Consider the following 115,343-nt stretch of genomic DNA (forward strand, 5'->3'; position numbering starts at 1 on the left):
ACAACCTGGACCAATTACTTGAATACATGAAATTAAGTAATTCTGGTAAGCCATCAAATAAAGAAGCTTGGAACAACTGGTTGGGAAGCTTTTGAAATTGAGCGTATGCCTTGCTAGTCAGTTTGACTAGTGAGGCTTTTTCTTGCTTGAGCCCAATCAATCATGTCTGGTGCATTAACATTAACCGAATTACCCGAAGCAATAACAAAGGAGAATACATATGAAGTATTTAAGAATGTTTATGTTATCAAGTGCACTACTATTGCTCCTTGCAGGATGTTCATCCGATAAGTCTGAACTAGTGGAGCTTGAAGAGATAAAAATAGAGCAACAGCAGCCCATCCAGGTGGAGATATCTGTGAATGCAGAATTCGATAGAGATGATCGACTCGCCATTAGTGGTAATACGAATCTGCCGGCAGACATGGAACTGATGTTATCCGTGAAGAGTGAAGGGGGATACAGCGCTCAGTCGAAGGCCTATGTTTATAACAGTATGTTTCAAAGTGAGCTGTTTACTTCAGGCGGGAAGGGGCTTCCAGATGGTAAGTATATTGTCTCAATCACTACACCTACAGCCAATGTACAACCTCAAAATGTGAAAGAGATTATAGGTGAACAAGGCATCAATCTGTCCGGAGAGTATGTGAAGGATGACGAGATATGGGGAAGAATGGTTGAGTACTCTTATGAGTTTAGTAAAGGAGAATCTTCAGCTCAACTCATGCCTGAAGATGATCAGGTTTGGTCCACCATTAATGGATATCTAGCGACTGGCCAATACCTTGAGGTAGCTAAGTTTGTGGATCAACTTTCGAATCCAAGCAAAGACATTCAGATGATGCACAAGTACGCCATGTACCATGTATATGGACAGGACGGAGAAGATGAGAAATCACTTGAATCACTTTATGCTATACCTAGAGGTTATACCGGTCACAACGCTGACTTGGTTTCATATTACAAATATACCCACGAATCATATGAAGAAGGACGCAGTGATCCAATGATAAGCTTCGATGATTACATAAAACTGTACAAAAACGGAGAGATGGTAAAGGACTCATACGCATCTTACCGCTCTGAACAAAAACAATCATCATCTCGAGAAAGCGACTCCTATAGTGGAAACACGCAAAGTACAGATACTTACATGGAGAAAACGCCAGTGTATGATGATAGTGGAGACTACAATAAGTATGGCGAGTACAAGCCGGTTGAAACAATGACACCCGATGAAATACGAGCTGAGCTAGAAGCAATATTAGAGGATGCAATGTATGGAGAGTAATCTAAGCATGCATAAATCTAGTTGTCACCGCTTTACAGAAGGGAGGATTGGTATTGTCTAAATCGGCTATGTTGAAGATAGTAGCCCTTGTTTGGATATCTTTTGGAATCTTGGCGCCCATGGGAATTGCACCTAAAGAGGTGTACTTTGTGACCTATCTTCCAGGATCGGTACTGTATTTGGCCATCCTTTATTATGAGTTTAAGAAATCTAAAGACTAAAAGAGCCTTTTAGACGTTTCATTTGTTGATGGAAGCTGATCTATAAATGCAATTATTTCTTTACTCAGAGAATTTGGATAGCATTAGATTTTATACGGCCACTGAAGAGATTGAAGAGTCTACCCTTTGCTAACTGTTGCTCATTGAATATAAAACTTAAGCTAATCGATACATAATTTAGATAGATTAGAGTGAGAAAATATGAGATATAACGGAAAAATTATAAAATAAAGTTTTTTTATTTAATAGTTGTATATTATTCGTCATAATCCTACATGAAAATACAAAATACACCTATTTACGAATGGATCATTATTCGGGCATAATCAGATAATTCTAAGAAGAATGGAGATGAAAGGCTTACTGGAACAGAAGAAGCATTACGTAAAGTAACTATGTGTCATGTGTGTGTTTGAGACAGAAATAAGGAGATGAAGAAAGCGATGAAGTGGAATAGAGTTATTAAACTATTACTCGTTATACTAGTTGTGGGAAGCGTTGTATTTGAACCTTCTGCTAAAATTTATGCGGATCAGCTAACATCTAAAAAGCCAATGATATATACGGGAGGTAATTTTTCAGGAGTTATAGATTCAGACGGGACAATTTGGACTTGGGGATCTAACAGTTATAGACAATTAGGCAGAGAGGAAGCCACATTAGCGGATGATCCATTTCCAAAGAGAGCGAGCTCGGTGACAGTAAAACCTGTTCAAATTAGCGGTTCTTCTCGTTCAACGTTAGCATTGAATGCTGAGGGTGAAATAATGGCTTGGGGTTCTAATGGCAATGGTTGGCTTGGAATCGGAGATCTTGATGGGAAGATACCTTCACCTGTACTTGTAAATTCCAATCTGAGACTATCAAATGTCATTTCCATCCACGGTGGGACATACAACGCATTTGCAATTCGTGGTGATGGAACAGTCTGGAGTTGGGGAGATAATGTTAATGGACTAATGGGTAATGGTATAAATTCAGGTTCTGAAAAATACGCTACTCAAGTAAAAGGACCTAATGGCGCTGGTTATTTGACAAGTATTACTTCATTAGTACCTGGTACTAGTCATATTGTTGCAGTTTCTAAAGATGGTACGCTCTGGGCATGGGGTGATCATGGCGCTGGATCGTTGGGTGTAGCCGGGTCAAACATTACAAGGAGCTTTTTTCCGGTACATTTAGGTGCTAATTTTAACAAAATCAAGGATGTAAGTGCAGGTACATACTTTACGGTAGCTTTAAAGTCCGACGGAACAGTATGGAGCTGGGGACTAAACAACGAAGGACAGTTGGGGGACGGAACAAGGGAGACTCGTTCTGCTCCTGTACAGGTTGTGGGACAGTATGGAAAAGGCTTTCTGGATCAAGTCGTAGCCATTGAGAGCGGTGAAAAACACACCCTGGCTTTACGTGCAGACGGTACAGTCTGGAGTTGGGGAAGTAATAGTAGTGGGCAAGCGGGTATTAAGTGGAATTCTTATAGTAACTCTCCGATGAAGCTTGAATTCAAGAATACTCTCGGAAAATCGGTGAAGATTCAAAGCATCAGCACCAACAGTAATCATAGCGTCGCGCTATCTGTAGATAATGAACTGTTCACTTGGGGGAATAACTCTAATGGTCAATTGGGTGTTGGAGATAAAGTAAACCGGACTTCTCCTGTCCAAGTAGACTGGCATGACAGTATTACTATTTCAGAACCCGCTTACACTACTTCGTATGTTTACGATTCGAATGGAAGATTGCTTCGCAAAACGATATCCCGTAAAGACGGAGTAGCGTCTACGTACCAGTATACTTATGATCGTAACGGTAACCTGAAAAATACCCAGATCATTAAGCCTTAACTATATTAAAACAGAATTATCATTAAAAAGCGGTTTACACTCAGTTGAAACGGAGAGAAGTTCACTTGAAGAAAAGCACATATAGAAAATACTTATCCATCTTTCTCATTATTGCGGTCATCACAGGGCTTTTCGGAAATGTAGTCCCTGCGGTTACATATGCCGAAGAACAAGGAGAACAAAACGAACAAAACGTTTCCACAGGGCAAGGTCCTTCTCCATTGGAGTCACTTCCTCTGATAGCCCAGCAGTTTGACTGGACCGAAGACTTTATTCAAGATTACCTCGATCAGGGATACACGTTGAATGAAGTGATTACCGCTCTATATAAAGCCAGAGAGGAACAGATTGGATTCGACGAAGCTTTACAAGCTGTTCGTCCACAGGAGATTAACGAATCCGCCACAGTCACCAGTGATGTGTATACAGATCCCGCTGTTGCCGCCGAAACGTCGATTGCTGGCGTGGAAGCCGATCAATCCGGTATTATGCAGCGGTATGAAACGTTCGTGGTAGAGGAGGAACTGACCGCCCCGCCGGAAACGGATCTACAGAAAGATGACGAGGTGGAAGAAGAGGAAGAAGAAAAAACAGAGGCTGAGGAAAACGATCAGGCCGATCCAATTGACAAATCGGAAGACTCGTCGCCTGAGGGGGAAACTGACTCCGACGGAACATTGCCACCAGTAGAAACGTCAGACAATGCTGAGAATGCAGCTCAAACTAACCAGGAAGTAGGTCAACAAACTTCAGCGCCTTCAAGCGAAAATACATCTACCCTTGAAGAGAAGTCTGCTTCTGAGCCAAAAGCAACGCCATCGCCACAAGGAAATGAAGTTAGTCCAGCTTATACACCTAAGGAATCAAAAACTATTTCAGAAAAAATAAACAGAACAAAGCCTGAAAAAGGAACAGCTAAAGAGAATAAGGATGCTTCTGTTACAAATGAAAAGCAATCAGAGGTCTCATCAACTCGAAAGCAGAAAACGAACTCTGATACGAAACCGTTAGCAGGACAAACATCTACCAGCATCCCAGATCCAGGAAAGCATATTGCAGAAAAAGCACCGATCTATAGCAAAAGGTCCTTTAATGAGGCCCCTTATACAGTGGGTGAAAATGGAGAAACCATTTCGACATTAAGTGGCGGCCTTATTTTAGAGCATGTTGACGCTTCCTTACCTGGCCGTGCAGGCATGTCCTTTGCACTAGAAAGGCAATATAACTCTACCTTAGCTCAATTTTATGATCCAGTTGTAGGAACGAATACATATGAGTATCCGGTCTATAATTATTTTCTCACATACCAAGCAGCCAAGAAAAAAATAATCACAAAATATCATGTCAAATACAAATTAAACAAATGGGTACAAGAAGATTACAATGGCGATGGACTAAAAGATAATGACACGATCGTTGTGGAGACTCCGACTGTGTTACAAGGCACGTATACTACGGAAACTGAAGCTCGGAAAGCGGCAAATACCCAGATCGTATTTTGGAATCCGTCTGAAAGTCGCATAGAGCAACAGACCCGTAGTGGTAGCCTGAGTAGCCTTCCTACGAGCTTAAACTATAGTCAGGGTGGATACAGCGGGACTCTGAACAAGTCAGGTAGTGCACAGGTCATTTCCGGACAATATCAGCCTGCCCGTACGATTAACGCTCCAACACAAACTTGTACCAATTCCATCCCTGGAAAATATGATGCTAAAGGCATCTGGACGCAAACCAGTACGGGGAGTCCATGTCCGGAAACAAAAACAGCGACTGTGGAAGGAAAGACGATCACGCTCACCCGTTCCTCAGTGACAGCTACGAAAGCTTGTCCATCACCGGATAAATCCGTAGCGAACTATGTGTGTACCAAAACTTGGGAAGCTCGGTATGATGGATCAGTATCTGTACCAGCTTCAGACACCCGAATTTATTCTCAAACCTATTCGGGTAATGTCGTTAAGCCGGGCCAATATTCTTCAGAACGTTATGATCCATGGATTGCAGGTAAGGCACCTTACCAGTATCGTCATGCGTATGCCGTGCGAGAACAGCCATGGGTAGAGCAGGAAATTACAGAAGGTCCCGGTGAAACCATCACTTTATTCACGGATGGTACACCAGACTGGTCTACAGTAAACAACTTGAAAAACAACGTGAATAGTAATCCTGGTAAAGATATTTCTTCTTCTATGATGGATAGTGGTTACAATTATTATCTTGCCTCTAATCCGTCTGCGGAGATAAGAGCGTACCAAGTAGGTAGTAATACCGATGTCACATACTATAACAAAACTGTACCTGCCGCTGCGGACAAACGAGCACCCCTTGGCAAAGGATGGTCTTGGAAACTGCCTTATATTGAAACGGAAAATAATAAATCGTATGTTGTCATGACAGATGGTGGCCGCTACGAAATTGCAGGTAATACGCTAAAAGGCTATGACTGGGAAGGCATCACTGTTCGTCCGGACACTTCAGTCAAGGTAGGAAGCGATGAATCTGCGCAAGTAATCGTTTCAGCAGATGGACTGAGTAAGCAGTATTTTAGCGTAGATGGACGCTTAATACAGTTATCAGATTCTCGAAATAATGACATTCAATTCTTTTACGAATTCAATACAGCCTATCAAAGCAAGCTACTAACCAGTGTGAAAGATGCATTAGGCAACACGATCCAAATTGCTTACACGCCATCAGCAGTGACGATTACTCAAGGTGAGCGAATAGTAACTTACAACAAACAATTGAAAAATGGCGTAGAATTACTCGATTCGGTCATTGACCCGCTTGGTCGTAAAACGACTTATGCATACAAACTGGCCGAAGCCAAATTTAATCTGCTAGGTTTTAGCCCAGAACGGGCAATATCTAATCCGTACGCATTATTAACGGGGGTGCAGCATACAACCGGAGCTAAAACGGTGTATGAATACGAAAATAGCCCGGTGCGTCGTTACATTGGAGCAGATTCCTTAAATGAAGCATACCGTGTTCTGACTCGCAAAGACCAAATCTTATATGAGAGTGGTAAAGTTGAGGACTACAATCGACAAACCGTTAGTTATACGTCTGATCTGGGCGCAAGCTATGGACAAAATGCTACGTTTAGCACAATCATCAGTAGCGGCTTGACCGAGAGTCAGTCGACATATCGGAAAGTATTTGTGAATAGCGAAACACCAATCTCATTTTATAATGATCGGACCGTGCTAAGTGCCGATGGACGTGTGGAGACTTCAACGTATACGTATGGCAAAACCGTCAAGGGCAGAGCCTATCCGGTAGCCATTCCAACAGTGACAACAATTAAGGATAATAAGACCAATGAATCCTTGACCACTACAGTGCAATACGACGACTATGGCAACGTGACGTCGATGACAGATGCTACAGGAAAAGTAGTGACCAGCACTTATGACGGTACGCGGCAATGGCTGACCAGCGTTACTGAATTAGTGGATCGGACCAATAAGAAAGTTACAACACTCACGCGCAATGAGCAAGGGGATATTACCGGCATTGTCAGTCGGCAGGGAAGTAATAGTGGTGAACTCTTGCACCAATCGAATTATACCTATGATACCCATGGCAACGTGCTGACCCAACGCATTGCAAATGATACACAGGATCAAGTAACTACCGTGGAGTATGATAGTAGGTACCAGCAAGCATATCCAACTCGAACAAGTATTGCTGTGACAGACGTCGACGGGAAGTTAAGTAACATATCAACAGGAGCTCAGTATAGCCCAGCAACGGGACAATTAATTAGTTCAACCGATGCGGAAGGTCGGACCACTCGTTATCAGCAAGATACTCTGGGTCGAACCATTGAAGTCGTTCAAACAGATGGAAGTGTGTTGCGTGCCAATTACGATGATTTCGGCAATAAAATCACGGTTACTGATGAAACCGGGCAGCAACGCGTAACCCAATGGAATGCACTCGGGCAACAAATTGAGTCTGGGTATTACTCTGGAGGAAACTACGTTGTCGCTAGCCGTACAGGATATGACCCCTACGGACGTACCATATGGTCTGATGATGCGTTAGGAAATCGAACTCGAGTACAGTATGATAGTTGGAGCCGCATCATTTCTACAACAGGAGCCGATGGTGTTGCCATCAACGCGCAGTATAATGATACAGCACGGAGTGCAACGACAACCGATGCCGAAGGATACGCTCGTACTCAAATCTCGGATATGTGGGGCAACCTCCTGCAGGTGCAAGAGAAAACTCAACAAGAGAACTCATGGCGTACGTTAGAGAAAAATAGCTATGATGTCATTAGTGGTAACTTGCTAGAGCAAACAGATGGTAATGGGAATACGATGCGCTATACGTATGATATTCTCTCTAGGCTCACCAAGGTAACCAGCCCTAACGCGGAACAAACGACATACATGTATGATCGTGTAGGGAATCTTATCCAAACCACGGATGCTGCTGGTCAAGTTAAAAAACATCGCTATGATGAATTGGGACGCCGGATTCAAACCACGGACAAGTTAGGACAGTCTACACGTAGTCTCTATAACCCAGACAGCAGCTTGAGTCAATTTGTAGATCGTAATGGGAATGCCTTTACGTACGCTTATGATGCTCGTGGTAATTTGGTGAGCAAAAGCAGCTCGGAAGAAACGATTCGATATATCGTGGATCTCGTAGGCAAACGTACAAGCATGGTGGATCAGACCGGAACAACGACCTACCAGTACGATCCTGCAACCGAACAACTCACTCAAATTAGCTATCCGGATGGTATGGCTACAGCCTTTACGTATGATTTGAACGGGAATCGGACGTCGATGACCAATCCGTTTGGAATAACAGTCTACTATGGATATGACACGATGAACCGTCTAACATCTGTAGGTACAACGCCAGATCGTCTAGATGCGCAGTACAGCTACTATTTGAATGGATTAAGCAAAGAAGCGACATTACAGAATGGCGTGCGCTATGCTAAACAATATAATGGTCTTGATTTGATCGAACTGTCACAAAAGAGAAATGAAGTGACATTGCAAAACTATGGCTATCGTTATGATAATAATAAAAATATAGTGTCACTCAATCAGGTTGATTCCAAGGATACATTTACGTACGACAATTTGGATCGGGTTTTGAGCTCAAGTGTGAATAACGAGGCTTATCAATACGACAAACAGGGCAACCGCTTGACTCTAGCATCCGAAGCGGAATCTAACATCTCAGATACTTCCTATACGTATGATCTAAGAAATCGCTTGACGAATGTGCAAAAAGGCGACAAGCAGGTTGGTTATACGTATAATGGCGATAATCTGTTAGTTGAACGTTTGGAACATGGCAAAACTACGCGTTATTACTACGACGATCTTGCACAAATTATTGCGGAAGCCGAAGTAAACAATGGGACCCCATCATTGAAAGCCAGTTACATTCGGGGAGAGAAACTGGAAGCAATCCAATATGCAGATGGCAGTAAAGCATATGTGCAAGTGAACGGACATGGGGATGTGACTGAGCTTCGTGATGTAAACGGAGAGGTTCTCAACCGCTACGTGTACGACATTTGGGGAAATATACAGACCAAGGAAGAGAAAGTACACAACCCGTTCCGATATGCAGGTGAGTTATGGGACGACACGACTGAACTGCAATATTTGAGAGCGCGTTGGTATAATCCTGCTGAAGGTCGATTCCTGAATGAGGATACGGAATATGGTGAGCTCGATGATCCGCTGACTCAAAATTTGTATACGTATGTGCTTAACAATCCACTACGCTATGTCGATCCAACCGGGAACAAACAATGCGAAGGTGCAACGACGTGTGACGGTGATCCGGTCGAAACGAAATTGCGGAATTTTATTTACAACAAACTCCGAAATGGTTCGTACAACAATGTGGATCAATTCGCTTACGATATTGGGACACTAACGATTCATATTGAGCAAAAAAAAGCTGGCTTCACATTTGACGAGAATACCAGAAAAATACTTCGTAGTATGGCCAAGATTTCTGTTTATGGAGCTAATGATGAGGCTCGGGCATACGGACAAGTTGATATGGGGAATCTAGCAGCGCTATTTTTTGTAGGATCAGTAAAAGGGGCCGCCTCCAATGTTCTTAGCGGAAAGTTCAATTCTTGTAACTGCTTTGTTGCGGGAACCAAGGTTTTGACTGCCGAAGGAGAAAAAAATATCGAAGATGTTGAAGTCGGAGATCAGGTTCTTGCAAAGTCGGAATATGATTCTGATGGAAAGTTAGCTTACAAAGAAGTTACTGCTTTATATCGCAACCAACGCGATGATATCATTAAATTGCTTGTAGGAAAACAAATCATTGAGACAACGAACAATCACCCGTTTTGGGTCGAAGGCCGAGGCTGGGTTTTTGCTGATGAACTTCACGTTGGCGATAAACTTGAAAAGGCTAATGGAACTAATCTAACGATTGATAAAATAGAGTTTATCAAGTTGGATAAGCCAGTAACGGTATATAACTTCACGGTTGAGGACTTCCATACGTATTATGTGACAGATTTAGGGATTTGGGTTCATAATACCAATTGTTTCACTGGTACAGGTGCTGAGTTGGCTAGATTAGCCAACAATTCGAAGAAAAATGATGGACTCTCAGGTACAGCTTCTATAGGCACAGTTTATGATGGCGCGAAACATTTTGTAGGTTCAAATTTTACAACTTTAAATAAAAAAGGATACACATGGTATTATAGCCAGGATGGTAAAAAGAGAGTTAGGGTCATGGAGAAAAAAGGAAAAAATGGTATTATTGAAGCCAATTATGAAACGTTTAATCAAGGTTTTAAATGGGAACTAGAAGGGAATTTAAAAACAAATTATCATGTCCAAATAAAATAGCCGATTATTATTTGATTAAAGAGGTGTGCTAACGTGATCAAACCAGTATTGAAAGATCTCATCATTACAGGAAACCCCAATATACATGGCAAATTACAGTTTACAGAAACTGAAGATATTGGAGACGACTTTTATTTGTCAGGTACAGCATGCATCGGAACTGAGGATTCTGAAGGAGAAGATAATTTTGATTTTGGAATTATAACTCCGAAAGCGCTCGAAAGAGAACTTAGAGATGGAGTAGATATTATATCAGGATCAAAGTATTTTATCGTAAATAGGTTAGATTTTGAAATGATTACTAGCAAGATAGAACAGATACTTGTCGAACATCAAAGGGAGACATGGGAAGAAGTAGCTAATAGTCTCACTCCATATTTCAGGTGGGAATATACGCATTCCGTACGTTTGAATGGTGAGGAAGAGCTTCTTGAGATGATTAAGAGACATACAGATAAGACCGGAGTTGATCCAACGTTCCCCTGATCAGAGTAATTTAGTGTTAATTACATCTCATTGTGAATGAAACGCCATGAGATGTCCATTGAATTAAAATAGCAATCAAGTTGTTAGAATTTAAGGCACTAATGTTTTAATTGACTCTGATTGGTTTTCCTAGTAACCTTGTTGGGCTTTCGCCTTTCAAGGTTATTTTTTTTGCAACATTCACGACGGACTGCAATATAAAACTCGGAACTTGTGGACAACAAATATAAAAGACAGTTCATGGCCGGATTCGAGTAGGCTATTCTCATGCCTGATCGTACAGTAATGTCCATGAAGATTGCGGCTTGGTGTAGCCATCTTACAGGTACTCCAACGGGGATTCCTCACGTCTACAGCTGACCGAGGCAAGGAGGTTGCATGCTATGCGAACCTAGAAACGTACCAGGGTGTGCTTTGCTGTCCATATTTATCCTGGAAACGAAGTTTTAACGAATAGAATGAGTTAATTTGAGTGTTGCACCCCAAGGGCACAGATTACACCAAAGTGGAGGATGAATTTCTCGCCCTGTTTGCTCAAAATCTCATTTATCCATATCGAAAATATTTAAATCCAAGCAGGAAAGCGCTGATGTGGATCGCGATTGCTGGTATCTTAGTTGGTGAGAAATTTTTACTGTCCGATTTATATTATTTTTCTATAAAATAGGTATTTCCAGATATCAAACGAATAGGTTAGGCAACAAAAGTTAACCCAATACACGAATAACAATATCCTGATCATGATTACCAAAACCGGCACCGTAGATCGTTAAACCGCCAACGTTGGGGCTTTCCTCGTCAACTGTGAATCGAAGCGTCCAGAATGGTTCGTCTAGTTTGACATCTTTGAGCTTAATGTCTGACATCCGCTCACCATCCATATACGTACCGGAGGCATCAATGCGGATCGTCTTCAATAAACCATACTGATTCACATTGCGATGCCACCATTCCGGCGTATACTTGCCGCGTGCTGCTCTGCCAAAGTCGGCTGGACTTGTCCACATTCCCAGAGAAACACCATTGAAGGTGAAGCTAATATCCGAAGGCCAATGATCCCGTAATCCCGGAGCCTCCGAGGCGAGTTCCATTGAAATTTCGATCGCATCGGTAGTCTGATCCGGTAGTACAAAGTTAGGTGTCTTATATTCAACATAGCCTTTCCCAAACCACAGGATAGCAGCGTGTACCCGCTCGGGATCAAGGAAGTAACGCGGATCATCCCAGACGCCAATTTCTTTCTCGAGTGTGCCTAGCCCACAGGTAGGGTGAATATCAAAAGCAGTGTAGTGCCCGACGGATATTGTCTGCTCTCTGGTTCGTGAAGTTTGGCTTGCGGATGGCAGCTCGATCTCAATCTGATTTTGCTTGAGGTAACATAATTTGTGTGTTCCTCCGTTAATCCGAACTCGTCTGCTTCCAATTAGACCTGCATCCTCCAGTTTGCGAATATGCATCGTGACAATGGAGGGGCTAAGCTCCAATACTGACGCAATATCCTTCACATTCTTCTCGCGATCTGCAATCATATCCATGATCCTCCATCTAACTTCGCTTGCCAGCGCCTCATATAAAGGAAGGAACCGGGGCTCCCCATTTGCTCTGATCATCTGTACAACTCTCCCTACCCTTAATCTTCTAAAATCACATATATATTAATTTAATAAAATTAGTTCGAAGATGCAATCCAGATTCATTGCAAGTTGATGGCCAATGGTGTTTAATTTTTTTAGTTGCAACGAAGTTGAATTCTTATATTTGTGAATTTTAAAATAAGAGATGGAGTGGAGTAATGAAATACAATAACCCTGTTGTAAAAGGTTTCTATCCAGACCCTAGTGTGATTAAGGTGTACGACACCTACTACATGGTGTGCAGTTCTTTTCAATACTTTCCGGGCGTGCCGCTCTTTGAAAGCAAGGATCTGCTGAATTGGAAGCAGATTGGTCATTGCCTCACTCGTAAAAGCCAGATTCAGCTCGAGACGGTGAACAGCTCCGGAGGCGTATTTGCTCCAACGATCAGGCATAATGACGGACGTTTTTATATGGTCACAACCAACGATACGACGCATCAGAATTTTTATGTATGGACGGATGATATCTACGGAGAATGGTCCGAGCCTATTTATGTGGATCAAGGCGGGATTGATCCCGATCTGTATTTTGAAGATGGAAAGACCTTGTTTATGAGTAACGGGGTCGATGATCAGGGCGTTGGCGGAATTGTGCAGTGTGAGATTGAGATTGAAACCGGTCGTAAATTGACGCCAGGGCGCACCATCTGGAATGGGACAGGTGGACGGTACTTGGAAAGTCCGCATCTGTATAAAATGAACGGTTATTATTACCTGCTTGCAGCCGAAGGCGGCACCGAGTATGGTCATATGGTTACGTATGCACGGGGCACTTCTTCTTCAGGTCCATTCGAGGCTTATGCGCACAATCCGGTTCTAACCAATCGTAATCTGGGTGGATATGAACTGCAGGGTGTAGGTCATGGTGACTTGGTCGAGGATGATCTGGGGAACTGGTGGCTCTTTCACTTGGGGTTCCGCCAGATTGGCAGATGGGCGACGTACCATCATTTGGGCCGTGAGGTGTTCCTGACTCCAATTACGTTTGATGAAGACGGATGGTTTACAGCCGGGCATGAAGGCACGACACTGACGAGTTTTGAGACTGATCGTATTCCGGATACGGTGATCCAGCAGGACAAGAAGAGTTATACGTTTGAAAATACAGACTGGGGTCTCGATTGGTGTTACCTTCGTCATCCAAATACGGAGCATTATCAGCTTGAATCAGACAAGCTTACGCTAACAGGAACCGATGTAACGCTGGACGTTCCGGCATCCCCTACGTTCATCGGGCTTCGTCAGAAAGACTTTGATGCTACGATTTCAGTCGATGTTAGTCTGACGAATGGGGAGGCCGGTGTTACGATCTATATGGATGAGAATCATCATTATGAAGTGGCCATTCGTCAGGAGCAGGACGGCTATAAGGTGATCGAGCGTCTGAATATCGGGGATATCGAATCGATTGAACATGAAGTAAATCTGGGAAATAAACAGCATGCAACGCTGGTGATCCGCTCAAGTCATGAACGCTACAGCTTCCTGCTTCAAGCAGAGGGTGAAGAGATTCTGCTAGGCACGGCACAGACGAGATACCTATCCTCGGAGGTGGCTGGAGGTTTTACAGGCGTACTCATTGGTTTATACGCGACGGGTGAAAATGCTGTAGCTGAGTTTACAAACTTCAAGTGTGACTATCATTAAGAAGTTAAGGGGAGGGCCTCAGGGTCCTTCTCTTTTTTGAAATTTGTGTCTTTATATAGTCTACATGTAACAAAAGGTAGAAAGAACGTGTTATTTAATTATATAGCTTGATTGAATAACCAAGGAGGAGTTGTGTGGAGGATCAATGGAGAATTGCTAAGTATGATCTGGCATGGCCTGTTTTATTTCTGGAAACGGGTTCGAAATTAAGAGGAGTGTTAGGCGAAAAGGCTGTGCGAATCGATCATGTTGGGTCCACTTCAATTGTCGGTATGGGCGCCAAACCAATCATCGATATACAACTATCTGTTTCCAATGTTGAGAATCTGTTGGACTACAAACGTGAGATCGAAACAGTCGGTTTTGTATTCAGAGCAGAAAATTCAGATAAGTCTAAACGATATTTTCGGGAAGTTCCCGGAAGTAGAAGGATACATATACATGTTAGACAGGCAGGCAGTTTCTCCGAGCAGATGACCTTGCTGTTCAGAGACTATTTAAGGGAGCATCCAGAAGATTGTCTGAAATATGCGGAAGAAAAGCACAGACTCATGTCACTGTATAAAGAACAGCGTCCCAAGTATGTTGAAGGAAAAGGACCGATGGTGTGGAGCATATTACAGAGAGCGCATAATTGGTCTCAAGAAATCGGATGGCAACCGGCAAAATCTGATGCATAAGCGCATCCAATGAATAGAGATTACCTATTGGAGTGATGAGATGAACATGGGAAGGAAGCTGATGACAACCTTTCTAACCATCATTTGTTTTACTTTGGCTGCAAGTCTCATATCGATGAATGAATCCTACAGTTTTGATTTTTACATTATTATTTATCTGGTATATGCTACTCCGCTGATCCTATTGATCGGGCTACCTTTATCGATATTGTTGGACGATCTCCTCAGCCGAATACAATTCGTCAATCATGGGTTGTATCTAAGTGCGAGGATATTGGGTTATGCATGTGCTGGAGTTTTAGGCATGTATATTTATTATGTGGTCATTGGCGTAGGAGAAGCAATCTTGGATTTCAAAGAGACGTTAGTTCTGACCTTATTTGGCGTTCTTGCTGCTATCCTATTTGTACTGATTGATATGGGATTGGAAGTTTTGTTAAAGATACGAAGAAGAAAGATTTGAATTAATTGATTTGCCAGGAGGAAAGCAAAATGACAACGCATTGTGCACTTCTAATCATTGACGTACAGGTAGCGATGTTTGATGAAACAGATCCCGTCTATCAGGGGGAACGATTGCTTCAAAAGATCCAGGTGATAATGGCCAAGGCCCGTGAAGCAGGGCATTCCATCATATATATCCAGCACAGAGAAGGGGCAGGCAGTCCACTGGAACGAGGAACTCCGGGGTGGGCCATTCATCCGTCTATTGCGCCTATAGCTGGTGACCTCGTTATCGAAAAAGAGACACCGGATTCGTTTCACGAAACCAATCTGCATCTGAAATTGCAAGAAAATGGCGTGACGAAGTTGATTCTCGCGGGTATGCAGACCGAGGTATGTGTAGACACGACTTGCCGCAGAGCGTCCAGTCTCGGATACACGGTCAATCTGGTTCAAGATGCGCACAGCACATGGAATTCAAACACGCTTCAAGCGGATCAGATTATTGCACATCACAATACGGTACTGAGACTGTTTGCCAACGTGGTGGACACGGAGAATGCGCTGTAATGCTAGGAAAACGTAGGCGATTCTGGTTTTTCATAGGTGCGGCAATCATGTTTTTGTATTTTCTAATCACGAGTAACCCTGATCCAAATAAGCCGATTTCGAGAAATCAAGTGATAAGCACAGAGATGAGCATAGTCGTGTACACCAGGACAGGCGACGGTGGAGCACACACTAGCATTGACAATGTTACGTTAAGTAAAGAAGACATTAGCCGTATAGTCAGCTGGCTGAATGCAGCCCCGGAATCAGCCAAAATACCAGTAGATGATGTCACAGGAAGCATTAGTGCAGGAATTGCTTTGAAATTAAAGCATAACGCTAAAGTTACGATTCAATACAATCGGAAACAGATTATAGTATCCACAAAAAGCAGATTTAATAGAGATTCTAAATATATACTTGATCAAAAGGACTTAAGAGACTTTATGGATCAAAAGTTGGAAGGGACGTATTTTGGTGAAGATACCGTTAGTGTTGAATAAGGAGGAGAGGTATTGACGATTAACAAAAGAATCATGAATCTATCCGCCTGGCTTGCTGTATTAGCCATCATATGTATTCCTGGAACTTTACATACGGAAGATGGACCGCTCCGAACAGAGTATGGTTTCCCGATCCGATTCTTTACGGATTATCATATTGCCAATTCGGACGGAACAATCTGGTTTATATCTGGCATTCATTTAAATGTACTTTTATATTTCTTCAATGTGCTGTTTATTTATGCAGGTATTCATGTGATCTTGTATATTAAAAAGAGATTAACCAGAACGTAAAGATGGAGTGATTATGATGAAACAACTTCCAGTAGAATGGAACTCAGACAGGCTCATTATTTCGGACGTGAAAGAGTATGGTATTCCTGAACTTGAGTCCATATATGAGACCAGTCGGTACTTACATCAATGGGATGGACGAGAGCATGTTCAGGATTATGTGAGAAAATGTTTTGAAAAAGGCCACCTTCCGCCAGAAGGAAGACAGGAGAATTATCGAATTCAATCCATTCGTACGGCTGAGGATGATCGCAACATTGGTTTGTTAAGTGTGTATCACGGTTATCCTTCTGAGGATTCGCTATATCTGGAGTTTCTGTATATTCAGAGTGAAATCCAGAAGCAGGGATATGGACAAGAATTAATTCAGGCACTGACTCTCCATTGTTCCGAGCTAGGTTACAAGGAAATTCGAATTAACGTGGCGCTCAAAAATTGGCCTGCATTACGCTTCTGGATCAAATCTGGATTTAATCAGATCAGCGGGATTTTTGGTGATCTTGAATTTTCTAATGATACCTTTGCAAATACGGAATTGATCAAATCTCTCTGAAAGCACAAATGAAAAGGGGAATATACCAATGGAAACTTTCTTTCGTTACAACTGGATCGTGCGTGAGCAATGGTATGCGTGGTGTGAGGATGTACCGCTAGAAGAATTGCTTCGGCCGCGTACGGGCGGAGTAGGCAGCATATTACAAACGTTGTTTCATATCATTGATGTAGAGTGGAGCTGGCTTCAATTGCTTCAGGGCAAACCGGATGATGCGGAAGACTTTGCAAACTACCAGAACCTTGATGCCGTAAGACAATTGGATCGCAGATTACGGCCGGATGTGAAGGTGTTTGTTACAGCGTGGGAGCCGAGTATGGAAAAAAGAGCTTATATCGATCATAACCCGGATGGCAAGTCTGGTACAGATTCATGGGGAGAAGTTATGCGACATGTGATCGCCCATGAGATTCACCATATGGGACAGTTGTCGGTATGGGCCAGAGAATTAGGCAAGCAGCCGGTATCCGCCAATGTCATTGGCAAAGACCTGATTATACCTGACTAACCAGAGAGTCGCTCATAACATGAAAGAAGGGGAAACGATGACGATTCAACTTAGTCAGATAAATTGGATAGAACTGGATGAACGTATCCAACAGATGATTGAACAGGACGTTCAGATCATGCCCTTGCCACCGGGACTGGAAGCGAGTGTGATGAGGATCGAAATGGAGGATCAGCGGTACGTATTGAAGGTCTGGGACAAAGATTCCAAACCGGATATCGCCAAGCAATATCGATTATTGTGCAAGCTGTATCAAAGTGGAATTCGTGTATCCAAACCCTACGGCTGGGGATTGGACAAAGAACAGAACCAATTGCTGTTAACGAGTTATGATGGAGAGCCAGTAACCCAATTAACACAAACCAAACTGACATATCTGGCTGAGCGATTAATGGAGGTCCATCGATATCCGGTGAATGAAGCGGGTGCTGGAGAAGATGGAGAATACATATTCAAAACCGATTTTGTTGAATACTTTTTTCCTCAGATCGAATTACACGAAGATATTCATGAGCATCTCACAAACCTGATTCAGCAAGTACAGATCAGACAGGAATGTTTGATTCATGGCGATTATAATCTGGGAAACGTTCTTGAATTGCACGGCCATTACACCATTATCGATTGGACGAACGGACAATACGGCGATCCGAGGTATGATAGGGCATGGTCTGTTTTTCTTATCACCATCTATAATGGGGAAAGTTACGGCGAGATGTATCGGGCTCAATTGGCACCTGCTGCGAATGATGTGTATACGCTGGAAGAGGAACAGATTTTTGGAGCAATAGCTTGCCTGCGCTGGATTCTGTTAAGGCGCGTTGGGGGTGTGCCGATGGGGCCAGATGTCATGGAACGGGTTCACAGCATGGCTGTCCATAATCCTTATTTGAATGAACATCTGCTGTAACCATAGTCACGGAATATCGGTGACGACACTATGCAATGTATGAGAATCCGATCACTTTTTTTGCAAATAAAATATACAGCCTGTCCTAAATTAGCGATCCTCGCATACCTATGATAATAGAGGAGCGTGATCGATATGGAGCAGAAAGTGCAGACCTACTTTGAATTAAAGCAGCAGCAAAAAGATATTGAGCAACGGTTGTCTGTACTACGAGATGAGATCGTTGCATATTGTGCAGAACAAGGGGTCTATGAGACGCAGGTTGGTGGTTACACCGTGAAAACAGTGCTTCAGAACCGGAAGGAATACGATGATCAGAAGCTGTATGCTTCTCTTCCAGACCCGGACATCTGGCGATTGTTGTCCAAGGTAGACAGCCATAAGCTGAAAAGTCTCATCAAGCTGAACATCCTGTCCGAGGAGCAAATTAACCCGGCATGCACAGTGAAACAGGTGACCTTGTTACAGGTGGATAAGCTGTAACATGACATATCCTCCGATGAGTTGAATTAAATGGAACATCACGATTCACATGGCACCTTCCAAGAAATAGTTCTGTTGCGATGAGCAGTGGAACGGACGTGAAGGTGTTTTTGTTTTGCGAACGAACAGTCTCAGGACTAATAATAGTTAAATATGAGGGGGAAGAAGTATAATTTTTTCATTGTAAGCGTATTCAGATATCGATATGATGGATAAAAACGGGCAGGGAGGAATTGTAAATGACAACAGAAATTCCATCGCTATATGCTGCGTACGCTAATACGTTCAAAATAGGTGCTGCTGTACATACCGGAATGTTGCAGTCCGAAGGGGAATTTATCGCCAAACACTTCAATAGCATTACGGCTGAAAATCAGATGAAATTCGAAGAGCTTCACCCGGAAGAGGATCGTTATACATTTGAGGCGGCGGATGAAATTGTTGATTTTGCAGTTGCCCATGGAATTGGGGTTCGCGGGCACACTTTGGTCTGGCATAATCAGACATCGAAATGGGTTTTCGAGGATACTTCGGGTGCTCCTGCTTCCAGAGAACTGTTATTATCCCGCTTGAAGCAACATATTGATACGGTAGCAGGTCGATATAAGGGGCAAATATATGCGTGGGATGTCGTCAATGAAGCTATTGAAGACAAGACCGACTTATTCATGCGGGACACAAAGTGGCTCCAGCTATTGGGAGAAGATTATTTGCTGCAAGCATTTAGCATGGCTCATGAAGCAGATCCTAATGCCCTGCTTTTCTATAATGATTATAATGAGACAGATCCGGTCAAACGGGAGAAAATATACAAACTGGTTCGGTCCTTATTGGATCAGGGAGCGCCTGTACACGGGATTGGGTTGCAGGGGCATTGGAATATTTATGGTCCTTCGATTGAGGATATCCGAATGGCGATTGAGCGCTATGCTTCACTGGATGTGCAGCTGCACGTTACTGAGCTGGATCTGTCCGTGTTTCGTTACGAGGATCGTCGAACAGACCTCACCGCGCCAACTTCGGAGATGGCCGAGCTACAGGAGCGTCGGTATGAAGAAATCTTCAATCTGTTCCGTGAGTATAAATCATCCATTACCTCAGTGACATTCTGGGGAGTAGCGGACAATTATACCTGGTTGGACCATTTTCCGGTACGCGGACGCAAAAACTGGCCTTTTGTATTTGATCAACAGTTGCAGCCAAAGGAATCATTTTGGCGTATAATCAAAGATAACGAACAATGAAGCTGTTTGCGTATTGAATCAAATCAGCAGGAACAAATATTCACTGGAGTAACATACTCGATATGGTTTTAAGCGATCCTGTGACACAGGGTCTTTTTTTATATATAAAGTTGGAATAATAACAAGGAGGGCATGTTTTGTTACGGAAACGATTCAAACAGTGGGCTGAACAGCAGGCAGATTGCTTGCTTAAAGTAAATGGAATATGAAGTGATTCACATCGAGACGGAAGTACTGATGTTGTGGAAGTATATTGAACGAATCGATGAGGAAGAACCTGATTTTGCTGGACTTCTTACAACTTATTTTCAAGTGCTACAATCTGGACAGAAGCCCTAACCTTGGATTGGCAGGATTCTCCCCTCCGATGATTCCGACAACTGCTTCCATTTACATCAGGACCATTGTTCATTACACTTGATGAGGAGTACTTCGTTAATTCCAATTCAGATTATCAGGAGGATATCATTATGCATCAATCCGCACATATTCAGGAAGCAAGAGATTACATATTAAACCGAATCCATACCAAACCTGCCGTAGGCATGATTCTGGGTTCAGGGCTGGGAGCGCTCGCGGACGAGATTGAAAATGCGACCGTTATTCCGTATACAGATATTCCGTATTTCGCGCAATCGGAAGCCATCGGTCATGCCAATGAATTGGTCATTGGTGAACTGATGGGCAAAACGGTTGTAGCGATGAAAGGCCGTCTTCATTACTATGAAGGTTTCACATTGGATGAAGTGACGTTCCCGGTTCGCATTATGAAAGCATTGGGTGTTGAACAATTGCTTATCACCAATGCCTGCGGAGCAATTAACACAAGCTTTGAGCCGGGACAACTGATGCTCATTACAGATCATATTAACCTGGTGGGCAATAACCCGTTGATGGGACCGAACAACGCTGAACTGGGTGTGCGTTTCCCGGACGTATCACAGGTATACAGCCGTGAACTGCGCAGCATTGCACTTAAGGTTGCAGAAGAGCAAAATGTGGGTCTGCAGCAAGGTGTCTATGCATGGTGGAGTGGTCCGGCATATGAGACACCAGCCGAGATACGCATGATTCGTACGATGGGTGCGGATGCAGTGGGCATGTCCACGGTACCTGAAGCGATTGTTGCCATCCATGGCGGCATGAAGGTATTGGGCATTTCCTGTCTGACGAACATGGCCTGTGGCATTCTGGATCAGCCGTTAAGTCATGACGAAGTCATTGAAGTGGCTGCCCAAGTGAAAACAACCTTTATCGGGCTGGTAAAAGGCATCTTGAAAGAGATCTAATCGCCCGATGATTATATTTTAGGCAGCAATGGACAGGATTGAGTTTCCATACAGCCAAGTTGAAACTGAATTGAAACGACCAAAAAACGTATGCTTCACGAGTTGTTACTCGTGAGACATACGTTTTTTTATTTTGCAGAAATATGAACTATCTGAGAATCAGCGGGCATGATCGCTGGCGTAGACTCCCTGATGATCGGTTTGGTCATAATGTGCGAGACCTGATATGGCTGTGTCGGACTATTAATCCGAGATAACAGCATCTCCGCAGCTGTAATGCCCATCTCATTGCTGTAAATATGAACCGTCGTTAATGCAGGCTCAATAATTCGGGATTGTGGTGCATTATCGAATCCGCATATCGCAACATCCTGCGGAACGGAAACATTTCTGGCTTTCAAAGCACGGATCAGATCGACGGCAAGAAAATCATTGGCACACACATAAGCGGAAGGTAGGGAATTCAGCTCTGCGACCCGGTGGTTCAACCATCCTGGCTTGGAGAAGCATAGCCGATCATTATCCAGGATGCAATGGGATAGATCGACTTGCAGCCCCGATTCAAGCATAGCACGGTGATATCCAACCCAGCGTTCATTAAAACTCTTGCAGTGATTGTAATCTCCGACAAATCCAATACTCGTGTAGCCGCTCTCAATTAATTTTTTGGTTATATGATAGATGCTATGTTCATTCTCCATAAGGAGCAAATCTGCATGGAATTCGGGATAACATATGTTGGAAGCGCAATCGATAAAGATCGTGGGGATGCCCAGATCGGTAATCAGCTGAGTGTATTCCAGATCAAATAATTCAATGCAAATGATGCCGTCTACTTTGGCGATGTCAAAATTGTTGGGCAGTGTAAGCGTATCTTGATCGTCTTCACGCACAATATGAATCGAGAGATTGTATCCCTCCGCACTGATTCTTTTCTCCAATCCGCTGATTAACAACGAACCAAAGTGAGATGTATTAGGCAGATTTTCAGTCAACAAGGCGATATTGCCCGGGGCCTTGGTTAGAACATGCTCATTTTCCATATAGGCGAACTGTTTATATTTAAGTTCAATTGCTTTCTTAATTACGCGGTTTCGGGTCTCATCCGGGATGTTTCCGCTATCGTTCAATGCTTTGGAAGCCGTATTTCTGGAGATCCCCAAAGCATCAGCGATGTCTTGTATCGTGACTTTTTCCTTTGCCATCTAATGCTTCACCTCTACTAATCAATAGTTATCCATATTCTTCTCTACGTCAAATGTATAATAGAACGGAACAAATAGCAATCTTTGCTTTACAAATGAACAATCTAGTTTGCATTATTAGATACGAGTTTCAGTTTTATAATTCTTCTAATCGCTTTGTTGCAATTGTCATTAGAGTGGACAAATAGTAGTGGGAATGTGGGGGTCTCTAAGTTGTTATCGCCAGATTTATGTTGGCTATATGCACTTTCAGAACGTTTAGGTTACCTAAATGTAAAGACGGAATAATCAAATGCACAAATTATTTTTTACAAAATGTATTGACTAATTCCTTGAACACCTGATAAATTGTAAATTATCAAATAGGCAATTGTAAATATTGAAAGCCCTTACCGAAAACAATTGTCAACTTCAAGAATGGAACGGAGGTAACATGTTGGATAACATAGTGGACACCAAAAAGGGCAGAGGAAGGGGAGTAAAAGTGAGGACGGCCAATGGTCACAGGTTGCAGCAGCTTAAGAAGAATTACTTTTTATATATGTTGCTCGCACCAGCCTTAATTTTGACTCTAATCTTCAAGTATATCCCGATGTACGGAGCCATTATTGCGTTTAAGGATTTCAGTCCGATCAAAGGCATTATGGGCAGTGATTGGGTGGGATTAAAGCATTTTGAGAAATTTATAGCCTCACCCAATTTCGATATCATTTTAATGAATACGCTTAAACTCAGCTTTTTGGGATTGATATTCAGTTTCCCAGTGCCCATTTTGCTGGCACTCATGCTGAATCAGGTACGCAAAGCTGGCGTGAAGAAAAATATTCAGTTGTTTCTGTATGCACCCAATTTCATCTCGGTTGTTGTCGTGGTTGGTATGTTATTCATCTTCCTCTCACCGACAGGGCCGATTAATCAATTCGCCACATGGATTACAGGTCAGCCGATCATGTTCATGTCTGAACCGGAATACTTCCGCTGGATCTACATTTTGTCCGATATCTGGACCGGGGCGGGCTGGGCATCCATCATATATGTCGCAGCTTTGGCCAATGTTGATCCGGAGCTCCACAATGCCGCCAATCTTGATGGAGCCAACCTCCTTCAACGTATTCGGCACATTGACCTTCCAACCATTCGACCGATTATGGCTATCGTCTTTATCCTGGCAGCTGGTGGCATTATGTCCATTGGATTTGAGAAGGCCTATCTGATGCAGACGTCCATGAACCTGCCTTCCTCCGAGATTATTGCCACGTATGTCTATAAGGTGGGACTCCAGTCCGGAGATTACGCTTATTCTGCGGCAGTGGGATTGTTCAACTCGGTGATCAATGTAATTTTGCTGGTGACGGTGAATCTGATCGTGAAGAAATTGAATGAAGGCGAAGGCCTCTATTAGGAAAGGAGTATGATCCATGGTTGTTAAACACACGGGGATGGATCGATTGATCCTCACACTCAATGCCATTTTTCTCACTTGTGCTGTACTGGTTGTGGTGGTTCCCCTGATTTATATTGTTATCGCCTCATTCATGGACCCTACTGTGTTGTTGAATCGTGGACTGTCCTTCAATGTATCCGATTGGAGTCTGGATGGATATCAGATGATTTTGTCCAATCCAGCCATGATTCGGGGGTTTGCAAATGCGGTACTGTACTCGGTTTCCTTTGCACTGATCACCGTGACCGTATCCATATTCGCAGGTTATGCCTTGTCGGATGAAAGGCTCGCGGGACGCGGATTTTTCATGATTATCTTTATCATTACGATGTTCTTCGGCGGGGGATTAATCCCTACCTATCTTCTCATACGCAATCTCGGCATGCTGGATACGGTGTGGGCAATCATCATTCCAGGAGCCGTTAACGTCTGGAACATCATCCTCTCCAGAACCTTCTTCAAAGGAGTCCCTCGGGAACTGAAAGAAGCTGCAAACGTGGATGGCGCCTCTGAAATGAAAATTTTCTTCCAGATCGTCATTCCGTTGTCGAAGCCCATCATATTTGTACTCGCCCTCTATGCGTTTGTTGGGCAATGGAACTCCTATTTTGATGCGATGATCTATCTGGATAATCCGAACCTGCATCCGTTACAGCTCGTTCTGCGCTCCATTCTGATTCAGAATCAGGCTGCACCGGGCATGATCAGTGATCAGCTCGCGATGGCAGAACTGAAACGGCTCTCCGAGATGATTAAATACTCAGCCATTGTCATTTCGAGTCTGCCCCTCATCATCATGTACCCGTTCTTCCAGAAGTACTTCGAAAAAGGTGTCATGGTCGGTTCCCTCAAATAGTGAACAGCCTGCACTATAGCAAGTTTGATCTAACTCAATCCATGGAGGTCATTATCATGAAAAAAGTGAACAAGTCCAGAAAAGCCGCTACAACGGCGTCCATTTCCATGTTATCTGCGATGCTCTTTCTAACTGCCTGTGGCGGGGGTGGAAGCGGCGCAGCAAGTGAGGCGCAATCCCCTGATGGCAAGGTGACATTGAATTTTATCACACAGAGCTCTCCGCTGGCTCCAGCTGATCCGAACGACAAGCTCATTAACAAGCGACTCGAAGAAAAAACCAATGTGCATATCAACTGGAAGAACTATACGAGTGATGTGTTTGCAGAAAAAAGAAATCTGGCGGTTGCCAGCGGTGATTTGCCGGATGCCATATTTGATGCAGGTTACGGGGATTATGATCTCCTGAAACTGGCGAAGGACGGGGCGATCATTCCACTTGAAGACATGATTGAACAACACATGCCCAATCTGAAAAAGGTGCTGGAGGAAGCTCCTGAATACAAGAGCATGATTACAGCTCCGGACGGACATATCTATTCATTCCCATGGATTGAAGAACTCGGAAGTGGCAAACAACGAATTCAGACGGTGGATAACTTGCCATGGATTAATGTGGAATGGCTGAACAAGCTCGGACTGAAGATGCCAACGACAACCGAAGAGTTGAAAGAAGTGCTGATCGCGTTCAAAACCCAAGATCCCAACGGCAACGGCAAGGCCGACGAAATTCCATTGTCTTTTATTAACAAGCCAGGCGGAGAAGATCTGACATTTCTCTTTGCCGCATTTGGACTCGGAGAGAACTGGGATCATACCGTGGTAACCAATGATGGAAAAGTGGTCTTCACTGCAGCTGATGAAGGCTACAAGGAAGCCGTTAAATACATTCATGAGCTGGTTCAGGAAGGTCTCGTGGATGTGGAATCATATCAGCAGGATTGGAATACGTATCTGGCAAAAGGCAAGGACAACAAGTATGGCATGTACTTCACTTGGGATAAAGCCAACATTACGGGCATGAATGATACGTATGATGTTCTGCCTCCAATTGCCGGACCTGATGGAGAAGTTAACGTCACAAGAACAAACGGAATAGGGCTTGATCGTGGTCGCATGGTCATTACCAGCAGCAATAAAAACCTGGAATCTACAGCGAAGTGGGTAGACCAATTGTACGATCCGCTCCAATCTGTCCAGAACAACTGGGGTACGTATGGAGACGAGAGTCAGCAAAATATATTTGAATTCGATGAAGCCAAGGGCATGTTGAAGCATCTTCCGCTGGAAGGCTCTGCACCTGTGGAACTCAGACAAAAAACAAGTATCGCGGGACCATTGGCCATTCTCGACAGTTATTATGACAAATACACCACCAAACCGGAAGATGCGGCTTGGCGCATGGAACTTCTCGATAAGGTTATGGTGCCGCATATGAAAGCGGAGAACGTATATCCAAGTGTGTTCTTCTCCATTGATGAACTGGATCGATTGTCCACGATTGAGACCGATCTCTTCGCCTACGTGTTACGTCTGCGTACGGAGTGGTATCAGAACGGGAAAATAGATCAGGAATGGGATGCTTACTTGAAAGAGCTGGATCGCCTTGGATTGCAAGAATGGCTACAGATTAAACAAGCGGGATATGACCGTAATAACCAATAAAGAAAAGTACGGAGGAGAAACCATAATGTCGACAATACTTAAACAAGATTATAGAAATGAATACCATTTTTCACCGAAAGAAAAGTGGATGAACGACCCGAACGGTATGGTGTTTTTCAATGGGGAGTATCACTTGTTCTATCAGCATCACCCACATGGAACCACATGGGGCCCCATGCATTGGGGCCATGCAGTGAGCAGGGACCTGATCTCCTGGGAGGAACTTCCGATAGCCTTACTCCCCGATGAGAATGGCACTATATTCTCGGGAAGTGCCGTAGTGGATTGGAATAATACAACCGGATTCTTTGAGGGTGAGCCAGGATTGGTTGCTATTTTCACCCATCATCTTGAAGTTAAAGACCGAGATGCCATACAAACCCAAAGTCTGGCGTATAGCAAAGACAGCGGCAGAAGCTGGACTAAGTACGAAGGTAATCCGGTATTAAAGCATGAGTCCTTTGTTGATTTTCGTGATCCCAAAGTGTTCTGGCATGAGCAGACCAAGGAGTGGGTTATGATAATCGCATGTGGGCAAACGGTATGTCTGTATCGTTCTCCCAATCTGAAGGATTGGACGCTAGGAAGTGAATTTGGCGCCGGGATTGGTTCACATGATGGCGTGTGGGAATGCCCCGACCTGTTCCCGCTTGCAGTGGATGGAGATTCAGGGCAGGAGAAATGGGTGATGCTCGTTAGCATCGGTGCAGATCCTGCTTTTATTGAAGGCTCCAGAACGCAATATTTTACCGGAGATTTTGATGGAAGTACATTTGTCCCAGACGAGGCATCCCATACGGTTCGCTGGATTGATTATGGTCGTGATAACTACGCAGGGGTTAGTTGGTCTGACGTTCCTGAGGAAGATGGAAGACGCCTCATGATTGGCTGGATGAGCAACTGGATGTATGCCAACCAGACGCCAACCCATAATTACCGTGGAGCCATGACCATTGCCCGGGAGTTGACACTGGAGACAAGAGCGAGAGAAGTTATATTGATTCAACGTCCTGCACGTGAACTTGAGCAAGCCCGTACGCCAGTATTGTCCCTGCAGGATACTTCGATTCAGCAAGTGAGTGAGCAGTTAAACGCTTTGCAACTAGTGAACTATGAGATCCATGCAGAGTGGGCTCCGAATCAGTCGTTCCATTTTGCCTTAAGAAGCGGAGCTGACAACGAAACGCTCGTTGGCGTAGACGCCAACCGAGGGGAAGTGTATATCGATCGCAGTCGCTCGGGTATCGGCGATTTTCATGAACATTTCCTGGGACGCCATGCAGCTGAGTTAAAAGAGGTAAATGTAAACCAAAGTTTGCGTATCTTTGTAGATCATTCATCTGTGGAGGTATTTGCGAATGATGGTCAGGCAGTTATCACGGATCTGATCTATCCGGATGTGGACTCCAAGGGCATCTCTGCCCATGCCGAAAATACGGATCTGGTATTCTCTTCAATTCAACTCTATGAGATCTCACCGAACAAGGCTACGGGTCCATTGTAATGAAAGGGGAGGAGTGCAGAACGATGCGTATTGGAGCCATTGAAGCAGGCGGAACGAAGTTCATATGTGGTGTAGGAAATGAACATGGTCAGATTGAAGATCAGATCAGCTTTCCAACAGAGCATCCGGATGCAACACTTTCCAGGGTAATCGACTATTTCAAGGATAAAGGTGTGCAAGCCATGGGGATCGGTTCCTTTGGTCCGATGGATCTGCAACAGGATAGTCCCACCTATGGTTATATTACGACCACACCTAAGCCTGGATGGGGCAACTGTAATGTGGTTGGAACTTTGAAGCAAGAATTTCCGGTTCCTATCGGATGGGATACGGATGTGAATGCTGCCGCACTCGGTGAAGTGACATGGGGAGCGGCGCAAGGACTGGACAACTGTGTTTATTACACGATTGGCACAGGCGTTGGTGTTGGACTCGTAGCAGGGGGCGAGCGAGTACACGGATTGTTACATCCCGAGGGTGGACATATTCGCACAAGACGCCATCCGGATGATCCCTTTGCCGGATGTTGCCCGTATCATGGCGATTGCCTGGAGGGCATGGCTTCAGGGCCAGCCATTGAAGCACGCTGGCAGAGTCCTGGCGGTGAACTGCCGGCAGATCACCCGGCGTGGGAGATTGAATCCTTTTACATTGCGGAGTCGATTACGACGGCCATCTTGCTTCATTCGCCGCAGAAGATCATCTTGGGCGGTGGTGTGATGAAGCAAGATCATCTGTTTCCTATGATACGTGAGCGGGTTGTGCGGAATCTCAATGGTTATGTGAATGCAGCTCCAATTACGCAACATATCGACCAATATATTGTGCAGCCCGGATTGGGCCAGCATGCAGGCTTGTGTGGTGCGCTAGCACTGGGTCTGGAAGCATTACAACATGCAGTGCAAGCGTCACATGTTTCATAATTCTCTAAAATAATGTATATCCCGGAAGGGGCGGTTGAGGGTTCGCTTATTTTGTTAAGCGGACCTTTACTGTCCTTTTTCTTTTTTGATGGAGGATATGCTGGAAAAATAGAGTACGTTCTCAAATCCAATGTTGCTCAAGTGAGTTGTCAAAGGTATGATTTTGAGTGTCCTATCCCTATAGTGATATAAGATAAGACATTCAAAAACTGGCGTGTCTCCGATAGAAAGGAATCCAATCAATGAACCCAATAACGATGCGTCAAGCTGTACAGGCAGACCAAGAGCAACTCGCTGATTTGCGAGCCTTGGTACTATACGATGATTTAACCAGGCTGGGAAGGTACGATGATGTGAAAGTACGTGAACGTTTCCGAAATACATTCGACCCTGTCCATACGCGGATTATTGAAGTGGAGGGATCCATGGCAGGTTGTGTAGCATTGAAGCCCAAGGCTGAGGTATATCTATTGGAACATTTCTACATACATCCCGATTACCAGGGCCAGAGAATAGGAACTCAGGTGCTCAACATGCTGCTGAAACTGGATGAAGTTCAGGGCAGGCGAGTTACTTTAAATGTGTTGCAGGGGAGCCCTGCTCGACGATTGTATGAACGATTTGGATTTATGCTGGACAGTGAAGATGAGGTTGATGTGTTTATGTCCGTTCAATTGCAGTAATTTTTACTGTACATCCATAACAGACCCATTCATTTAATTCTTGAATGGGTCTATTGAACTTTTCTATTATACTTTCCAGTGGTCGTACCCTAATATGGATAATAACCTACTTTTTATATAGGAATTATATAGTATGGAGAATGCCAAGATGCCACAATGGAAGCGAAATCTGTATATTCTGTGGTTCGGCCTGTTTTTCAATCATATGGCCTACTCGCTGTCCGTACCGTTCTTTCCCATATTCCTGCAAAATGATCTTGGTATCCAAAGCGGCTTGGAAGCTTGGTCCGGGATTTCGATCTCCATCAGCTTTCTGATCAGTGGATTATGCGCACCCTTCTGGGGATCGCTGGCTGACCGATATGGCAGCAAATTGATGCTCGTCCGGTCAGGAGTTGGGTTGGGCATTGCACATCTGGCTAACTTTTTTGTATATGATCCATATACGTTTATAGCCGTAAGGGTCTTTCAAGGACTCATGGCTGGTTTTCATCCCGCCTCGATTACCCTAATCGGTACCAATACACCGGAGAAACATGTGGGTTATGCATTGGGTGTAATTTCCACAGCCAGCGCTGCAGGTGGGATTCTTGGCCCTCTTGCCGGAGGGGTGTTAAGTCACTGGATCGGACTGCGAGGATGCTTCATCGCCTCGGCTGTAATTACTTTACTCGCGGCTCTGATGGTCCTTGGTGTTAAGGAGTCACGACAAGCCCGTACGATCGTCCCAACGAAGATCATGGGGGATTTGAAAAGAGCAGCTTCCACGCCCGGCTTGATGCGAATCTACGGTCTGATTCTGCTGGTCTCGACCTCCGTGCTTATCATCGAACCGGTGCTGACGCTCTATGTGGTCCAGATTGGCGGTGATGTTGGCCGTGCAACACTTAGTGCGGGTATTGTCTTCTCGGCGATTGGTGTGGCAACGGTCATTATGGGGCCGCGCTGGGGCAAGATTGGTGGAAGAATCGGATACGAGAAAACCCTGTTTATCGGTCTGATCGGTGGCGGGATTGGTAGTCTGCTGCAAATGACAGCAACTAATCTGATTTATTTTGGCAGCCTGCGATTTGTTTATGGTCTATTTTTTGCCGCGGTTTATCCGGCGCTTAATGCGCTGATCATCAAGTATGCTGACCCCGATTTTCGTGGGAGGGCTGTCAGTCTGAGTCAGACGGCGAGTCAGTTCGGTATTGTGCTTGGACCGTTAATCGGTGGTTTTCTCGGTGGATGGATCGGCATTCCGTTTATTTTTCTATTCACAGGGATTGTATTGCTAGGAGCGGCTTGGGCAGTGTCATCACCACAACATAGGGAGGAATATATATGTCGCAACGACAATTGAAATTGGGAGCCAATCTGAACGGAGTGGGGAACAGCATATCCTTTTGGCGTCATCCGAATATTCCCATTAATGCGAGTGTTAATCTGGAATTCTACAAGAAGCAGGTGCGTATCGCGGAAAAGGGGAAGTTCGATCTGCTCTTTATTGCAGATGGCCTCTTCATCAATGAGAAGTCCAATCCTCATTTTCTCAATCGATTTGAACCTGTGACGCTTCTGTCCGCATTGGCCGGGGCCACTTCCCGCATTGGGCTGGTTGCTACATTGTCTACTTCCTATAGTGAACCATTCACGGTTGCACGGCAATTTGCTTCGTTGGATCAATTAAGTGGTGGGAGAGCCGGATGGAATGTGGTTACTTCACCTCTGGAAGGATCGGCACTGAACTTTGGCAAAGGCGAACATCCAAACCATGCGCTGCGCTACGAAATTGCGGAAGAACATTTGAATGTGGTCAAAGGCCTCTGGGATTCCTGGGAGGACGACGCCTTTGTTGGAGACAAGGAACAGGGCGTATTCTTCGATCCTGCCAAGCTGCATACGCTGAATCACAAAGGAAAGCACTTCTCCGTACAGGGTCCGCTTAATGTGGGGCGTTCGAAGCAGGGGCATCCGGTCATTTTCCAGGCGGGCTCATCCGAATCCGGGAAAGATCTGGCTGCCCGATCGGCGGATGCCGTATACACAGGACATGAGACGCTGGAGGAAGCAAGGGAGTTCTACAGGGATGTAAAGGCAAGAGCGGTGGCGTATGGACGTCAGGCAGGAGATATCCTGATCTTCCCGGGCATCGGCCCCATTGTGGGTAGAACAGCGGAAGAGGCGGAGCAGAAGTATCAGGAAATTGCCGAACTGGTGAGTATGGATCAGGCGCTGAATTATCTGGGACGTTACTTCGATCATTACGACTTCTCCCAGTTCCCACTGGACGAACCTTTCCCCGAGATTGGGGAGATCGGCAGCAACAGCTTCCGCAGTACAACGGACAAGATCAAGCAGCAGGCACGGGAACAGGGGCTGACCCTGCGCCAAGTGGCATTGCTGGCATCTACCCCGCGTACATCATTCATTGGTACACCGGATCAGATCGCAGATCAGATTCAGGCATGGTTTGAAGGCGAAGCGGCAGACGGATTCAATGTTCGTACCGTGGTGCCCAATGGCTTGGAAGATTTCGTGGAGCTGGTTGTCCCGGTTCTGCAAGAACGAGGGCTGTTCCGCACGGAGTATGAGCATGAGACGCTAAGGGAGAATCTGGGTCTTGAGATTCCACGTAACCGGTATGCGCTGGAGGAAAACGTGAAGTGAGATCATTTTAGAAAATGATCTTGAGATAGAAGCGTATACCTTTCATTCGAGCAGTTTCCCAAAAAAGAACGGTAATGACATCCATGAAGTGGACATCATTACCGTTTTGGTGATGTGTGTTAATGCTAAGCCGATTCAGACTCAAATGTCTTAAAATGCCTGAAACGCGCCCCAGATCGCTACGATCATACAGGCTATACCGCCAAATTTGCACATGACGTAATAAAATTCGCTTGGTTCGGGATCTTTTAACCATATCCAGCGGAGGGAGATAAGGAATTGAAACTTCTGAAACTCTGGATAATAGAAGCTGCACCATCCATAGATGAGTCCGGCGAGCGCAATGAACAAGACAACAGGTGTACCTGGCGTATGATGATATTCTGGATAGGCAACAGTTACGAGCGTAGCAGGATTATAGTGCTCTTCGTGATTGTCAATGACTCTCTGATCATCTATGTACATGTTGACCGGAGAGAGCATCTTCCCATTTTCATCGTAGCTTACTAATTCCTCGGATTGTTGTTCAACTGTATATTTACGGTCGTTAGGATATACCACGTGATAGGTTGCAATAGGTGTGGATGCCATTTGGGTAATGACATAGTTCTGCTGATTGATGCTAACCGTACGTTTCTGCTGATTGCCTTGCTCGTGCTTGTAAGTGTATTTATGCTGATCTACATAGAATATAGGCTCGGTGAAATAAGACTTGGATAATATCCCAACCAATAGGGACACGATTCCAACGCAAATGAGGAAGATGAGGGTAGGTTCATGTTTATTGTGTATGGATTTCATTTTGAGATTACCAATACCTTCCTTAATTAGATGTTAATTTTAATACGTTATAATTTGGATATAGGTTGCAACAGTTTGCTCTATTATTTCAAGAATGGGATATGATGGTTTCTTTTTGAGAGAGTACTGTTATTATAAAATGATAGCCTGTTCAAGCCCAAGTGTTGGTTAAGGGAGACGGGAAAGGTTGGACAAGCTGCATTTCCAGACGAGTCACAGGAGGAGATTGGGATGATTAGAGGGTTAACGAATGCGGGACTTGGAAATATCGATTCAGATGAACAATATATCACAGATGCGGCCAAGCACGGATTCGGATCTGTCGATTTGAATCCGCTCTCATTGATTCAAACGTATGGCAAGGAACGGGCTCAACATTTGCTGGAAAGCAATCAGGTGATCATCGGTTCGTCGGGCCTGACGGTGGAGTGGCGGACAACAGATGAACAATTCCGTGAGGGATTGCAATCTTTGGTCGCTATGGCCGAAGCCTCTGCTTCGCTGGACTGTTACAGCTGTTGTACGTATATTTTACCTTCAACGGATCAGCCGGCAGCGCAATTTATGGCAGCGGCTACCAAACGCCTGAGACTCTGCGCAGACATCCTGAATGCATATGGGATTAAGTTGGGTCTGGAGTTTGTGGGATGCCATCATTTGCGGACGCAATGGAAGAATCCGTTTATCTGGCGTGTAGAGGATACGCTGGACTGGATCGAGACGATCCATGCGCCTAATGTAGGCCTGCTCGTAGATTCCTATCACTGGCATACGAATGGTTTACCGATGGAAGATCTGTTGAAGCTGAAGAAAGAGCAGGTTGTACATGTGCATATCAATGATGCTTATGATTTGCCCGTTGAAGAATTGCTGGATTATGAGCGTTTGTATCCCAGCGAAGGGGTCATTGATCTGGGCGGATTTCTGAGAAATCTGCAGGCGATTGGTTACAATGGTGTGGTGGCTCAGGAAGTACTGGCACCAGCATCAGATCTTGGTACGAATGAACTATTTGCCAAGTCGAAGGCTGGGTTCGATAAGGTGTTTGCGACAATATAATGTGTGAGAAAATGTGCGAAAAAAGCAATGGCCCATACATCATGTATGGGTCATTTTGTTGTGTTTAATCATATGAATGTGTTGATATGAAAACATTGACAATTCGTTAACAATTCCAATATTTTCCGTTTACAATTCGCTCCTATAATACAAACGTGATAGGTCATTTTTACTATGAACGTGGAAGTTAAGGGGGATGAGACGGACAAGCTCTCATATGGATGATACAAGCAGAATACCAGACAACAGGGCACGACATAACAAGGCATATTATATGAAGAAAAGAAGGGTGACCAAAGCCAATGTCAATGAAAAAGGTGTTCGTAGTGTCCATGGTAGCCACAGTGTTAACGACTTCTGTGGTCAGTGCAGTATCAGCTGCTCCTGCAGTGAAACCTGCAGCTAGTACAGCTCAGGTGCTAAACTCCACGCTTACAATAAACGGAAACAGCGTTATCGTTCGTTCGGTGGTGAAGAATGGCGAGACACTTGTATCGCTTCGTGATGTGATCAAGGCTATCGGCGCGCAAGCGGAAGTACAACGTGGAACGACAGTGATCAAACTAAATGGTCACACGGTGACACTCCAGAACAATGCGAAACAACTTCTGGTGGATGGTAACAAAGTGAATTTGAATCAACCAGTTACGATTATTGGAGGTACAAGCTACGTTGCGCTCCGACCATTGGTATCCAGCGTTGGCGGTACAATCGTCAAGAGAAGCGGACTGCTTGAAGTTAGCACGGTAGCGCTGCTCGAAGGTGCGGGAAATCCCCGTTTTGCCGGAGCCGACAAAATGATCGTTTCCAAGAGTGATGACCATGGCCGCACTGATTATCTCGTGAATACGACGAGTGGTACATACGAGTTGTTGTTAACGACAGATGGCGGATCGGATCTGGTCGTTTCCCCGAGTGGTGATCAAGCGGCGTATACGAATGCGGAAGGGGCCGTCTATGTTATTGATCTGAAGACTAAAGCTTCGAGATTGATCACAAATGACACCAGCATCAAACCGGAATTGGTATGGTCAGCGGACGGAAGCACAATTTATTTCCTGCAAGGAGATAAAGGGTCAGTGATTGCGAGTCTCAATCTGGTTGATGGCACGATTAAGAAACTGGTTGAAGACAAGGTAGATTACAAAGAAAACCTGAATGTGTCTGCGGATGGCAAAAGATTCATCTACACGGTGACGACACTTGGTAAGGTTACCTCTGATGCAACGAATGTAGATGAAGACAACGTGTCTATTGACTTTTCAGCCAATCAACAACACATATTTTCGTATAACAACGAAATATCAAAACCTGAAGCTGCACAGTTAACGACTTCAACGGATGATAAAGTGTTTGTATGGTCCGTTGATGGGCAGAAAGCCTACTACGTAAGTGTACCGTCTGAGGACGGCAATGCTTCGCTGCAATCTGTGGATTCATCCCAGAAGGCAACTACGGTGTACGGCGATCTCGATGTAGAGCAAGCGATTCTGTCGGGTGGCATCTTGTATGTACTGGCCGCGCAGAATGACAGTAATAGCGTCATTCTTTCGATCGACACGGTGACAGGCAAACAAACCAAACTATATACGGTATCTTCCGACGTATCTTCCATTACGGTTGCCGGCTCACAAATCGCCGTGATTGAAAATGACCGGGTTCTGGTTCAAGCGGGTGGCAGTTGGAGAGCCGTTACGAAATGAGATTTTGATCCAAGAGTGGTGAGCACGAGTTGATATGAATGATTTTATAATTTGAGAGGAGTTTAAATGAACATGAAAAAATGGATCAAACCCTTCACGGCAATGCTTATGGCGGTATCTCTAATTGGTGGACTTGGAGGCGCAACGACGGCATCTGCTGCCAAGAGCACGGAGAAAGGTAAAATTGTCATTAACGGCTCTTCGGCTTTGCTTCCGCTGACCCTTCAGGCAGCAAGTGAATTCAAGAAGGATCATCCCAAAGTCAAAATCTCTGCTTCCGCGGCAGGTTCCATTACAGGTCCACAATCCGTACGTAAAGGGATTGCCGACATTGGCGCTGTGGACTGGGATGCATCCAAGGATGTACCTGGATTCAAGAAATTTGATGGCATGGTAGCCAATCCGGTAGCGGTAACAGTATTCACGGCTGTTGTTAATACGAACGTGGGTGTAAGCAACCTGACCACGAAACAATTGCAGGATATCTTCTCCGGCAAAGTGACCAACTGGAAAGACGTCGGCGGTGCGAACGCCAACATCGTTGTTGTTAACCGCAAGTTCGGTTCCGGCACACGGGTCAACTTCCAGCAAAAAGCGCTTGATGGCAAAGACTTCATGAGTAAAGGCGACAACTACAAAGAAGTTGGCTCCAGCGGTGATATGAAAACAACCATTGAAACCACACCGAATGCGATCGGTTATATTGACCTTCCTTATGTAACGAGCAAAATGAAGGCTGTATCCATCAATGGCGTAGCACCAACAGAGAAAAATGTTCTGAATAAAACCTACAAAGTATGGGGTATCGGATATTACATGACCAAAGGTCAACCTACCGGTGCAACCAAAGCATTCATCGAGTACATTCAAAGCAGCAAGTTCCAGAACGGTTCCCTGAAAAAGCTGAAATTCATTCCGCTTGCGGCTGTAAAATAACGGAGCTTCAAACGTTCGTCATTCTCACATTTCATAAGAAAAGGGATAGCCAGCTTCTGCGCACGGTCGCAAGCTGGCTTCTCTATGTGAAAGGAAGAGCACTTCATGATCGATTTGAATCCATCCACGAACAGCCCCGCTCAAACTGAGCTTGGTACAAGTATTGGCAAGGCTCCTGGATCGGGGAAATGGTTCGACCGTAAGGCGCGGTTGAGATGGTCGAATAAAATATTCCGTATGGTCTGTATTGCCAGCGTCAGCTTTGTCTGTCTCGTCCTGTTATGTATCCTGATCCTTATGCTGCGCACAGGCGTCCTTACTTTCGCTGACGTGTCACTGAGTGAATTCTTTTTCTCCACCAACTGGGACCCGGAAAATGAACATTATGGGGCGTTGACCTTTATTCTGGGAACGTTGGCTCTTACGGGACTTACGATGCTGATGGCGATTCCGATCTCTGTGATCGTTGCCGTATTTTTGGCCGAGATGACACCCAAATGGCTTCGCCATATTTTGCGTCCTGTATTGGATCTGCTGGTAGGTATCCCTTCTGTGGTGTACGGTTTCCTGGGACTTACGATCCTCATTCCCTGGCTAAGGGATATTAGCGGACGTGATCTGGCTGACGGATTACTCGCTGCGTCCATTGTACTGACTATTATGGTACTTCCCACGATTAGCCGGATCAGTGATGATGCCATATCTGCTGTGCCGAACAAGTACCGTGATGCAGCCTATGCACTTGGTACGAATCGATTCCAGACGGTGACTCGTGTGGTCTTACCTGCCGCCAAAGGCGGCATCATGTATGCCGTCATTCTTGGGATGACGCGTGCCATCGGTGAGACGATGGCGGTGGTGATGGTCATTGGTAATACAGCGCAGCTCGCGAATAGTCTGTTCACACCAACAGCCGTGCTGACCAGTAATATCGTTATGCAGATCTCCAGTGTTGAATTCGACTCCACCTGGAATCATGGTCTGTACATGATGGGATTTATACTGCTCGCGATTTCGATTCTGATGATTGTTATCGTAAGACTGCTTCAGAAGAGAGGGGACCGCAACGTATGAGTGTGAAGAAGCAGGCGAACGCTATCGTCCCATCGTATTCTTTTGGCAAACGGAGAAGTTCATCCATGCTGATGGACCGGCTCTTTACAGGTATGGTATGGGGCGTTGGTATTGTCGTCATTTTATTTATTGTTGGACTGTTATTTCTGCTGCTGAACAAAGGATTGCCGCTGCTCAGCTGGGATTTCCTCTATGGTGTTCCTAGTGAGATTGAAGAAGGAGGCGGGATCGGCCCGGCACTGTTCAACTCGTTCTATGTGTTAATTCTGTCGCTGCTCATCTCCATCCCGATTGGCATGGCGGCAGGTATATATCTGGCAGAGTTTGCACCAAACAATAAGCTGATCGAGACTGTTCGTATCTGCGTGGAGGGATTGTCCTCTGTGCCATCCATCATCTTTGGATTGTTCGGTATTGCCCTGTTTGTGGAGTTTTTCGAAATTGGTCTCACGATTCTCGGCGCAGCCGTCAGTCTTGCTTTCCTGAACCTGCCTGTGCTTACCCGGGTAACAGAGGAATCCGTCAGAGCGGTTCCGGTGGAACTTCGCAATGCATCGTTTGCGCTGGGCTCAACGCATCTCCAGACGATCCGCCAAGTATTGTTGCCGGTGGCTATCAATGGGATCATGACAGGCATTTGCCTGACGGCAGGCCGGGCATTTGGGGAAAGTGCAGTCATTATTCTCACCGCTGGGGTATCTACCTCCGGAGAAATGTGGGACTTTAATTTGCTCTCGCCGGGCGGTACCCTTGCCGTACATCTCTGGTACATTCAATCGGAAGCCATTGTACCGGATGCTGAGGAAATTGCGCAGAAAACAACAGCGGTGTTGATCTTTGTAGCGTTGCTCATTAATGTGCTGTTCCGTGTACCCCTGTGGTTAAATGCTCGCAAAAATCAAGCGTGATGAAGAGAGTATGCCGCAACTCGGTATCGTCTAGGAATAACGCTAGCTGTTTAAGCTGAATCCGAAAATCATTCCATTTCAACCCGGGAGGGTACCTTGTGCAACCTATTATTGAGATCAACAAATTAAATCTGTATTATGGGCAGTTTCAAGCACTAAAGAATGTATCCATTGAAATTCCTGAGCGGGCAATCACTGCTTTTATCGGACCATCGGGTTGTGGCAAATCGACCCTGCTACGTACGCTGAATCGGATGAATGACCGGATACCCGGCACACGGATTGAAGGTGAAGTGGCCGTAGGGGGAATCGACATCTACAGCGGGGAAGTTCATGTGGAGACCCTTCGCAAGAAGATCGGCATGGTCTTTCAGCAACCGAACCCTTTTCCAAAATCCATCTATGACAATGTGGCCTTCGGCCCAAGACAACACGGCATTCATGGTAAGAAGAAGCTGGATGAGATTGTAGAGCAGGGCCTGCGATCTGCTGTCCTGTGGGATGAGGTCAAAGACAATCTGAAGCGCTCCGCGCTAAGCCTGTCCGGTGGACAACAACAACGCCTCTGCATCGCACGTGCGCTGGCAGTAGAGCCGGATATTCTGTTGATGGATGAAGCGACTGCTTCACTTGATCCTGTCTCCACCTTCAAGATTGAGGAGCTGACGCATGAGCTGAAGGAGCGTTATACCATCGTGATGGTCACGCATAACATGCAGCAAGCTGCTCGCGTATCCCAGCAGACGGTGTTCTTCCTGAACGGCGAAGTCGTGGAGTATTCCGCTACCCAAAGCATGTTCGCCGAGCCAGTCGATGTGCGTACGCAGGATTATATTAGTGGTCGATTTGGTTGATTGTTATGTGTAAATTAATACAAGCCATTCATAGGTATACTGAATGGCTTTTTTTGTTGCTTTTGTAGGAGTAACAGAAATTTATGGATAGTAAAAATGACCCACGACTGCTAGACTGACAGTATTCGCATTTTAGTGCATATAAGGAGGATATAATGAAAAAGTTTTTCAAGGTATGGTTAGTCTTAGTTTTAGTTTTTCTCACAACAGCACCATCGTTCACCCATGCAGCAACCTCTGCTAATGAAGTTCCAAAACTCCAAAAAATCACTTCTTACTCAGGTACACAGGTACTAACGGAAGAAGGGATTTTGATCTCATGGGGTGGTTTTGGTAGTGACGAAGGCAACAAGATGAATTATACACAATCCGTATTACAAGGAATTAATGAAATTGTTGATGTTTCTGTAGTGTACGGAGTGGCTATTGTCGTAACCCAGGATGGAACGGTATGGAAAGGAAGGGGAGTCGGTGAACTGGCAGAGTATACTAAGGTGTACTCAGGAGATAAGACTCACTTCAGTGAAAATGAAAAGATTGTCCAAGTGGAGGCTACTCAAGATTTTATCTATGCACTGCGAAAAGATGGGCAGGTTCTGGCCTGGAAAAATTCATATTCTGAACCATCGTTACCCACGCTTGTGCCTGGATTAGATCAGGTTAAAGATATCTTCGGGTCGTATTTCATTCGCCAAGACGGTACGGTGTGGCATGTTATGCCTGGAACTTCTGTAGCAAGACAATACATAACAATAACGGATGTCAAAAAGGTAGATCAGTATGGATCTGTGTTCCTGAAAGAAGATGGCACGGTATGGACTAAGAGCGGGGACTCTGCTGTACAAATACAGCAGCTACCCAAAATTGTGGACATCTCGAATTCATCTGATGCGCGGTTTGCTTTAGATGAAGCTGGAAACCTATACGGTTGGGGGGGCAATCGTACAGGTACTTTAGGAGATGGCACAGCCAATCAAGTCACCAATCCCAAGATTATTCTCAAGAATGTACGTTTGTTAAGTGATGCAGACAGTGGACACATGGTCGTTCAAAAAAAGGATCTGAGTGTATGGGCGTGGGGATTTAATCATGATGGTGGCCTTGGCATGGAACTGCCTAATAAAAAGAAGAATTCACCAATCCCTGTCCAGGTCCCATTCCAGTGGCCAACACTCCATGCCTGGGAGCAAAGCATTCATTTGAATTTGAACGGTAAAAATCTCTATTTTACGTCGAATAAACCTTATCTCACGGTAAAACAGGAAGTTTTGATCCCGGCCCTGGCTTTTGCCAAACAAGCGAAATGGTCTGCTTCCATATCCAACGGCAAATTAAACATGAACGATTCTACCCATACGTTATCTGTGACCAAAAGCAGTATGGTCGATGGTAAGAGGAATGACCTTTCTTCAAATACCTCAGCGCAGTTCCGGAATGGGGAAGTATATGTCCCTCTAAAGGTGTTATCTGAAGCATTTAACCTAACGTCGAATTACTACTCATTCGATAAATCATATGGGATATATACTGCTGATTTTGCACAAAAGGATAATCTGGATGACTACGGGAAACTGATTCGAACGAAAGCTCTACCTGTTAATGCGTCCAAATATCCATATATTCTCGCGGGTATCCCTAATTCGTATTATGAGAAAGAATTTCCTAAAGCGAAATTACCCAAAAGCTTATCTTTGAATGCAGCGCAGCTCTATCGGTCAAAAGCAGTCGGACTACCCATTGCGTTAACCAGTGATGATTTTGGGCGGTACGCCAATCATATTTCAAAATACTATGAACTTTTGCTCAATACAGATTATCGCACCATTAATATGAATTGGGCAGAAGCAATAGAAAGCCATGTGGGTGGTTCTACTAGCAAGATGGGTGATAAGACAGCCAGACAGCTTCAGATGGAAGCGTACGTGAAATGGATAAAAAACAAGAGAGTGATTATTCAGGGAGATGTTCGGCCTGAACCAAGTATGGTGACATATCGTAATGGGCTATTGTATATGCGCACCTATATTCAATATGAGATCGTGCAAGTCAATGCACCAAATGATTTGAAGCTTCGTAAGGATCGTGTTGTGCAACTCATTACTGTTCCCAAAGACAAGAAGACTATAGGTAGCTATGCGATGTATGTAGATGTTCCATTAACTTCGGATCCTGTATTTAGTAATGGAAGTGCATGGGGTTCTTGGTCGAATGGCTTGAAAGTAGACACGAGGCAAAATGATATTATAAAAACGCCTTGGGAGAGTGTGTTCACGTTAACTATGTCTCCTGATTGATGAAGCATTAATTTACTTGCAAGTACCTGCGAACCAAGGACAAGATAGTCCTGGATGTTCGTGGGTACTTCCCATTCCAAAACGAGCCTCGCGACGTAGCCTGATGAATTTATAGTTTCCAAGGAAGCCGAGGCACCTTATAACGGAAACCCTCATTCTTTTCTTTTCTCACATATATCCAAGGTGGTGGTACAGGGGTGCCTTTTGCTTTATACAAGACCGTTCCTTCATCGCTTACGGAATATTCTTCGATACTATTTTGGACATCCTCCCAATGAACCTTACCTTGATAAGACAATGTTTGTCCTTGAACGATAACATGAGGTGCACCTGAAATGATTCTCTGCGTTGTGTTAAGAACTCCGACCTTTTCTGAGGACAACATCAAGAGTTCGCTCATGAAAAGGATGATAATCAAAATGACTATGCTCACAATCCATCGCTTTTTTCTCACTCTGTGACCTCCACTACCTAGAGCTCATTCCCTCATAGTTAATGTCTTTTAATGACATAATCTCGTCAGAAATGGTATTAATTTTGACTGAATAGGGCTTAATAGCTTGCAGGAATTCATGAATGATTTTCTTGCGATCCTTATCAAAGGCTACAGACGTTATGTGATTCTCTTTGAATACGTTATCGTTCTGTATGACTTGTTTAGAATAACTAACAGTATTACTATAATCGATTAGATATGTAATCCCCGTAAATTTGCCACTAGTTAATGTGCCTTTGAAGAATTCGGATGGTTTAATCCCAATATATTTCTCTGAAGAACCGTGTTTCTTTTTATAATTGATAATCGTGTCAAAAAAGTACGGGTCCCCGGATAACTTTCCGTTGAAATGATTATTTTTGAGATTAATCGTAGTCGTATGATCGGTATATCCTAGTGAGGCAGTATCTGAAGAGTGGGTTGCATAATATCCCTGAGACATCTTGCCCTGATTGAATGTTCCATCGTTAATGGTGTTGCTGTAACTGTCAAGTATAGGGTAAGCCTTGCCATGAGAAGTAAGATACTGCACTTCTAACCATTGCGTAATTTCTTTCCCTTTACCATGATATGTATCATTATTCCACGATCCGGTGTAGTTTTTTGTAGTGAATTCACCTGTTCCATGGCCCATATTATATTCATCGTAATCCTCAAAGGGGACACCTCCACCTTCAACTAATGTATATGTATACTTGCCTTTTCCTTGCCGCTTACCACTCACCCAATCTCCAGAGTACACTTCGGTTTCTCCCCATCTCGCGGTTCCTTTACCATGAGGTTTCCCGTTTAAAACTTCGCCATAGTACGTCGCTCCATCTGACAATTTTAAATTTACTTTCTTCGATGCTGCTTCTGTTGGAGTAGAGCTTGATAATAGTCCAATGATAACGATGATCGTTAATCCAAAACCTAGATAGAATCTTTTCAAAAGTGTACAACTCCTTCAATGAATAATGTCCTTTGCGTTGTTTGCCATCTTCAACATTATCGGTTTATATATCGTATTTTTCCAGTTTAAATATAAAGTGGAGATGGGCCGGACTTCACAAACAACTCGCCCCCAGTTCACAAAAGTAAAGATGTAAAGGCTGAAACAAAATCCCGCACAACCCAAAGTACCTGCGGCTTCTGGGCATATCATGCCTGTGATTCGGGGGTGCTTTTTCTATACTCAGAATATGCGCAACCCTGATTTTTTTACAAAACCTACTATGTTCTCGGTTTCAACATTCCTCCTAAGCGGGTTCTCCTCCTAATGATCCACAGCAGTGGTGGAACTTTCCTGAATCATGAACAATCTCTGAATTTTGTATCACCTCCTATTTGCTGCGTTTTCCCTAGATTCACTCCCCCAATATGGAGCAGCCTAGAGCATGACTCTGTTAGAAAAAGCTTGAGTAACCTTTAACGGAATATGAACGAATGAAGATATATGTAAAATTTTAAATATATGCTTCAAGGCCGTTGACCCTGCCCCCAAAAGTCTCTTATATTTACTCCCGACACAACAACTCAGAACGGGTGGTGGGACGATTTTGTTCACTAAAAAAGGCAAGAAAATGCTCGCTATGCTTACACTTATACCCTTGGCTACTGGGATGGTCATGGGTGCTTTTCCTGCGGCTGTATCCTATGCAGATGCGGGTGATGGCTCGCCAGTCAACAACTCGGCAACAGGTTCTTGGCAAACGGGAGATTTGCACGTACATACATTTGAGTCCGATGATGCACAGGTTTCACTGGAGGACGTGCTTGATGCTGGTTTAACCAAATATAGGCTGGACTGGATCGCGCTTACGGATCACTTGCGGTTATCCAAGCGAGATCACAATGGGAACGACATTTCGGGTGGACCAATACCCATGTCCCAAGGAATGAATGAATATCAGGTACCACAGATCAAGGCACTTCAGGATGCAGGCAAATACACAGGTAAAACGATCTTTTCCGGTTTCGAATGGGACATGCCTACACATGAACACGTTGGAGTGGGGATTCTCACGGATGAGCCGAACTCAACCGAAGCGCTGAACGCTGCCAAGGAATTCGAGTACCGTTTCACGAATCGCGCAGCGAATCTGTTTAATGCGGCAGACGTAGCGAATTGGGATCAGGACGGAGGGCGTGCCTACACGACGCATCAGGATGCCTTAACCGCCATCAATTGGCTCGCGACCAACTATCCAATGACAAGTTATGCGATGATCAACCATCCTTCACGCGGCAAAAACAAATATACCATCGCGGACTTCCGCGATTTCAACGATCTGGCTCCACAAGTGGTATTCGGTATCGAAGGCATGCTGGGTAACCAGATGGAACCGGATCGTGGAGGGTACAATACAAGTTACAATGTAGCTAATCCGACCGCTGATGATGGATACAAATACCGTACATACGGCGGTGTAGACTATATGGTCGCCAAGGTTGGCGGACTATGGGATGCATTGCTTGGAGAAGGACGTCACTTCTGGAACTATGGCAATTCGGATTACCACTTCAAGACGATTGGCACGAATTCCAGTGGTTATTTTCCGGGCGAATATGCCAAGACGTATTCCTGGGTTGAGGGTACAGGTATGCAGGCTGTTCTGGATGGACTGCGTTCGGGGAAATCATTTTCCGTATTCGGTGACCTGATCAACGCACTGGACTTCACGGCTTCCGGAGCGGGTGCTCAGGTTGAGATGGGTGGAGACCTTAATGTGACCCAAGGCGATGAAGTAGAGCTGAAGATTCGCTTCAAGAGTCCAACGACAAGCAACAACTATGAAAAACCAATCAACAGCGGCACGTCCGCTGGACAAGTACCCGTGGTAGATCACGTCGATCTCATCGTTGGAGATGTGACAGCCAAGGCCGAGAAGGGTACAGCAGCATATAACAAAGACACCAACGACTCTACCAAAGTACTGGCTACCTTCACGTCCAACGATTGGACGACAGATGCTGAGGGTTACAATGTCATCACGTACAAGATCAAAGCTACAGACCAGGACAAGTATTTCCGCCTGCGCGGTACGAATCTGGGCATGAACGTGACAGGTGAGACTGTCAATGGTGAACCGCAGCTTGATCCAAGAAATACAACGGCGGATGCAACAACCCGTTTTAATCAAATTAACGATAACAACTATCGCGATCTGTGGTTCTACTCCAATCCAATCTTCGTGAGTGCCACACCTTACAGTGATGCACAGGCGGTAACCGATACAATTCAAGCAATTGATCTGGGCGATCTGAACGCGGTCCATTCCGATCTTACCCTTCCTGTTGAAGGGAAGCACGGAGCAACGATTAGCTGGTCCAGCTCCAACCCGGAACTAATGAATAACGAGGGCAAGCTACTAGCGCAACCGGACAATAATGAGCGACTGGAACTGACGGCAACTGTGAAACGTGGTACAGAGTCTCAACCCAAAACGTTCACTGTCATTGTGGAAGGCACGAATAATCAGGCGTTGGTGTTAAAAAGCAATATGACTACCGCTGACGGCCAGCCGTATCACACGGATACATGGACGAACCAGTCCGTAACCGTTAGTGTAACGAGCGCAGTATACGCACCTGCCACTTCCGCGATGATCGAGTTGTCCCGTGATGGAGGGCAGACGTACGAGCCATATGAAGAGAATACACCTTTGGAGGTAACGGAGCCGGGAGAGCACAACCTTTTATTCCGGGCAACAGATGATCTGGAACAAACGTATACTTTACCTCTGGTCATCAAAATGGACCTTGAGATTCCCGTCATCACCCTGCAAGGTAGCAGCCAGATGACGCTGAATGTGGGAGACACTTACAATGAGCCTGGAGCACAGGCTTCTGATAATGTCGGCATCCGTGGTTCCGTGCAGGTGGATGGCACGGTGAACACACAAGCAGCAGGAATCTACACCCTTCGGTATTACGTGAAGGATATTGCTGGTAATGCAGCACAAGAAGTTATCCGTACCGTGACTGTACAAGCTCGCTCAGGCAATGGTGGCGAGGGTTCAGGTGGAGGTAATGGTGGCAACTCCGGTGGGAATTCAGGGGGAAGCACACCGAGTGTGCCAACGCCTACCGTTCCAACCCCACCAACGAACCCTGAAACGGGATCAGACTCATCCACTGAGGTGAAGGTTGAGGTGGTAGCGAATCAGCCGGTCCAAGCCGGATTGAAAGACATCGTACAATTCAACGCTCCAGCGGGAGCCATTGGTTCCAAGGATAAGTTGCACGTGTCCGTGGTTGCCAAGGACAAGTTGCAGAATACAGCTTCCCTGAATGTACTGGGACAAGCTGTACAGATTAGTCGCAGTGGCGGAAGAACGTTGAATGAGCAGGCGGCATTGAGCTTGAATGTGGATTCGGCAGATCTGCCGAATGGCACCCAACCTGCAATCTACTATTATAATGAAGCTCGTCAGAGCTGGGTGTTTATCGGTGGCAAGATGCATGCAGCAGGAAGCATAACGGCCAATGTGAATCATCTGGGTACATTCGTTGTGTCCAGTTACACACCGGTGAATCTGTCTGACCTGAATGGACACTGGGCTTCCGACTACGCAGATCGTTTGTTGGGCATGAACGTGATTCAAGGTTACACAGATGGTACGTTCCAACCATCGAAGAAGATCACACGGGCAGAGTTTGTTACGTTGCTCAGTAAGGCGCTGGCTTTGAAGTCTGTAGAGCCGGATACAACGTTTGCAGATCAAGGTAATCTGCCCGACTGGGCGAAAGGCGACATTGCCGCAGCCGTGCAAGCCGGGATCGTGAAAGGCTACGGTGACAACACATTCAAGCCCGATCGGACGATTACCCGTGCCGAGATGGCAGTCATGATGGCGAATGCGCTGAAAGTAAGTTCGGAGGCACAAGCCGGAATGTCTGGCAATACATCCGCTAAACCAAGTTTCACCGATGCATCCCAGACGCCATCTTGGGCACAGGAAGCACTGGATACCGCGGTGCAGGCCAAGATTGTGAGTGGATATACGGACCATACGGTTCGTGCAGGAAGTGAAACGACACGAGCGGAAGCTGCAACGATGATCTATAAATTGTTGCTCGCGATGTACGTGTAAGAAGTGTAGAAGAGATTTAACCGTGTGTAAATTAGATAGGAAATAGACGAAAAGTAGCTAAAAAGTAGAAGAAAAAACTGATATCCTTTTGGGGTGTCAGTTTTTTTATTGGATTGATTAAAACTTCGGCTGGCATGTCAGGCGTTCCATTGCTGTAATTCACGAAACGAAAGGGCAAGTTACTGTGATAGAATAAGTTAAGTCTGGATGATGAAACGGTGGGGGCTAGAAAATGAACAAAACGGAGCGGCAGCTTGCGATTACGCTTGAATTGCAGCGAAGAAAGATGTTAAGAGCAGAAGATTTAGCGGCTCAATTTGAGACAAGTGTACGTACAATATATCGAGATATTCAGGCATTAAGTGAGGCTGGTGTTCCGATTATGGGAGCTCCGGGTCATGGGTATTCCCTTATGGAAGGATATTTTCTGCCCCCGGTAAGCTTCACCGCAGAAGAAGCCGTATCCCTGCTCATGGGAGCTGATTTTATCGAACAAAGATTGGATACAGAATACGCGATGCAGGCTAAATCGGCTCAACGGAAAATTGAAGCGATTTTACCTGAATCGGTTCGTAACGAATCCACGCGTGTTCGGGAAACGATGCGACTGCTCCATACGATGGAACCTTTAACCCGAGCGAGGGTGAAGACATACCTTAACCAAATACGTAATGCCATTTTGGAGCAACGTAAGATCAGCTTTATGTACCTGAAAAAAATGCCGGGAACGGATGGCAATCGGTATAACATGCGTGAGGTTTCACCGTATGGACTCTCACTTGTCCAGGAGAATTGGGTGTTAATTGCACGTTGTGATCTGCGACAAGACATCCGTCATTTTCGTTTGTCACGCATGACTGAACTCTCGGTACTGGAGGATCAGTTCCTTTTGCCGCAGGATTTTGATCTAAACAGTTATCGACCTCCTGACGACCGTAACGAACAGGTATTCATTCGGGCTAAACCTGAGATTGCTGACAAAATTATGGAAGCCCTTCATTTCTATATGGATGCATTTGAGGAGCAAGAGGATGGTGTCATTTTTCACTTTCGTGTCCGCTACCCGGAGGAAATATTGCATTATTTACTTGGTTGGGGTGGAGATATCGAGGTCTTGGAGCCGGAGTCTTTACGCATCCGAATGAAGGAAGTAGCCAAAAACATCTTAAAACACTACTGACATACACCTGTCAGCAGTGTTTTTTTATACTTGGATATATCACAGGTCAAGAGGAAGTGGAGTTGGTTGAAGGATGAGAAGTACAACGGAAGCATTGAAATTATTGGAAACAGCAGACAGCAGATATTGGATTGGTGTTGTATCTGCTTCTCATGTGAATGTAGCCGTAGAGGGAGGGTTTGCGCAGCTGTGCCATGGTAAGTCTGCGATGTTGAGACAGATGTCCCCGGGGGACTGGATGATATACTATTCTCCACGTACAGAGATATCAACAGGGAAGCCACTTCAGGCTTTTACCGCTATTGGTCAGATTATCGACGACAGGGTTTACCAATATCAGATGTCGGAATCATTTGTACCCTTTCGCCGAGATCTCCGTTATCTTCCATGTCAAGAAGTAAAGATCGCAACGTTGTTAGACCAACTCAGTTTTACGCGCGGGAATCGCAATTGGGGGTTTCCATTTCGTAAAGGTCACTTTGAGATCGGGGCTGAAGACTTTATGATGATAGCTTCCGCAATGTTAGAAAATGATACAAAGTCACTGCTGGCTACTAGTTCAAACCAGACATGTTAACCAAACGAAAAGGCCCATAGATTGTCTGTGGGCCTTTTCGCTTTATGGATAATCATATCCCCCACTGTTGATATTACATTTACGAAGACGCTGGCCTTTGTTATTAAGGTTTAAATTCAAGTGGAAAGGTCAATAAAAGCTCTGTAAGCAACGCTGTACAATCCACTGAAAACCAGTACAATTGAACCTATAAGAACATGAGATAAAGAGAGGTATTTCTCCATGACGGATACAAGTGGGAATCGCAAAGTTGACGGCTATCTAAAGAAACTCAAAACGTGGCAGGAAGAGTCTACGAAGCTGAGAGAGATTATTCGAGATTTTGACCTGACAGAGGATATGAAATGGATGCATCCTTGTTATATGCTTGATGGGAAAAACATCGTCCTAATCCATGGATTCAAAGAGTATGTGGCCATTCTGTTTTTCAAAGGTGCTCTGCTGAAGGATACACACGGCATTTTGGTTCAGCAAACGGAGAATGTGCAGGCAGAACGCCAGCTTCGCTTTACCAGTCTGGAGCAGATTGTGGAGCAGGAGGCTATGATCAAAGCCTATATCCAGCAAGCGATTGAAGTGGAACAGGCAGGATTGCAGGTGGAAATGAAAAAGACTGCCGAATATAGCGTTCCGGAGGAACTTCAGCAGCAGTTCGATGAAAATCCTGCTTTCCGAGATGCATTTGAAGCACTTACACCCGGACGGCAGCGGGCCTATCTCTATTATTTCTCACAACCAAAGCAATCCAAAACAAAAGTGTCACGAATTGAGAAGTACATGCAGCCGATCCTGGAGGGCAAAGGATTGAATGATTAATCTTATAACAATATATTTGAGGAAAATGAAAAGTTAAACGAGTTGAAAGCCTTTCAGAATATAATACGAAAGGCTTTTTGCAGTTTTTAATAAAAATTTAGATAACAGGAGGCGTCCCATATGATTCGAACTTACCAATACTACGCAATTTTTAATTTTGCTGAAGATGGAATTAATGTTACATTTCCTGATCTGCCTGGATGTATCACCTGTGGCAATTCAGTTGAAGAAGCATTATTCATGGCGAAAGAAGCACTTGAATTATTTTTGGATGGAGAACCTGTTGAAGATATTCCGCCACCTCAAAGCACAATGCCTGAATTATTGAACTCTAAAGATAAAGCGTATTTAATTGAAGCCAATATTACGTATTACTGATCGACTCTACTTTTACATATCTGAATTCACCAAACTGAGTTTAGAACATCGTCGACTTCTTTGATTCTTGTAACAGATGGTGTTTGAATTAGATTTCCTTTGACCATGACCATAGAGATGTCTGACAAGGCCTCTATATGTTCCAGCGGATTTTGCTCCATGATAATCAGATCAGCATGTTTCCCGATATCGACCGTCCCTGTTACATCCTCAACACCGAGGATCTTCGCATTGGTTCGAGTCACCATGTCGATGACCTGTTTGTTGTTCAGGTTGGCCTGTCTTATGTAGTGGTCCATCTCTCTCCACATATCATAGTGAGTTACGTAAGGCATGGCGGCATCGGTGCCAATCCCGATGGTGATGTCGTTTTCGATCGCTTGTTGTACACCTTTGAGCATGGAATCGTAGACCAGTCTGGAATTCTCTTTTACCGTTGCACTTACCTTCGTTATAATGGTATCCAGTGAAGCGGATGGATAGGCGGCTTGCAGGGTGGGGATGAGTGCGGTGTAGCCATTCAGGGAATTGGGATTATTTTTGTACAAACGAATGATTTCGTCATCCATCTCCGAACCGTGCTCGATCGTATCGACGCCACCTTGTAACGCAACACGTACACCTTCCGTGCTTTCCACATGGGCTGCTACCCGCAGGCCAATCTTATGCGCTTCGTCACAGATCGCCGCAACTTCCTCCACCGTCATCTGTAAACGACCAGCTTCGCCCACCATTTTCGCATCCGTCACGCCGCCCGTCACACAGATTTTGATCAGATCCACACCGTGTTTCACATTCAGTCGTACATTTTTCCGTGCTTCCCACGGGGAATCGCCCACCAGAGCGAGGAATGGAGCACCATGTCCGCCTGTGACACTTAGGAAAAACCCGGAGACAAGCAGATTAGGGCCGACAAAGTCGCCATTGTTAATCTCATCCCGCAGCTGGACGTCGGTGTAAAAGAATTCTCCCACACTGCGCATCGTTGTAACACCCGCATGGAGAGCGGTCAGCGCGTTGTGTTTCATGCGTCTTTTCAAAACGTTTCTGCCGAGTTTCGTGTTCAGGATTCGATCATACGCGAACTTCAACATACCTTCACTGACCGAGAGACTGAACGGTTTCCCATCTGCAAAGAGGTGCACGTGGGCGTCGATCAGGCCAGGCATTACGTATTTCCCGGAGAGGTCAATTGTTGTGTAGTGACTTGGGATATTCAGCTCATGATCTTGGCCGATATCCTGAATGAGACCTTGTTCATTGACGAGAATCGTCATGTTTTTTTGCAGATTTCGGCTTGAGTCGCCGTGGATCAGATGGACGTTTTTCAATGCGTAAGCGGTGTTCATGTTGTGTTCCTCCTTTGGATATAGGTGAAGCGAGTAGATAGTGTAGTGAAGATGCCTTCCTCAATAATGAATTATTTATTCATTTTTGGATCAAAAAAATAGAGCGACTTAATGTTAGATATTTTTTGCGTGCAAACCAATTGAAGATGATCTGATCTGCACGCTTTGTCTACCCGGCATAAATGATGAGATGGAGCGTTACTCGTTGAGACTTCTCATGCCGTATAGTCTGTAGACATACAACGCTTCGAAAATTTGCTTCCGGCTATCCTCGCTCATGTCCCGCTTCAATAGATCCAGGTTCATGTCGATCACGTTGTGTGCGAGGATGTTCAGCAAGATCAAATTCTCCTCGGTGCCAATCTCATACCGTTTATATTGATTCTTCAGATAGGCCTTCTTGGTTTCGATCATCAGCTCGACAAGCTCATTTTTGGCGTTGGTGTAGATGGTTCCTTTATTTTTTTCAAAGATGATAACAATCTGATTCCGGTATTTACGTAATACGTCCACCTGTTCCTGCAACAGCGCCGACTTTCGCTCGCTATCCGTTTCCTCGAACAAGGTCTGATTATCAAAGTGAATCGTCTCCACCAGCACATTTTTCAGATAATCCACCAGATCCGGCGGCACGACAGCGTAGAATAGTTCTTTCTTGTTCTTAAAATAAGTATAGATATTGCCCACGGAAATATTGATCTCATCCGCGATATCGCTCATCTTGGCATCCACATAGCCTTTTTCAAAAAAGACCTTGAGCGCCGCGTATTCAATCTCTTTCCTGACTTCGTCTTTCTTGGCTTGCACCATCGGGAACGACTCCTTAATAGTGAATATATGGTTCATTATTAGAATAGGTCTTTTTGGAGGGGGTGTCAAATAAGAAAATGTATTCTGAAGCTACGCGCATCCGTAATCAAGTATATTAAAACGAGGATTATCACCATCTTTATTATGTACATTATTTAATCAATCTTAAACATAAGAGGGAATTTTGACTAATAGTTTTTAACTTAGAGCTTCTACATTCTGAATATAGTTTTGAAAGTGAATTAAGGAACTTAGATACGTAGAAAAGTTTATAAAAGTTTTGTTGAGAAATTCGGAGATGATGGAAGCTGATTTGGACATCAATTTGTGATTATGGCGAGTTGAGATAAAGAGGAAACTTACTCGAAATAGTCTAATAGGAATATCTATGAAGCTGTTTAAAGTGACTGCAGTGATCTCAATATACTTTCTTCAAAACGACTCTGAATAGAGATCTCTTTAATCGATCATCAAGGTTTTTAAGATTAAACAATCAGCGTTTTTATACGGATGTGATCTTGCTGAAGATACTTAATTAGTTACCGTTAGCCTTATTTGATAATAGACAGGAGGGGGAAACTGGCGGCAAAAGTCTTAGTGTCTGTGTTTTACCCATTAGGGTAGGTCAATACTTCCGTTAAAATCGCAAATTTTCCGGAAATATTGACAGATAAGGATTTTTATCATTATGATTTAATTGAATATCTTCTACCTTTTTTATAAGAGGTCAGTTAAATTTATTCTTCGTCCTAAAGGCGGAATCTCTGGATCGATCCTAAACATAGTAGTCTGTGTTAAGGATTTAATTATATCTTCATATTTCCACCAGTCTCTATTCTCCTTCCAAAAAACATAATCTATTATACCTTCGGTGTTAATATATCTGAAAAATTTATTTTTTATATCTTTATAGATTAATTTAATTGAATACTTAGTGTGGAACATGGTAAAAATAGCGTTACTTTTTAGTTTGATAAATACTACAATTATCTCATTATTTAAAAAGTAAAACATTAATTCTCGTTGTTCAGAAGAATACGTTTTAATGAACTCTTTACTATTTAAATATGGTTGCTCAGTATATATAAACAGTTCCCTTTTATCAATTTCTGGAAATTCGATTAAAAGTTTCTCATAATCCTCTGAATATATAATTATTGGTAAATTGTATTTTGCTAAAGATAATTTACAGATATTCTTATCTGCGAAAATAACGTAACGGGTTCCTTTTGCTATTTCATCAAATATTAATTGGTACATATCACCAATAATTACAATCCAAAAAGAGCTTATTATCCCATCAATACTTTGAACCTCATCAAATGATAAATGGAACTCATAATTATAATTAGTATTAATAACTGCAGGTCTAATAAGATCAAGTATTTCTAAAATATCATCTTCGGTAGGTTCATTCAGATCATTCATATTGGTTGGTTTAGCATTTCTTGTATTGTTAATTACCGTGTCAACTGGCTCAGTAGGGAAGCAACATTTAATGAAGAGTTTTCTCATAAAAGCAAAAAAATCTAATACAGTTTCTTTACTGCATTCAATAGAGTATAGGCCAGCTTCTGATAACAAGATTTCATCTGTTATTGACCCTATAGGGTATGATTTTAAAAGTTTTTTCAGTGAATTAACTAACATAATGAAGCGCTTATTTGGATTAAAATCTAAACCGTGTTTTATTAGTAATGATTGAACTAAATACTCCTCTTGTAGCAAATTTTCATTAAATAGGAGATCACTTCGTATATTCATAGCAAGTCTAGCAGTTCGGAATAACACCGTAGAGTTAAATATTACTTCCCAGTTCTCATCTTCTAGAAAGTCTATGATTAAATGAATTTTATGGGCAACATATGAATCTGTTTTTTTTAAATCTATAATTCTTTCTCTGAACTCTTCGGGATTGCTACTTTTTAAATAAGCAAATTGTGAATAATAGGATAAACATTCGTGAGTAATATCAGAAGCTTCTATAAGTCTTTTTGAAATTAAGTTTAATTTGTCCATATCTTGAAGCTTGAAATTTTCCAAACAATACTTTTTTCCCTCTTCAATAATGAAATTAAAGGCTCCAAAGCTTGTACCTCTTGCCAAGAACATATGAGATAATTCGTGTATGCTTAGTGAAAATAGTTCATCTGGGTTAGAATGATACTGATTTGACTCAATTTGAGTGAAGTTTTGGAAACTATATTGTGCAAGAAGATCTCTCATTATTGTGTACCTTTTAATGTATCTGTTTTTCGAATACACCAAGCATTTTTCCCCAACTTAATAATTGTTAACAATACAGAAGATACAATCCCCGAAATCAGCCCTGATTCAATGCCGAACTTTGCAGACATTGACGCTGAAACAAGAGTAATAACAGTTTCATACTTTGTAACCAAAGAGGTTCTCTCTTTTGAATATTCTTTGTTACTTTTACAAATAAGTTTATATATTTCATCTTCTACATATTTAATAACATTCTTTCTTGAATTATTGAAATAAAGTTTCGTGGAATCCAAATCAGAAAAACTATTGAAAATCCTTAAAAGAATGCTGTGGAAGTCCTCTTCTGTAGAATAGGGGTTATCGAACGTTTCTAATAACTCAAGAATATGGAGCGGAGAAACCTTGATATCTTCTAATTCTTTTTGAATATTTCCTTTTAAAACTTCGAAATCATCATCTGTCATTTGCCAATTCATTTCTTTAAATCTCCTTTTCTAACGTTCAAAAGATGAAGTTTCATTCTACCATAACAAAAAAAAGGCAATTTTTGTAGTACAAAGAATATTATCTGAAAGTTTCTTTATGGAGCAGTAAACCTCTGTTTTATGAACTTATAAAAAATCTGATTATTTACTTAATTTCCCCAACCAATTTCTATCAAACCTCTGATAGTATTAGATTAACTAGTGACCACTCACATAGTTACAAAAAAGTGCTGAATAGTTAACCACGAACAAAATTTCGGAAATGGCGATAATAGTGAATACAGAGGGATTAACAATCTCGAATCTCAATAATCTCCCGAATATCATCAATATCCAGCGCTTCTGCAATCCGCTCGATATGAGCAAAGTTGATATTCTCTCGTTTACCAGACTGCAACTCACTCAAAGCTGCGTGACGGATATCAGACAATCGGGCCAGTTCGCGCAGCGAGATATTATGTTTTTCCGTGAGTTTATGAATATTAACAACGACTTTCTTCGCCACGCTTAATCACTCCTAAATTTTCCATATGGTCTTGACGTTACGCATGAGCGTACCATATACTTTTTGTATATCTGGTACTCTTATGCGTACCGATTTTAGGAGTGGTGACATGACAAGTACCAACAGCGAAGACCTGACTTCGCAGTATGCACAACTCATCAAACAAGAAGACGATTACGTTAACCAACTGGTCACATGTAACAAACTCATCCTAGACGCCATGGACATCATCGCAAAGCAGGCAGGCGTGCTAGACATGGAGACAGTGAAACAAGCAGCATATCACCTTCATGCCATGGAACAGGATCTAAACCGAAAGCTATTTAAAGTACGGCTGGAGAAGAGCATCTTGGCAAATCAAATGAGCCAGTCTATATAAAATCAACTTAACTAAAGGACAGTGCAGGATCACACAAGATGATCTTGAACTGTCTTTTTGCCTTCCCACCCAAACGTTTTTCGTTCCCAAATAAGCATTGACTTTCCTCTCAAATCGCCATACACTTCAATTATTAAAACACTTTTAAAAACTTTCATTGAATGGTTCGAAATGAAAGAAAGGAGGCATATAACTTATCATGTTACCGACATCACACAACACCCAGCAGGTAAAACGAATCAACGTTGAACTGGTGAAGAATACGCTCCGGTCCATGGGCGTCGGCACGAAAGCTTCCATTGCTAACCTGACGAAACTCAGCGTTGCGACATGCGGTACGATCCTGAACGAATTACTACAAACGGGTGAGATTATCGATCTGGGCCCGGATGAATCGAGTGGGGGAAGACCTGCGAGTCGGTATCAGTTTAATGCGGACTACGCAAGTGTGCTGTGTCTGATTATTCGTACGGAAGGTGGCATTCACTCGATCACACATACATATGCCAATCTGAACGGAGAGATGGCGGACGAACAGACACTCTTTTTGGATGAAATTAATGTTCCGGTGGTAGAGGATCTGATTGCGAAACTGATCGAACAACACCACAATGTGCAGGCAATTGGTATTGGCATACCTGGGGTGGCCCACAACGGCGTGATTGGAATTTGCGATGTACCGGAGCTGATGTATCAGCCCCTCGGGCCAAGGCTTAAGGAGCAATATGAAGACGTGGAAGTGGTCATTGGCAACGATATGAATCTGACGGTCTACGGTCTGTACAACCAGCAGCAATTTGAGGAAGAGAAGAACTTCGCGGTGGTTACGTTTCCGGAGAACCATTTTCCTGGTGCAGGCTTTATCATTGACGGTCGTCCGTTGACGGGGAACACGCAATTTGGGGGCGAGGTGTCCTTTTTACCTTTTGGCGTGTCACGGGAAGAGCAGCTGCGCATGTTGAAAACGACGGAAGGGTTGCAGGAACTCGTCACAAAGACGCTGACCTCCATCATTGCGATTATTAACCCGGCAGCGATTGTCGTTACGGGCGATACAATGGACCCCGCTATGCGAGATGACCTGTTACAAGGCTGTCTGGATCACCTGATCCCACAGGAGCATATGCCGGAGTTGATCATCCAAAGAGACACTCGGCGCGAATATGTGACGGGGCTGGTCGCTGTTACACTGGAGAGCCTGACCTACCGCATTCAGGTGGTTGAGAAGCAGTGGTAAAGCTTAATCATGTTTTCTATTTCAAATGTACAACTCATTGACACGATAACGGAGAGGGCAGAACCAATCTGAAGAACGCCTTTATCACTGTATTTCCACCTTTAGGAACGATTCAAAAAAATACAGGGATAACAGCGGTCGGAAGATGGGACTGCAATCGAAGTTATAACGTGCAATCATTTTTCTGAACACAATGGAGGAACTTATTTTGAATCAGCAAGCAGGTACACAAGGTAACAAACGAAAATTCAACAAGCTGTACGCCATGCAGCTGGCAACAATCTTTCTGGGATTTATTGTATTCGGCATATCGGAAAATATTAAGGGGCCGGCTATTCCGCGCATTCAATTCGACTTCAATCTGGATGAGAAACAGCTCGGGACGTTATTGTCCCTGAATGCACTGGGTTACTTGATCGCCTGCTCGTTCACGGCTATTCTGGTACGCAAATGGGGCATCAAGGCCGTCAGCATTATTTCATTTGCATCGATGATCCTATCGGGCGTGTTCATTTATATGTCTCATAACTATCCGCTCTTTGCTTCATCGTACTTCTTCATGTACATCGGTAACGGCATGCTGGAGATTGCTTTGGCGATTCTGGGTGCGCGGATATTTGTGAAAAACACAGGTACGATGATGAATCTGTCCCATTTCTTCTATGGGTTAAGTTCAACGGTGGCGCCTTTGTTGGCTACTGGGGTGATGTCGTTGAGTGTGTTCGGACATGTACTGGACTGGCGCGGCATGTACCTGGTAATGTTGTCACTCTGTCTGCTGCCAATCATTGCGGCGCTGCGCAGCAAATTTCCGGGGGATGATCTTCCGCATGAAGATCGGACCTCGCTTAAGACGTTAACACGTGATCCAGCCATCTGGCTGATGGTGCTCATTCTTTCTTTTGGCGTGGTATCGGAACTGGCGGTTGGGGGTTGGCTCGTTAACTTTCTGGAGAAAGCCTACACGTGGGACACGGTTAAAGCTTCGGGGCTACTGTCAGCATTCTTCCTTACGTTCTCGCTAGGTCGTCTGCTGCTGGGTCCTCTAACGGACCGGATCGGATTTGTACTGTCACTGATAATCTTCTCTGCGTTCTCGGCCGTTTGTACGTTTATTGCGCTTGCCGGAGGAGAGGGTCTCGCCATCTTCTTTGCCATCTCGGGTGCAGGTATAGCGATGATCTATCCAACCGTTATGGCGTTTATCGCACGCAGATATCCGAACGGCAGTGACACGGCGATTACGTTCACGGTTACCTTGATGGGGGTTGGCAGTGTCATCGGTAACTATGTGATTGGCTGGGTTATTGAAGGCGTGAAGAATATGTACGGTTCAACGACTCAGTTGGGGTTACTACGCGGACTTCAAGCGGGATATGGGTTCATTGGTTTATGTGCGGTGATCTGTGCGGCATCTGGCGTAGTGTTGTATGTGTATTTGAAAAGAAGGCAGGAACTGATTTAGATATTAGGATAAATGAAGTTGTTCTATTGATAACTCTTTCTCATCCAATTATGGCATGGGAAGGAGTTTTTTCATGCTTCACGACAGATTGGTCATGTGTAGAATGGGAACAACGGAGTGTTTTGTACGATATATAACTTGGGTTCAATTATTCGTCAAAATGTTACAAAATAGCACTTTTTTCCTTAATAATCTGAATATTTTGGCAATTCATTATTGTTATAAACCCAATTACATATTATGATGTATAGGTCTTTTGGTTCATTATTATACAAAATCAGGAGAAAAGACTTAATTTTTTAGGAGGCAATATAGATATGTCAAAAAAAATGGGCGTAGCGGCTTTAGCAACAATAGCCCTGACGCTAAGCACAGCAATGCAGTCTAACGTATCGGCAGCATCCGTTCTTCCTTTCAAAGATGTTGAAGAAGCATCACCTTGGGCGAAGGCACTTATTCTCGAAGCTCAAGAGAAGATGTTCATGAATGGCGATCGGGATGGTTATTTCCACCCTGTACAGGAGGTCACTCGTCAAGAAGCTGCAGTTGCGCTTGCCAAACTCATGGGCCTTCAACTGAGTGACAATACAAGGTCTACCTTTTCAGATGTAGCTCCTGGTTCATGGAGTGCAAGTGCGATTGATGCGGTACAAAAAGCCGGATGGATGAATGGTGACCATAATGGAACCTTCCGTCCTAAAGCTGTAATTACAAGAGAAGAATTAGCCTCTATTGTGGCAAGAGCCACAGAAGCAGATACTGCTGCAGTTCAAGAAGAAGAGCTATCCTTATTTAAGGATAATCAACAGATCTCCGCTTGGGCTAAAAATTCCGTCTCATCTGTTGTGTCATCAGGTTTGATGTCAGGAAGCAATGGTAACTTCCATCCACAGAAATCGGTGCTTCGGCAGGAACTGGCAGCTCTTTTAGTAAGAATGGACTCTACGGTTACAAGCAATAAACTTCAAACGATTACACAAATCAAAAATGGCACAGTGACGATTGGAGCTACTCAGTATAGTGTCGTTGACGCATTAAAGCCGCTTTTCTCGGAAAATAATGCAGCCGTACTTGCCAGTGCAGAAGTTCGTGTTGAAACGACAGATGGTCAAATTACCAAGGTGTCGGAACTTAAATTGGTTACGCCGGGTCTGGCAGCAGAGTCTGGTAAAGAAGAGTTCTCAGGGAATGCTATATTAGATGGTGGACAAGCAGTTATTGAAGGGAATTTGAAAGTTGCAGCTGATTACATAACGATCAAGAACATCAAGATTAGCGGTGATTTGGAGATTACGAAGGAACTCGAAAATGATTTTTACGCAGAGCAGATTAGTGTAAAAGGTACAACTCATGTTAAGGGTGGGGATGATAATACGGTTGTATTTGATCAGTCGTCACTCCAAGGAATGAATATTAGCAAGGAAGATGTTCGTGTTGAAGCCGTTAACAAAACGGTTGTTAAAGAAGTCCATATTGATTCCAAACTCTCTGGACTATGGGGAGATGAATCTGTCACATACGAAACTGTAACTATAGGAGAAGGTGTTCAGAACGCTTCATTGTATGCCCATATCCGTAACTTGGAAGTTAATGCAAGCAGTGAAGAAACAAGCATCTCTGGAACGGGTCATATCGAATCATTGACCATTAAAGGAACGGGCACAATTGCGCTACAAGGTACCGGGGTAATAGGTTCCGTAACGATTACAAACATTGCCAGCCAAGTATCACTTCCAGCTAACGCTTCCGTTCAACGCTTAGTGCTGCCAGAAGGGGTTGCACCCGAGAGCGTCATTGCGAACTATGATAGAGTTAAAACACAAATCGCTTCGATCAACGGCGTAACCAATCCGGCTTACGTACTTCCGAGTACAGGAGGCAGTAATTCTTCCAATAGCGGAGGTAATGCGGGGAACTCTGGAGGAGGGACACCTTCCAATCCGGGTACAACACCAACGAATCCTAATCCAATATCATGGTATCCGTACACGTATAAGAGTTATCAGAACCGTACAGAAACTTCAGCTGACGGTTTGATGACCACGAACAAAACGGGTACGGTCTATTATATGGCTGTTCGTTCAGGTGATAATGTACGTCCTACAACTGAACAAGTGAAGAGTGGAATACTTCCTGATAACCTGCCTTCAACACATGGTGCGTTTTCTATAACCGCTAACCAACCTGTAACCTATAAAATAGAAGGCCTGGAACCGACCAAAGCATACAGCATGTATGCCATTTTCAAAAATGGAGAAACGGGTCAGGAAACACAGCCGATGCTTATCCATTCCGTTATGAATTATATTGCGAATGACATTAGTGTTCTTCCTTATGATAATTCAAACTTAAGTCAGATTAGAATTCAGTTCACTGGTGTACTGTCTCCACCGGCGACAAGTACAACCAATCCGTCTGCTATCGTTAAGGATGGGCATCTTCGAAACTATGGCTATGGATTTATTGAGATTAATTCAATTGACTGGGATCTAACCATTCCCAATATGCCAATTATGAATCTGAATTTTGACCCGGTAACTTTGGGAGATGGAACGTCCTATCGGTTGGATTGGACATATGTAAAAGATGCTTTAACGATTAAAAACACCGATGGAAGTGGTTCCCGTTCATTTGGCGGACATGGAAGTTACTCAGGTCCCGAAGTGGTCTCATTGATCACCAAGCAACTATCCTTAGAAACGGGTAACACGATCGATCCTTTGAAGGCAGAAGCTGTCATGCTAATTCTTGGAGTGTATCCTTCTCCGTTAAAACAAGAGTTGGGATTGATCGAATTTAATGGACAACATTATCAGAAGGCGTTAGCTGAAAAAGCCGGCCAGTATACCACATTCAGTGATGTTAAACAGATTATTCAGATGGTCAACCAGCAATATCCTGCTCCATCCAGTGCGGAAGCCAGTGTAATTCGAAACATCAATAGTGCGACAACAATTTCTCTTATGGAATCTTACCTGAAGAAATCTGCTGCTACATTAAATATTGATGCCACGGCATACAGCAGCATGAATCAGGTAGCTCGATCAGCAGTAGCCCAAACGATTATTGACGATCGGAGAATTTTGCCTGAGAACAAATTCATGAGCCTTGAAGAAATTCGTACTTCATATGAACTTGCATACGCCAAGGCTTCGTCTTTACCAACTTCTATTTCTTTTGTGGATACCGACCCGACAGCCGGTTCTATTGGAGGAGATATTCATTGGACACCGGGTACAGACGATAGCTCCGTGGTTTCTTATGAGTTACTCTGGGGGGATTCAGGGCTAGGCCTTTCAAGCATCGCAACAATAGACAAAGAGGATGGGAATAGCTACACACTGCCTAACGGAACGACTATTCCTGAAGGAGCCACTCAGTTGCTTATTCGGGCTGTACTTCAAAATGGATCTGCAACAGCGCCCATATATGTTACGATCAAAGATACGTTGCCTTCTGCTCCTGGGCAACCCGCCGTTAAAATTGATGATAAAAGAAATATTTTGATCGATGCGGATGCAAGTATGGAGTTTTCGTTGGATAAAGGTCAATCCTGGATAACATATGACGATGAGAATCCTCCCGTCTTTCCAGGTGATGTATTCGTACGGGTACGAGTTAAAGCAGATCCTGCCCATCAGGTTCCCGCTGGTGAATCGGTAACAGTCAGTTTCTCAGATAATGTATACATGTATGTTGGTCACAATGATGCCAGCAATACGTTCTATGCAGACGATATGTCCTCTGCAATGGAGTATTCTGTGAATGACGGGGTAACGTGGACAACGTACAACGAAGAAAATCCACAACAATTTCCTGGAGATCTAACCGTTCTCGTTCGTGAGAGAGGCGGTCAATATCTGGAGGCTGCACCAGCCAAAAGCTTCACATTTACATCGAAAGTTCAGGTTTGGAATGCAAATAAATCAATTATGGCATCTTCATCCATACTTGAATACTCCAAGAATGATGGAGAATGGATTCCATTAATCAGCGAACAAGCTGTTCATTTCGAAACGGGAGATTCCGTTCAAGTTCGTGAAGCGGCACGTAATCCTTTTCCGGCTGGCGCAGCAACGACATATATTATTGAATAAGTGAAAGTCTCAAAAAATGGAAGAATATCTACGATTCGATATTCAACAATCCATAAAGCCCCGCTGATCCTTACGATCGGCGGGGCTTTACATCTATGCTCACAAGTATATGATCAACAAACGTAGTCTCAAACTAACCCTCTTTTTTTAAATCCGTACTTCAACTCTCTCCTATGACTTGTTCAAAGCCGCTCTTCTTTTCCAACGTTTCAGAAGCACATACAATCCAAAAGCACCCAAGAAAACCACCGCTGCCGGAACAATATAAGGTTTAACAATCTCATCCACGTGCTCCCATTGAGAGCCTAATTTGAAGCCTAAGTAGATGTACAATGAGGTAATTGGAAGCATCGCCAGGAATGTAAAGAGACTGAATTTGAACACATTCATCTTCGCCATTCCACAAGGGATGGAGATGACGGTCCGAATGCCGGGGACAAAACGGCCATAGAAAGCGACCCCGCTGCCATATTTCTCGAAGAATGTATCGGAAGCGTCCAGATGGTGGGGACGAATCAAGAAATACTTGCCGTATTTTTCAACCATCGGTCTGCCGCCGTAACGTCCCAGGGCATATAATGTCAGAGGTCCAAACGTTCCGCCTACGGTACCCGCCAGTATAGCCAGCCACAGCTTCATATCTCCAAGATACACCCAATATCCCGCCATGGGTAGCACAAGTTCAGCAGGTACGAATTCAAACGACAAGGCAAGAACGAGACCTGCGTACGACAAATCTTTGAAAAAAAGTATAAATTGCGTGATCCACTCCGTCATGCTTTCCCTCCATGAATCTATCTTTTTTATATATAAAAGAAACACTCCTGTACAAAGAGTAACAATAGCGAATAGAGCTTGTCAAAGCTCACATGGATGTCCGATTTAGCCCGTCACGACGGGATATGTTAGACCATACATAAGATAACTGATCGCTCCTAACAATCTGACACCAATATAACACTCTAAAAATGTTTCCAATTATAGTATGATAAGACTATCACTAGCTTCTTCACCATCCTATACATACAGAGAAGGAGATCAGAACATGACCGTAACTTCGATTATCGATCAAATTCACATTATTGAATACGATCCCTCTTACGCTGACGCACTCGCGGATATGTGGAACCGCAGTAATGAGAGCTGGGGAGGTGGCACCAACCTTAGAACAGAGGAAACGGTTCGCCGCGAGATGGAGAGTTCGTCCAATCTTTACGCATTTCTAGCCGTTCATGAGAAAGAGGTTGTTGGCTTCTGCAGTTTTGCTCATTACCGCTATGATGAGAGAGCCCTATATGTACCGCTGCTTAATGTACGCCCTGACTATCACGGGTACAAGGTCGGACGCAACCTGATCCTGAATGCTGTGCGCAAGACCGTAGAGGCCGGATGGCCCCGCCTGGATCTGTTCACATGGGCAGGCAATACGAAGGCTGTACCGATGTACAAGAAATGCGGATTCTTCTGGGAGAAAAAAGATGAGAATGTGCATCTAATGAATTTCATCCCCACCATCTTGCAGACCGAAGCACTTGCTCCTTATTTCGAGGAGCTGGATTGGTATGCAGACAGCACGCGTGAACTCGTCGTCGAGCCGGATGGCCGACGGGAGCGTGGGTTTGATTTCTTTGACTATACGTGGAAAAAGGGAGAGGTCTCCCTGCGGGCTGAATTTGAAAAGTCGGGTCGCGGGCTGACTGCCCTCGAAACACCGGATTACGAAATCGCTACAGAGGTCGATGATCATGATCTGGTTTTCGGTTCCAGCTATAAGGTTCGCTATCGCATTAAGAACACTTCTGCGTCTGAACTGGCGGTTGAGATCAAGGGTGAGGATAACAAAAATATTCGATTTGCGCTAGACGTTGCACGAGCAGTGGCTCCGGGAGAAACCATTACCGTGGAAGGTGAGTTTCACCTTGATCCGATTACAGAGGAACAGAATAACAATAAGACCCATCCCGTTGTTGCCAGCACATGGCTGATCGGTGGTAAGAAAGCGGAGTTCAGGTTAGGTATTACCCCGAAATTTCCGGCCAAGATCAAGACCGTTTTGCCCGTGAAGGAGCTCTTTCCAGGTATCCCGGCGGAGTTGATTTTGAATGTAGAAAATAATGTGGATGCAGAAACGGAGTTCAGCCTGAACCTGCCTGAGGATGAATTCCTTGAATGGGCGGAGCGTTCGATACGCTTTACGGTGCCAGCCAAAGGCAAAGTGTCTGTGCCAGTACCCTTCACCTTGCGTTCATATGGTCTGTATTTCCAAGAAGTAGAAGTGACGGCTGTCCCCGTGGGGAACCATGCGATATCTTTTACAAGCAAAATTTCTGTCCTGATGAAGGGAATTGAAGGGAAATATGGCGGGCAGATTGAGGATCAATGGGTTGCCGTCAACGGCGCATTCTCCATTCATATGAGCAAGCAAGATAATAACATGTGGATTGAATATCCCGGTTCCCGTCATTCATTCTGGTGGACTTATCCGAAGCTGGGTAAGCCGTTTGCCGAAGAATTATCCAAGAAACAAGCCAAAGAAGTGAACATTTATCCCGAAGGGGAACGTCAGGTTCTTGAAGCGCTGTATGACTCGGAGGATTTCCCTGGCTTACAGATTAAGTCCGTGGTCAAGCTCTCTGCGAATGGAATCGCCGAATTCCACCACGAGGTTGAGAATACAAGAGACACCGCCTGGGAAGAAAACCTGTTTCTGATGAATAACTTTGGGTTCTATGGTAACAGGTTAATCCTTCCTTATCAGGGGCGCTTCGTGGACATGGGCGATGATTATGCGGGTGATCCGAACCATTGGAATAGCTCACAGATTACGGAGAACTGGCTGTTCTGCAAAGAAGAGTATGGCGCGTGCGGCATCTATTGGGACTCTTCCCTGAAGCTTCTTCGTCCGGAATACACGCTGGGGTTGCAGCATGAACTGGGACGTTTGGAGGCAGGGGCTGTAGCACGAACCAAGGAAACGGTATTTGCTCTGAACACGTTTGCCAAATGGCATGATTTCCGTGCGTTTGCACGGAAACAGCGGAATCCGGTCATTCCATTGCTGGACAGTCATCTGGATCTGACACTGAGTGAGGGGAATCCATTTGCCCCGGATGTGCTAGAGGTGGAGCTGACTGAACACAAACTCGTTCCGCTTGCAGGCAAGCTGGAGCTGTATGTGCAGCAGGGTGGCGAACCGGAGGTTATGGCCCGTGTGAAGGAATTCACTCCGGTACAGAATCTTAACTCGGCGAAGCTAACATTTACACCAAATGAATCGGACAACCGTGACCAGCACATAAGAGGTTGGAAAGTTCGTGGGGTCTATCTGGGCGAAGATCGGATTCAGGAGCGAACGGCTCTTTGGTTCCCGCAGAGCGGAGCAGAGGTCAAGCAGAAGTTGGAAGAAGGTGAAGCTGGACCTTTGTACACCGTAGACAATGGCGTATTGTCGATCGCCGTTGCTCCTGAATTCGGGAGCGTGGTACACTCTCTGAAGGTTGCAGGAGAAGAATGGCTGGATAGCTCGTACCCTGAACCGGCACCACGCTCATGGTGGAATCCGTGGTACGGCGGACTGGGATTGGGGATCCCGGGCATGAATGGTTTCAGCCGCCAGTTGGAACAGAGAGCCGCTTCCTGGACAGAGCAGAAGGATCAACACGGCAACGTCTGGAAAGGCATTAAGCTGACTACCCGGATTGAGAAGCATGAAGCAAATCGTGGAATCACGATCCAACAGCATTATCTGATGCTGCCGGGTGTTCCTGTGCTCTGCACAATGCTTGCCGTGACCAACGAAAGTGGCCTCACGCTAACGAATTATTCGCTTGCAGAGGAACGTTTCCTCCAGCCATCCTCTGTATTCGCGGAAGGTTGGATCGAACAACCGGGTAAAGATCGATTCCCACTAGGAAAAGTGGATGTGGGTCTGCCACTGGAAGACCTTTTGCGAGTCGGATCGGTTTCGCGTGAGAACATGCTGCATGCGGTCCATCGATACCCGAATCAGAGTGCATGGGCTTTTGCCAATAATCAGGTGACGGGTCTGCACGTGAATCATCATCTGACACTCCGACACGGAGAGACGGTCTGGACGGAGCCAACCTATCTGGTTTTGGGACCAATCCCGCTGAGTTCAGCGGATGTGCATGACCTTCTGAAACTGAATTTTGCAACATCTACCGATGAAAAGGAGGCTTCACATGCCGATCATTGATATTCATATTCATCTGTCGGACATCGACAGCTTTCACCGAACAGCAGTTGATCTGTCCAAAGTGGATTACTCTGCCGCTGGTCTTAAAGCGGAGTTTGATAAGAACGATGTCATTCTGGGCATCGGAATGGGGGTTACGGAGCAGACGAAGGGAGCATTCCCGGATTCCAGTTCCCCTAACCCGATGGGGCTTGACCTGGAAGAGAAGGTCCCATCATTCCTCATGGAATGCGTGGGGATCAATCCGAATGCGTTAGATGGTAAACATGCTCAGGACGAGCTCGACCGGATTGAAGCTAGAATGCAATCCCCGGAGGTAGCAGGAATCAAACTCTACGCAGGGTACTATCACCACTATGTGTATGACAAAATCTATACCCCGGTCTATGAACTCGCAGCCAAGTACAACCTGCCTGTCGTCATTCATACAGGAGACACGTACTCCATGAACGGGCTACTCAAGTATTCGCATCCACTGACCGTGGATGAATTGGCCTTTCGGCAGCGTGGTGTGAACTTCATGATCTGTCATCTGGGTGATCCCTGGGTGATGGATGCAGCTGAAGTGGTGGCGAAGAATCCGAACGTGTATGCGGATTTGTCGGGTCTTGTGGTGGGGGATCGGCCTCATTTTGAACGGTTCATGAACGAACCTCTGTTCATGGATCATTTCCGCCGGGCCTTGGTCTATTCGGATCATTATGAGAAAATGCTATTCGGTACCGACTGGCCGCTTGCGCCCATCGATCTGTATGCCGAATTTGTCCGTCGACTTGTGCCGGAGCAGCATCATGATAAAGTTTTCTACGAGAATGCCTTTGGGCTGTTTCCACGGATTGGACAGCGGATTGCCGATCTGGGCTAGAGCCTAAGTACCGACACCTTAATATCTGAGGGATGTAACCATGCATTTCATTCATGGAAGATGCGAAGTTTAGGCTGAATCCCGATGATTAAGCTCCTGTCATTTTGCTGGCAGGAGCTTTTTTGTGCAGAGAAACATTGAATTTGTCTACATCTAATGTGGACTGAGGGATCAGGAGAACAGAGGTTGAGTCACCATGTTCATATACTTTTTTAAGTCATCTTTTGAATGTGGGTACTGTTCCCATACCGCAAGGTTCCAACTCATATAACGGATGCCGAGATATCGGGATGCCAGGGAGAAGTACTTTTCGAATTGATGTTGTGGAATATCGCATCCGTGAGAGCTTAGCGCCTCCCGATAGATTTCAACTTGTTTCAGCTGTGTACAGCGCAGAGGGATATCAAAGAACAGGGAGCCATACCTTGCTTCCTCCCAATCGATAAAATATACATCTTCATTATTGTGTACTAATACGTTGCCAGGATTCAGATCATTATGAATTAACGTATGTGTGTGACTGTCCTTAATGAGAATTTCAAGATCATCTACGATGTTTCTTGCTACAGCTTCAATTTCCGAAATGAGCGGTGATCCGAATTCCTTAATGAATGAAGGACTTTCTATAGCGTTTTTCCACGAAGGTCTCCAACGGTTCTCCATCATTTCGATGATATGAGATCGATCCACATTAGATATCCAGGGCAGTTCTTTTTTTGATCCCATGTTCGTTCCGTGTATGTAAGCCAGTGCTCGTAATTCTTTACGCTGAAGCAGGTCCATATCCAGATGACTATAATCGGTTTGGTAGTCCACATCCTGAATGCAGATCAAGCTTCGATCTTGAGTATGAGATTCATTTGATAAACTATAGGGTACATTGGCTCCCTGAAAAAATAATCTGGACAAGGCAGAGCGTTCAATGAACGTGGCTTTCTTTGTCACGAGAGAAATATCCCTGTTCACTCCATTTACAAGGAATTCAATATGATGTCGAAGCAATTCAACGGCTTGAGATCCCGCACCGACAGGGTTACTTTTGATACTTCGAATGTGAATATCCGAGGATACATACTGATTAATAGTTTGTTTTATCAATTGTTGTAATGTGATAGACTCCATACTCATCTCGGACTCCTTCTTGTATGTATTTGTTTTTACGAATAAAGAGAACTATAATGATGGATGCACAAAATTTCAGACTTCTTTGGAGGAACATACGTAATGAGATCTTTTCAATTTTATAATCCGACCCGGCTGATTTTTGGCAAAGGGCAACTTCAAGCACTACAGACCGAAGTTCCAAAGTACGGAAAACGTATTTTGCTTGTATATGGTGGTGGAAGCATCAAACGCAGCGGGCTGTACGATCAGGTGATCAGCCAGTTGAATGAAATCGGAGCAGAGGTTACGGAACTGTCCGGTGTAGAACCGAACCCACGTCTGTCTACCGTTCACAAGGGTGTAGCATTATGTAGAACACATAACATTGATTTGGTTCTTGCGGTTGGCGGCGGCAGTGTGCTTGATTGCGCTAAAGCCATTGCAGTAGGGGCAAAATACGATGGAGACATGTGGGATGTTGTGGTGCGCGAAGCAACTCCGCAAGGCGGACTTCCACTGGGTACCATTCTGACAATGGCAGCGACAGGTTCGGAGATGAACAATGGTTCAGTGATTACGAATCAGGACACGCAGGAGAAATGGGCATGGTTCAGCGAGTATTCTTTCCCGGCGTTCTCGATTCTTGATCCGGTATACACATACAACGTACCTCTGGATCAGACCGTATACGGTATGGTGGACATGATGTCGCATGTGTTTGAACATTATTTCCATCTGGATGCAAATACCCCGGTTCAGCTTGGATTCTGTGAGACGATTCTTCGTACGGTCATCGATACGGCCCCTCGCCTGATCAAAGATCCGGAAAACTATGAACTGCGCGAAACCATCCTATACTGCGGAACAATGGCACTGAACGATGTCCTGAATATGGGTCTTGCCGGGGACTGGGCATCTCACAATATTGAACATGCCGTGTCGGCTGTCTATGACATTCCACATGGGGGAGGCCTTGCAATTCTGTTCCCGCACTGGATGAAGCATAATCTGGATGTGGATGTAGAGCGATTCAAACGTCTGGCCGTTAATGTCTTTGATATCAACCCTGCTGGAAAGTCAGACAAACAAGTGGCTGAAGAAGGCATTGAAGCGCTGCGCCATTTCTGGACTTCAATTGGTGCACCTAGCCGTCTGGCTGATTATGATATCGACGATAGCCAGATTGATGTGATGGCTGATAAAGCGATGCGATTCGGTCCGTTCGGATTCTTCAACAAATTGCAGCGTGAAGATGTAGTACAAATCTACCAAGCCGCACTGTAATTTCGAATTTCATTACATTTACGATGTATAGTTAGACACTAAACAAGGACGTTCCTGTAATACTAAGGAACGTCTTTGTTTTTATTTTACATCATTTCATGTGCGGTCCACAGTTTACTCCAGATCATATCTTGCGAGCACTTTAAGATTGTTCAACCGCTTCATCATTGCTACCAGTATACATCCGTTTCAGATACAACTTGCTTGGACGGTGCAAGAGCACGATGAGCAGGGCGAAGAGATGAATCAGGATAAACAGGTTACTTTCATTGGGAATAGCAACAAGTAGCGCCAAACTTAGAAATGTCACGGCGAGCTTGAACTTTCTCTTGGTGATGAATATAACGGCGAGCAGGCTTGGTCCAATCATAAACAACATTCTGCCCACGATTACGCCAGAGGCGTAAGCCAGATCATCTCCTTTGCGTGAGAAAGCAAGATAGGCCTCCATGTTCTGGTTAAAATCGATGAGGAACACGATAAAGGACACAATCAAGTAGATCAATTTTACACTCAATAAAATGCGCACGACATTTAAAAGTGTGGGTAAAGCTGTTTTTACCATACCACTACTCCTCTTCTACTTCGAACCTATAACCTCAGATTCTCCTGGTTGTCATCTCACTAAGGACCTTCCTGCTTAAGATACACCTTGCTGGGCTTGTGGAGCAACAGACAGAGAAACATAAAGATGTGAAATAAGACAAGGAAATTCTGAAAGAACACAATGCCAAACAATAGAGCCAGGTTCATGAACGTAATGGTTAGCTTATAGCTTCGTCTTGAGATCCATACGATGGTCAGAATCGGGGGACGATATGTATTACAGACATTAATCGATGTTAATGTCATATTTTGTATTAACCCAAAGTCTACATTTTCCAATCGTCAACACCGGCCTTGGACCTACAGTTATCTACTTCCAAAGCAGCTTCATTACCATGGCCGAGGGGAACAAACAACTGATCTCCAGCATGAACCATTCCATCGGCATCCTGAAAACAAGTACATCCGAGCTGGAAAAGTCCACTCAGCAAACCACGACCACTATTGCCGAAACAACGACAACTGCATTTAATATTTCACGAGCTATGGAGTCCCAGGCGAACGATACCGAATCCATTGTGGACAAATTCATGAATGTTGGTAACAAGATTGAGAACGTAAATGAGATGTCGCAGTCCGTTATGCTCAAGGCAGATGAAATTACGGATGCATTCAAAAATAATCATGAAGTTATTGATGCGCTCATTGCGGTGAACGGACAGAACGAGATTGAAGTTGGCAACATCTCCAAAATTACAGTGCAACTCGCTGAAAGCTCCTCGGGCATTCACCAGATCATAGGTACGATTGCCGAAATTGCGAATCAGACGAAATTACTTGCGTTGAATGCTTCCATTGAGGCTGCAAGAGCGGGTGAGAGCAAGGGCGCGGCTTCGCCGTGGTTGCTTCCGAGATTCGCAAACTGGCAGAGCAGACGACAGCGCAATCGGAGGATATCAACCGAATTGTAATGCAGACAATTAATCACGTGGAACAGAATAACCGAAGTGTTCAGGCTATTGATGAGATTGCGGAACAGCATAAGAGCAGTGTCAGCCAGACCAAGGAAACATTCAATTTTGTCACCGAGAATATGAATGAGATGATGAGCCAGGTCCAGGCCATTGCCACGGAGATCCAATCCATTGAACGCGATAAGGATGACGTCATTGGAGCTGCACAGAATCTGTCCGCTTCCGGTGAAGAAGTGTCCGCGTCTGTGGAAGAAGTCACAGCGACGATGCAGGAGCAGTCCGGTATGACAGAACATTTGGCAGATATGGTGCAGAGAATTGATGGACTGACCAAACAACTTGCCGAGGAATCATCCCGCTTCAAAATAAAGTAGCATAGCAGCCTGTGACCAGTAGTATAGCTAGTCTATGAGACACAGCTTAGAGTTTCTTCAGTTTGCACAATTAAATGAATACGAAAGAAACCCGTTTCTCATAAGAGAACCGGGTTTCTCCGACAATGTAAGCATCTGTACCTATCGTAGGGTACAGATGCTTTTTTTGTGTGTGATGAGCTACTCTCCCCGAACGGAAGGTGCATACGCCAACACTTCCATTTCAATCAAATAAGGACCTAACCCGCTGAATACAGTGATACGGGCGGGATATGGCTGGTTAATCATTCGCGCATAGACTTCGTTGTATTCGGGCTGATCCTCCACTCGGGCCAGATGAGTGGTTGCTTTCACGATATGATCGAGTGTAAGTCCGGCTTCTTGCAGGATCACCTCAATATTACGAATGCATTGCTCAGTCTGCTCCTTAATACCGCCAATAGGCTCAAGGGTCTGGGGATCGACACCGACTTGACCAGCGACGTAAACCAAATCTCCTGCGCGGACGGCATGGGAGAAAGGAAGCGGAAACTTGGGTGCCGCACTTGCATGTATGATGGTAGACATAGTCAGCTATCATTCCTCTCTAATGAGTGTGTATGTTTGTTGTTAACTGATGCCAGTGTGTTGCCTGCTGATAATGATGAGCGATGCACAACAAGCGGTCTTCTCGCATGAGTGGACCGGCAAGCTGCATGCCGATAGGTAGTCGCTTCCCTGAGGAAGTATCGAATCCGATGGGAACGGTAATGGATGGTAGACCTGTATTGGTAAATGGTCCGTTGAAAATCGGGCTGCCCGTCTTGTAGCCATAAGGGGCCACATATGGTGTTGATGGAGTCAGTAATACATCCACTTCATCGAACAGCATCATCATCTCGTTGCGGAATATGGTTCGGATGCGCTGGGCCTGCAAATAATCAACGGCACTCGTCTGGAAACCAAGCTCAAGCTGCTCACGCATCGTGTGACCGTAACGATCAGAGGCTTCTGCGAAGCGTTCTCGATGGAAGGCAGCCGCTTCCGCTCGCATAACCGTACGATGAGCAGCAATGGTCTCTTCCATATAAGAAGGCAGGTCAACTTTTTTCCATTGCACGCCCAGCTTCTCGAGTACAGCGATGGCCGACTCTACGGCTAACAAGATCGCCGGTTCATCGGTCTGGAAGAAATTGTTCGGCAGGCCGATCACCATTCCTGAAACAGGATGCTCAAGATTATTGGTTAGATCTGGCTTGCCATAAGGAAGCGTGAAGGAGTCCAGTTCATCTTGCCCCGCCATCGCTTCCAGAACGATCGCGTTATCTTGTGCGGATCGAGTGAAGGCTCCGATATGATCCAGGCTCCAACTGGCTGTGATGACACCGTTACGGCTAACCCTGCCATAAGTTGGCTTCATACAGGTTAATCCGTTGTAAGCGGCGGGTCTGAGCAGAGAACCGAAGGTCTGCGTTCCGAGTGTGAAGGAGGCCATGCCAGCCGCTACAGCAGCGGCGGAGCCTGAACTGGAACCGCCTGGGGTATGTTCTAGATTCCACGGGTTGCGTGTTGGCGGCTCTCCTCCCTGGAAGGCATATTCCGTCGTTGTTGTCTTGCCGAGCAGGATAGCGCCGGCAGCCTGCAACTTATTAATCACAGTAGCATTCGTCTCTGGTATGAAGTCAGGATAGGTACTAGATCCGGCCGAGGTGCGTATGCCAGCGGTATGGATAATGTCTTTTGCTCCATATGGAATGCCATGCAGAGGGCCGAGATATTCGCCATTCATCAGCTTGCGCTCAGACTCTCTTGCGACCTGCAAAGCCTGTTCGGCGGTAACCGTAACGAAGGCTTGCACAGCAGGCTCTACTTTTTCAATGTGGTTCAAGTACGATTTCGTAAGCTCAACAGGAGATATCGTCTTGTTTTTAATCAATGTTGCGGCTTCAGCAATCGTCAGCTCGTTCAGTGGTTTGGTAATCATCGCAGAGGCACCCTCCTATGCGGAGGATTGGGGCCAACTTCTTCGGGCAACTTGAAACCTCGAATCAGCTCCAAGTCGGCAGTAAATAAAGCAAGCTCCTCGCTCGTAATAACTCCGTTCGCGTATTTCGCACTTTCGGTATGGCGGTGTGTGAGATAGTCGTCCTGTTTCAGAGTAATCACCCTTTCTCTCTCTATTTGGTGAAGCTTGAATTGATAATGTCCTCGTAAACGAGGTCTTCTTTCAGATTGCCGATGAAGCTCTGCATACCCATTGCCGTCTCAAAGGCGGATTCATTGATGAGCCCCTCAGCAGGATACACCTTGCTGTCAATCATGCGTTGCACAGCTTGCTCCACGACTTTTTTGTCCAGATTCGGGAATTCCTTCACAGCGACTGCTTTGGCGCCTTCAGGATTGGATTGAATGTAGTCCAGGGCTTGCTCAATAGAGGTGACGAAGCGCTGAGTGAGATCAGGATTCTTTTCAATGAAACTTGCAGTTGTATTCAGCGTTGCAAAGGCGAAGTCAGGGTAATCCTTGGTGAAATCATGGACAATGTGCAGTCCCTCTGAGACGCCTTGATCCAGTTGGGGTTCGTATACGATAGCAATGTCCGCTTTGCCGGCTAATACAGCACCAAGCTCGGAGCCATTCTGAACCTCGGTGATCGTCACATCTTTATCGATGTCGATGTTATTGTCAGCGAATAGCTTCCGCAGTAAACTGTTGGAGCTTGTGGGTGCCAAACCTACAACAATGGTTTTACCTTTGAAATCAGCTGTCGAATTCACCGTCACTCCTTCTCTCGCAACCGCCCATACTGGAGCACTACCCGATAGAAGGACCAATGAGCGAGCATCCCCGCCCTTTGCATTAGCAAATGCGACATGCTCCGGACCGTGGAAGGAGAACGCAGACTCGCCTGAAATGACTGAAGACAATGCTGTTGGTCCACTTCCGGCAGCACGGATGGAGGACAGTTCAATGCGATTCTCCTCTAGGAATCCTTGGTTATTCGCTACATAGAGCGGGAGGTAGAGCAGGTTGTGATACACCTCGGACACCATGATTTTATCCACCTTCGCAGCATCTTGCCCCTCATTACTGGATGTACCTCCGCCACTCGCAGGTGTTGTGGCGTTGCTTCCGCATGCACTGAGCAGAGTGGTCAATAGCATCGTCATCGTTGCCAGAATAGCTATCTTTTTGAATGTACGCATAAGTCACCAGGCCCCTTTAATGGTTGTAGTTAAGTTGGTCGTTGTGGGTCAGCTTAGACAGATGTGGTTTTGCTGCTGGTTTTGTTGTCATTCCATGGAAGAAGACGAGATTCGATATAACCGACACAGGTGTAGAGGAGCATCGCGACCAGCATCAGCATGAACACGCCAACCCATACGGCCGGAAGGTTGAATAGGTTGCCCTCGACGAATACCATGTGTCCGAGTCCCTTGTCAGAAGAGATGAATTCTCCGCCTACAACAGACACCAGTGCCAAACCGATATTGATTCGGAAGGCTGAGATAATCCATGGCAGAGAGGAAGGAACGATAATTTTGCGGAAAATTTGTGATTTCTTCGCACCGAAGGATTTCATGAGATTAATCTGGGATTCGTCGATCTGATGAGTCGCTTGGTAAGCGGATAATAGCGCCACGATAAACGTTGCGACAGAGGCGAGAGCAATCTTGGAGAAGATGCCTGAACCGAACCAGATGATAATCATGGGAGCGAGAGCAATCTTCGGAATACCGTTCATTGCTACGATGAATGGATCGAGCACACGGGCAACGGACTTGGAATACCACATGAGCAGTCCTGCCAATGAGCCGATTAAGCTTCCGGCTACGAAGCCGATAACGGTGGCATTCACCGTTGCAAAAGCGTCTGTCAACAGCTGCCCTGAGCTGGCCATGGTAATGGCTGCATCCATAATGGCGCTTGGTGATCCCATGAGGAATCCGTTAACGAGCTTCAATCGAACGGCGGATTCCCAGATCACCAGGATGACTGCAACAATAATGAATCGCCACAGCATCGTGATCAGCCATTCTTTGGAGAAGGTGGACTGTCTACGTTTACTCTTGTTCTTCGTAACGCCAGCAGACTGCCCGGCAAGGGCGATTTTAGGTGATGTGCTCTTCATTAGCTGATCCTCCCCATTTGGATATCAAGCTCTGCCCAGATCGATTCAAAATACTGTTTGAACTTCTGGTCGGAGCGGGCTTTCAGTGCTGAACCGTATTGCGAGGCGAGACCGATGTCATACACCTGTTTTACGGTCGTTGGTCTTTTGCTCATGACAGCAATGCGATCGGAGATGGCGATGGCTTCCTCAATGTCATGTGTGATAAGTACGCCTGTCTTGCCCTCGGATTTCAGGATGGACAAGATTTCATCTTCCAGAATGAGTCTGGTCTGATAATCAAGTGCGGAGAAAGGTTCATCCAATAATATAATATCGGGCTGGGTAACGAGGGTACGTATGAGGGCTACACGTTGGCGCATACCGCCTGACAATGTGGAGGGATAGGCTTCTGCGAATGAAGCCAGGCCATAACGATCCAGATAATCCATGGCAATATCGCCGCGATCCTTTTTGGACATGCCCTTCACTTCCAAGCCTAACGTGACATTATCCAGGATGCTTCTCCAAGGGAGCAGCAGATCCTTCTGCATCATATAGCCGACATGCCCGGTGGTCTGATCGATCTCTTCGCCACAGACGATAACCTTGCCATTCGTTGGTTTAAGCAGACCTGCGATAATATTGAAGATCGTACTCTTGCCACATCCGCTCGGTCCCACGATACTGAAGAACTCCTGCTTCTTGATTTGCATCGAAACTTCAGCCAAGACCTGAATATCTTCTCCGGTTGCACTGACAAATGATTTGGATACGCCTTGTATTTGGATAGCCATGATAGGTAGCCCCTTTCCTACAGCCTGATGTTTGTTTATTTCTTGATGTGGATTTTGATGTTAATTAATATAACATTGTTGAATATATCCCTAATCATATAGACTGATTGTCGAATTGTCATTAGTTAAACTGAACATAAAAATAGAATTAAATCAGTTAAAATGTACAAACGAAGATGACTTGGGAAAAGAAAAACAAAAGAACGTGTCATTATATATGACACGTTCTCCGTTTAAGACGTATGATCAGCTTCGCTAGGGGCGATTAACATTCAGCAGCGATTCCAGAGCAAAGGCGAGACGGAAGCGTAGACTCTCCATCGGATCCTTAATGTTTCTGCCGGTCAGTTTCTCGCATTTCTCCAGTCTGTAGATCACTGTATTGCGATGTACAAATAGCTCCTTGGCTGTATCGACGATCTGGCAATGATTCTCATAGAAGGAGGACAAAGTTTTCATCAGTTCGCTGCGTTCGTTTGGATCTCGGCCATCGAAGGGTTTAAAGGTTTCATGGTGGAATTGCATCATCTCATCGTAAGGAATCATGCGCAGCAGGCGACTTATATCCATGGTTTGATAAGAATGAGCGAAGCGGGTCTTTCGCATCTGATAGCCGGATTGGAGCGCCTTGACTGCTTCCTTATAGGAGAGTCCGATATCCAATACATTCGTGTAGGGATTGCCTATTCCGAAGGATAAGCTGAGCTGCGACTCCGTATACAGACTGCTTGCGATCCGCTCAAGCTGTTGAATAACGGTGTGTTCTTCCCATGACGATTCGTTCAAAAAGACGAGTATACCGAACTGGTCGTTCTTGGTGAACATGACGAAGGAGAGATCCAGTCTGGCGAACTCCTGCTTAATCAACTCGTAATTGGCGTCTCGTTCCGAGATGAATCGTTCTTCGGAGGGAGCAGCGTTCTGCTTAGGTATACCCGCTAAGGATTCATCCTTTTTGGCAATGATGAGAACAGAGCTCCCTTTGGCTTGCAGCCCATATTTCTTGCCGCGGTGAAGTGCTTCTTGTTCCGAACGAATGAAGCCCTGAATGAGATCGGAGAAATATTCATTTTTGTACCGGCGGGAGCGCTCCTTGACGGCTTGCTTCTTGGTTAATTCCAGCCCGATAACATTGACGGCTTGCTCCAGTGCCAGAGTGGAGAGTCTAGAACTTGCAGAACTGTCATATCTTGCGATCAAATAGCCCTCGTGCCGATCCGTGAAGATGGGATGAAGCTCGGCATGTCGATATTTATCAGTAGTAAGCAGGCAGAGCGAGATTGCGGTATGGAAGGGAGGATGCTCATCTATAAAAGTCAGTAAGGGCCCTGCGAGAGAAAGGTCATCTATCTGTTGTGCATAATGGGAGCTTGCCGTAATCTGCTTCTTCGAACCAAGCAGAAGCACAGGTGAAGATAACAACTGAGACAATGTATCTACGATGTTTGGTATACCTTTTCCCTGCATAATCATCGTTGAAAATTGATTGTGAATAGATAAGGCGTAGTGGAGCTCATGGGTTTTGTTCTGAAGGATGGCGCTGATTGATTGTTGGAATATTTCGCCAAGTGTATTATCGATCTCCGACAGTTCGATGATCGGCAAGCCCAGCCTGTCGGCTGTCTCAAACAGTTGCGGAGATAATTCAAGAGAGAAGCGCTGTGTCTTGACCGCAAGCGCTGCACAACCAATTGCATGCATGTCGGTAATGAATCCAAGATGAGCATCGGGGCGGTCTTTCAGAATATAGCCGTTCGTCAGCAGCATATCTCCGGGTTTCAGGAATTGTACAATATCTGGGGCATCCATAATATTAATCGATTGCACCAAACGATCCAATCCGCGATGTCCGGCAATCACTTTTGCTTTGGATAGAATGGGGATAGTCAATAACTGTTGCAGATCCATCTTTAACCCACTCGCTTTCATTATCGTATGTTATAAAATCTAACATTAAGTGAGGTGGGCGTAAAGAAGAGTTTGGATAAAGAGGCTAAAAGAGATCGGATTTTTAAGCGGATTGTACAAAGTGCTGAGGTGGATTAGGTGTGTTTCTATTAAAATGCATGAGGTAAAGTTACATAAGATAAGGAGGATCAACAGCTGCCTGATTCGGTGATCATCGGATGCTGTCGATAGTCTTCGGAAATTCAATGCAAACAAATTTCTCATAAATATAAAAACTTTCCAATAATTCAATGCGTTATACTAAATAGATATAAAGAAAATTTGATCACTATTACCAACTCTATCACTAAAAAGGAGTTCTCGATCCATGACGGGGAAAAGAATAGTATCGCTTTTACTTGCTGGTGTTATTACTGGTTCTATTTTAGTTGCATCGACTACGACTGCAGAAAGAGTCGTAGCCCAAACTCCGATGGAAGCCGCAACTGAGTACTTTGATGCTTACATTGCTAAGGATGTAGAGGGGATGATGTTCTATGCTAAAGATACAAATTATTTGGATGAGAAGAGTCGTGAAGAAGGATATGTAAAGGACTTGAAGACCAATCCAACTACAGGGTATGAAATTGTGGAAAGCAAACAAATCAATACGGATGAAGTTCAACTTTATGTCGTTCAAAAGTATGCAGGACAAGACTATAAACAGTCACCGCCACTCCCATATAAAATTTTCAAAAGCGGAAATGGATGGAAGGTTTTAGTAGAGCCACTAGAAATCAATACATGGACAGGTGAAGTCACGAAAGGTACACCGATTCACGCTATGCAGTATACAGATCATTAGTTGTTGTATCTGTCTTCTACTAGAACATAGGCCCACTTGAACTAGAAGGCAATGGATATAAGAATGCATACTATAGAAAAGATTGAGGAGTGAGTGACATCCAATGAAAAAATTATTGGTTAGTACGGCATCGATAATGACTGTTTCGGCAGTGACTGCTTTAAGTATTTATGCGAGTAATTTTTATGATGATGCTACAGCGGATAACCCAAACTATTCAGATTTTGGTCCATCAGTAAAATTATCAGCAGAGGAAATAAATAGTGCTTTAGAAAATGTCAGTGGCATAACGACTTCTTTTGGAACATTTGAAAGGGTAACCGAGAAAGACCCCTACATTACCGAGAAGGAAACGGTTGATAACTTGGATCATTTAACGGCCGATACCAAACAGATTTTTTCTCACGGTAATTATTTTGTGAAAAGCAAATCAGAGGAATAAATTTGTCATAAAAGGAAGCTAGGAAAGGCGGTGTAAAAATGCCAGCTACTTGGACATTTAGTGCAAGCAAAAAGAGACATTCTCCCTTATAAGAAAATAATCTTATACTAGGAGATGTTCAGACAATGAAAATTTCAGACCGACTATTAAGACAATATTTAGATCATGTCTATTGGATATGTGGAGGCCCTTGCGGCGGAAAAAGCACGATGACAAAGTTACTTTCTTCAAAATGGAATATGAATTATTATTCTTCAGATGACCACACGTTCGATTATCAAAAAAAGGCTAATCCGCAGGATCATCCCGCAATATTACGACATTTTATTGATTGGGAATGGTTCTTTTTAGGTCGTGGGAATGACAGAAGTCACTGGTTAAATTCCGTGTTTGATGAAAGCGTAGAGTTTATCATCTTGGATTTGTTACAGATGGGGAAAGAGAAGCCGATCGTAGTAGATACTTTTATGGAACCTGCTTATCTAAGGGAGATTGTGGATCCCAACCGAGTTGTTTATATGTTTGCAGAAGATGACCTCATTCGAGCAGATTATTTGGATCGAGATCATTTGAGAGGCATGGAAGATTTGTTTCCTGGTTTATCAGATCCACAACGTGCACGGGACGAAACATTAAGCACAGTGGTTAGAGCATCGAATCATTATCTGCAACAAGCAGAGCAGTATCAATTAAAATGGTTTATGAGAACATCTCAGTCCAATAAAGAGCAGATGTTATTGGAAGTTGAAAGGCATTTCGGCTTCTAATGATACTGAAGTGTTAATGATATCAGTCAATAAACCTCAGAAAGTAGTCGATCAACCTGATCGGCTGCTTTTGTTCAGCTAAGGGGCAGCTTCGTGAAAACATACTTCGCACACTATGATTCTAGATTATTGTAATATAATGTATTTTAGTCAAAGAATGGATAAAATTAAATGATACATATGGAGGTAATTAAGTTTGAGTATTCACTGCTATTTCAGTTGGTTTAATGATTTTTTTCCAGAGAAGCTGGTCAAATGGTTGCATGAGGATATAACAGACAGAAAATCACTTGTGATGATTAGTGCTGACCCGTCTGGTTACACAGATGAGCAAATTAACTTTGATGATGTTACTGAATGGACTTGGTTGAAACAGGCTAATGTTATTTTTGATGAAAATCATTTCATTGACTACCGCATGCAGAAGCAAGATGCCCGGCGATTCGTTCAGAATGCTTCTGTCATTCTTTTATGCGGTGGATATCCTGTTCTGCAAAACGAGCTTTTGGCGGAATATGAATTATTGGATGTTATCAAAAGTAGCAATGCCATTATCATGGGTGCCAGCGCCGGCGCGTTAAACATGGCAGCAAAATGGTTAAGCTTGAATGACATTGATGAAGTGGAAACAAGTACTATTTATGAAGGAATTGGCTTTGATCATTTTGCCTACGAATCTCATTCTCAACGCGACTACGCCACGTTTCTTCAAGGCTACCTGTTCCCCTTGTCTGAAGAAATTGATGTATATGCGCCAGAACAGGAGAGCGCTATACGTGTAAAAGACGGAAAAATAGAAACCTTGGGTCCTATATACTTAATTTCCCGCTCAAAGATTCAGAAATTGGTTAAGACGCTCTAATTGAGCAACCCTTTCCATACATCATTCGTTAGAGTATGCGAGAGGTGATATGAAATTAATAAAATGAGTAGTAGTGTCTTAATGTTGGTGTTAATAGTATCCATAATATTTACAGGGTGTTCATCAAAAGTAAAAAATGAAGATACGATTACTGAACGTGTAGAAACATCTGATTTTGTTCTCGAAGTCACAACGACAACTGTTACAGGTACTGGTGACACAATTAAAGTAAAAGGAACTTTGAAATATACAGGTAGTAAACCCGTTGAAGTTACCCATGGAAGACCAATCATTCGTTTTTTCTTTTCCGGTAGTGACGAGGAACGCAGTTATACGGATGTGGGGTATTATACTGAGTTTAAGTCAGGTCAAGTGATTGAGGTAGAAGATAAATTCATGGTAACCAAAAAAGGGAAACAAAATCTCTATGTGGATATGACCGCGGATATCGCATTAACCATGGAGCCGATTGAAATTCTTGTGAAGTAATCTGAGTAATATTTTAACTGATAGAAAGACTTAGCTAAAGTGAAATGTTTACGAGAATAGTGCCCCTTTTTCAATTGATAAAAAAACCTCCCGTCCCGCAGAACATCCGGGATTGGGAGGTTTTGATTATAGTGCTAATTCAACGTTTATCGTACAAACCATCCGGTAGGCTGAGGGGCAATATCAGCGGTATCTCGTAGATCATGGACTTTGACATTACTGCCGTAGATCATGGAATCACTGCTCAGTCGGAACGAAGGGAAGCTGTGCTCAGATTGCAGACGCAGACAGGGTTCGAAGTATATCTGTTGCTGTTTGTTGATGACAAATGGAAGCGAACCGGCTTCTATGATAACATCATCGCTATCGGGTTCGTTTAAGATCAGAAGCACCGCAATTCCGTCACAACCGCATCCATCGGTATCATAAAACAATTTGAAATAGCCTGGTCGATCTCCCAGCTTTTCAGTAAGTCTTGCTTCTGCCAGCGGACTGACTTGAATGATCATGACGTCGTTCACACTCCTCTAATCTCCATTGAATTCGCTTACATTTTAATATATGGACCATGAATGCAGATTAGAAGGTAAAATAAAGGAAAAGGAGGCATGTCCCATGAGAGTCGTATCGTTGGACGATCAGCCGATTGAACACTTCGCCTATCTGAATACCATCTCTGGAGGAGAGGTGATTGAAGCCCAACTCCCCATTTATCATGGCACAGTCTCGGAGCTTCCTGATGGAGTAGATGCACTCATTGTGACCTCGGATCTGCAAGGAGTTGTGCCTGCTGCGGAGCGGAGGGAAGAGGGCACATCTGGCGGAGCGACGGCTTCCAATGAGGAGACGTACAACAGTGTTGGAACGAATGCCGAAGTGGATAGCAACCCTATGCGAGGTGCCCTTGAGGATCAACTTCTTGGTGAAGTCCTGCCTGCTTACGTCCGGTTGTTGCTGGAAGTGGAATGGCCAGAGCTTGATCCGGAATGTATAGGCGTTTTGATGTGTGGAGACATGTATGCCCTGCGCGGAAAAAGGGGAGCCAGCGGCAATCCGGTACCCGTTTGGCTCGCCTTCAGGGCAGCCTTCGGCTGGGTTGCCGGCGTGCACGGCAACCACGACCTCACCGATGAGGCAGATGCTCATCGGTTGCACAGCGTCGAGGGCATCCATGCCATGGATGGCCCAGCCGCAATGATCAACGCTGGCCGCCCAACGGGTGGCCCTGCGCCAAGTGCCGCCCAACCCAGCCAGCTGCGCATCGCGGGCCTGGGCGGCATCATCGGCAGGCCGGACAAGCCGGGCCGGCTGCCGGCAGAGCAGTACCTGCAATCCGTACGCAAGCTGCTGAAGCAGCAGCCGGATTGCCTGCTTTTGCATCAAAGCCCGGGCATCGCCGAGCTTGGGCTTATGGGTGAACCACTCATCCGGCAGGCCATGGAGGCTGGGCCGGAGACGGTGGTGTTCAGCGGACATACCCATTGGGATACGTCGCTGGTTGAGCTGAGCAATGGCACACAGATTGTGAATGCCGACAGCAAGCTGTTTATTTTGACACGTTAAGTGACGGTTGACGGAGGCGAGGCTTACTTTTTTCATGGTGTCTTGGTAAAGCTCCTCTCTCTGTCTTCACAGCCCAATAATGAAACCCATTTCATCGGCATTCCTTATCTGGTATGATAAGCAAGGAAAATAGGGAAAATTAGAGAAAAAGGAAGGTTCCGCTATGACACCGATCACCATATACGACATCGCCAAGGAAGCAAATGTATCTGTAGCGACAGTCTCCCGGGTACTGAATGATACGGCACCTGTGCGTGCAAGCACCCGAGAGAAGATTATGTCCATCATCGAAAAACACCAGTTTCAGCCCAATGCGCAGGCGCGCAGTCTGATCAAGAAAGAGACGGGCACCATCGCCATCATCCTGCCGGACATTACGAATCCCTTCTTCCCGGAAGTGTTCTGGGGTGCGGAGAATGAGGCTCGTGGATTAGGGTACACATTCTTTCTCTGTAATACCGCAGGCGACTACAACAGGGAATCTGAATATTTGTCCATCCTGCGAGAGAAGCGGGTAGACGGGATTATTTTTCTCGGCGGGCGAATCAACATGCAGGTCTGTCCGGATGACATGGCGCAGGAATTGATTGATATGGGCAAACGTATGCCCATCGTACTGGTCAATGGCAATATTGCCAAAGGCGGGTTCCACCGGGTGTACACGGATGAAGGGGCAGGGGCAGCTCTGGTAGCTGAGCATTTGCTTGAACTGGGGCATCGCGATATCGCCTTTGTCGGCGGGCTGAAAGAATTGTCCACCACCATGGTCAAGGTCAGAGCTGTGCAGAAGAAACTGCGGGAGCATGGGCTCGAAATACCGAAAGAACGGCAGCTGCTCGGGAGTTTCTCCATCGACGATGGCAAACGGGAGATGTCCAAGCTGCTGGATCGGGACAATCCGCCCACCGCGGTCATATGTGTGAATGACAACACGGCCATTGGTGCGATCAAGTCGACGATTGAGCATGGGCTCTCGATTCCGAAAGATATATCCATTGTAGGTTTTGATGATACACCTCTCGCTAGTGCCGTTATACCGGAACTGACAACCGTATCCCAGAACACATATCAGTTGGGCAAACAGGCTGTGGACGTGCTGCATGAGCTGATTAACCAAGGCAAACCGAAGAAGCAGATCATTCTGCAACCGGAGCTGATTGTGCGTCAAAGTACAGGACCTGCTTCAAGATAAGGGGGCCTGTAATTGGAAAAGAAAGCGTTGACATTTCCTCGAAGGGTGAAATATAATGAGTGCGTGAATGAAACCCCTTTCATAAAGTGGAACGGGTTTTATGTTTCAGCTTAATGAAACCCATTTCATGAAACGGGTTTCAGTGTGGTCATCCATTCATTAGTTCAAGGGGGCGTAACGTATGAGAAGAAGTTTAAAGGTCATTTCGTTATTGATGCTGGTTATGGTAATGGGTCTGACAGCCTGCAGCAGCGGGAGTAAAAGTGGTTCCTCCGGAGAGTCCGGTGGCAAGGTTGATCTAAGCATGACGATCTGGGGCTCGGAGGATGAGAAGAAAATTTACCAGGAACGACTCGATATTGTGAAACAAACGTATCCCGATATTAACGTGAAGCTGAACGTGGTTGCAGGGGATTATGACCAGAAAGTACAAACGATGATCGCCGGGGGAACAGCACCGGACATCATGATGATCGCCGAGAACTATCAGGCATACGCCTCCAAGAATCAGATCATACCGTTGGACGACATGATTAAGGCGAACAATGTGAACATGTCGGAACGTTATTCCGATGATATTGCAAACCTCATGAAGTATGATGGCAAACAATTTGGTTTGCCGGATCGGGCAGGTGCTATGGTTCTCTTTTATAACAAGGATCTGTTCGACAAGGCTGGGGTGGAATACCCAACCAAAGATTGGACGCAGGACGATCTGATGGCAGCAGCTCAGAAGCTGACGGTGAAAGAGAATGGCAAAACGACTCAATGGGGTTACTACCCTGGCAGCTGGTGGCCGCAATGGATGCAACTCATCTACCAGAACGGTGGCTCTTTGTTCGATGAGAGTGGGAAACCGACCTTCAATACAGAGCCTGTGCGTAAAGCATTACAATTCATGAATGACCTGACTTTCACACATGGTGCGGGACCAACGCCTACAGAGATTGCCGACATGGGGAATATCGGAGCTGATCCGCTGTTCGCTCAAGGCAAGATCGCCATGGAAACGACCGGGTTCTGGAACATCGGTTCACTTGCCAAGGTAGAAGGCATTAACTGGGATATCTCTCCAGTATGGGGTGAAACGAACGCATTCTTTAACGGTTTAACGATTACCAACGCTTCCAAACACAAGGAAGAAGCATTCAAAGTCATTGAAGCACTGACCACACCGGAAGCACAGATGCCAATGGTCAAAGCCGGTCAGGATGCTCCTGCAACCAAAGCAGGTCTGTCCAGTGATGAATTCCTGAATGCTGAATATGGCGGCAAAAAAATCAACATGGCCGCGTTCAGTGAATCGACGATCTATGCAGAACCGTTCAATCCGCAATGGAACGAAATGATGAAGCTCATCAACGATAAGCTGGGTGTGTACTTCAATAACAAAGCCTCGCTTGATGATACTGTAACCGAAATTCAGAGTGGACTGGAAAGACTCTACAAATAGAAGTTTTTTCTGAACATGCACAAATAGCAGCGACAGCAGGACAGGTGGAATCGGCGTGAATGCGGGTTCCATCTGCTCTCTGCGTCATGGGAGGGCTTAACGTGAGAAAAAAGGACGGGAAATGGTTCTACATCTTCATCTCGCCTTGGCTGATCGGGTTTCTGGGGCTGACCCTCGGTCCGATCCTGTTTTCCATCTATATGAGCTTCACGAATTGGGATCTGTTCCAGTCCCCTGAATTCATAGGTATCGACAATTACAAAACGCTATTGACTGATGACCCGATCTTCTGGAAATCCGTCGGCAATACCTTCTTCTATGCACTGATATCCATTCCGCTGGGCATGTCGATCTCACTCTGGATTGCATACTACCTGAACAAGAAAATTAAAGGGATTACCTTCTTCCGTATTCTGTTCTACCTCCCTTCCGTCGTTCCGGTGGTTGCGAGTTCATTGCTCTTCATCCACCTGCTTGCGCCGACGGAAGGATTGATCAACCAGGCACTTGCGATCTTCGGTATTCAGGGTCCAGCCTGGCTTCTTGATCCCAACTGGGTTAAGCCTGCACTGATTCTCATGTCCTTATGGGGTGTGGGTGGTGGTGTGGTATTGCTGCTTGCAGGCATGAAAGGCATTCCGCAGGAGCTGTATGAAGCCGCTGCCATTGATGGAGCGAAGAGTACACAGTCGTTCTTCCATATTACATTCCCAATGTTGACACCCGTCATTTTCTTCAATCTCGTAACCGGGATGATCGGGGCGCTCCAGACCTTCGCGCAGGTCTTCATCGTCACTGCAGGGGGACCTGATAATTCAAGTCAGATGGTCGTGCCTTACCTGTTCCAGAATGCATTCCAATTCTACAAAATGGGATATGCATCAGCGATTGCCTGGGTACTATTCATCATCATCATGGCGTTGACACTGGTTGTATTCCGTTCATCGGCGCTATGGGTGCACTACGAGGAGGGAAAAGCCAATGAGTAATCCATCGACTGTGGAGAAGACGATCTCCTATATTTTTCTGATTCTGGTCGGGGTGCTGCTTGCTTCACCTTTCCTGTACATGATCTCCATTGCACTGGCCAGTGACGCAACAACCGTCAAATCAGCTTTTACCTTCGTTCCAATGGAGTTCCAGTGGTCGAACTTTTATACGATTTTCACGAATAACAATCTCGGAACGTATTTGAAAAACTCAGTCATTATTACCATCTTTACGATTGTTGGATCGGTATTGTCAGCTTCAATCGTGTCCTACGGTTTTGCCAGAATCAAGGCAAAAGGCAGCCGGTTCCTGTTTATTGTGTTGCTCAGTACGATGATGATTCCGGGTGAGGTGACGATGGTGCCGCAGTTCATCATCTTCCGTCATCTGGACTGGATTAATACATTTTACCCACTGATCGTACCGAGTTTCTTCGCCGGGGCGTTCAACGTATTCCTGATTCGACAGTTTGTCATGAGTATCCCCAAATCACTCGATGAAGCCGCCATGATCGATGGTATGGGACACCCGGGAATCTACTGGAAGATTATCATGCCACTGACTTACCCGATACTTGCTGCCATTGCGATCTTCTCGTTTTCCTATAACTGGGGCAACTTCATGGGGCCGCTCATCTATATCAATGATCCGGAGAAAATGCCGCTGGCACTCGGGGTTCAGCTGCTGACTACGGTAGGTGGCGGACAGATGCCGCCTTGGAACCTTGTCATGATCGCTTCCCTGTTCCTCACCATTCCGATGGTGCTGGTCTATCTGTTCGGACAGCGTTATGTCTATGAGGCCAACATTAGCGGCGGAAGCAGTGGAATCAAGTAACACAGATGATGCCTGTAGTGTGTGTTTTCGATCTAACATTCAAGGTCAACGGAGTCATCCAACGTACATGGAGAAAGGATTGTTTAGCCCATGGCGCATAAAGAACAACGCAGCAGAAGCAAACGGAGTTATATCCTCATGGGGGTTGCCCTGATTGCCCTGCTGGCAGGAGGAGGAATTGTTATCAATCATTTTGCCAATGAATCATCCAAAACACTTGTATTCCAAGAGGAACCGGTACGTTTGAAACTGGATCAGTCTTATGATCATTTTGAAGGTTGGGGCACGTCACTTGCCTGGTGGGCCAACGATCTCGGATTGTGGAAGGATCAGGCGAAGGTTAGTGAAGTGATGGACCTGGTCTTTGACCCGGAGAAAGGATTAGGTCTGAACATCGTCCGTTACAATATAGGCGGTGAGGAAAATCCGGAGATGAAAGCCCTTCGTCCCGGCGGGGACGTGCCCGGCTTCCAGCCTGAACCTGGAGAGTGGGACTGGGAGGCCGATGCAGGCCAGCGTGCGGTATTACAGGGATCGATGGAACGCGGGGTGAACATTGCCGAAGCATTCTCCAATTCACCACCTTACTGGATGACGATCAGTGGATCGGTTACTGGAGCCGTGGATGGCAGCAATAATCTGCGTGATGATCAGTATGATGCGTTTGCCGATTATCTGACCGAAGTCGTGAAGCATTATCGGGACGAGTGGGGGATCACCTTCCGCACATTGAATCCGCTCAATGAACCTTCCTCCGACTGGTGGAAGAAAGGCAATATGCAGGAAGGCAGTCATTTTACCAATGAGAAACAGGCCGAGATTATCAAGAAAGTCGCTGCATCGTTGAAGAGCAAAGGACTGGATGGAACTGTCATTAGTGCCGCAGACGATAACAGCATTGATGAGACGGTGTTCAATTTCAACCTTTACGATCAGGACACGCTGGACGTAATCGAGCAGATCAATACCCACTCCTATAATGGTAGCAAAATGGAAGAGCTGCGCACATTGGCAGAACGCCATGGCAAGAAGCTGTGGATGTCCGAGTACGGAACAGGCGGCAGCGAGCCGCACAGTCATGAAGACATGACCTCAGTACAGGAACTCGCAGAGCGCATCATGTTTGATCTGAAAATCATGCAGCCTTCCGCTTGGGTATACTGGCAGGCCGTTGAAGATGAAGGGGCCAATAATAATTGGGGGTTCATCCACGCCAATTTTAACGGAGAAGAGCAGTACGAGATGACCAAACAGTATTACGGCATGGCCCAGTTTACGAAGTTCATTCGTCCTGGTGCAACGATTATTCCAACGGATGATGGTCGCACGTTGGCTGCCTATGACGCAGAACGTCAAAGACTGGTGTTGGTCATTCGCAATGAGTTGTCAGCGGGTACGACGGCATTTGAACTGGAAGGGTATGCGTATGAAAAATCATTCACCGCTCAGGTGTACCAGACTTCACCAGAGCGAAATATGGAGCAACTTGAAGACATTCCGGTGTATGCCAACGGACTTGAAGTGCCTACGGCCGACAACTCCATTACAACCGTTGTACTGGAAGGCGTGACGTTGCAGGCGAAGTAATAACAGCGATCAGAAGGTTGTTAGGTCATCTGAGTGCTGGTGTAGATTGTCTTTTAGTTTTACGGATTTGGTTCGCCTTATATTTTAAAAGAGTTATAGGACATATGAAACTATATAAATTCAACTAAACAGTTATACCAAACGGAGGGGACAGAAAAAACTTGAAGAAGCGAAGCGGTCGCCTACAAGCTTTCTGCAAGAAAGCTACATCGGAAGCATACGCTATCACCGGATTTTCCCTTTGAGGAAAAGGGAATCAAAAAAAATCTGGGGATAACAGCGATCGGAAGGTTGTTCTGTCATCGAAGTGTGCAGTGTAAATAATCTTTAGTTCAATTTATATAAATAAAGAGAAGGAGGGGATATCTTTGACAGAGAAAGCATCCCTTTTGCTGCAGGAACAGGAGAAGAGCACCGCCAGGGCTGAGAACAATGTTCAATCTGAACTAACATACGATGCACGCAGTTTTTTCCTGAACGGAGAGCGTATATTTCTGAACAGTGCCACGATCCATTACTTCCGTATGCCGAGGGAGGAATGGCGTGAGGTTCTGTTGAAGGCGAAGCTGGCAGGCATGAACTGCATCGACACTTACTTTGCTTGGAACGTGCATGAACCGGAGGAAGGGCAGTGGTCCTTTGAAGGGGACAACGATTGCGGAGCATTTCTGGATCTGTGCGCAGAACTGGATATGTGGGTCATTGCACGTCCGGGTCCGTTTATCTGTGCGGAATGGGATTTTGGCGGTTTTCCATACTGGCTGGGTACGAAGGACGGCGTGAAATTCCGGGAAAATAATGAGACGTACCTGCACTATGTGAATCTGTATTTTGACCGGCTTGTGCCCATCATTCGGGAACGCGAGCTATCTGCTGGGGGCACGGTCATTCTGGTTCAGGTGGAGAATGAATACGGGTATCTGATGGATGACGTCGCTGCAAGTGACCATATGAATACACTTAGGGATGGATTATTACAACGTGGCATCGATTCTACGCTGATCACTTGCGTTGGCGGGGCGGAAGGCACGATTGAAGGTGCAAATTTCTGGTCCGGTGCTGATGGGCATTATGAGAAACTCAGAGTCAAACAGCCGGACACCCCGAAGATGGTCACGGAATTCTGGACCGGATGGTTTGAGAATTGGGGAGGGCCTTCAGCCATTCAGAAGACGGCGCCTTTGCTGGAGAGACGCATCATGGAGATTCTGCGTGCCGGGTATACCGGAATCAGCCATTACATGTTCTACGGCGGCACCAATTTTGGCGGATATGGCGGCAGGACGATGGGTAGCAGTGATATCTTCATGATTACATCTTATGACTATGATGCACCGCTGAATGAATATGGACGGGTGACACCGAAATATGCGGTAACCAAGAATCTGTCTTATTTCGTCCATGCTTTCGGGGACCTTCTGATGGAAACAGAGGAGATTCCATCAGAACAGATCGTTGTACGTCATCCTGAAGGCCTATCTGTACGAGGCAGACAGGCGGACAACCAGAAGATTTGGTTCCTGGAAAGTCACAAGGATGAACGCGAGACGATGCACATTACTTTGGAAGAAGGCCGGACTCTTCCCGTATCGCTGAATCCGGGACAGATTGTTCCATTGCTGGATCAAGTACAGATTGCTGATCAGGTATACCTGACTGCGGGTACGATGATTACGGGCAATGAAATGATAAATGGAACATTGACCCTGTTTATTGTGGCCCCAGCAGGGCAGCGTTCCATAGTTGAACTGGAAGCCGTGGACTTGAACGTCTTGGACAGTTCGGTGCAAGTACTGGTCGAGCATGATCCAGCAAGGAACGTACACCGCCTGGATCTGTTTCATTTCCAAGAGCCGGGAATGATCCAACTGGAAGCAAACGGCACACCCATTCGTTTGGTCATTCTGGATCAAGAGATGATGAATCGAACATGGCGATTGGAAGCAACAGATCAGAAGGGACTACGTTATGTGATCGGCTTCGATGACGTGGACGTGTTGCCATCTGGTCAGGTCAAGGGCATGATCACGGATTCGGATCGTACAATCACCCTGCTTGGTGACTGGACAGATGGAGAACGAACGTTAACAGGTCACGAGTTCTATGCCAGCCAGGCGTCCTCTACAGGAGCACAGCAGCAACTTCCAAGGACACTGCCGAGTGAGCCAAAGTTGTCTGATTCTCCTGAGCTGTCACGTATTACGTTAACTGCCAAGCAACGCTCAGCGAGTGGACAGCCGGAAGACTTTTCCCGATATGGACAAGATTTTGGCTATCTATTGTACGAATGTGATTTGGAGAGTCCGATCGAAGGGGCAACTAACCTCATTTTGCCGGATATCCAGGATACTGCCAGCATCATCGTTAATGGTGTTCAGCAGGCATTAGTGCGTCAGGTAGGGGCAGCAGGTGTGCAATTGCAGGTGGCCCAAGGGAAGAATACACTTCAGATTCTGGTGCAGCATATGGGCAGATTGAACTTCTCTCCATATTTGGGTGAGAGCAAAGGTCTGACTGGTGCGGTGTATCTGGGTGGCCAGGTTCAGGATATTCGTCGGAATTGGCATATGGAGAGTGGACTTGTGCATCTCGATGAGGTGAACGCTATACATGGAGCACCACTTCTCAGCAGAAGTTTTAAGCTGGATGGTATGGATCGGGCGATCCTCGTGGGTGCCTTGAGCAAAGGTCTTCGTATCAATGGCATCGAAGTTCCGATGGAGGGATATCAGGATTGGTTTGCCTTCCAGACGTTAGATATTTCCCTGTATATCAAGCCCGGAGAGACGAATACACTGGAAATGCCGTATAGCCGTTCATCACTGAATCGACTGGAACTGATCACGTATCCGAGTCAGGGAGAGCTGAAGGACTGGCGTATGGCAGGGACAGAAGCGTTACTTCCGCAACAATGGGAGAGATCCGAGGCTTTCCAACAAGCGACACATCCTGGTAACGCCGAAAGTGGCAATTGTACTGCCAATCTGGTGGCCCCTGCTTCGGACGATGGGATATCAAGTGTTACGGTGAGCGAGAAGGCTCATTCCACATCCGGTACCATTCGAGCACAAGACTCGTACGGTCAGCCCGTCTGGTATCGCTGGCGTTTCAATATGCCTACTATTGCCGAGCACTATAAAGTGAATTTGATGCTTCGTCTGACGGGGATGAGCAAAGGCACCATTCACCTGAACGGACATCATTTGGGTCGTTACTGGCAGATTGGCCCGCAAGAGGATTACAAAGTTCCAGTAGCCTGGCTACAAGAAGAGAATGAATTGCTTTTGTTCGATGAAGAAGGCAGAACGCCAGAACGGGTACGATTCCTGTTCGATATGCCATCCCGTTATCCGTGGGTTGTTGTGAAGTAGCATCACATAACGCAAAAGTTAACCTTTTACCACAGTCATACCACCTCATTTCCGTAATCGTGATACCCCGGGTTCATGAGTCTTCGAATTCAGTCTGGGGAGTGAATTGGACTAAGGGAATGGGGGAACTGTGGTGATCAGCTATGTACAAGGAGCATAGACAACATTTGTAGCTTTAGTATTTGTAACCGTTTACATAATTGGTGATTGTTCATCCATGATCTGTGAAGGGAGTGATGCTTCATGTAATTGGAATTGGAACAGCTAGTCGTAAGGTAGGCTTATATATGGATGACTCTAAGAAACGTTTAATTCGGCTGTAAGAAACGTTAAGTCTAATTCATTTTCCATTCAATCAAGGATAAGGAGATGACCTGATGTTAACGAAGAGGCAAGACACAGCAAGAGGATTCAGCGGTTTCAAAGCCGGAATGATCCTGCTGCTCGGAACATTACTTCTAGTAACAATGTTATTCCCCAATACAGCCATAGCAGCAACAAGTGTCTATACGATATCAGCCTTTACGAACACAAGTGAGTCCAATATGTACATCTATGAATCGTATAATGCGACTCATTATGGTTTGCTGAAAGGGCCAGCCTATACACCTCCGGCCGATCTGATCCGCGATCCCAGCATCATGAAGCACACAGATGGGCTATACTACATCGTTTACACCACGAATTGGTCAGGGAATACCATCGGCATCGCCTCCAGCCCGGATAAGGTGAACTGGACATTTGTCCGTAACATTACCTTATCCTCACCTACCACAATTGCACACACTTGGGCACCGGAATGGTTCAAAGACAGCAACGGCAGTCTGAACATTATCGTGTCCCTCTCCCCAGGCAACTATGAGAATTTCAAACCTTATGTACTCACAGCTTCTGGCAGGAATCTAGCGTCTACCTCATGGTCTGCACCTACTGAACTGGCAGGTATTGCTCCCAATTATATCGACACTTTTATCGTGAAGACAGGCTCAACCTATCATGCTTTTACCAAGAACGAGACCACCAAATACATTGAATATGCGACATCCACTTCGCTAACGGGTCCCTACACCTTTAAAGGTAAAGGAGATTGGGCAGGTTGGGGATCTTGGGTAGAAGGCCCTGCGCTAGTTCAGCTGGATAATGGTTCATGGCGAATCTACTTTGACGGCTATGCGGCACAAAAATATTATTACAGCGACTCTGCTGACAACTTCCAGACTTGGGGTGCCAAGCAGGAGATTGCGGGTCTTACCGGACTCGTCCGGCATATGACCGTATTGAAAGAGTCTGGACAACCGGGCGATATCCGCAAGCTGGAGTCATTCAATGTACCGGGCAGCTTCATTCGTCATTACAACTATCAGGCACGGATTGATGCAAGTGTTAGTCCGGTAGAGGATGCACAGTTTCGTATCGTTCCCGGGCTGTCGAATGCAACGGGCATTTCATTTGAGTCCATGAATTATCCGGGTTATTTCCTGCGCAATAATAATGGCAACATTACACTCGTGAAAAATGATGGCAGTGCTACGTTCCGAAATGACGCGACGTTCAAACGTGTCAATGGACTTGCTAACGCCAGTTTGACATCGTATGCCTCGTTTAGTAACCCGAACCTGTATCTGAGACATTACAATAATGTACTGAAGTTGGAAGCTGTCGTTACTGCACTCGATAAGTCAGACGCGAGCTTCCGAGAGGTTGCACCATAATGGGTGTTCTTTTGATAAGTTAAACTATACATTTACACGATAACGGAGAGGTCAGAAATAACTTGAAGAAGCGAAGCGTGCGCGTTTATCCCCGGATTTTCCCCTTACAAAGAATAATTAAAATCTGGGGATAACAGTGATCGGAAAGTTGTTCTGACATCGGAGTGCAAGTGTAAATCACAAGGAGTGAAGCGGATGAAGTGGTTAAAACGAATGAGCTCGCTGCTGCTGGCAGGAAGTCTGCTAACAGGCAGTTTGGGTCTGGGCACAGAGGTATCTGCTGCAGGAGCCTACACGGCTGTTGCCGATCCGTCGAAGCAATATCAGACGATGGAAGGATGGGGGACATCCCTCGCGTGGTGGGGCAAAGTGGTTGGAGAATATTCCAATCGGGATGAGTATGTGGAGAAAATGTTCAACGCAAATACCGGACTGGGGCTAAACATCCTGCGGTACAACATTGGAGGCGGGGATAATCCATCATCCAATATCCTTGAATATCGCAAAGCCGTTCCTGGTTACCAGCCTTCTCCCGGCGTGTATGACTGGAATGCAGATGCAAACCAACGATATATGCTGCAAGCTGCCAAAGCTCAAGGCGTGAATGTCATCGAAGCTTTTGCGAATTCTGCACCGTACTGGATGACGATCAGTGGTAATGTGTCCGGTTCGGCGAATGGTGGGAATAACCTCAAGCCAGATTACTATGATGACTTTGCGGATTACTTAGCCGAGGTTGTGAAGCATTTTCGGGATAACTGGGGGATCACATTTGATAGCGTAACTCCACTGAATGAACCGATCTCGACGTGGTGGAAGCAGGGCAATGACCAGGAGGGCATGCACTTTGACCGGGCGGATCAGAATACCATTCTGAGTCAGGTACAAGCTTCGTTGAATGCGAAGGGCCTATCCACAAAGCTGAGCGCACCGGAAGAATACAGCATCGATGATACGAATGTATCGTTTAACAGCTACAGCAGTGCGGTGAAATCAGCAATCACCCAGATCAACACCCATACGTATGGCGGAAGCAATCGCACGGCTTTACGCAACACGGCGACGTCTTCGGGCAAACATCTGTGGACCTCGGAATATGGAGATGGGGATGCAAGTGGACTTACGATGTCACGGACCATTCTCAAGGATATTCGCAATATGGGTGCAAGTGGCTGGGTGTATTGGCAAGCCGTGGATAGTGCAGAAGGATGGGGATTTTTCAAGAATGTGTTGAACAATACGCAAACGACCAGCTACACCGTAAATCAAAAATATTATGTCATGGGCAATTACAGCAAATTTATTCGTCCTGGATACAAGATTATCGGCATGAGTGATGCCAATACCCTTGCAGCCTATGATGCAGTTTCGGGCAAAGTTGTATTGGTCACAACCAATTCGGAATCAACGGATACTACAGTGACCTATGATCTCAGTCGTTTTACGAACACAGGCACGTCTGCTCAGGTCTATCGGACTTCTTCAACGGAGAAGTTGCAGCAACTGACGAATATTTCGGTACAAAACAAAACCTTTACCGCTACGGCCAAGGCTAACTCGGTTACAACCTACGTCATTTCCGGTGCATCTTATAATGGTGGTACAGGATATGAGACAGGGGCCATCTACAAATTAATCAACCGTAACAGTGGACTTGCACTTGATGTTAACGGTGCTTCTTCTACGGGTGGGGCAACGATCATTCAGTGGAATGATAATGGAGCAGCCAATCAGCAATGGAAGCTGGAGTCGGCAGGAAACGGATATTACAACATCCGCAATGTGGGCAGCGGGCTCTTGTTAGACGTGAATTCAAGTTCCACACAAGGCGGAGCCGCTCTGATTCAGTGGCAGGATAACGGGGGCAACAATCAGCAATGGCTGCCGATTGATGTGGGAGGGTATGTGGTACTTGCGAATCGTAACAGCGGCCTGACAGTGGACATCAATCAAGGGTCTCTGACCGCAGGTGCCTCCACGATTCAGTGGGCCGACAATGGCGGAGCCAATCAGCAATGGAGACTCGTCAAAGTGAATTAGTGTAAGTGGGCATGAATTAAACGTTATTACGTGTCCTTCTTTCTTGGAGGTGCAGTGCTCTAAGCAACACTGCACCCTCAAGGAAAGTAGCTATTTTATACATACATGTGTTCATCTACCTGGCTTGTACTTAACGAAAACGGGATAGGGCGAACCTGCTGATATCCTGATCCGTGTACCCCGTTTGCACCAAGTCGGATAATATTTGCCCAATGGCACTGGCGAACTTGAAGCCATGACCAGAGAAACCGCCTGCGAGCCACACACGTTCATGGGCAGGGTGACGGTCGATAATAAAATCTTCATCCGAAGTGAATTCATACTTGCACACACTACCCCGTTTCAATTCTCCAGCAGCCTGCGGCATATGAAGTTCGAGCAGCGTGCGCAGATCACCCTCGTCCGTTTCTTCCGTACCAAAAGGAGCCATTGTACTTCCTGGTGTCCACACCTGACCCGTATCATGACGACCCATCTTCAGACCTGATCCGCCCATGCTTGGAAATCCATAATATGTACCTTCTTTTCCTGCCAGTGTAAAACCGGGGAAGTTTGCCTCGCCATACATGGCTTCGGGTGCATCAAACCACCCAACCGTTTTACGTACAGCCTGGATCGGGAGATTCACGAAAGGTTGTAACGTCTGAAACCAGGCACCCGCGCTCAGGATGATTTGATTCGCATGGTATGTCTCACCACCTGAAGTCTGAACTGTGACGGCATGTGGTCCGTATTCAATATGCTCCACACGAGTGTACGTTAACAAGGTGGCACCATGAGCTTCGGCTGCCTTGCGATAGGCACGAATACAAGGTTCACTATACAGATAACCCGCATCAGGCTCATACATGCCCTCGTAATGTTCAGGTATTGTAATACCTGGCCAGCGCTTCATCATCTCGGCTGCGTGCAATGTTTCATACCGTATGCCGGCATCATCTGCATGGTTCAATCGGTTGCGGAAGGAATGAATCTCCGGATCGACCACATTCAATACACCTGAAGGAACAAACAGTGGATCGCCAGTCGTTTCCTCCAGCTCATGCCATAACTTCTGCGCAAGCAGTGCCATGGCCATATAGTCAGGCCCACCACTGTAAACATGGCGCATCAGTCTCGTATCTCCGTGATGGCTTCCTTCCGTATGCGGAGGGTCGAAGGCGTCTATTAGTAAAACTTTGCATCCACTGCGCGATAGATAATAACCTGCACTCATGCCCATGGAGCCGGCTCCTACAATAATAACGTCATATGATGATCTGGTCACGGTTCCGCCTCCTAGTCTATTTCCCATGTTAATCTTCTAAAGCATAATGTAGTCTCCCCACTAATAATAGTCAATAGAACAGCTTATAGAGGAGAGAGAGATGTTAATAGAACATATTAATAGTAAAATGGACTTCTACAATGAATGTTGCAAAGGAGACCAAGCATGAGTGAACAATTCAGTTTTGATCTATTTCCATTAATTCAGACAGAACGATTCATCCTCCGGTCGGCAGAGGCTGGGGACAGCCATGATCTGCTCGCGTTATATTCCGATGAAGCTGTGGTTCAATATATGCCATTCACTCCCTTTGAATCCGTCGAGGATGCACAGGGGGAGATGAACTGGTATACGAAGATTTTTAAGGAACACACGGGTTTACGCTGGATGATTGAAGACCGTGAAACTCGTAAAGTGATCGGAACCTGTGGGTTCCTGAACTATGAAGATGTACATAACCGTGCTGAGATCGGATACGACTTGTGCTCCTCTTTCTGGGGCCGGGGTGTGATGACGGAAGTGGCTCATGCTGTGCTGCATTTTGGATTCATGAGCTTGCAGCTCAATAAGATCGAAGCGAAGGTCGAACCGGAGAACGAGGCGTCAATTCGCCTGTTACACAAGCTTGGTTTTCAGAAGGAAGGCGTACTTCGACAGCATGAGTTCGAGAAAGGCAGATATATTGACCTTGCGGTGTTCTCCAAGTTACGAAGCGAAATATAGGCAAACTTCATCTCATTTCCAGGTCGTGAACCTTGTCCCCTCGAATTCGTCCGTGCTATATTGGAGAGATGTGAGGAGATGAGGATATGAAGCTGGTGTCCTGGAATGTGAATGGTTTGAGGGCATGTGTGACCAAAGGATTCATGGATTATTATCAGGAGAGTCAGGCGGATATTTTCTGCCTTCAGGAGACCAAATTGCAAGCCGGACAGATTGAGATGGACCTGGGGGAAGACGTTTATCAATATTGGAATTATGCGATTAAAAAAGGCTATTCCGGTACGGCTGTATTTAGCCGCATCAAGCCGATATCCGTTCGTTACGGGATGGAAGAGGACAGCGAGCCGGAAGGCCGGATGATTACACTGGAGTACGATGAGTTTTATCTGGTGAACGTCTATACACCTAACGCGAAGCGGGATCTGACCCGGTTGCCTTACCGTCTGGAATGGGAGGACCGATTCCGGGGATATATCCTGCAACTGGAGCAGACCAAGCCCGTTATCGTCTGTGGTGACCTGAATGTGGCTCATCAGGAGATCGACCTGAAGAATCCGAAGCCCAATCTGGGCAATTCCGGTTTTACCCTTGAAGAGCGCGGCAAGATGAGTGATTTGCTTGCATCCGGGTATGTGGACAGCTTCCGGCATCTGTATCCGGACCGTACGGATGTGTACAGTTGGTGGTCTTATATGCCGAAAGTCAGAGAACGGAACGTGGGCTGGCGCATTGATTATTTTCTCGTATCCAATCAATTGGCACCCAGGGTGGCGGATGCACATATCGACTGCCATGTGATGGGCAGTGATCATTGCCCGGTGGGTCTTACATTGCAACTATAGGTAAGGATCGGCGTGAGATGGATTGAGGTAAGAATTTTAGAATACAAGTATAGATGAACTGCAAGTTTCCTAGATGGGAGATTTGCAGTTTTTTTGGCGTTATGGGTAGGGGATGGAAACTGGACTTTGGTTGGGGAAAGGACTGGACTCCGGATTGTTTCAATTGGGTTAATTCTTGGGTACGATTGAAGCATACATATACAGATGAACCTTTGGGATAAGGGGTAGAGAAAATGAAGAAGGGGTTACGGAGAGGGTTAAAGGTGCTGGGAGGCATAATGCTTGCCACAGGACTTTTGCTGATGGCCGGTACAGCGTATGAAGCGTATCAATCCACGCAGGATATGAAGTCCTATCCCCCGCCAGGCAAGTATTATGAGGTGAGTGGTCGCAACATGCATCTTTACACCGCTGGCAGAGGAGAAGTTACGGTGGTTTTTGCCTCAGGCTGGGGTACACCCAATCCGTACGTGGATTTCAGTCCGTTGTATGACAAGTTGAAATCCAAGGTGAAAATTGCGGTATACGATCGATTTGGTTACGGATACAGCGACTATACGGATGAACCTCGTGATGTCGATACCATCTCGGAAGAGATCCACCAATTGCTGCGAACATCCGGGCAACGTCCACCATACATCATGGTAGGTCACTCTCTGGGTTCGCTGGAGACACTCCGGTTTGCGCAAAAATACCCCGATGAGGTGGCTGGCATGGTCATGATCGATGGAGGCAGTCCTGAATATTACAGTACGGTGGAGATGGATACGCCCGAATGGTATTTTGCTTCAGCTCGATTCCTGGTGAAAACAGGCGTAGCGCGAACATTGCTTCATTCGGATCGGATGATGGCAACGCTGGTCATTGACCCGAAGTTGGTTTCTACACCAATGAAAAAAGCCGCAACCATCTCTACATTGAAGCATGCTTACAATGATAACGTAATGAACGAGATGCGTCACTCCAAGATCAATGCATCACATGTGCTGGAGAACAAAAAGCAGTTTTCTTTTCCTCTGACAATCCTGACGGCCGGATCAGATCAACCAAATGAGGGGACTCGGGCATGGCAAGCAGATCAAGCAAAATTTGCTTCATGGTCAAAACAAGGAAATCAGCGGCTTGTTCCTGACGCCGAGCATTACATTCATAACAGTCAGCCGGATATTGTTGCTGCCGAAATCATGAAATTAGTGAAAACGTCCAGTGACCTATGAGTAACAAGATTCCACAAACACATGAAGAACAGGATGAGGAGGAGGGTTGGATGAAAAAGTTTAAAGTGATCACCCGATTCCTGTCCATTCTCGTAGCCAGTTGTCTGTTGTCTTTAAGTGTATTATCTGTATCTGTGATATGGGTCAAGAATAACGTTCATGCGGTGCCTGTGATCCAGTCATATGAGCTTGATTAGCACATAAAAACGAAGAAGAAGGAGTGGTATGGATGGTGAAGAAAAAGAATTATGTATTGGCCTGTGCAGTACTGGCGATGATGGTGGCCTTGAGTGCTTGCAGCAGCGCAGCAGATGAACCGACAGGTGACGCAGAGAAGGTGGACACCGAGGTTTCCTCCGGAACTGGTGAACAAGCGACCAATGAAGGAGTGAGCGAAGCAACAACAAGTGGAGTGACCGAGACGGAGGGTACAACTGAGCCAGCCGAATCGGATGCAGATAGCGGTGAGGAGGCCGCTGCTGGGACGAATGAGTTGCCAGAGAATTTGCCGAGTGACTTTCCCCTGCCGGAAGATGCAACCATTCGTTTAGCCAATTCCGCTGAAGATGAAGGCAAGCAATCGGCCATGGTGATTTTCACCACGGAACAAGATATGAAGACCGTATCCAAGCTGTATAAAGATTACTTCGATGCCAAAAAGTTGACGGATGCAGGTCAGACGATTGATGACAAAAATATTATTATTCAGGGAACTGACCCGGAAACGCAGGATGTCTGGTCCTTAATTGGAGGGGCACTGGCGTCACAGGAAGGCGTCATTGAACTCACATTGACCTGGACAGAATCATAAGCAAATATAACGAATGAACGCCAAAACACCTTGCATACGGAGCCGCATTATTGCTGCACCGCTGCAAGGTATTTTAATTTCGAACTGGAAACCTGACAGGTTACATGGTATGTTATATCATTATAAAAGAGTAATAGACAACTATAGAAGAAGACAGGAGAGGATTGAACATGATTAGAGTGGGTATTGTTGGTTACGGTAACTTGGGTAAAGGGGTAGAGAAAGCCATTTCCCAGAACGAGGATCTGGAACTGATCGCTGTGTTTACACGTCGTAATCCGGAGCAGATGGTCGCTGAAAGCACAGAAGTTCGTTTTGAGCATATCTCTGCAGCGGAGCAATACATAGGCAAGATCGATGTTATGATCCTCTGTGGTGGCTCGGCAACGGATCTTCCCGAACAGACACCGGCTATCGCCAAGTTGTTCAATACGGTCGACAGCTTCGATACACATGCGAAGATTCCTGAGTTCTACAAGGAAGTAAATGCTGCGGCTGAGCAAGGTGGTCATGTAAGTGTCATCTCTACAGGTTGGGACCCAGGCTTGTTCTCCATGAACCGTCTGCTTGCACAGTCCATCCTGCCAGAAGGAAAAGAGTATACGTTCTGGGGCAAAGGCGTAAGCCAAGGTCACTCGGATGCTATTCGTCGTGTTCCGGGTGTTAAGGCGGGTGTACAGTATACTGTACCTGTGGAAGAGGTTATCAACCGTATTCGTGCAGGGGAGACGCCAGAGTTGTCTACACGTGAGAAACATCTGCGTCAATGTTATGTGGTAGCTGAAGATGGCGCCAATCAGGATGAGATTCGTGAGACGATTGTATCGATGCCTAACTACTTTGCAGATTACGATACAACGGTAACGTTCATTAGCGAAGAAGAATTGAAATCCGAGCATGAAGGTATGCCGCATGGTGGATTTGTGATTCGCAGTGGGGTTACAGGTGCCGGTCAAAAGCAAATTATTGAATTCGGTCTGAAGCTCGACAGCAATCCTGAATTTACAGCGAGCGTACTTGTGGCATATGCGAGAGCCGCACAACGCTTGAGCGTGGAAGGACACAAGGGAGCGAAAACGGTCTTTGATATTCCGCTCGGTCACCTGTCCCCGAAATCGGCTGAAGATCTTCGCCGTGACTTGTTATAATTCTGATTCTTTCCTGTAATTCGTTTCAATAACAAACAGCTCGTCCCTGGATACGCAGGACGAGCTGTTTTTTTTGTTTTTGCTACACCCAGTGCGAGGGAATGTTGAGATGATCAGGTAACTTGGTATTCACATTACCTTTGGCTGCATTAATCTGTGATTGTGTGAGGAAGATGCCACCTCTCAGGTCTGCACCGCCCAGATCTGTATCCCGCAAGTCGGCACCGATCCAATCTGCATTTCGTATATCTGCATTTTGGAGGTTGGCTGCGATCATTAAAGCCCCTCGGAAGCTTGCGCCCCGCAGGTCAGCCCCTTTTAAGTTGGCACCGAAAAAGTCACTTCCGGTACGTTTTTTACTCTTCTTCGACTTCCCTTGTCCATGAGCAGCGGATGGCACATTCGCACGTACCATCTCACTTGCCTGAACCAAGAGCTGATTCACAGTGGACCGGTAATCGGCGATGTCCAGACGGAGGAGGGCTGCAGGCTCCAGATTGCTCAAACGCTCGATCTCCTGGTACAACTCACCGAATGCCGAGTGAAGGGATGATGTCTCGGGTCTCATCATCATTTCCTTCATATAACTGAGCAACTCGTGAAGTTGGCGCAAGGCAGGCAGACAATCGAACATCTCCTTTGCTGATTCTGGATGATCCCGCCAATCCTTGCCCGCGTATGTCACTTGAGACAGCTTCTGTCCAGCTCCGAAACAGTCGTATACCGTGCAGCCTTTGAACCCTTTCTGCCGAAGCTGGGTATGGATGCCGCAGCGATTGTCCGTGCGCAGATTGGGACAGGGTGTGCCGCTGGCCTTTTCAAAAGCAAAGTCAGATGATTTGCCATAGGGCAAGGCAACACAGCACAGGCCAAAACATTGCTCGCAGTCTGCACTCAGATGAGGACTTGCAGTACTGGCAAATGGTTGGTTAGACAATGTAAACACTTCCTTATACGAGTACAAATAGATGGAATTACGTCTGTATCACTTTACCATTGCCCTGCGATTAGAGCAATTAAAGACAATGGAAAAAAGGGCGTTTACCCAAAATAAGTTGGGAACGCCCTTTAATCCTGCAGAATCACGTATTCAAATTAAACGACACCTTGAGCGATCATGGAATCAGCTACCTTGAGGAAACCGGCGATATTCGCTCCGGCTACGAGGTTACCTTCACAGCCATACTCTTCGGCAGCTTCTACACAGCTGTTGTAGATATTCTTCATGATGTCATGCAGCTTGGCGTCTACTTCTTCAAATGACCAGGACAACCGCATGCTGTTCTGTGACATTTCAAGAGCAGACACGGCTACACCGCCAGCATTAGCCGCTTTGGCTGGTCCAAACAGTACGCCAGCAGCGTGGAAGACATCGATGGCAGCGAGGGTGGAAGGCATATTTGCGCCTTCGCCAATGGCTTTCACGCCACCTTTGACCAGAAGGGCCGCAGCTTCTTCATCGATCTCATTTTGCGTGGCACACGGAAGAGCGATATCACAAGGAATCGACCAGATTCCTTCACAGCCTTCGGTATATGTAGCATGCGGATGTTCCTTGATGTATTCGCTGATGCGAAGACGATCCACCTCTTTCAGACGTTTCACGGTATCCAGATTGATGCCTTGTGGATCATGGATGTAGCCGCCTGAGTCACTACATGCCACGACTTTGGCTCCAAGCTCCTGGGCCTTCTGAATGGCATATATGGATACATTACCAGAGCCAGAGACAACGACAGTACTGTCTTGGAAGCTGAGGTCTTTGGATTGCAGCATCTCCTTCACGAAGTACACACACCCGAACCCAGTCGCTTCCTTACGTGCCAAGCTTCCTCCGTACAACAGACCTTTACCCGTCAATACACCTGCTTCATGTCCGCCATGGATACGTTTGTATTGACCGAACATATAACCGATTTCCCTTGCGCCTACACCAATGTCACCTGCCGGTACATCGGTATCCGAGCCGATATATTTGTACAGCTCTGTCATGAAGCTTTGCGTGAAACGCATGACTTCCAGATCCGATTTCCCTTTGGGATCGAAGTCAGAACCGCCTTTACCACCGCCAATAGGCAGACCGGTCAAAGCATTTTTGAAGATCTGTTCGAAGCCGAGGAACTTGATGATGCCCGAGTATACAGAAGGGTGGAAGCGAAGTCCGCCTTTGTAAGGACCAATGGCACTGTTGAATTGCACCCGGAATCCACGGTTAACCTGAACTTTGCCCTGATCATCTACCCATGGAACACGGAATGTGATTACACGTTCGGGCTCGACCAGCTGCTCCAGCAGACTATGGTTCCTGTATTTGGGGTGTGCTTCAATAACAGGAATAAGGGAATCCAGAATTTCTTTGACAGCTTGATGGAACTCGTCTTCGTGTGGATTTCTGGCGACAACCGACTCATAGACGGAATGAACATATTCTGCGGCAGTAACTTGAACGGACTCTGTAGTTTCTTTTGTTATCGTGGACACTTTTTCGATGCACTCCTTTATTGTGTTAAAGTCTGTAGATGCTTATTTGCATAAATTGAATAAAAGTTTGTAGTTAAATATACAGTAAAGCAAATAAAAATACGAGATGAAAATCCATAAAATGTTTTTTATGCAGTAATTAAAATGTTCTATGGATCTACCACATGATGTGAAGAATTAGATTATTAAATGGAAGATATGACCACAAATGATAATAAAAAAGCAAGTTAGACGAATATACTGGATTAAAATATTAGTTTTGGTAAGATGGTAAGAAGGTCTCGTATCCCGGGGTCTTTTAACAATCAGAAGGAGGACAACAAGATGATGAAGAGAAACATGCCCATTAACATGGAGAACAAGGCTTGTATAGGGGGTGAAATCTACTATGAACCATAGGACTTCCCGCCATAATTGCAGAGAGAAGCTGGTGAGCCAGCTATTTACATTCGGTGAAGAGAAAAGAACATTTCTCGACGCCTATTTCGACGTGCGTGATCCGGAAAGGATACAGTTGGAAAAACAACTGTCAGTGTACACGGAGTATGTGGAAAAACTGCTCCTGGGCCCTGATGAAGATCTGGACTCGGCCGTATTGATTGGCAGTCATATTGATTTTGAATATATCGATTTTCATACGTCAGATTCGTTCATGATTGTCATGCCAGAAGATACGAACCCCGATGAGGGACGGATTTCATTCCTCTCTCCAGTAGGGAGTCAATTATTGCTTGGCAGTAAAGGGGAAGTCAGGTCAGTTCATACACCATCAGGTTCCATGCGAATACGCATCACGGGGATTGAGCTCAGGAGCGAAACCTTAAACGGGTCGGCCTTAGGGGGTGCAGATCATGCACTTTAAAGAGACAGACTTACCAGGGATTGGGCGTAAATACTGGCTGCATACCCGCAGCGGTGAGCATTTGGTCATTGTGATTCATAACGACGAGCGCCGTGACCTGTTCCATATGGAGGCAGGAGATACGCCAGAAGAGATGGGCGATATGGTATCTCTTGTCACCTTGGACGATGATGAAGCCCGAGCGGTAGCCGCCATCGTTGGTGGTATGACCTACAAGCCGAAGTTTCAGGATGAGCGTGAAGTAATGCTCGAAGGATTGTTAATCGAATGGTTGCGAATTGAACCTCACGCAGCAAGCGTAGGCATGACGATTGGTGAACTGGATATCCGTCAGGCTACGGGCGCTGTTATTCTCGCTGTTGTGACCAAGGATAAGGAGAAGCATTTTAATCCAGGTCCGGATTATGCTTTTACCGCTGGAGCTACGATTGTGGTTGCCGGTGAACGGAATCAGATCAAGCAACTCAAACAATTGTTGACTGATGGACGGACTTAGCCTATGGATATGCTCATATTTGAAGTGGGAATTGCCGTTGCGCTGATTACACTTACTGGGCTGATATCTTCACGATTACGATTTTCGGTCATTCCTTTCTATATCCTGATTGGTATGGCTGTTGGACCACATGCACCACAGATCGGCATAGTGGATTTGCGTTTTATCGAAAGTTCGACCTTTATTGAATTTATGGGCAGGCTTGGCATTTTGTTTTTGCTATTTTACCTGGGTCTGGAGTTCTCGGTCTCCCGTTTATTGAAGTCTGGTAAAGCCATTCTGACCGGGGGCATGTTCTATGTAGGGCTAAATTTTGTCTCTGGATTACTGTTGGGGTGGTTCATGAATCTGCCCCTTCAGGAGACTCTTGTTGTCTGCGGGATCATGACCAGCTCTTCTACAGCCATTGTAGCTAAAGTGCTTGTTGATCTGAAACGGACGGCAAACCCGGAGACAGAGATTATCATGGGCATGATCATGTTTGATGACTTGTTCATCGCGATTCATATCTCCATCCTGACCGGGCTTGTGCTCAGCGGGGCAACATCATTCTTAAGTGTACTGCTGGTATCACTGTCCGCCCTGCTGTTTATTGTGCTGTTCCTGATTATTGGGAGGAAAAGCATCAAATATATTGATAAGGCACTGAATATCAAGTCATCAGAGTTGTTCCTGCTTACCGTCATGACACTGCTCTTCCTGGTGGCTGGTTTCTCGGAGACATTACATGTAGCGGAAGCCATTGGAGCGTTGATGATGGGTCTTGTGCTGGGCGAATCCAGACATGTCAGTCGGATTGAGCATCAGATCATGCCATTCAAAGATTTTTTTGGTGCCATTTTCTTCTTCAGTTTTGGTCTGACCATCGAGCCTTCTTCACTTGGCGGCGCAATTGGCATGACGGTTATTGCCGTTATTCTGACGATTGCCAGTAACTATGGTGCAGGCATGATCGCTGGCAGATTGGCTGGAATGAGTACTAAGGCCTCGTTGAATGTGGGTTTTACCCTGGTCTCCCGGGGAGAATTCTCCATTATCATGGCGAACATCGGCAAGGCTGGAGGGCTGATGGCGTCCATCCAATCGTTTGCCGTATTGTATGTGTTAATTTTGGCTGTGCTGGGGCCTATCCTGACGAAAGAATCTCCGCGGATCTACGCACAGTATGAGCGACTAAGGAAGCGGGTGAAACGAAGGGAGGCAGGATGAGGCGGTACAGCTGTGATGGGATATCCAGGGAATCCTGACTGATATTTAATAAGCGTCACACCATTTGGAGAGCGACAACACTCCACGGTGTGGCGCTTTTATTTATTATGGGAAACCGATCCAACGGCTTTTGTTACGATGTCCATTTCACCCATTTAAGATTTCAACGGTATAAATGGGCCTGTACAACGATATTGCTCAGTCTCGTATTATTTGCTCTACCTGCATCTGCCGCATGGAACGATACATATCAGGGTTACGCCACTTATACGGGTTCGGGTTACTCGGGAGGTGGATATATCGTACCGGGCAATGTCCAGTTTCCGGATTGACAGATATACGAAGGTGTTATAAAAAGAAGTATGTTCATTGACGTATTCTTAACGAAAAGTCGTACATTGTACGGCTTTTTTGGGTACATGAAAAGAGGAGAAGCAACCGCATGAAAAAAAGTTTGACTTCATATCAGACAACACATCCCTATTGGAAACAGTATCAAGCCTTTTTCCCGGAAGAAGTGAGGCTAGGGGAGTATACAGCTCCTGAGGAAGAATGGTGGGAGTCAAATGGGGTTCATCTGCATATCGATCGTTTACCTGCGCCGGAGTCTTCAATCAAAATTCTGTTCATTCATGGTGCGGGAGGCAATGGCAGGTTGCTCGCTCCGTATGCCCGCATGTTGCAGCGACATGGATACGAGGTGGTATCGCCAGATCTTCCGCCGTATGGATTAAGTTACGCAATGTCTGGTACACGTATTAACTACGAACTTTGGATAGAGCTACTTGTGTCACTCATCGAACGGGAACACAAAAAAGACGGCAAGCCAATCGTTGTATTGGGAAGTAGCATCGGAGGGATGCTTGCCTATCATACCAGTGCACGCAGCAAGCGGATTAAGGGTTTGATCGCAACTACATTTGTAGACACGAGTAATCCGGAAATGCGTGACCAGCTTGCGCCGAATCGTCTGGTGAGCCGGGCGGGAAAACGTATGATGGATATGTTCCCTGGTCTGCTGGATCATGTACGTATTTCGGTCAAACAGGTATCCCGAATGCAACTAATTACTAATAACAAGGACTTAACCCGGCTTATTATGGATGATCCACAAGCGGCAGCTACACGTATTCCGTTGGAATTATTAAGAACATTTCTTAATAAAAAACCGGAGGTAAGCCCGGAACGGTTCAACCAGTGTCCGGTTCTGTTGATTCACCCTGAACTGGACCCCATGACACCGATCAGGTTCAGCCAATCTTTTTTTGATCGTCTGGTGGTGGACAAGGAATGTGTGATCTTGGAAGGGGCAGGCCATTTTCCTATAGAGCAGCCAGGACTGAACCAGTTGGAGGTAGCGGTACTACGATTTTTACAACAAATTCAATGATGACCACAGGCCAGGCTACTACACTGCTTCGCATAAGATATTTTACATATCCTCAGTACGTAAAACACCTCCCACTAAGGGAGGTGTATTTTGATGTTTTCGATATGAACTGCGCTACCGCCAACCTGAATCTGTGTGATTTCATTAGAGCTATCCAGCGTTAATCGGGCTCGGATTTCGGAGGGGCGGTTCATGGTATACCCTTGTCTGATCTTGTACGTGTGATGATGAGGATCTGTGAGTTGGTTGTACTGGGATAAATAACAGAGCATGGCACCATTGGATGTGCCCGTTGCGCTCTCTTCCGGTATATCATAAAGTGGTGCAAAATTACGGCATTCTGCCAGAACGTCCATAACATCTGATTCAAGGGTAAACACGTGATAACCTATGGCATGATGAGCCTTGCTTATTTCCGTGATACGCTGGAGGTCAGGATCGATTTTGGTCAGAACATCAACATCTTTAACGACTATCATGATATCGGGCAGGCCGGTAGATACAATCTGTACAGGAAGTTCGGCATGCAAATCCTCCGTAGAAATACGTAACGAATCGGCAATCTGCTGTCGATCCATGATCTCCCCAAACTCTGGCAACGTCTGAGACAGATAGACTTCTCCATTGACTTCGATAACGACTTTAAGAATTCCAGCCAGTGTCTCCAGTGTATATGTACCAACATCAACGAGATGTTGTGTCTTCATTAGATAAAATAAAGCAATCGTGGCATGCCCGCAGAGATTGACTTCATCACTTGGAGTGAAGAAACGCACTTTGAAATCAGCCTGATCCGATGGCATAACAAACGCAGTCTCTGAAAATCCGACTTGTCTGGCGACCTCCTGCATCTGGGATTCAGACAAATGCGCTGTTTGTAAAACAACACCTGCGGGGTTTCCGCCAAGAGCCTTATCCGAAAATGCATGTAATGTATGTACTTCAACTTCCATATCGTTACCTCGCTTGTTCAGTTATAGGATTTAGGTCTAACATAATCGATAAATGACATTATATCACGATTGTTGAGCGGTATAGTGATTCCCTTGAGTGCTATGAATATTTGAATGAATAGGTCAAGTGACCACTGGGAAAGGGTAATGAAGGGAGAGAGAGCATAATGATAATCCAATGGAAAGGCTGGGATCTCTAATGAAAGCAATTGTAATTGAGGAATTTGGTGGACCGGAACAATTGAAGGAACAAGAAGTAGCCAAGCCGGCATGTGGAGTCAATCAGGTGCTGATCCGAACGCATGCTACGTCGGTCAATCCGGTGGATTTCAAAATTAGACAAGGTGATATGAAAGAAGCAGCGGAGAATTTTCCGTTAATTCTGGGCGGCGATGTTGCGGGGACTGTGGCTGAAGCAGGCTCGAATGTCACGCGGTTCAGAGAAGGTGATAGGGTATTTGCGCGTCCACGTCAATTCGGAACCTATGCAGAATATGTTGCCGTCGATGCAGATATTATTGCGCGTATACCGGAGAACTTGAGCTTTGAGGAAGCAGCAGCGATTCCGCTAGCTGCGATGACCGCCTGGCAGGCCCTTGTGGATCATGGACGTTTAGCCAAAGGGCAGAAGGTACTCATCCATGCGGGTGCAGGTGGTGTGGGAACGTATGCCATTCAGATTGCGAAGTCCCTCGGCGCTGAAGTGGCTTCTACGGCGAGTGAATCAAACGAAGCGTTACTTCGCTCGTTGGGTGTGGATCATTTTATCAACTATAAAAAAGAAGATTTCTCGGAGATTCTCTCCGGTTATGATGTTGTACTGGACACCATGGGTGGTGATATTCAGCGCGACAGCTTCAAGGTGTTGAAGTCCGGCGGGCATCTGGTATCCTTGGTGGAACAACCGGATGAGAAGCTTGCCAAGGAAGCCGGAGTAACGGCCAATGTGTTCATGATGGAGCCCAAAGGGGATCAACTGGATCAGTTGGCTGAACTGGCTGCAGAAGGCAAGCTCAAATCGGTTATTGATGCAACCTACCCGTTAACCCAGCAGGGATTAAGGGAAGCACACGAGAAAAGTGAATCCCATCATACGCGTGGGAAACTCGTTATTCAGGTGCAATAGAGTTCATTAACTCATAGAAGTATGTGGACTCTTGAGTCCGATTCAGATTGTACCAGGCCTGTAAAGTTTCTGGTGTGAAGACATCCAGCTTCTTCAGTACATGCATCGTAAATTCTAACGGAGCTATTCCAGATGCAGTAACTACATTTCCATCGGTTACTGCTGGCTCCGTTTGATAATAAGCTTCTCCGGTATAATCTGGACATATCATCTTCAGGTATTGCAGATCATTGCTTGTATGCTGTATGGAGTCCAGTAACCCCATCTTTGCGAGTCTAACTGTGGCACCACAAATGGCCGCAACAACCGTACCTTTTTCTATAGCGTCAGTAACTTTTTTTAATAGGGGATCATGGATGGTTTCCATCCAAGTATTTCCTCCCGGAAGAATGATGACGTCGTTACCTTTCAACGTACATTCATCAATCGAAATATGGGGAAGGATGTTCAATCCGCCCATGGTAGTTACCGGATGTTGATCTGCACCTACGGTTACAACCTGTAAAGGCTCAATATCTTTCTTAAAATATCTTCCCGAGTTCAGTTCCGCAGTTAAATAACCTACCTCCCAGTCTGACATCGTATCAAATACATATAGATATACGTTCTTCAATTGCATCATACACACTCCTTCTGTTATTCAGGATTGAATGGATTACTCTCGTATTATAAAAAAACTTCACTGACATCTACTGTCAGTGAAGTTATTAAACTTGATAATGGTCAATGAGGTCATATAGAGCTTCAACCAGTTTGTGCTTCAAACTGGTTGGTTCCAGGACTTGAACAGATCGGCCATAAGGCAAAAGTAGGCTCGGGACGTACTTATGCATCTTTTCTTTATCTATTAAAAATACAGCACGCTCAGGAGTCCGTTCCTGGAGATGTTGTCGCATATACCAATGCCTGCATAGGCCATCCAACGTGCTTGACTTCCCCGTAAGTAACAGGGGAATAAAAGTTTGCGAATCATCTGCTTCTGGAAGCAGGCTATTTCTGAAAAATGTACTTGCCGAAAAAAGTGCCGGGCGCTTAAACGTTAATTCTGTTTGGTTCACATGATTGATGCGATCCACTCTAAAACTGCGAATTTCATTCCGAAACTGACAAAAAGCTATAACATACCAGTTACGATTCCAATAGATCATGCCATAGGGGTCCACGGTTCTACGCTTGGACTGCGCTTCATGATTGGTTTGGTAATCCATCTCTACTGACGATTCGTTTAGTATACCTTGCTCCAAGGTTCTCAATATGGGCTCGATCGTTGGTTCTCCAGGTGAACCTATAACTTCAACGCCTTCGAAATGTTGCTTAATCATGTTCTCCTGTTCTGGATTGGAATGCATCCTAAGCTTTGAAGTTGCGCTATTTAAGGACTCTTCTAAAAAATATCCGGCTTCTTTTGCGAAGACAGCGGCATGAAGTAATGTCGTTTTCTCCTCCACATCCAGAAGAAGGGGACTCTTAATAAATTGATTTAACAGAGTATACCCGCCATGATGACCCGTGTCAGAGATTATGGGTACACCACTCGCACAAAGTGCATCAATATAACGGTAAACCGTTCGTATATTGATTTCTAATTTTTCGGATAGTTCTTGTGCCGTAATTTTTCTGCCTGAATTCAGCATCCATAGAATGGCCAACATATTATCCAGTTTAGACATGAGTTTCACCCCAAAGATTACTTTATTATTTATTTTGTGGCGGAATAAGATATAATAGGAGAAATTTATTCCAATCTGTGCATGAGGTGATATGGATGTCCAACGAACTCATTCAAGCCATTCAATTATTGAAAGAAAAAAAGTGGGTGGATCTAACCCATACATTTGGACCGGATTCTCCACATTTTTCTGCTTTTGAAGAAGCGCAATTCGATACACTGTTTGATCACGATCAAGGTTTCTTTGCCCAGAGCTTCAAATTTCCAGGTCAATATGGGACACATCTTGATGCCCCGATTCACTTCGTTCGGGATACCCGGTATCTGGAGGAACTTGGTTTGAAGGAGCTGGTGCTCCCGCTTGTCGTCATTGACCAGTCAGCCGAAGTAGAGAACAATCCGGATTTCACATTGGACGTGGAGCATATTCTTGCATTTGAAAGAGAACATGGTGTGATTGAAGCGGGCAGCTTCGTGGCCCTGCGTACGGATTGGAGCAAACGTTGGCCGAGCCATGAAGCATTTGATAACAAAGATGATGAGGGCAACAGTCATGCACCCGGTTGGTCGGTTAGTGCACTTACGTTCTTATTTGAGGAACGAAAAATAAAGGCCATTGGGCACGAAACCTTTGACACGGATTCAGCCGTGGATTATCAGAAGAATGGGGCACTCCTGGCAGAATATTATGTACTTGCTCAGGATACATACCAGGTCGAGCTGTTAACGAATCTGGATCAGGTACCGGCTAAAGGCGCGGTGATCTTCAACATTGTTCCGAAAGCGGAGAAAGCATCCGGCTTTCCCGTTCGATCCTTTGCCATTCTGCCGTGAATAAGTCGGGCAAGAATGAAGTCTAATAATCTAATATGTAAATAGCAAGGGAGGCGTATTCCGCCTCCTTTTTATGTTGTTACTTTTGATCCGAGTGTGGATCTTGATTAAACCGTTGAGAGATTTTTTTCTCTGTTTTCTTACGCCGAATCCAGCGCTTGAGTAAACCTTCTTCTTTGCGTTCTTGCAGCGTTTCCTTCAAGCCTTGAATCATAAATTCCGATCTTCGTCTGTCATCCCGACTAATCTCGCGTAGTTCTTTAATAAATTTGTCGTCCATATCTGCCTCTCGCTTATTCAGGATAACTCCATTATACCGAACGTACGTTCTTTTATCAAGTTTTACCATTAAGAATGATTTTCGAGACCAATATAGTGAAAAGAAGCACAGGAACAATGCACGGCATGTGTGAGAATGGTAGTAGAGGGTTTATCATAATCCTTCTATGAATGACTGTATGAGGTTGAGAAACGAGAGGATGGAAGGAGCAATTCATGATGAAGCAGCGTGAAGGCAGATCGTGGTTACTCATTTTGATGCATGTATTTCTGGGGATTGGGGCGATCGTTGGAGGAAGCATATTAATCATCGACCCGACTGGAAGTATGGTAAATTTGCCCGAATCTTTGTTGCAGAATTCACCGTTTTCCAGTTTTTTGTTGCCGGGAATCCTTCTATTGCTTGTTCTTGGTGTAATGCCTGTCATGATTGCTATTGCGCTCATCCGCAATGCTCATTGGGGGCTGGGGGAGAGATTCAATCTCTATCCTGACCGTTACTGGGCCTGGACTTTTTCTTTATACACAGGGTTTGCCCTCATCATCTGGATTATGGCGCAGGTGTATTGGATTCAGGATGTCTCTATCATTCACCTGGTCTATTTTGCATGGGGAGTGGGTATTCAAGTTGTGA

General features: G+C 45.4%; 100 protein-coding genes and 2 pseudogenes (2 of these 102 only partly in view). 74 read left to right on the forward strand and 28 right to left on the reverse strand.

The genetic code is table 11. From position 1 onward, the window contains the following. The 5 genes from ACTHPG_RS14790 to ACTHPG_RS14810 all read left to right on the forward strand — a co-directional run. On the forward strand, nucleotides 1–95 hold the 3' end of the coding sequence (locus tag ACTHPG_RS14790; RefSeq protein WP_440390359.1) for a hypothetical protein. Its footprint begins 1,105 nt before the window's first position; the window shows 95 of its 1,200 coding nt (coding positions 1,106–1,200); its start codon lies beyond the left edge, outside the window; the stop codon is at nucleotides 93–95. Between the two features lie 125 nt (nucleotides 96–220). Further along, entirely contained in the window at nucleotides 221–1,291 is a 1,071-nt protein-coding gene (locus ACTHPG_RS14795; RefSeq protein ID WP_440390360.1) for a hypothetical protein, read from the forward strand. Between the two features lie 664 nt (nucleotides 1,292–1,955). After that, nucleotides 1,956–3,359, forward strand: coding sequence for an RCC1 domain-containing protein (locus ACTHPG_RS14800; RefSeq protein ID WP_440390361.1), 1,404 nt, complete (start codon nucleotides 1,956–1,958; stop codon nucleotides 3,357–3,359). Between the two features lie 65 nt (nucleotides 3,360–3,424). Further along, nucleotides 3,425–10,231, forward strand: coding sequence for a polymorphic toxin-type HINT domain-containing protein (locus tag ACTHPG_RS14805; RefSeq protein ID WP_440390362.1), 6,807 nt, complete (start codon nucleotides 3,425–3,427; stop codon nucleotides 10,229–10,231). A gap of 33 nt (nucleotides 10,232–10,264) precedes the next feature. Beyond that, nucleotides 10,265–10,717, forward strand: a complete 453-nt coding sequence (locus tag ACTHPG_RS14810; protein WP_440390363.1) for an Imm8 family immunity protein — start codon at nucleotides 10,265–10,267, stop codon at nucleotides 10,715–10,717. Nucleotides 10,718–11,424: 707 nt separating this feature from the next. Here the strand turns inward: ACTHPG_RS14810 and ACTHPG_RS14815 are convergent. Continuing rightward, nucleotides 11,425–12,327, reverse strand: a complete 903-nt coding sequence (locus ACTHPG_RS14815) for an ArsR/SmtB family transcription factor (RefSeq protein WP_440390364.1) — start codon at nucleotides 12,325–12,327, stop codon at nucleotides 11,425–11,427. A 182-nt stretch (nucleotides 12,328–12,509) separates the two neighbouring features. Between ACTHPG_RS14815 and ACTHPG_RS14820 the strand changes: the two genes are divergently transcribed. The 12 genes from ACTHPG_RS14820 (at nucleotide 12,510) to ACTHPG_RS14875 (ending at nucleotide 21,457) form a co-directional block, all read left to right on the forward strand. Continuing rightward, entirely contained in the window at nucleotides 12,510–14,000 is a 1,491-nt protein-coding gene (locus tag ACTHPG_RS14820; protein WP_440390365.1) for a glycoside hydrolase family 43 protein, read from the forward strand. 134 nt (nucleotides 14,001–14,134) lie between these two features. Then, nucleotides 14,135–14,680: a GrpB family protein gene (locus tag ACTHPG_RS14825; RefSeq protein WP_440390366.1), complete on the forward strand. Its 546-nt coding sequence runs from the start codon at nucleotides 14,135–14,137 to the stop codon at nucleotides 14,678–14,680. A gap of 61 nt (nucleotides 14,681–14,741) precedes the next feature. Next, complete coding sequence (locus ACTHPG_RS14830) at nucleotides 14,742–15,143, forward strand: hypothetical protein (RefSeq protein ID WP_440390367.1); 402 nt, start codon at nucleotides 14,742–14,744, stop codon at nucleotides 15,141–15,143. Between the two features lie 29 nt (nucleotides 15,144–15,172). Then, nucleotides 15,173–15,694, forward strand: a complete 522-nt coding sequence (locus tag ACTHPG_RS14835) for a cysteine hydrolase family protein (RefSeq protein ID WP_440390368.1) — start codon at nucleotides 15,173–15,175, stop codon at nucleotides 15,692–15,694. Beyond that, nucleotides 15,694–16,176 (forward strand): hypothetical protein, encoded by a 483-nt coding sequence (locus ACTHPG_RS14840; protein WP_440390369.1) that lies wholly within the window; start codon nucleotides 15,694–15,696, stop codon nucleotides 16,174–16,176. Before ACTHPG_RS14835 ends, ACTHPG_RS14840 begins: the two co-directional genes overlap by 1 nt. 12 nt (nucleotides 16,177–16,188) lie before the next feature. Further along, nucleotides 16,189–16,470 carry a hypothetical protein gene (locus ACTHPG_RS14845; protein WP_440390370.1) on the forward strand — a complete coding sequence of 94 codons (282 nt, stop codon included), beginning with the start codon at nucleotides 16,189–16,191 and terminating at the stop codon, nucleotides 16,468–16,470. A gap of 13 nt (nucleotides 16,471–16,483) precedes the next feature. Continuing rightward, complete coding sequence (locus ACTHPG_RS14850; RefSeq protein WP_440390371.1) at nucleotides 16,484–17,023, forward strand: GNAT family N-acetyltransferase; 540 nt, start codon at nucleotides 16,484–16,486, stop codon at nucleotides 17,021–17,023. 28 nt (nucleotides 17,024–17,051) lie between these two features. Continuing rightward, complete coding sequence (locus ACTHPG_RS14855) at nucleotides 17,052–17,531, forward strand: DinB family protein (protein ID WP_440390372.1); 480 nt, start codon at nucleotides 17,052–17,054, stop codon at nucleotides 17,529–17,531. Between the two features lie 37 nt (nucleotides 17,532–17,568). Next, nucleotides 17,569–18,441: an aminoglycoside phosphotransferase family protein gene (locus ACTHPG_RS14860; protein ID WP_440390373.1), complete on the forward strand. Its 873-nt coding sequence runs from the start codon at nucleotides 17,569–17,571 to the stop codon at nucleotides 18,439–18,441. 135 nt (nucleotides 18,442–18,576) lie between these two features. Then, the gene (locus ACTHPG_RS14865) at nucleotides 18,577–18,924 is read left to right on the forward strand and encodes a hypothetical protein (protein WP_440390374.1); all 348 of its coding nucleotides are present in this window, start codon (nucleotides 18,577–18,579) and stop codon (nucleotides 18,922–18,924) included. A gap of 239 nt (nucleotides 18,925–19,163) precedes the next feature. Further along, nucleotides 19,164–20,168: an endo-1,4-beta-xylanase gene (locus ACTHPG_RS14870; RefSeq protein ID WP_440390375.1), complete on the forward strand. Its 1,005-nt coding sequence runs from the start codon at nucleotides 19,164–19,166 to the stop codon at nucleotides 20,166–20,168. Between the two features lie 470 nt (nucleotides 20,169–20,638). Next, entirely contained in the window at nucleotides 20,639–21,457 is an 819-nt protein-coding gene (locus tag ACTHPG_RS14875; protein ID WP_440390376.1) for a purine-nucleoside phosphorylase, read from the forward strand. Between the two features lie 128 nt (nucleotides 21,458–21,585). On the opposite strand, the gene ACTHPG_RS14880 is transcribed toward ACTHPG_RS14875, so the two are convergent. Further along, nucleotides 21,586–22,662 (reverse strand): LacI family DNA-binding transcriptional regulator, encoded by a 1,077-nt coding sequence (locus ACTHPG_RS14880; protein WP_440390377.1) that lies wholly within the window; start codon nucleotides 22,660–22,662, stop codon nucleotides 21,586–21,588. Between the two features lie 541 nt (nucleotides 22,663–23,203). Here ACTHPG_RS14880 and ACTHPG_RS14885 point away from each other — a divergent pair. The 8 genes from ACTHPG_RS14885 to ACTHPG_RS14920 all read left to right on the forward strand — a co-directional run bounded on the left by ACTHPG_RS14885 (nucleotide 23,204) and on the right by ACTHPG_RS14920 (nucleotide 32,388). After that, the gene (locus tag ACTHPG_RS14885; protein ID WP_440390817.1) at nucleotides 23,204–24,064 is read left to right on the forward strand and encodes an ABC transporter permease; all 861 of its coding nucleotides are present in this window, start codon (nucleotides 23,204–23,206) and stop codon (nucleotides 24,062–24,064) included. Between the two features lie 16 nt (nucleotides 24,065–24,080). After that, a complete protein-coding gene (locus ACTHPG_RS14890) occupies nucleotides 24,081–24,962 on the forward strand; it encodes a carbohydrate ABC transporter permease (RefSeq protein WP_215076232.1) in 882 nt (293 codons plus the stop codon). 56 nt (nucleotides 24,963–25,018) lie between these two features. Then, a complete protein-coding gene (locus ACTHPG_RS14895; RefSeq protein WP_440390378.1) occupies nucleotides 25,019–26,626 on the forward strand; it encodes an ABC transporter substrate-binding protein in 1,608 nt (535 codons plus the stop codon). 25 nt (nucleotides 26,627–26,651) lie between these two features. After that, entirely contained in the window at nucleotides 26,652–28,130 is a 1,479-nt protein-coding gene (locus ACTHPG_RS14900) for a glycoside hydrolase family 32 protein (protein ID WP_440390379.1), read from the forward strand. A gap of 23 nt (nucleotides 28,131–28,153) precedes the next feature. After that, entirely contained in the window at nucleotides 28,154–29,053 is a 900-nt protein-coding gene (locus ACTHPG_RS14905; RefSeq protein WP_440390380.1) for an ROK family protein, read from the forward strand. Between the two features lie 242 nt (nucleotides 29,054–29,295). Next, entirely contained in the window at nucleotides 29,296–29,736 is a 441-nt protein-coding gene (locus ACTHPG_RS14910) for a GNAT family N-acetyltransferase (RefSeq protein ID WP_440390381.1), read from the forward strand. 148 nt (nucleotides 29,737–29,884) lie between these two features. Next, entirely contained in the window at nucleotides 29,885–31,081 is a 1,197-nt protein-coding gene (locus ACTHPG_RS14915) for an MFS transporter (protein ID WP_440390382.1), read from the forward strand. Then, a complete protein-coding gene (locus tag ACTHPG_RS14920; protein ID WP_440390383.1) occupies nucleotides 31,063–32,388 on the forward strand; it encodes an LLM class flavin-dependent oxidoreductase in 1,326 nt (441 codons plus the stop codon). The genes ACTHPG_RS14915 and ACTHPG_RS14920 overlap by 19 nt, the downstream gene beginning before the upstream one ends. Before the next feature lie 150 nt (nucleotides 32,389–32,538). On the opposite strand, the gene ACTHPG_RS14925 is transcribed toward ACTHPG_RS14920, so the two are convergent. After that, the gene (locus ACTHPG_RS14925) at nucleotides 32,539–33,120 is read right to left on the reverse strand and encodes a DUF6199 family natural product biosynthesis protein (protein WP_440390384.1); all 582 of its coding nucleotides are present in this window, start codon (nucleotides 33,118–33,120) and stop codon (nucleotides 32,539–32,541) included. Nucleotides 33,121–33,420: 300 nt separating this feature from the next. On the opposite strand from ACTHPG_RS14925, the gene ACTHPG_RS14930 reads away from it, so the two are divergent. The 7 genes from ACTHPG_RS14930 to ACTHPG_RS14960 all read left to right on the forward strand — a co-directional run bounded on the left by ACTHPG_RS14930 (nucleotide 33,421) and on the right by ACTHPG_RS14960 (nucleotide 42,017). Further along, entirely contained in the window at nucleotides 33,421–34,248 is an 828-nt protein-coding gene (locus ACTHPG_RS14930; protein WP_440390385.1) for a sugar phosphate isomerase/epimerase family protein, read from the forward strand. 302 nt (nucleotides 34,249–34,550) lie between these two features. Continuing rightward, nucleotides 34,551–35,951, forward strand: coding sequence for a stalk domain-containing protein (locus ACTHPG_RS14935; RefSeq protein WP_440390386.1), 1,401 nt, complete (start codon nucleotides 34,551–34,553; stop codon nucleotides 35,949–35,951). A 72-nt stretch (nucleotides 35,952–36,023) separates the two neighbouring features. Continuing rightward, nucleotides 36,024–36,887 carry a phosphate ABC transporter substrate-binding protein gene (locus ACTHPG_RS14940; RefSeq protein ID WP_440390387.1) on the forward strand — a complete coding sequence of 288 codons (864 nt, stop codon included), beginning with the start codon at nucleotides 36,024–36,026 and terminating at the stop codon, nucleotides 36,885–36,887. A 105-nt stretch (nucleotides 36,888–36,992) separates the two neighbouring features. Further along, the gene (pstC, locus tag ACTHPG_RS14945) at nucleotides 36,993–37,961 is read left to right on the forward strand and encodes a phosphate ABC transporter permease subunit PstC (protein ID WP_440390388.1); all 969 of its coding nucleotides are present in this window, start codon (nucleotides 36,993–36,995) and stop codon (nucleotides 37,959–37,961) included. After that, a complete protein-coding gene (gene pstA, locus ACTHPG_RS14950) occupies nucleotides 37,958–38,869 on the forward strand; it encodes a phosphate ABC transporter permease PstA (protein WP_440390389.1) in 912 nt (303 codons plus the stop codon). Before pstC ends, pstA begins: the two co-directional genes overlap by 4 nt. Before the next feature lie 98 nt (nucleotides 38,870–38,967). Next, nucleotides 38,968–39,723 (forward strand): phosphate ABC transporter ATP-binding protein PstB, encoded by a 756-nt coding sequence (pstB, locus tag ACTHPG_RS14955; RefSeq protein ID WP_440390390.1) that lies wholly within the window; start codon nucleotides 38,968–38,970, stop codon nucleotides 39,721–39,723. Nucleotides 39,724–39,878: 155 nt separating this feature from the next. After that, nucleotides 39,879–42,017 carry an RCC1 domain-containing protein gene (locus ACTHPG_RS14960; RefSeq protein WP_440390391.1) on the forward strand — a complete coding sequence of 713 codons (2,139 nt, stop codon included), beginning with the start codon at nucleotides 39,879–39,881 and terminating at the stop codon, nucleotides 42,015–42,017. 109 nt (nucleotides 42,018–42,126) lie between these two features. Here the strand turns inward: ACTHPG_RS14960 and ACTHPG_RS14965 are convergent, their stop codons facing one another. Then, nucleotides 42,127–42,471 (reverse strand): hypothetical protein, encoded by a 345-nt coding sequence (locus ACTHPG_RS14965; protein WP_440390392.1) that lies wholly within the window; start codon nucleotides 42,469–42,471, stop codon nucleotides 42,127–42,129. A 13-nt stretch (nucleotides 42,472–42,484) separates the two neighbouring features. Next, entirely contained in the window at nucleotides 42,485–43,444 is a 960-nt protein-coding gene (locus tag ACTHPG_RS14970) for a hypothetical protein (RefSeq protein ID WP_440390393.1), read from the reverse strand. 607 nt (nucleotides 43,445–44,051) lie between these two features. Here ACTHPG_RS14970 and ACTHPG_RS14975 point away from each other — a divergent pair. The 5 genes from ACTHPG_RS14975 to ACTHPG_RS14995 all read left to right on the forward strand — a co-directional run bounded on the left by ACTHPG_RS14975 (nucleotide 44,052) and on the right by ACTHPG_RS14995 (nucleotide 50,539). Then, nucleotides 44,052–47,588, forward strand: a complete 3,537-nt coding sequence (locus tag ACTHPG_RS14975) for an S-layer homology domain-containing protein (protein ID WP_440390394.1) — start codon at nucleotides 44,052–44,054, stop codon at nucleotides 47,586–47,588. A gap of 232 nt (nucleotides 47,589–47,820) precedes the next feature. Further along, on the forward strand, nucleotides 47,821–48,768 hold the full coding sequence (locus ACTHPG_RS14980) for a helix-turn-helix transcriptional regulator (protein ID WP_440390395.1): 948 nt from the start codon (nucleotides 47,821–47,823) through the stop codon (nucleotides 48,766–48,768). 73 nt (nucleotides 48,769–48,841) lie between these two features. After that, nucleotides 48,842–49,345, forward strand: coding sequence for an EVE domain-containing protein (locus ACTHPG_RS14985; RefSeq protein WP_440390396.1), 504 nt, complete (start codon nucleotides 48,842–48,844; stop codon nucleotides 49,343–49,345). Nucleotides 49,346–49,567: 222 nt separating this feature from the next. Further along, the gene (locus ACTHPG_RS14990) at nucleotides 49,568–50,161 is read left to right on the forward strand and encodes a YdeI/OmpD-associated family protein (RefSeq protein WP_440390397.1); all 594 of its coding nucleotides are present in this window, start codon (nucleotides 49,568–49,570) and stop codon (nucleotides 50,159–50,161) included. A 120-nt stretch (nucleotides 50,162–50,281) separates the two neighbouring features. Beyond that, nucleotides 50,282–50,539, forward strand: a complete 258-nt coding sequence (locus ACTHPG_RS14995) for a type II toxin-antitoxin system HicB family antitoxin (protein WP_440390398.1) — start codon at nucleotides 50,282–50,284, stop codon at nucleotides 50,537–50,539. Nucleotides 50,540–50,565: 26 nt separating this feature from the next. On the opposite strand, the gene ACTHPG_RS15000 is transcribed toward ACTHPG_RS14995, so the two are convergent. The 5 genes from ACTHPG_RS15000 to ACTHPG_RS15020 form a co-directional block, all read right to left on the reverse strand. Further along, the gene (locus ACTHPG_RS15000; RefSeq protein ID WP_440390399.1) at nucleotides 50,566–51,888 is read right to left on the reverse strand and encodes an amidohydrolase family protein; all 1,323 of its coding nucleotides are present in this window, start codon (nucleotides 51,886–51,888) and stop codon (nucleotides 50,566–50,568) included. A 198-nt stretch (nucleotides 51,889–52,086) separates the two neighbouring features. Beyond that, nucleotides 52,087–52,698: a TetR/AcrR family transcriptional regulator gene (locus ACTHPG_RS15005; RefSeq protein WP_440390400.1), complete on the reverse strand. Its 612-nt coding sequence runs from the start codon at nucleotides 52,696–52,698 to the stop codon at nucleotides 52,087–52,089. 717 nt (nucleotides 52,699–53,415) lie between these two features. Further along, nucleotides 53,416–54,924, reverse strand: coding sequence for a hypothetical protein (locus ACTHPG_RS15010; protein ID WP_440390401.1), 1,509 nt, complete (start codon nucleotides 54,922–54,924; stop codon nucleotides 53,416–53,418). Further along, nucleotides 54,924–55,403 (reverse strand): hypothetical protein, encoded by a 480-nt coding sequence (locus tag ACTHPG_RS15015; protein ID WP_440390402.1) that lies wholly within the window; start codon nucleotides 55,401–55,403, stop codon nucleotides 54,924–54,926. Before ACTHPG_RS15015 ends, ACTHPG_RS15010 begins: the two co-directional genes overlap by 1 nt. A 298-nt stretch (nucleotides 55,404–55,701) precedes the next feature. Next, nucleotides 55,702–55,917: a helix-turn-helix domain-containing protein gene (locus tag ACTHPG_RS15020; RefSeq protein WP_111618597.1), complete on the reverse strand. Its 216-nt coding sequence runs from the start codon at nucleotides 55,915–55,917 to the stop codon at nucleotides 55,702–55,704. A 109-nt stretch (nucleotides 55,918–56,026) separates the two neighbouring features. Here ACTHPG_RS15020 and ACTHPG_RS15025 point away from each other — a divergent pair, with 109 nt between their 5' ends. From ACTHPG_RS15025 to ACTHPG_RS15040, 4 genes are all read left to right on the forward strand, one after another. Further along, nucleotides 56,027–56,296, forward strand: coding sequence for a hypothetical protein (locus ACTHPG_RS15025; protein WP_440390403.1), 270 nt, complete (start codon nucleotides 56,027–56,029; stop codon nucleotides 56,294–56,296). A 199-nt stretch (nucleotides 56,297–56,495) separates the two neighbouring features. Further along, nucleotides 56,496–57,533 carry an ROK family protein gene (locus ACTHPG_RS15030; RefSeq protein WP_440390404.1) on the forward strand — a complete coding sequence of 346 codons (1,038 nt, stop codon included), beginning with the start codon at nucleotides 56,496–56,498 and terminating at the stop codon, nucleotides 57,531–57,533. Between the two features lie 265 nt (nucleotides 57,534–57,798). Beyond that, entirely contained in the window at nucleotides 57,799–58,998 is a 1,200-nt protein-coding gene (locus ACTHPG_RS15035) for an MFS transporter (RefSeq protein ID WP_440390818.1), read from the forward strand. Between the two features lie 317 nt (nucleotides 58,999–59,315). Beyond that, nucleotides 59,316–63,095, forward strand: coding sequence for a DUF4073 domain-containing protein (locus ACTHPG_RS15040; protein ID WP_440390405.1), 3,780 nt, complete (start codon nucleotides 59,316–59,318; stop codon nucleotides 63,093–63,095). A gap of 171 nt (nucleotides 63,096–63,266) precedes the next feature. Here ACTHPG_RS15040 and ACTHPG_RS15045 read toward each other — a convergent pair whose 3' ends face one another. Beyond that, nucleotides 63,267–63,872 (reverse strand): DedA family protein, encoded by a 606-nt coding sequence (locus ACTHPG_RS15045; RefSeq protein WP_091013422.1) that lies wholly within the window; start codon nucleotides 63,870–63,872, stop codon nucleotides 63,267–63,269. Between the two features lie 268 nt (nucleotides 63,873–64,140). Here ACTHPG_RS15045 and ACTHPG_RS15050 point away from each other — a divergent pair, with 268 nt between their 5' ends. Together ACTHPG_RS15050 and ACTHPG_RS15055 are read left to right on the forward strand one after the other, a co-directional pair. Next, complete coding sequence (locus ACTHPG_RS15050; protein WP_440390406.1) at nucleotides 64,141–67,311, forward strand: GNAT family N-acetyltransferase; 3,171 nt, start codon at nucleotides 64,141–64,143, stop codon at nucleotides 67,309–67,311. Continuing rightward, nucleotides 67,298–68,176 carry an amidohydrolase family protein gene (locus ACTHPG_RS15055; RefSeq protein WP_440390407.1) on the forward strand — a complete coding sequence of 293 codons (879 nt, stop codon included), beginning with the start codon at nucleotides 67,298–67,300 and terminating at the stop codon, nucleotides 68,174–68,176. The genes ACTHPG_RS15050 and ACTHPG_RS15055 overlap by 14 nt, the downstream gene beginning before the upstream one ends. 171 nt (nucleotides 68,177–68,347) lie before the next feature. Here the strand turns inward: ACTHPG_RS15055 and ACTHPG_RS15060 are convergent, their stop codons facing one another. Beyond that, a complete protein-coding gene (locus ACTHPG_RS15060; RefSeq protein ID WP_440390408.1) occupies nucleotides 68,348–69,304 on the reverse strand; it encodes a phosphotransferase family protein in 957 nt (318 codons plus the stop codon). 96 nt (nucleotides 69,305–69,400) lie between these two features. On the opposite strand from ACTHPG_RS15060, the gene ACTHPG_RS15065 reads away from it, so the two are divergent. Further along, nucleotides 69,401–70,564 (forward strand): iron-containing alcohol dehydrogenase, encoded by a 1,164-nt coding sequence (locus tag ACTHPG_RS15065; protein ID WP_440390409.1) that lies wholly within the window; start codon nucleotides 69,401–69,403, stop codon nucleotides 70,562–70,564. A gap of 142 nt (nucleotides 70,565–70,706) precedes the next feature. Here ACTHPG_RS15065 and ACTHPG_RS15070 read toward each other — a convergent pair whose 3' ends face one another. Then, the gene (locus tag ACTHPG_RS15070) at nucleotides 70,707–71,129 is read right to left on the reverse strand and encodes a hypothetical protein (RefSeq protein WP_440390410.1); all 423 of its coding nucleotides are present in this window, start codon (nucleotides 71,127–71,129) and stop codon (nucleotides 70,707–70,709) included. Nucleotides 71,130–71,751: 622 nt separating this feature from the next. Here ACTHPG_RS15070 and ACTHPG_RS15075 point away from each other — a divergent pair. Further along, nucleotides 71,752–72,081, forward strand: a complete 330-nt coding sequence (locus tag ACTHPG_RS15075; protein WP_440390819.1) for a methyl-accepting chemotaxis protein — start codon at nucleotides 71,752–71,754, stop codon at nucleotides 72,079–72,081. Continuing rightward, a pseudogene (locus tag ACTHPG_RS15080) lies at nucleotides 72,048–72,458 on the forward strand (methyl-accepting chemotaxis protein); the annotation flags it as partial. The gene ACTHPG_RS15075 and the pseudogene ACTHPG_RS15080, both read left to right, overlap by 34 nt. Before the next feature lie 180 nt (nucleotides 72,459–72,638). Here ACTHPG_RS15080 and ACTHPG_RS15085 read toward each other — a convergent pair. The 7 genes from ACTHPG_RS15085 to ACTHPG_RS15115 all read right to left on the reverse strand — a co-directional run bounded on the left by ACTHPG_RS15085 (nucleotide 72,639) and on the right by ACTHPG_RS15115 (nucleotide 79,253). After that, a complete protein-coding gene (locus ACTHPG_RS15085; protein ID WP_440390411.1) occupies nucleotides 72,639–73,025 on the reverse strand; it encodes a RidA family protein in 387 nt (128 codons plus the stop codon). 19 nt (nucleotides 73,026–73,044) lie between these two features. Next, nucleotides 73,045–74,421: an amidase gene (locus tag ACTHPG_RS15090; protein ID WP_440390412.1), complete on the reverse strand. Its 1,377-nt coding sequence runs from the start codon at nucleotides 74,419–74,421 to the stop codon at nucleotides 73,045–73,047. After that, a complete protein-coding gene (locus ACTHPG_RS15095; RefSeq protein WP_440390413.1) occupies nucleotides 74,418–74,603 on the reverse strand; it encodes a hypothetical protein in 186 nt (61 codons plus the stop codon). Before ACTHPG_RS15095 ends, ACTHPG_RS15090 begins: the two co-directional genes overlap by 4 nt. An 11-nt stretch (nucleotides 74,604–74,614) precedes the next feature. Further along, complete coding sequence (locus ACTHPG_RS15100; RefSeq protein WP_440390414.1) at nucleotides 74,615–75,643, reverse strand: ABC transporter substrate-binding protein; 1,029 nt, start codon at nucleotides 75,641–75,643, stop codon at nucleotides 74,615–74,617. Nucleotides 75,644–75,696: 53 nt separating this feature from the next. Continuing rightward, a complete protein-coding gene (locus ACTHPG_RS15105; protein WP_440390415.1) occupies nucleotides 75,697–76,569 on the reverse strand; it encodes an ABC transporter permease in 873 nt (290 codons plus the stop codon). Next, a complete protein-coding gene (locus tag ACTHPG_RS15110; RefSeq protein WP_145323717.1) occupies nucleotides 76,569–77,345 on the reverse strand; it encodes an ABC transporter ATP-binding protein in 777 nt (258 codons plus the stop codon). The genes ACTHPG_RS15105 and ACTHPG_RS15110 overlap by 1 nt, the downstream gene beginning before the upstream one ends. A 255-nt stretch (nucleotides 77,346–77,600) precedes the next feature. Next, a complete protein-coding gene (locus ACTHPG_RS15115) occupies nucleotides 77,601–79,253 on the reverse strand; it encodes a PucR family transcriptional regulator (protein ID WP_440390416.1) in 1,653 nt (550 codons plus the stop codon). A 367-nt stretch (nucleotides 79,254–79,620) separates the two neighbouring features. Here ACTHPG_RS15115 and ACTHPG_RS15120 point away from each other — a divergent pair, with 367 nt between their 5' ends. From ACTHPG_RS15120 to ACTHPG_RS15140, 5 genes are all read left to right on the forward strand, one after another. After that, nucleotides 79,621–80,097: a hypothetical protein gene (locus ACTHPG_RS15120; protein ID WP_440390417.1), complete on the forward strand. Its 477-nt coding sequence runs from the start codon at nucleotides 79,621–79,623 to the stop codon at nucleotides 80,095–80,097. Between the two features lie 103 nt (nucleotides 80,098–80,200). Then, a complete protein-coding gene (locus ACTHPG_RS15125; RefSeq protein WP_440390418.1) occupies nucleotides 80,201–80,539 on the forward strand; it encodes a hypothetical protein in 339 nt (112 codons plus the stop codon). Between the two features lie 125 nt (nucleotides 80,540–80,664). Beyond that, nucleotides 80,665–81,306 (forward strand): hypothetical protein, encoded by a 642-nt coding sequence (locus ACTHPG_RS15130; RefSeq protein WP_440390419.1) that lies wholly within the window; start codon nucleotides 80,665–80,667, stop codon nucleotides 81,304–81,306. 196 nt (nucleotides 81,307–81,502) lie between these two features. Then, on the forward strand, nucleotides 81,503–82,168 hold the full coding sequence (locus ACTHPG_RS15135; protein ID WP_440390420.1) for a cyanophycinase: 666 nt from the start codon (nucleotides 81,503–81,505) through the stop codon (nucleotides 82,166–82,168). A 63-nt stretch (nucleotides 82,169–82,231) separates the two neighbouring features. Continuing rightward, nucleotides 82,232–82,657 carry a hypothetical protein gene (locus tag ACTHPG_RS15140; RefSeq protein ID WP_440390421.1) on the forward strand — a complete coding sequence of 142 codons (426 nt, stop codon included), beginning with the start codon at nucleotides 82,232–82,234 and terminating at the stop codon, nucleotides 82,655–82,657. A gap of 146 nt (nucleotides 82,658–82,803) precedes the next feature. On the opposite strand, the gene ACTHPG_RS15145 is transcribed toward ACTHPG_RS15140, so the two are convergent. Further along, nucleotides 82,804–83,178, reverse strand: a complete 375-nt coding sequence (locus tag ACTHPG_RS15145) for an iron-sulfur cluster biosynthesis family protein (RefSeq protein ID WP_440390422.1) — start codon at nucleotides 83,176–83,178, stop codon at nucleotides 82,804–82,806. A gap of 40 nt (nucleotides 83,179–83,218) precedes the next feature. Here ACTHPG_RS15145 and ACTHPG_RS15150 point away from each other — a divergent pair, with 40 nt between their 5' ends. From ACTHPG_RS15150 to ACTHPG_RS15190, 9 genes are all read left to right on the forward strand, one after another. Beyond that, nucleotides 83,219–84,220, forward strand: a complete 1,002-nt coding sequence (locus ACTHPG_RS15150; protein WP_440390423.1) for a metallophosphoesterase family protein — start codon at nucleotides 83,219–83,221, stop codon at nucleotides 84,218–84,220. Between the two features lie 163 nt (nucleotides 84,221–84,383). After that, entirely contained in the window at nucleotides 84,384–85,412 is a 1,029-nt protein-coding gene (locus ACTHPG_RS15155) for a LacI family DNA-binding transcriptional regulator (RefSeq protein WP_440390424.1), read from the forward strand. A gap of 181 nt (nucleotides 85,413–85,593) precedes the next feature. Next, nucleotides 85,594–86,865 (forward strand): ABC transporter substrate-binding protein, encoded by a 1,272-nt coding sequence (locus tag ACTHPG_RS15160; RefSeq protein WP_215076322.1) that lies wholly within the window; start codon nucleotides 85,594–85,596, stop codon nucleotides 86,863–86,865. Between the two features lie 101 nt (nucleotides 86,866–86,966). Continuing rightward, entirely contained in the window at nucleotides 86,967–87,854 is an 888-nt protein-coding gene (locus ACTHPG_RS15165; RefSeq protein ID WP_036668619.1) for a carbohydrate ABC transporter permease, read from the forward strand. Further along, the gene (locus tag ACTHPG_RS15170; protein WP_036617294.1) at nucleotides 87,847–88,692 is read left to right on the forward strand and encodes a carbohydrate ABC transporter permease; all 846 of its coding nucleotides are present in this window, start codon (nucleotides 87,847–87,849) and stop codon (nucleotides 88,690–88,692) included. The genes ACTHPG_RS15165 and ACTHPG_RS15170 overlap by 8 nt, the downstream gene beginning before the upstream one ends. A 90-nt stretch (nucleotides 88,693–88,782) precedes the next feature. Further along, complete coding sequence (locus tag ACTHPG_RS15175) at nucleotides 88,783–90,279, forward strand: glycoside hydrolase family 30 protein (protein WP_440390425.1); 1,497 nt, start codon at nucleotides 88,783–88,785, stop codon at nucleotides 90,277–90,279. Nucleotides 90,280–90,647: 368 nt separating this feature from the next. Beyond that, nucleotides 90,648–93,650 (forward strand): beta-galactosidase, encoded by a 3,003-nt coding sequence (locus ACTHPG_RS15180; RefSeq protein WP_440390426.1) that lies wholly within the window; start codon nucleotides 90,648–90,650, stop codon nucleotides 93,648–93,650. A 377-nt stretch (nucleotides 93,651–94,027) separates the two neighbouring features. Beyond that, nucleotides 94,028–95,362, forward strand: a complete 1,335-nt coding sequence (locus ACTHPG_RS15185) for an AbfB domain-containing protein (RefSeq protein WP_440390427.1) — start codon at nucleotides 94,028–94,030, stop codon at nucleotides 95,360–95,362. 195 nt (nucleotides 95,363–95,557) lie between these two features. Beyond that, nucleotides 95,558–97,402: an RICIN domain-containing protein gene (locus ACTHPG_RS15190; protein WP_440390428.1), complete on the forward strand. Its 1,845-nt coding sequence runs from the start codon at nucleotides 95,558–95,560 to the stop codon at nucleotides 97,400–97,402. Nucleotides 97,403–97,532: 130 nt separating this feature from the next. Here ACTHPG_RS15190 and solA read toward each other — a convergent pair whose 3' ends face one another. Next, the gene (solA, locus tag ACTHPG_RS15195) at nucleotides 97,533–98,669 is read right to left on the reverse strand and encodes an N-methyl-L-tryptophan oxidase (RefSeq protein WP_440390429.1); all 1,137 of its coding nucleotides are present in this window, start codon (nucleotides 98,667–98,669) and stop codon (nucleotides 97,533–97,535) included. A gap of 165 nt (nucleotides 98,670–98,834) precedes the next feature. Here solA and ACTHPG_RS15200 point away from each other — a divergent pair, with 165 nt between their 5' ends. From ACTHPG_RS15200 to ACTHPG_RS15225, 6 genes are all read left to right on the forward strand, one after another. Continuing rightward, nucleotides 98,835–99,392, forward strand: a complete 558-nt coding sequence (locus tag ACTHPG_RS15200; RefSeq protein ID WP_440390430.1) for a GNAT family N-acetyltransferase — start codon at nucleotides 98,835–98,837, stop codon at nucleotides 99,390–99,392. Between the two features lie 86 nt (nucleotides 99,393–99,478). Beyond that, the gene (locus ACTHPG_RS15205) at nucleotides 99,479–100,234 is read left to right on the forward strand and encodes an exodeoxyribonuclease III (protein ID WP_440390431.1); all 756 of its coding nucleotides are present in this window, start codon (nucleotides 99,479–99,481) and stop codon (nucleotides 100,232–100,234) included. A 233-nt stretch (nucleotides 100,235–100,467) separates the two neighbouring features. Further along, entirely contained in the window at nucleotides 100,468–101,451 is a 984-nt protein-coding gene (locus ACTHPG_RS15210) for an alpha/beta fold hydrolase (RefSeq protein ID WP_440390432.1), read from the forward strand. Between the two features lie 50 nt (nucleotides 101,452–101,501). After that, nucleotides 101,502–101,648, forward strand: coding sequence for a hypothetical protein (locus ACTHPG_RS15215; protein WP_440390433.1), 147 nt, complete (start codon nucleotides 101,502–101,504; stop codon nucleotides 101,646–101,648). 32 nt (nucleotides 101,649–101,680) lie between these two features. Then, entirely contained in the window at nucleotides 101,681–102,262 is a 582-nt protein-coding gene (locus ACTHPG_RS15220; RefSeq protein WP_440390434.1) for a hypothetical protein, read from the forward strand. Between the two features lie 170 nt (nucleotides 102,263–102,432). Then, on the forward strand, nucleotides 102,433–103,410 hold the full coding sequence (locus tag ACTHPG_RS15225) for a diaminopimelate dehydrogenase (RefSeq protein WP_372238418.1): 978 nt from the start codon (nucleotides 102,433–102,435) through the stop codon (nucleotides 103,408–103,410). A gap of 82 nt (nucleotides 103,411–103,492) precedes the next feature. On the opposite strand, the gene ACTHPG_RS15230 is transcribed toward ACTHPG_RS15225, so the two are convergent. Beyond that, nucleotides 103,493–104,347, reverse strand: coding sequence for a pentapeptide repeat-containing protein (locus ACTHPG_RS15230; protein WP_440390435.1), 855 nt, complete (start codon nucleotides 104,345–104,347; stop codon nucleotides 103,493–103,495). A gap of 158 nt (nucleotides 104,348–104,505) precedes the next feature. Next, nucleotides 104,506–105,891 carry an NADP-specific glutamate dehydrogenase gene (gdhA, locus tag ACTHPG_RS15235; protein WP_440390436.1) on the reverse strand — a complete coding sequence of 462 codons (1,386 nt, stop codon included), beginning with the start codon at nucleotides 105,889–105,891 and terminating at the stop codon, nucleotides 104,506–104,508. Between the two features lie 388 nt (nucleotides 105,892–106,279). Between gdhA and ACTHPG_RS15240 the strand changes: the two genes are divergently transcribed. The 5 genes and pseudogenes from ACTHPG_RS15240 to ACTHPG_RS15260 all read left to right on the forward strand — a co-directional run bounded on the left by ACTHPG_RS15240 (nucleotide 106,280) and on the right by ACTHPG_RS15260 (nucleotide 109,848). Next, nucleotides 106,280–106,753, forward strand: coding sequence for a GreA/GreB family elongation factor (locus tag ACTHPG_RS15240; RefSeq protein WP_440390437.1), 474 nt, complete (start codon nucleotides 106,280–106,282; stop codon nucleotides 106,751–106,753). Continuing rightward, entirely contained in the window at nucleotides 106,743–107,249 is a 507-nt protein-coding gene (locus ACTHPG_RS15245; RefSeq protein WP_440390438.1) for a cation:proton antiporter regulatory subunit, read from the forward strand. The genes ACTHPG_RS15240 and ACTHPG_RS15245 overlap by 11 nt, the downstream gene beginning before the upstream one ends. 3 nt (nucleotides 107,250–107,252) lie before the next feature. Then, entirely contained in the window at nucleotides 107,253–108,458 is a 1,206-nt protein-coding gene (locus ACTHPG_RS15250) for a cation:proton antiporter (RefSeq protein ID WP_440390439.1), read from the forward strand. Between the two features lie 107 nt (nucleotides 108,459–108,565). Next, nucleotides 108,566–108,763: pseudogene (locus ACTHPG_RS15255) on the forward strand (hypothetical protein); the annotation flags it as partial. A gap of 137 nt (nucleotides 108,764–108,900) precedes the next feature. Next, entirely contained in the window at nucleotides 108,901–109,848 is a 948-nt protein-coding gene (locus ACTHPG_RS15260) for an alpha/beta hydrolase (RefSeq protein WP_440390440.1), read from the forward strand. Nucleotides 109,849–109,922: 74 nt separating this feature from the next. Here ACTHPG_RS15260 and ACTHPG_RS15265 read toward each other — a convergent pair whose 3' ends face one another. Next, nucleotides 109,923–110,801, reverse strand: coding sequence for a PhzF family phenazine biosynthesis protein (locus ACTHPG_RS15265; RefSeq protein WP_440390441.1), 879 nt, complete (start codon nucleotides 110,799–110,801; stop codon nucleotides 109,923–109,925). A gap of 199 nt (nucleotides 110,802–111,000) precedes the next feature. On the opposite strand from ACTHPG_RS15265, the gene ACTHPG_RS15270 reads away from it, so the two are divergent. Beyond that, nucleotides 111,001–111,927 (forward strand): NADP-dependent oxidoreductase, encoded by a 927-nt coding sequence (locus ACTHPG_RS15270; protein WP_440390442.1) that lies wholly within the window; start codon nucleotides 111,001–111,003, stop codon nucleotides 111,925–111,927. Here ACTHPG_RS15270 and ACTHPG_RS15275 read toward each other — a convergent pair. Together ACTHPG_RS15275 and ACTHPG_RS15280 are read right to left on the reverse strand one after the other, a co-directional pair. After that, nucleotides 111,911–112,546: a type 1 glutamine amidotransferase family protein gene (locus ACTHPG_RS15275; RefSeq protein ID WP_440390820.1), complete on the reverse strand. Its 636-nt coding sequence runs from the start codon at nucleotides 112,544–112,546 to the stop codon at nucleotides 111,911–111,913. The two genes, ACTHPG_RS15270 and ACTHPG_RS15275, sit on opposite strands and share 17 nt — an antisense overlap. 88 nt (nucleotides 112,547–112,634) lie before the next feature. Next, nucleotides 112,635–113,597 (reverse strand): helix-turn-helix transcriptional regulator, encoded by a 963-nt coding sequence (locus ACTHPG_RS15280; RefSeq protein ID WP_440390443.1) that lies wholly within the window; start codon nucleotides 113,595–113,597, stop codon nucleotides 112,635–112,637. Between the two features lie 95 nt (nucleotides 113,598–113,692). On the opposite strand from ACTHPG_RS15280, the gene ACTHPG_RS15285 reads away from it, so the two are divergent. Continuing rightward, the gene (locus tag ACTHPG_RS15285) at nucleotides 113,693–114,430 is read left to right on the forward strand and encodes a cyclase family protein (protein ID WP_440390444.1); all 738 of its coding nucleotides are present in this window, start codon (nucleotides 113,693–113,695) and stop codon (nucleotides 114,428–114,430) included. Nucleotides 114,431–114,509: 79 nt separating this feature from the next. On the opposite strand, the gene ACTHPG_RS15290 is transcribed toward ACTHPG_RS15285, so the two are convergent. After that, the gene (locus ACTHPG_RS15290) at nucleotides 114,510–114,710 is read right to left on the reverse strand and encodes a hypothetical protein (RefSeq protein ID WP_091034774.1); all 201 of its coding nucleotides are present in this window, start codon (nucleotides 114,708–114,710) and stop codon (nucleotides 114,510–114,512) included. Between the two features lie 215 nt (nucleotides 114,711–114,925). Here ACTHPG_RS15290 and ACTHPG_RS15295 point away from each other — a divergent pair, with 215 nt between their 5' ends. Beyond that, nucleotides 114,926–115,343 carry the 5' portion of a hypothetical protein gene (locus ACTHPG_RS15295; RefSeq protein WP_440390445.1) on the forward strand. The gene runs 38 nt beyond the window's last position, so the window shows 418 of its 456 coding nt (coding positions 1–418); it begins with the start codon at nucleotides 114,926–114,928; its stop codon lies beyond the right edge, outside the window.

It is taken from the genome of Paenibacillus sp. SAF-068 (assembly GCF_051967555.1).
Taxonomy (GTDB): Bacteria; Bacillota; Bacilli; order Paenibacillales; family Paenibacillaceae; genus Paenibacillus.

Coding starts and splice junctions, on each gene's coding strand:
- ACTHPG_RS15160 (WP_215076322.1), top strand. CDS start 85,594: ATGAGAAGAAGTTTAAAGGTCATTTCGTTATTGATGCTGGTTATGGTA.
- ACTHPG_RS14800 (WP_440390361.1), top strand. CDS start 1,956: ATGAAGTGGAATAGAGTTATTAAACTATTACTCGTTATACTAGTTGTG.
- ACTHPG_RS14960 (WP_440390391.1), top strand. CDS start 39,879: ATGAAAAAGTTTTTCAAGGTATGGTTAGTCTTAGTTTTAGTTTTTCTC.
- ACTHPG_RS15290 (WP_091034774.1), bottom strand. CDS start 114,710: ATGGACGACAAATTTATTAAAGAACTACGCGAGATTAGTCGGGATGAC.
- pstA (WP_440390389.1), top strand. CDS start 37,958: ATGAGTGTGAAGAAGCAGGCGAACGCTATCGTCCCATCGTATTCTTTT.
- ACTHPG_RS15140 (WP_440390421.1), top strand. CDS start 82,232: ATGAGTAGTAGTGTCTTAATGTTGGTGTTAATAGTATCCATAATATTT.
- ACTHPG_RS14835 (WP_440390368.1), top strand. CDS start 15,173: ATGACAACGCATTGTGCACTTCTAATCATTGACGTACAGGTAGCGATG.
- ACTHPG_RS14820 (WP_440390365.1), top strand. CDS start 12,510: ATGAAATACAATAACCCTGTTGTAAAAGGTTTCTATCCAGACCCTAGT.
- ACTHPG_RS14905 (WP_440390380.1), top strand. CDS start 28,154: ATGCGTATTGGAGCCATTGAAGCAGGCGGAACGAAGTTCATATGTGGT.
- ACTHPG_RS15270 (WP_440390442.1), top strand. CDS start 111,001: ATGAAAGCAATTGTAATTGAGGAATTTGGTGGACCGGAACAATTGAAG.
- ACTHPG_RS15075 (WP_440390819.1), top strand. CDS start 71,752: ATGCTCAAGGCAGATGAAATTACGGATGCATTCAAAAATAATCATGAA.
- ACTHPG_RS15245 (WP_440390438.1), top strand. CDS start 106,743: ATGCACTTTAAAGAGACAGACTTACCAGGGATTGGGCGTAAATACTGG.
- ACTHPG_RS15130 (WP_440390419.1), top strand. CDS start 80,665: ATGAAAATTTCAGACCGACTATTAAGACAATATTTAGATCATGTCTAT.
- ACTHPG_RS15275 (WP_440390820.1), bottom strand. CDS start 112,546: ATGCAATTGAAGAACGTATATCTATATGTATTTGATACGATGTCAGAC.
- ACTHPG_RS14890 (WP_215076232.1), top strand. CDS start 24,081: ATGGTTGTTAAACACACGGGGATGGATCGATTGATCCTCACACTCAAT.
- ACTHPG_RS14930 (WP_440390385.1), top strand. CDS start 33,421: ATGATTAGAGGGTTAACGAATGCGGGACTTGGAAATATCGATTCAGAT.
- ACTHPG_RS15190 (WP_440390428.1), top strand. CDS start 95,558: ATGAAGTGGTTAAAACGAATGAGCTCGCTGCTGCTGGCAGGAAGTCTG.
- ACTHPG_RS15285 (WP_440390444.1), top strand. CDS start 113,693: ATGTCCAACGAACTCATTCAAGCCATTCAATTATTGAAAGAAAAAAAG.
- ACTHPG_RS15005 (WP_440390400.1), bottom strand. CDS start 52,698: ATGGTGCAAGCCAAGAAAGACGAAGTCAGGAAAGAGATTGAATACGCG.
- ACTHPG_RS15205 (WP_440390431.1), top strand. CDS start 99,479: ATGAAGCTGGTGTCCTGGAATGTGAATGGTTTGAGGGCATGTGTGACC.
- ACTHPG_RS14795 (WP_440390360.1), top strand. CDS start 221: ATGAAGTATTTAAGAATGTTTATGTTATCAAGTGCACTACTATTGCTC.
- ACTHPG_RS14870 (WP_440390375.1), top strand. CDS start 19,164: ATGACAACAGAAATTCCATCGCTATATGCTGCGTACGCTAATACGTTC.
- ACTHPG_RS15110 (WP_145323717.1), bottom strand. CDS start 77,345: ATGGCTATCCAAATACAAGGCGTATCCAAATCATTTGTCAGTGCAACC.
- ACTHPG_RS14920 (WP_440390383.1), top strand. CDS start 31,063: ATGTCGCAACGACAATTGAAATTGGGAGCCAATCTGAACGGAGTGGGG.
- pstC (WP_440390388.1), top strand. CDS start 36,993: ATGATCGATTTGAATCCATCCACGAACAGCCCCGCTCAAACTGAGCTT.
- ACTHPG_RS14940 (WP_440390387.1), top strand. CDS start 36,024: ATGAAAAAATGGATCAAACCCTTCACGGCAATGCTTATGGCGGTATCT.
- ACTHPG_RS14815 (WP_440390364.1), bottom strand. CDS start 12,327: ATGATCAGAGCAAATGGGGAGCCCCGGTTCCTTCCTTTATATGAGGCG.
- ACTHPG_RS14900 (WP_440390379.1), top strand. CDS start 26,652: ATGTCGACAATACTTAAACAAGATTATAGAAATGAATACCATTTTTCA.
- ACTHPG_RS15115 (WP_440390416.1), bottom strand. CDS start 79,253: ATGGATCTGCAACAGTTATTGACTATCCCCATTCTATCCAAAGCAAAA.
- ACTHPG_RS15170 (WP_036617294.1), top strand. CDS start 87,847: ATGAGTAATCCATCGACTGTGGAGAAGACGATCTCCTATATTTTTCTG.
- ACTHPG_RS15155 (WP_440390424.1), top strand. CDS start 84,384: ATGACACCGATCACCATATACGACATCGCCAAGGAAGCAAATGTATCT.
- ACTHPG_RS15215 (WP_440390433.1), top strand. CDS start 101,502: ATGAAAAAGTTTAAAGTGATCACCCGATTCCTGTCCATTCTCGTAGCC.
- ACTHPG_RS15065 (WP_440390409.1), top strand. CDS start 69,401: ATGAGATCTTTTCAATTTTATAATCCGACCCGGCTGATTTTTGGCAAA.
- ACTHPG_RS15070 (WP_440390410.1), bottom strand. CDS start 71,129: ATGGTAAAAACAGCTTTACCCACACTTTTAAATGTCGTGCGCATTTTA.
- ACTHPG_RS14915 (WP_440390382.1), top strand. CDS start 29,885: ATGCCACAATGGAAGCGAAATCTGTATATTCTGTGGTTCGGCCTGTTT.
- ACTHPG_RS15240 (WP_440390437.1), top strand. CDS start 106,280: ATGAACCATAGGACTTCCCGCCATAATTGCAGAGAGAAGCTGGTGAGC.
- ACTHPG_RS15175 (WP_440390425.1), top strand. CDS start 88,783: ATGGCGCATAAAGAACAACGCAGCAGAAGCAAACGGAGTTATATCCTC.
- ACTHPG_RS14990 (WP_440390397.1), top strand. CDS start 49,568: ATGACGGATACAAGTGGGAATCGCAAAGTTGACGGCTATCTAAAGAAA.
- ACTHPG_RS15035 (WP_440390818.1), top strand. CDS start 57,799: ATGCAGCTGGCAACAATCTTTCTGGGATTTATTGTATTCGGCATATCG.
- ACTHPG_RS15210 (WP_440390432.1), top strand. CDS start 100,468: ATGAAGAAGGGGTTACGGAGAGGGTTAAAGGTGCTGGGAGGCATAATG.
- ACTHPG_RS15025 (WP_440390403.1), top strand. CDS start 56,027: ATGACAAGTACCAACAGCGAAGACCTGACTTCGCAGTATGCACAACTC.
- ACTHPG_RS14865 (WP_440390374.1), top strand. CDS start 18,577: ATGGAGCAGAAAGTGCAGACCTACTTTGAATTAAAGCAGCAGCAAAAA.
- ACTHPG_RS15090 (WP_440390412.1), bottom strand. CDS start 74,421: ATGATTACCAAACCACTGAACGAGCTGACGATTGCTGAAGCCGCAACA.
- ACTHPG_RS15015 (WP_440390402.1), bottom strand. CDS start 55,403: ATGAATTGGCAAATGACAGATGATGATTTCGAAGTTTTAAAAGGAAAT.
- ACTHPG_RS15280 (WP_440390443.1), bottom strand. CDS start 113,597: ATGTCTAAACTGGATAATATGTTGGCCATTCTATGGATGCTGAATTCA.
- ACTHPG_RS15085 (WP_440390411.1), bottom strand. CDS start 73,025: ATGTCTACCATCATACATGCAAGTGCGGCACCCAAGTTTCCGCTTCCT.
- ACTHPG_RS14895 (WP_440390378.1), top strand. CDS start 25,019: ATGAAAAAAGTGAACAAGTCCAGAAAAGCCGCTACAACGGCGTCCATT.
- ACTHPG_RS15125 (WP_440390418.1), top strand. CDS start 80,201: ATGAAAAAATTATTGGTTAGTACGGCATCGATAATGACTGTTTCGGCA.
- ACTHPG_RS14840 (WP_440390369.1), top strand. CDS start 15,694: ATGCTAGGAAAACGTAGGCGATTCTGGTTTTTCATAGGTGCGGCAATC.
- ACTHPG_RS15120 (WP_440390417.1), top strand. CDS start 79,621: ATGACGGGGAAAAGAATAGTATCGCTTTTACTTGCTGGTGTTATTACT.
- ACTHPG_RS15050 (WP_440390406.1), top strand. CDS start 64,141: ATGACCGTAACTTCGATTATCGATCAAATTCACATTATTGAATACGAT.
- ACTHPG_RS15260 (WP_440390440.1), top strand. CDS start 108,901: ATGAAAAAAAGTTTGACTTCATATCAGACAACACATCCCTATTGGAAA.
- ACTHPG_RS15010 (WP_440390401.1), bottom strand. CDS start 54,924: ATGAGAGATCTTCTTGCACAATATAGTTTCCAAAACTTCACTCAAATT.
- ACTHPG_RS14995 (WP_440390398.1), top strand. CDS start 50,282: ATGATTCGAACTTACCAATACTACGCAATTTTTAATTTTGCTGAAGAT.
- ACTHPG_RS15250 (WP_440390439.1), top strand. CDS start 107,253: ATGGATATGCTCATATTTGAAGTGGGAATTGCCGTTGCGCTGATTACA.
- ACTHPG_RS14875 (WP_440390376.1), top strand. CDS start 20,639: ATGCATCAATCCGCACATATTCAGGAAGCAAGAGATTACATATTAAAC.
- ACTHPG_RS14850 (WP_440390371.1), top strand. CDS start 16,484: ATGATGAAACAACTTCCAGTAGAATGGAACTCAGACAGGCTCATTATT.
- ACTHPG_RS15040 (WP_440390405.1), top strand. CDS start 59,316: ATGTCAAAAAAAATGGGCGTAGCGGCTTTAGCAACAATAGCCCTGACG.
- ACTHPG_RS15100 (WP_440390414.1), bottom strand. CDS start 75,643: ATGCGTACATTCAAAAAGATAGCTATTCTGGCAACGATGACGATGCTA.
- ACTHPG_RS15045 (WP_091013422.1), bottom strand. CDS start 63,872: ATGACGGAGTGGATCACGCAATTTATACTTTTTTTCAAAGATTTGTCG.
- ACTHPG_RS14860 (WP_440390373.1), top strand. CDS start 17,569: ATGACGATTCAACTTAGTCAGATAAATTGGATAGAACTGGATGAACGT.
- ACTHPG_RS15000 (WP_440390399.1), bottom strand. CDS start 51,888: ATGAACACCGCTTACGCATTGAAAAACGTCCATCTGATCCACGGCGAC.
- ACTHPG_RS15060 (WP_440390408.1), bottom strand. CDS start 69,304: ATGAGTATGGAGTCTATCACATTACAACAATTGATAAAACAAACTATT.
- ACTHPG_RS15200 (WP_440390430.1), top strand. CDS start 98,835: ATGAGTGAACAATTCAGTTTTGATCTATTTCCATTAATTCAGACAGAA.
- ACTHPG_RS15055 (WP_440390407.1), top strand. CDS start 67,298: ATGCCGATCATTGATATTCATATTCATCTGTCGGACATCGACAGCTTT.
- ACTHPG_RS15185 (WP_440390427.1), top strand. CDS start 94,028: ATGTTAACGAAGAGGCAAGACACAGCAAGAGGATTCAGCGGTTTCAAA.
- ACTHPG_RS15105 (WP_440390415.1), bottom strand. CDS start 76,569: ATGAAGAGCACATCACCTAAAATCGCCCTTGCCGGGCAGTCTGCTGGC.
- ACTHPG_RS14880 (WP_440390377.1), bottom strand. CDS start 22,662: ATGGCAAAGGAAAAAGTCACGATACAAGACATCGCTGATGCTTTGGGG.
- ACTHPG_RS14910 (WP_440390381.1), top strand. CDS start 29,296: ATGAACCCAATAACGATGCGTCAAGCTGTACAGGCAGACCAAGAGCAA.
- ACTHPG_RS14980 (WP_440390395.1), top strand. CDS start 47,821: ATGAACAAAACGGAGCGGCAGCTTGCGATTACGCTTGAATTGCAGCGA.
- ACTHPG_RS15265 (WP_440390441.1), bottom strand. CDS start 110,801: ATGGAAGTTGAAGTACATACATTACATGCATTTTCGGATAAGGCTCTT.
- ACTHPG_RS15220 (WP_440390434.1), top strand. CDS start 101,681: ATGGTGAAGAAAAAGAATTATGTATTGGCCTGTGCAGTACTGGCGATG.
- ACTHPG_RS15225 (WP_372238418.1), top strand. CDS start 102,433: ATGATTAGAGTGGGTATTGTTGGTTACGGTAACTTGGGTAAAGGGGTA.
- ACTHPG_RS14855 (WP_440390372.1), top strand. CDS start 17,052: ATGGAAACTTTCTTTCGTTACAACTGGATCGTGCGTGAGCAATGGTAT.
- ACTHPG_RS15030 (WP_440390404.1), top strand. CDS start 56,496: ATGTTACCGACATCACACAACACCCAGCAGGTAAAACGAATCAACGTT.
- ACTHPG_RS14885 (WP_440390817.1), top strand. CDS start 23,204: ATGTTGCTCGCACCAGCCTTAATTTTGACTCTAATCTTCAAGTATATC.
- ACTHPG_RS14985 (WP_440390396.1), top strand. CDS start 48,842: ATGAGAAGTACAACGGAAGCATTGAAATTATTGGAAACAGCAGACAGC.
- ACTHPG_RS14830 (WP_440390367.1), top strand. CDS start 14,742: ATGACAACCTTTCTAACCATCATTTGTTTTACTTTGGCTGCAAGTCTC.
- ACTHPG_RS14935 (WP_440390386.1), top strand. CDS start 34,551: ATGTCAATGAAAAAGGTGTTCGTAGTGTCCATGGTAGCCACAGTGTTA.
- ACTHPG_RS15150 (WP_440390423.1), top strand. CDS start 83,219: ATGGACCATGAATGCAGATTAGAAGGTAAAATAAAGGAAAAGGAGGCA.